The sequence below is a fragment of the Chryseobacterium sp. KACC 21268 genome (assembly GCA_028736075.1).
Lineage (GTDB): Bacteria > Bacteroidota > Bacteroidia > Flavobacteriales > Weeksellaceae > Epilithonimonas.
Genome location: CP117875.1, coordinates 2,595,220 through 2,710,562 on the forward strand (window position 1 = coordinate 2,595,220; position 115,343 = coordinate 2,710,562).

Consider the following 115,343-nt stretch of genomic DNA (forward strand, 5'->3'; position numbering starts at 1 on the left):
TTCTGCTGGTAAGAAGCGCTACGCAGGTAAGACAAAATCTGATAGACGAATGTCCAAACCTCAAGATAGTTGGACGTGGTGGCATCGGGATGGATAATATTGATGTAGAATATGCCATTGATAAAGGCCTTTACATCATCAACACGCCAAAAGCTTCCTGCAAATCTGTTGCAGAACTCGTTTTTGCGCACTTCTTTTCATTGGCGAGATTTCTTCACGAGAGCAATCGGTTGATGCCTTTGGAAGGTGAAACTCATTTTAATGCGCTGAAAAAATCCTTCAATAATGCTTCAGAACTTTCCGGGAAAACATTGGGTGTTGTCGGGATGGGAAACATCGGAATTGAGGTCATTAAGATTGGTATTTCTTTGGGAATGAAAATCTTAGCTTACAACAGAACTCCGAAAACAAGCAATATCGAAATCAGTTTCTTCGATGGACAAACTGTGAATTTCGAAATTAAATCAGTAACTTTAGATGAAGTTCTGGAACATTCGGATTTCATAAGTCTCAATACGGGATTGACTGACGAATATCTAATTGACACCAATGAGTTTGCAAAGATGAAAGACGGCGTGTTCATCGTCAATACTGCAAGAGGCGGCGTCATCAACGAAGTCTCTATGATCGATGCGATTGAAGATGGAAAATTAGCCGGAGCTGCACTTGATGTTTTCGAAAAAGAACCATCGCCGGAAGTTGAAATCCTTATGAATGCGGGAATGTCACTGTCTCCACACGTTGGCGGGAATACGATAGATGCGCAAAATAGAATTGGGGAAGAGTTAGCAATTCAAATTATTAAACTGAAAGACCAAATATAAATATGCCAGTATTTAAACCATTTAAAGGAATCAGACCGAACCACGATTTTGTGGATATTTTTCCGACCTATTCCTTGGATAATTTTACTCAGGAAGAGATCAACAAAAAATCTCAGCAGGAGAACTCATATATTCAAATGATCAAACCTGCTGTCGTAAGCAAATCTAAAGATATTGACAGAAACTTCAGAAAGATCAGATCTAATTACGAGGAACTTCTCGAGGAGAAAAAGCTGACTCAGGACGATTCTTCTTATTATTTATACGAGCAGACTTTGCCTGATAAAAGCAGTTTTCGAGGACTTCTTGGTCTTGTAAGTGTAGATGATTTCTGGGATGGAAAAATAAAAAAACACGAATCTACAATCACTGAGCGTCGAATGAAGATGGCGCACTATCTGGAAAAAGTTAATATCCAGGCAGAACCAGTTTTACTTACTTATCACGCGAATTCCAAAGTTGAATTGCTGATGACGCATGAGCAGAAGAATGTGCCAATCATCAATTATAAAGACGAAAAAGGTGTAAAACATAAAATATGGAGAATTGATAACCGATTGAAACTTCAGCAGTTCAAAGAGGTTTTGGATCCTATTGATTCTTTTTACATAGCAGATGGACACCATAGAATTGGTTCCGTTGCAGAATATGCTAAAAAACAAAGAGATAAATACAAAAGGTCTCACGGCACGGAGCATTACAACTTTGTTTACAGCTTTATTGTTTCCAACCAATCCATCAAAATTAATGATTACAATCGCCTTCTGAATGATCTAAACGGCTTGTCACACGAAGAGATTCTTGATAAACTGAAGGAAGATTTCCAGATTCACGATAAAGGAGAAGCTCCATATTTCCCTTCGCAGAAATTCCATATTAGTATGTATTTGGGCGGTAGATTTTACAGTTTGCATGTGAAGCATAACATCCGTGAGGAACTCAAAAATGAAAATGACCTAGATCATCATTTGGTAGATAAGTACATTTTCGAAAAAATATTTGGAATAGAAAATGCAAAACATACAGACAAGATCACTTATCTGAAAGGTACATCTGATACTCAAGGAATTACCGAGATTAAAGAAAAAGTGGACTCCGGAGAGTATAAAGTTGGATTTGGCATCTACCCTATCAGTTTCAATGACCTGTTGAAAATCTCTGATAAAGAAATCAAAATGCCACCAAAATGTACATTAATTGAGCCAAAACTGATCACAGCTTTGATGATGTACGATATGAAATAGATAAAAACTACGATTTTATTGTAAAGATGTCTTTGAAAATTGGCATCTTTTTTTATTTTATTAAATAATAGATGTATATATTTGATTTATTTTCAGATAGTTATATTTGGCAATTTAGAATTATGCTGTATGTGTAAAATCAGCTGAAAAAAAGATTTTAATTTTATATCTTTACATAATTAACATACGTATATTTTACTTTGGAATAACAAAGAATATCATTAAAACAGTATAAACCGAATGTATCCAAAGGAATATATTAATTGCGACCAAGAACCGATTCATATCTGTGGAGAAGTTCAAAAATACGGATATCTTTTAGGTGCAAAAGATTCCAAAATCACTTTCTATAGTGAAAACATTTTGCATCTTTTTTCCTTGGAGGCCAAGTCTGTACTAGGTCAGGATGTAAAAGTTTTATTTGATCAGCTTGAACTTGATGTCAATTGGGATAATTTTTCAGACAATCAGGAACTAGCGATTCAGCATATCAATTTTAAGGAAGAAGATTTTACACTTTCTATCCATACAAATCAAGGTTTTACTTTTTACGAAATCGAGAAGGTAATTCCAAACCATAAGATCAATCAGGAATACAAAGCCATTCAGAATATTCTCAAAATGTCAAACGATGAGAATATTTGGAAACTTTTACTGCACGAAGTTCAAAACGTTATCGATTTTGACCGCGCAATGATCTACCAATTTCTTTACGATGGCAGTGGCGAAGTGATAGAGGAATCTGTAAAGCCAGGCTTAGAGAGTTATCTTCACCTTCATTATCCGGAATCTGATATTCCTGCGCAGGCAAGAGCACTTTACCTAAAAAACACAGTCCGAATCACCTCTCATGTTTCTGGTGAAACCTACCCTATCTATGGTGTTCAGAAAGAAAATATTGATTTAACGTATAGCGTTACTAGATCGTCTTCTCCAGTTCATCGTCAATATCTAAAAAATGCTGGCGTAGAATCCAGTTTCAGTGCTTCGATCATTGTTAATGGTGTTCTGTGGGGAATGGTGGCATGCCAGAACGCAGAGCCGAAACACCTTGATCTGCAGTCCAGACTTTTGGTGGAAACACTTACCAGAACTGCAGCCAATGCTTATGGTTCTTACAGATCCTTACAAACTTTGGCAGATTATCAAAAAAGTAATCTTAGTAATATTTCGCTTCGTCAGAATCTTTTGAGCGAAGAAAATTTTGCGAAAGCTCTGAACAATAATATTAAAGATATTATGGATGTCTGTGCTGCAGAAGGAATGATTATTAAAATTAATAATGAAATCCTGACCTATGGCAATGTCCCAAACCAGTCAGATATTGATAAAATCATCAATTGGAGCAAAGATACCAACCAGGATTTAGAAGAAAATATATTTATCTCAAATACGTTCTGTAAAACCAGTGGTCTGGAATTGGATAATTCTGAAATCAGCTGTGGAATCATCATCAGTGTTCTCGGAAATAACACTTCCGATATGCTGATCTGGATGAGAAAGGAACAGGGTCAAAAAATAAAATGGGCCGGAAATCCAGAGAAAGAAACTGTCTCTGAAATAAAAGATGGTGTAGAAATCATCAAATTCTCGCCAAGAAAATCATTCGAGGTATGGAAGGAATATGTAAAAGATACAGCACTTCCTTGGAAAACAAGAGAGATAGAATCTGCAAAATGGATCACATCTGTAATTCTGAAAGCTTCTCACACAAAATCTGCTCAGATTGTAGATCTTAATAATCAATTGAGAGAACTAAATGAGGAATTGGATTCTTTTTCATACACCATTTCTCACGACCTCAATACACCGCTTACAGTCATCAAACTCAATGCTCAATTGATGAAAAGACTACAGCAGCCTGATGAAAAAACTCAGAAATTTTTAGATACAATTATTGGTCAAGTAGACTCTATGAGTGACATGATCAAAAATGTATTGGAACTCAGCAAGATTAAAAAATCTGAGATTGAGCTTAAAAAGATCGAAGTTGATCCATTAATCAATAGATTGGCAGATGAATCCAAGATAAGTTTTGACTCGCCTCATACCGAGATCATTATTGAGAATACGCCTGAAGTTTTGGGCGATCCCACAATGGTGTATCAGGTCTTTGGAAATGTGATTGGCAATGCCATTAAATATTCTTCCAGATCATCAAAACCTACTGTGAGAATCATTGGTGAAGTCTACGAAACTGGTGTAACTTATAAGATATCAGATAACGGAATTGGCATTGATAAAGAAGATGCTGGCAAGATGTTTAAGATATTCAGCAGGATGAGTAATGCAAAAGCTTTCAATGGAAATGGTGTCGGTCTGAATATCGTTCATCATCTAATGGAAAAAATGGGTGGCGAAATCAGCTACGAAAGCGAAAGCGGCATCGGAACTACCTTTATATTAAAATTTCAAAAACCTGACTATGATTTCAGTATTTCTTAAAGAACAAACCAAACAACAACACGACGATACAGAGGCAAAACTACAATCCCAAAAGATCTTTGATAAATCCTACACTTTGGATGATTACAAGACACTTTTGATCCACAATTACAAACTGATCAGCAGATACGAACCTCAGATCCATGATCAACTTCAAAATTATCCAGAATTGAAGTTAGAATTAAGAAGCAAGATCGAAGCCCTTAAAACTGACCTTGATAACTTAAATATCAAAACAGAAAACGAAGTTCCCACACAAAACCTGGAAAACGAAGCTGAGGCTTTTGGCGCCCTTTACGTAATGGAAGGTTCTACACTGGGTGGAAATGTCATCGCAAAACAATTGAAAAGAAATCCAGAATTTGAGAATATAGAGTTCAATTACTTCGGAGTTTATGGCGAGAATACTGGACCATATTGGCAGGAATTCAAATCCATTATTGATGAAAAAATTACCGAAGAACATTATGAAGCTTGCGTAGCTGGTGCGAAGAAAGCTTACCAATTACTTTCATAAGAGACTTGAAAATATAAATAAAAAGGAGTGAAAAATTAATTTCACTCCTTTTTATTTTGTTTGATAAGACCTGGAATTATCCACCGATCTTAACCAATTCTACGTCGAAGATCAACCAAGAGTTTGGTGGGATCACACCGCCAGCTCCTCTTTCTCCATAACCTAAAGCTGGTGGGATCAACAATGTTGCAGTTTCTCCTTCTTTCAATAGAAGAATTCCCTCGTCCCAACCTTTGATTACCTGACCAACACCGATTGGAATATCGATTGGCGCATTTCTTTTGAAAGAGTTATCAAACTCCTCACCGTTGATCAACTTTCCTGCATAATGTACAGCAACTGTTTGACCCGGCGTAGGCGTTGCACCAGTGGTAGTTTTAGTGATTTTATAGTAAAGACCAGAAGGCGTAGATTGCATTCCAGCTTTCATATCATTGACCAATTTTTCTTGGTTCGCAGCGAACTCAGCCAATTTCTTAGCTTTTTCCTCTTCCGCTTTTGCCAGATATGCTCTGTTTTTTTCTTCGATCTTAGCTTTGCCTTCAGAGAAGATCTTCGCTGCATCGTAATGTTTATAAGCATCACCTTTACCGAATACTGCAACTTTTGTCAAAACAACGTCTGTTTTAGGTTTGTCTTGAGGTCCTTTTTCTACGTTTGCGATAGAATCGATAGTTGCTTCTCCACCTACCACTTTTCCGAAGATTGTATGTTTTCCGTCCAACCAAGGCGTTGCGATCTCTGTAATGAAGAACTGAGAACCGTTGGTATTTGGTCCAGAATTCGCCATAGAAAGGATTCCTTTCCCTGTGTGTTGAAGGTCATTTCTCTCGTCAGCAAATTTGTATCCAGGATCTCCCATTCCAGTTCCTTGTGGATCGCCACCTTGAATCATAAAATCTTTGATCACTCTGTGGAAGATGGTACCATCGTAGAAAGGTTCCCCTTTTTTCTTAGCTTTGTTCTCGATCTTACCTTCCGCAAGTCCAACAAAATTGGCAACGGTTACAGGAGATTTCTCGTCCTCGAATTTCACCAAGATCTCTCCCTTGCTTGTTACAAAATTTCCATAAAGCCCGTCTGGCAGACTTTTATAAACTTCTTTGTCTATTTCCAATGTTTTACAATTTAATAATGTTAATAATGTTATAGAAAGTGCTATAATTTTTTTCATTTTTAATATAGTCGTTAGTTATAATACTTTTACTTTGATGATGAGAGGCATATCGTTGCTGATCTTCTTACCATCACCATAAGTTCCATACGCCAAAACAGAAGGCACCAGGATTTCTGCTTCCTCTCCTTTTTTAAGATAACGGATGACATCTTCCACGGCATCCATCTCTTTGAAATGACCGAATTCCACATCCGTATTTTGAATGGATGAATCGTACAACTTGGTTCTGTCAAAATCGTAGATATCATATTGGTACGAAACTTTTTCGCCGTTGTTTTTGCGAGCTTGCTTCTCCAGACCTTCTATGTTTACCCAATAGTTCATTCCCATCGGATAATATTTTACCTCTTGTGACTTGATCCAATCTTGGATCTGGGTCCTCTCGAGATTGTTGAGGTCTTTCGTTCTGTTTTTGGAAACTTCCATCTCGTTTGCAGACAGATATTGCTCACCTTGTGTTGGTGTGGGGTTTTGCTTTGCGCAGGATGCAACGATAGCGAATGAGGCGATGTAGATCAGTTTCTTCATAATAGAATCGTTTTTCTGAAAGATAAAATAATTGATCTGGAAAAACTTTGGCAAAATTAAGAATTTTCAAAGACTTAATTGTTATTAAAACAAAAACCGGAAGATAATTTCCGGTTTTGCTTTTCACTTTACTTTTTATTTAATTCTATACACTGTATACATTTTCTTCCACCAATACTCTCCATCCAAAAGGATCCTCTGCATTGTTGGTCTGGATATTCACAAGGTCATTCTTAAGTTGTGCTGCAAAACTCTCTTCATCAGAAAGTCTAGGCAACTCAAGATGCTCACCTTGGTAACCCAACGCTTCGAAGATACTAGTTACCACAGCAGTTCCAACGCCCCAAACCTCTTTCAAAGTTCCGTTTCTTTGTGCCTCGATAACGTCTGTCACCTTCACATTTCCGACAACTACTTCAATTCCTCTTCTTTCAGCAAGTTTCAGGAAGCTATCTCTAGTAATTCCATCCAAAATTTTATCAGAAGTTTTCGGTGTGTAGATCGTATCGTTGATTCTAACAAAGACATTCATCGTTCCACTTTCCTCAAAGTACTCGTGAGAACAATCGTCTGTCCAAATGATCTGATCATAACCTTCCTCTATCGCCAATTGCGTTGGATAGAAGGAAGCTGCATAGTTTCCAGCTGCCTTCGCTGCACCTACACCGCCACTTGCCGCTCTGGAATAATGGTCTGATATCTTCACAGAAACTGGAGCTGTATAATAACTCTTTGCAGGCGTTGCTACAATGGCAAACATATATTTTTCGGAGATCCTAGCTTTCAAGGCTTCTTCAGTTGCGAACAAAAGCGGTCTGATGTACAAAGACATTCCTTCGCCTTGTGGAATCCATTCTCTATCTATATCTACCAAAGCTTTCAATCCGCCAAGGAACATTTCTTCGGAAATCTCAGGAATAGCCAATCTTTTTGCGGATTTGTTAATGCGTTCAAAGTTCTTTTCCGGGCGGAAAAGGAACACTTGCCCATCATTATCCTTATAAGCCTTCATTCCCTCAAAACACGCTTGTCCGTAATTTACCCCCATCATAGCCGGGGTAAAACCGATTGGACCATAAGGAATCAACTGTAGATCCCCCCATTTTCCGTTCTCGTATTCGCAGATTATCATATGATCGATAAAAGTATTTCCAAATGAGAAATTACTTGGATCAAATGTTGAAATTCTTGGGTTGGTAGATTTTTGAATTATCATTTTTTAATTTTTTGTTGAGGTATTACAAATATATAATAAATATTTAATAATAAAAATTAATGTTAAATTTGTAAAAAAATACTTTGAAAAGAGAATTAATAACGACTAGTGACGGAAGTAAAACTTTATTAATCAATGGATTAGAAGAGACTTACCACTCCAAACACGGCGCTCTGCAAGAAGCTAATCATGTATTTATTAAAAATGGACTAAATTTAATAAATAGTTACGAAATTAATATTTTAGAACTCGGTTTTGGAACAGGTCTTAATGTTTTAGTAACAATTGATGAATATTTGAAAAATGATATAAATCACAAAATCAACTATTTTGGAATTGAAAAATATCCGATTTTTTTTGAAGAAGCTTCAAAACTTGCTTATTCCGAACTATTTCATAACGATATTATCAAAGATTTATCATTGAAAATCCACGAGTTAGATTGGGAAGTTTCTAATGAATTAATTAACGATTTTAGCCTTAAAAAAATTAATAAAGACTTTTTTGATCTTAAAGATGCAGAACTTCCTCCTATCGACTTGGTTTATTTTGATTGTTTTGGCGCAAGGGTGCAGCCTGATCTATGGGAAATGGAATTATTAGAAATCGTAGCATCAAAAATGAAATCAGGAAGTTTGCTTACCACTTATGCATCGAAAGGCAGCTTTAGAAGAAATCTAATCGAATTAGGCTTCGAAGTGGAGAAAAAACAAGGCCCACCAGGAAAAAGAGAAATGATGATTGCCTGGAAAAAATAATTTTCCATAAATTAGACATTCCAAATTACAACTATGATAGATAAGATCAACATTCGTGTTTACGCGCTTTGTATTAAGGATAATAAGATCCTTGCTCTGCACGAGGAATATGCAGGAGATTTCCTCATCAAATTGCCTGGAGGTGGTTTAGAATTCGGCGAAAGCACCATAGAATGTTTGAAGCGAGAATTCCAAGAGGAACTGAATCTTGATATTAATGTTACAGAGCATTTCTACACGCAGGATGATTTTCTGGTTTCCAGATTCAGGGATAATGAGCAATTGATAACGATTTATTATCTCGCTGAAATCCTGAATGAACAAGATCAATTAATATTAGATCCGTGCATCGAAAAAACCGAATGGTTTCCTTTGGATGGCGAAAATCCTTTCCCACTACCAATCGACAAGCGTGTATTCGATTTTGCAAAAGAAAAATTCCTGAATTAGTATTCAGGATTTTTTTATCAGTTTGGATTTTAAATATTCCAGAGCAACTCTTCATATTTCTTTAGAATAATATCTTTAGAAAAACGAGATTTGATGGAAGTTTTAATATCTTCTTTATTATTACTTCTGTGCACTGCATGTTTTATCTTTTCAGCAAAATCATCGTAATTCTCAATGTTTGATATTTCACCGTTGATTTGATCGATGATGATTTCATCAATTCCGCCAGGACAATTATTGGCTAAAGAATAGATGCCGCAAGCTCCAGCTTCCAAAAGCACATTTGGAAAACCCTCATACCGCGAAGAGAGGATAAAAAGATCAGCAAACTTGAGATATTGGTAGGGATTGCTTTTCTTACCGTGAAAAATAACGTGGTCCAATCCCAGCATTTCTTTCATCTGCAAAAGCATTTCCTTATCTCTTCCGTCTCCTAAAATATGAAGCAGAATATTTTGATTCTTAAGTCTGGAAAAAACTTTTAAAAGATTATCAAAACCCTTTCTGGCAGAAAGGTTTCCAATCGCGACAACGTGTTTGTACTGCGGAGAAAATTCAATGGGTTTTTCGGATTGCTTAAGCTTTTCTTCTATAAAATCAACATCCACAGGATTATTGATCTTAACCAATTTATTTTTCCTTATGCCAAAATTTTTAATCAAGTCAATTTCCATATCACTGCTTTGTGCGATGATCCGGTCGTAGTTGTTGTAGAATTTGTAGAAGAATTTGATTTCTTTTCTGGTTACGTGTTGGGAAACGACATTGGTTTCTCTTGCGATAAATCTTGTATTAGGAAAAAGTTTGATGAATAGCGACAAGTAGGCATTAACCTCTCCAAAACCAGAAAACACAATATCAGGTTTTCTTCTTTTTATTTCCAGAAGAATTGGTTTTAACGAATGCCTTATGCGTGGCGTCTGGATATCGATAATCTCAACATCTGGTTTTAAGAAATCCAAATACGCTCCTTCTTTTCTTAATAATAGGATTGCCGGCGAAAACTTATCCCTCGGTAGATGATTCGCAATTGTTGTGATGATGCGTTCTGCACCACCGGTTTCCAAATCGGGCAATATGAAAATAATAGATTTTTTCATTATTCAAAATTATGGAAATTTTAATTATAAATAAACCCACTCTGTTTTGTATGAATTAATGGGACAATGAAATCATTGGTCTATTAAAAATGTCGTTCATCTATTCGTTATTTTAATCCACTGAGAGTGAGAATATCTTTGGAAAATAAAATAAAATATTATGAAAATTAAATTTTTTCTATGTCTGCTTTCTGCAGCTAGTTTGGTCATAAACTGTAAAAGTGACGATGACGAAGTAATGGAGCCTCAGCCCGAAGCATTCACTTTCAGCACAGCTGCGGGGATGAGCAGCGGTACAGCATCAGTAGCAGGAACGTCTGCTCCTGCTGGATTTACTTGGAGTGAGGTTAAAGCGCCTCAGAGCACCTGGGGTCTGAATGGAACGATTACGGATCGTATGTTGTCTGATGATTTCCAGATACCGTCTGGCGAAAAATGGAAAATTGAGAATATCTATTTCTATGGTTATCAGACAGGTTTTGTAGGAACAGCGTTTCCGGTAAGTGAATTATATTTTGAAATCTATTCTTCTGATCCTTCTGTTGCAGGTGCAGTGAAAGTTTATGGAGACATTAACACCAATCGGTACGTCTCAGCAGAAGAAACCAAAATGTACCGGATACTGCAGGGACAACCCGACAATACGACCAGAAAGATTTATAGAATGAAAACTCAAACAGCCGATCTCAATCTCGCACCTGGAACATACTGGATAAAATGGGGATCGAAAACATCCTCTGGTACTCATTTTTATCCTCAGCTACCGCATGATGCGACGAAGATTAACAATGCGCAACAATTTGTTGTGAGTAATTCTACGTGGGTCAATCTGGATGATGGCGGACAAAGGGTAAATTTTCCTTTTGAAATTACAGGAACCAAACTTCCTAATTGATCAGAACATCTTAAATTTTTCAATAATTGATACTAATAAAAAAAATCCGCTTCAGTGACGAAGCGGATTTTCTTTAAGGATATTTGTTTCAAATTATTTTAGTAAATCATATAACTGATATACTTTAAAATAAGTTTTTAATTAATAAAGTTTCAATTATTTTAGTTTGCAATATCACTGATGAATTTGATTCTAAGAATTCTAACTTCTTCGTCGGTCAGATCATCGCCATATTCTGCAAGTAAAGTTTTCATACTGTCGCTCTCCGAATTTTTCATAAAGTCCATAAACTCCTCTACAATATCTTCATCAAAATTCTCATTGACATAATAGTCGATATTCAGCTTTGTACCCTGATAAATGATGCTCTCCATCTCAGAAAGAAGATCTGTCATTGTTATATTTTTCGCCTTTGCAATGTCTTCCAAATCGATTTTCTTATCCGTATTCTGAATGATGAAAACCTTGTGGCTGGATTTGTTTGCGACTTGTTTTATAACAGTATCCTGAGTTCTTTCGATCTCGTTTTCTTCTACATATTTTTTAATGAATTCAGCGAAATCTTTTCCATACTTCTTTGCTTTTCCTTCGCCAACGCCGTAGATTTTCGCCACTTCTTCTACAGAAACCGGATATTGAACCGTCATATCTTCAAGACTAGGATCCATAAAAACAGTGTAAGGCGGAATACCATATTTTTTTGCAACTGTTTTTCTTAGCTCTTTTAATTGTCCAAATAAAAGTTGGTCCAATCCTCCTCCAGCCTGGATCTGGACTTGTTCATTATCTGCTTTTGTTTTGGACTGTGCAAGATTGTATTCTCTATCTTCTGCTATTTGGAAAATGTTTTTTGACTTTCCATCAATGACTTCTTGTCCTTTTTCAGAGATTTTTAGAACACCATAAGTTTCGATATCTTTTTTAAGATAATCCTGAACCGTAGCTTGTCTGATGATAGATTTCCAATAGTTGTCACTTTCAGATTTTCCGAAACCGAAATATTCCGTCTGTTCTAGTTTATAGGACTTTGTGACTGCGGATTCTTTTCCTGTAATCAAAGAAATGAGATCTTTGGTTTTGAACTTTTCGCCCAAAACTTTTATCATTTCAAGAACCTTCTTAAGATCTTTCGTGGCGTCTTTTAAAGTTGGTGGATTTTGAGAATTGTCGCACATCAAAGCGCCCTCTCCTTTTATCGGATCAAATATTTCCCCAAAATAATAAAGCAAATACTGCCTTCTGCTCATAGAAGTTTCAGCATATCCAACGACTTCATTCAAAAGTTGAAGCCCGATTTCTCTTTCGGAAACTGGTTTTTGAGCAAGGAATTTTTCTAGTTTTTCAATGTCCTTCGGATCGTAAAAAGCAAGGCAATAACCTTCACCGCCATCTCTACCGGCACGACCAGTTTCCTGGTAGTAACTTTCTAATGATTTTGGAATATCGTAATGAATTACAAACCTAACATCCGGCTTATCGATTCCCATCCCAAAAGCTATTGTTGCTACGATGACATCGGCCTCTTCCATCAAGAATTTGTCCTGATGCAAAACTCTTGTTTTTTGATCTAAACCTGCATGGTAAGGCAAAGCATTCACGCCGTTCACCTGCAAAAGCTGAGCAAACTCCTCTACTTTTCTCCTGCTCAGGCAATACACGATTCCTGATTTTCCTTTGTGCTGATTGATGAATCTCACGATTTCCTTATCAACGTTTACTTTCGGACGGATTTCGTAGAATAAATTGGCTCTGTTGAAACTTTCTTTATAAACCAATGCGTTGTTCATTCCTAAAGTTTTCTGAATATCATCCTGAACTTTAGGTGTTGCAGTCGCAGTAAGCGCAATGACGGGAACGTCTGCAATTTTATCAATAATTCCTTTCAGATTTCTGTATTCCGGGCGGAAATCGTGTCCCCATTCTGAGATACAATGTGCTTCATCAATTGCAACGAAAGAGATTTTGACATTTTTCAAAAACTCCACATATTCTTCTTTTATTAATGATTCCGGAGCTACGTAAAGTAATTTGGTTTTACCAGCCGTGATGTCATCCATCACTTGTTTTGTCTGTGTTTTATTTAATGAAGAATTAAGAACGTGGGCCACTCCTTCATCAGAAGACAGTCCATTCACAGCATCCACCTGATTTTTCATCAAAGCAATTAACGGAGAAACGACAATTGCAGTTCCTTCGGAGATGAGTGCAGGCAGCTGATAGCAAAGTGATTTTCCTCCACCGGTTGGCATTAGAACAAAGATATCTTTACCATCCAGAAGTTCCGTTATAATCTGTTCTTGCTGCCCTTTAAACTTAGAAAATCCAAAATATTTTTTGAGTTCGGCAGATAAGTTGATGTCTTTTGTGTCCATCCTTTGATATAGTTTGCTAAATTTGCATTGTTAAAGGTTATACAAATTATAGATAGTAATTTTTTGTTTTTTTAGATAAAAAAATGAAGCCTAAAACTTCATTTCGTAATTTCAAATTATTGAAGTGAAGATACAAAATTAATATTATTAAAAAAAATAATAAAACATTTAAAAATTTTGGATCCAAAAGAAATTCTTTCCAATGCGCATCAGGCGCTAGATATCGAAATAAACGAACTTACTAATCTTCGAAACCGGCTGAATGACAGTTTTATAAAAAGTGTCTTAACCATCAATGAAGTCAAAGGAAAATTGATCGTTGTCGGTATTGGAAAGTCCGCACACGTGGCGAATAAAATTGTAGCAACACTCAATTCAACTGGCACACCATCTCAATTTCTTCACGCTGCCGAGGCAATTCACGGTGATCTTGGTGTGATCCAAAAACAGGATGTTGTTCTTTGTATTTCTTATTCAGGAAACTCTCCTGAGATTGTGAATCTTTTACCTTTCCTGAAAGAATATTCTGCAGCGCTAATTGCTATGACAGGAAACACTGAAAGCAAACTGGCAAAAGCTGCTGACATCATATTAAACACGCACGTGGATAAGGAAGCCTGCCCAAATAAGCTGGCTCCTACCAGTTCCACAACGGTTCAGATGGCTTTGGGAGACGCATTAGCTGTATGTCTTATGGATCTGAAAGATTTTAAAGAAATAGATTTTGCTAAGTTTCATCCAGGCGGTAGTTTGGGGAAAAATCTGACAGCCAAAGTGGAACAATTTGTTTCTACTAATAAGCCAGAAGTTACTTCAGATGCTTCAATCAGAGATGTAATTATTTCTGTCAGCGGATCAAAACACGGGATTACAGTTGTTGTTGAAAACAGAAAAATTGTCGGCGTAATTACGGATGGTGACATTAGAAGAATGCTTCTGAATCAAGATGATATTTCGAAAGTAAAAGCGTCTGACATCATTAGCAAAAACCCTAAAACCATCGACAAAAATCAGCTCGCTAAAGAGGCCATGCAGATTTTAAAAGAATTCAATATCGGTCAGCTAGTCGTGACAGACGAAGGCCAATATTATGGGATTATAGACATTCATAAATTACTAGACGAAGGAATTAATTAATTCTTCTTATTCTAAATAATTTCGTAATATCATCGGTTGCTTTTGCAACAATTCCGGCTCCTGTTCCATAGGCTGGAGTTGTAGCTCCTGGTTTTGAAATCGAAATTCTTATCAAATCATTCTGAGCAAATGACAAAACAGTTCTAGGCAGAATGAGAGTCTGAGTCTGATCGGTGGAACCGTTGTCATAAGGCATTGCTGTGCCAACAACTGGAGTCCAGGTCACACCATTATCTTTTGACTGTGTTATAGAAATCGTGACATAGGAGAAATTGGAATTATCTGCTGCCACATTTCTTTTCGGACTAAATGTAAAGTTGGCCAGCACTCTGTAATTTCCAGTAGCTTTGATCCTAAACGACTGGTTATTCGTTAAAAGCTCGATATCGTTGGGATCATCAATCAAAATTTCCGTGGATGACCATGTGATGGGAACTTCAAAGGTTTCACTGCTGTTGAGACTTGTAAGTTGAGTCGCCGTGAATGGCTGATTGGTTACAGATTTCAAAACGTATTGATTAGATCCTTCTAAAACATTGATTTCTGTACTGGATGTGAATTTTTGCCAAAGATTATTCTGGCGGTAATAAAATGAATTAGCAGAAACCGCTGTACTTCCACTTCCAGCTGCTGCCAAATTGAAAACCAAAAGCCCATTTGCAGGATTGGAAATCGTTGCATTGTCGTTGGTTCCAGTCAGATTGACTCTAGGTAAAAGCAAACCTTTATTGGTAGCCGTCATATCTAGAATTGCCGATGAATGCGGCGCAACAGTTCCAATTCCTACCTGTGAGAAGCCTGACGTGAATAATAATATTGCAAATAAACTATATAGTCTCATAATGAATATGCTGAAATTAATTTTAATGAAATCCCTAAATCAATTAAGTTTCTGAAACCTTAACAATCTTGAGTAAGCCAAACCAGTTCCGGCCTCAATATTTAAGATACTTGTAGAAGGATTTGTTCCGTGATTTGAAGTTGATCCTTTTGTGATGACTGCCCGTACCAAGTCATTTTGATTAAGACTAATCACAAAGGGCGCTACAATCACGGATCTGTTTCTGTCTCCAGTTCCGACACCCCAGACGGCACTCGATTTTGCAATCTGAGTCCACGTTGCACCATTATTTACAGATCTCTGAACGATAAAGTCCAAAGCCGCTACACAAGTGGCTTCTGTCTGATAGGTTGTGCAAGTGGTCTGAACCCAAGGATTGTAGCCAACATATCCTGTAATTTCAAATGTTCCAGGAGAAAGAATTCTGAAATTATTATTAGCCAAAGAAACCCTGTTTCCAACGTCCACCGTCATTGCTCCAGAGGCAGCCGTATCAAAATTGACAACAATATTTCCTCCATTGTTGAAGGTTGTTTTGTCTAATGCCTGATTCCCTGTGTTTCCAACAATGAAAAGCTGTGCATAAAGTTTCGTCCTGATGGTCTCAGAAGTTGAGACATCTATCCAACTTGTTCCATTCCAGAAGTAGAATGTATTGGCTTCTATCGCAGTGTCTGTAGCTGAATTCGTTGTATTAAAAACAATTAATCCAATTGCAGGATTTTGTATGGTGACGATGTCTGTTTTATTTTGAAGTGCAACCCTGGGCAGCAATACACCTTTTTTATTATTACCAGCCATAGAACTCACATCCAGATCCAAGAGAGCTGAGGAATTTGGATTTCCTGTTCCAATCCCGATGCCTTGTCCTGATAATTTTTTTGAGAATAATAAAGCTGAAAAAACTACAATAGCAGTTTTGAATATATGGGATCTATTGTAAGTCATAGTCTAGAAGTATCATTGTAAAACTTTTCGAGATAGGAATTTTTGGCGATGTGGTAATTGTAGGCACCGGACTGGTCGTGTTGTTTTCACCGTGCAAAGCAGAATCATCTGTAACTGCAAAAGGATTTTGTGCTACAAGTCTCAATCTATGTCCGGCAGTGAGATAAATAGGTGTTGAGATTAGGATCGCAGTCTTCAGGTAATTGGTTGCTTTTACGCCCCAGGCTGTCCTGTTGCCAATGACATCTACCCAGGTTGTCCCATTGTCTGTTGATCTTTGAAGTTTCAGATTAAGAAAAGTTCCGCGCTGCGTCCCGGCAATCGTTGTTCGGTTTGGATTGTAATTAACATAAGAAGAAACTTCATAAAGTCCGGTCACATTTACCGTGAAGACGTTACCGGATTTCGTTACAATATTTCCGGTACTGATGGCCACATCTGTATCCGCAAATGTGATCGGAATACCACCGTTTGTACCACTTGTATTATTAATCGTAGAATATGTGAAATCTTGTGTAGTTCTGGCGTTTAGGCTGTAGATCCTATTAGATAAATAATTTTGAAGAACAGTAGTAAGTCCAAGATCGACCCATTGATTGCCATTCCAAAAATAATATCGGTTGGCCAAAACATTGGAAGGGAATGTACCTGCATCTGCTGTATTGTAAACTAAAAGACCTACCGCTGGTGTCGGGATTGTAGTTGTGTCCAGACTTCCCGCCAATGCAACTCTTGGACCTAAGAAACCTTTTTTGCTGCCAGTTGCCATATCATTAGTATTAATTTCCAGCAATGCAGAGGGGACAACTTGCGAAGTCTGAATTCCAAACTGAGCCGACAAAAAACTAAAGGAAAGGATAGAACATAATTTTAATAACTGATTCCTCATAAGCACTTACATAAAAATTACCGCTGAGAAATGATTGATGCCTCTTGATAATTTTTTTAATATTTAAAAATTAGTTTGAAGATTCTACAAGGTTGTTGAAAATCAAAAATTAAATAATTCTAGATCATACCATGATTTTTAACGAGATAGAATCTGTCTGTTTTTCAGGAAAAATATCTATTTGAAATTTTCGAAGAACAAATATAATTCCAAAAAATGTTTATCAATAATGCAAAAATAATGAATTATTAAAAATTAATATTAATTTAATAATAGATAAAACACACAAAGAATCAATTTACCATCAAGATTAAATCTTAAAAATAAGTTTTCCAAGAAAAATGATTAATTTCGTGAACTGATTTCTATAATCAAATTATGAGTGAAGAAAAAGAAATGTCCTTTCTAGGGCATATTGGAGAGTTGAGATCCCATTTGGTAAGATCTATTTTAGCTATCGTTATATTGGCAATTGTAGTCGGTTTCAATATCAATTGGGTGATGGATCATATATTTTTTGGTCCCACAAGAAGTGATTTTTTCACTTTCAAAGTTGTGAATCATTTTTCGAGAGAATTGACTGGTGTAGATAGTTTTATTATGCCGGCAAAATTCAGTGTTCAGCAGAAGCAGTTGTTTCAGCAGTTCAATGTTATGATGGCTGTTTCCATTTTCTCCGGAGTGGTATTGGCTTTTCCATACATCGTTTGGGAAATTTGGAGATTCATCAGTCCGGCATTGATGCCTTCGGAAAGGAAAAATTCAATTTTCTATATCAATTCTGTATGGATTTTGTTTATGCTTGGCGTTTTGACAGGGTACTTTCTGATTTTGCCATTCGCTATTAATTTTGGATTACTATTCAAAGTTTCGGATAACATCGTGCAACTTTTTGATCTTTCAGATTATACTACTCTATTTCTGCAGGTTACGATGGGAATGGGAGTTGTCTTCCTTTTCCCGATAGCAGTTTATATCTTGACGTCAATCGGGATATTGACACCACAGTTTTTGCGGACTTACAGACGTCACGCCATAGTTTTGATTATGGTTGTCGCAGCGATCATTACACCGGCCGATGTTTTGAGTATGATGGCAGCAGCATTGCCTTTGGTCTTGCTTTATGAAATCAGTGTCATTATGTCAAATGTCATTTATAAAAAAATGCAGAGAAAGAATCTGAATAAAGATCTTACACAGCCTTAATTTCTAAAAGCAAAAAAAAAATCAGCAATGTCACAATTGCTGATTTTTTGTTTTTAAGAATTGAAATTTAACTACCGTTTCACAATTTCTTTTCTTATTCTGCTGAGCGAAGTATCTGTAATCCCAAGATATGAAGCGATATTTTTTAAAGGTGCAAATTTCAGCACTTCAGATTTTTCCTGAATTAAGTCTAAGTATCTTTCTGTCGCAGATTTGGTGATCACTTCCACAGATTTTTGTTTTAGATAAAATAATTGATAAGACATCCAGGCTCTTCCCCATTCTGCCAGCGCCGGAATTGTTAAAAATAATTCCTGAAAATCATCATAATCAATCTTCCAAACTATGCAATCTGTTTCTGCCTGAATGTTCTCCATCGACGGAATTCTTTGAAAAATGGACGAAGCTTCTATCACAATGTCAGATTCCGTAAAGAAATTGATGGTGATGTCATTATTATCAACATCATAAACATTGATGGTGATGTCATTATTATCAACATCATAAACAAAAGAACGTGAAACGCCAGATTCCAAAATGAAATATTCATTGGCCACTTCATTTTCTTTGAGGAAAAAATCGCCTTTTTTGAAAAACATTTTCTCGTGGCTTTCAAAAATCAGTTTCAGATCTTCTTCTGAAAATGCGGGATGTTGGTATGTATTTTTTAGTATGTCCATAAATGAAAACCGAAAATCTAAAGTAATGAATTTCTGTTGATGATTAAAAATTTAATCTTCCTGGGTTTTACGAACCAAAATTTGCGTTTGCCTATCAAACATAAACAAATATTGATAAAATCCGATCCAATCTCTTTGATAATCAAACACTTCTTCATTTAAATGATTGTAGGAATGGATTTTATTTGGTTTACCCCATTCATTTTGAAGGTCCTGTTTTGTTATTCCTACTGCGACACTTTCAAACTTATTATCATAATAGGCTTTATTAATTCTATAGGCAATTAGCAGTAAAACTAAAAAGACAAATCCAATAAGTACAACTTTAAAAAAAATCATTGATATTCTTTTCATATTTTACAGTGTGCGGGAATTAATAAAAGTCATAAGATAAAAAAACGGAAAATCTAAAATAATTGATTTCCCGTTATGATTGGTATTAATTTGTAGAATTTATTTCAAAGCACTTACAGCTTCTGCATAATTTGGTTCTTGTCCAATTTCTGGAACTTGCTCTGTGTAAAGAACTTTCCCAGTTTCGTCCAAAGCCACTACTGCTCTACTCAACAAACCTCTCAATGGAGAGTCGCTAAGTGTAACGCCATAATCTTCACCGAAATTGCCTCTGAAATCTGATAAAACCTCTACATTATCAAGACCTTCAGCAGCACAAAATCTGTTCAATGCAAATGGAAGATCTCTGGAAACATTGATGACAACTGTATTTTCCAATGAGCTAGCTTCCTTGTTGAATTCTCTTGCAGACGCTGCGCAAACACCAGTATCGATGCTTGGGAAGATATTTAGCAAGACTTTTTTACCAGTGTAATCTGCCAAGTGCTTTTCTGAAAGGTCTGCACCTATCAACGTAAATTCCTGAGCGATAGTTCCAACTTCTGGCAAATCCCCAACGGTATTGATTGGACTTCCTTTGAATGTAATTTGTGACATTGTTTTTTTATTTTTATTGAAACTCAAAATTACTCAAATATTTTTATTTAGCATCAGCAAATTTTATATTTTAGCGACCTTAAAAATAAACTCAAATATGAATAAAAATTACTTAATCATTGTTCTTTTTCTACCCTTTTTCGGAATGGCTCAGTCGGTGATTGGAAATATAAATTCAGGTGCTGTTTCTGAGAATTCTTTTAATCATTCTATAGGAGAAATCTATGTTATTCCTAACAATCTGGATGATGCTAATTCTGGAACAATGGGAATCTTATATCAAACTACGTTGAAGGTTTTAGGAGTAACTGAAGCCGAAAAAGAATCCGTAAAGATTTATCCCAATCCAACTGCAGATTATGTATTTCTTAAATTAAGTTCTAAAGTAAAATTGGCAACAGCAGAGATTTATGATTTATCAGGAAAATTAATTTCTCAAACAAAAATTAACGAAGACAGATTAGATCTACGATTTCTAAATCACGGAACATATCTATTGAAATTCAAAAACTCAAATATTCCTTCTATAAAAATCATAAAAAAATAAAAACCAAATGAAAAAACTCTACATCTCTTTAAGTTTATTTTTAGCGTCCTTCGCCTATTCTCAAGTTCCTCAAGCTTTCAGTTATCAAACGATTGCTTTTAATTCTGCAGGTGCTCCAATTGCTAATGGAAATGTCAACTTAAGAATCAGCATTCTTGATAATTCTGCAACAGGAACTGTATTATATACTGAAACGCATACAAAAACAACCAATTTCAAAGGTTTGGTAAATCTAAATATCGGACAAGGAACTGCAACTACAGGAAACTTCGGAGCAATCAATTGGGGAACAAATACAAAATTTGTAAAAGTGGAATTGGATCCGAATGGAGGTAACAATTATACGAATGTTGGCGTTAATGAATTGATGAGTGTGCCTTATTCTCAAGTTAGCAAAACTGTTGTTACGGGACCAGGACAAGGAATTACTTTGGTATCTCCTAATGGAACAAATTACACTTTAAATGTAAATGATTCAGGAAGTTTAAGTCTCCCTACTTCCCAAAGTTCTAGTGTGTCGTTTCCGTCAAATCTATATATGTACGGTAGCTATAATAATTTTAGTCCGACTTCTTCTGAATTGTTAAGAAACAAGGCCGGTAATAAAATTGGATATAAATATTTATCCGCAAATTCTAAAATCAAATTTATTGCGGCTCAGTCTTCTTCGGCTCAAGTTTATGGTTCTAATAGTCAAGGAGCTCTTGTCATAAACGGAAGTGATTATAACATTACTTCTAATGGTTTTTATATTTTCTATTTACAAGAAAGTGGTAATGCTGTTTACTTAACAGCAACAAATCTAAATCCAACGATTAACCTAAGCTCTTCAATTACAGTTTCACCAACAACTTATAATCCAACAACATCAACATTCTCAATAAATTTGAGTGGTCTAACTTCATCTAACTTTTTTGGATTTAATATTTACTTAAGTACTTATGAGTCTTTAGGTGATAATTTAAACGATGGAAATTTCGACATTGATGGTGCGAGAATTATGATCCCAAATATAAATTCAACGCCTAAAAATTTTAGGGTTGATTTCAAAATAAATTTTGATGGAACCGGATCTTATGTAATTACGCAGATATAAATTCAAGAGGCATTTGCCTCTTTTTTTATCTCTATTAATAAGAAAAACACTCAAAAATCATATTTCTGTTATCAAAAAATCATTATAAAATATGTATTTTTGTGATTCAATACGAAATAAAATCAACTAAATAATGTCAGAAAAATCAAAAATTATTTACACGCTTACGGACGAAGCACCGATGCTTGCAACACATTCTTTTTTGCCTATCGTAAAGGCTTTCACATCTGTTGCAGACGTTGACATTGTTGCTAAGGACATTTCTCTTGCTGGTAGAATTCTTGCCAATTTCCCAGAGTATCTATCAGACGATCAAAAGATCGGAGATGCGTTGGCAGAATTAGGACAATTGGCTACAACGCCGGAAGCAAACATTATTAAATTACCAAACATCTCTGCCTCTGCTCCTCAATTGGAAGAAGCGATCGCAGAATTAAAAGCTAAAGGTTTTGCTTTGCCAAACTACCCTGCTGAACCGAAAAACGACGAGGAAAAAGCAATCAAAGCCAAATATGCAAAGGTTCTTGGTTCTGCCGTGAATCCTGTTCTAAGAGAAGGAAATTCTGACAGACGTGCACCAAAAGCAGTTAAGAATTATGCTAAAGCAAACCCACACAAAATGGGTGCTTGGGCTTCTGACAGCAAAACCGATGTTGCCAATATGGAACAAGGTGATTTCTACGGAACTGAAACTTCTACAACTTTGGAGAATGACTCCAAATTCAAAATCGTTTTCTTCGGAAATGATGGTTCTGAAAAAGTGTTGAAAGATTTCGCAAACCTTAAAGCTGGTGAAGTGATTGATTCTTCTGTTTTGAATATCAATTCGTTGAAAGCGTTTGTTCAGGAAGCAATTGAAGAAGCTAAACAAAGAGGCGTGATCCTTTCTGCGCACCTGAAAGCAACAATGATGAAGGTTTCTGACCCGATCATCTTCGGCGCAATCGTTGAGACTTTCTTCAAAAATGTTTTTGATAAATACAAAGAGACGTTCAAGGAATTGGACATCAACCCAAACAACGGATTGCAAAATCTTTACGATAAAATTGCCGGAATTCCACAAGAAGCTGAGATCAAAGCTGACATCGACAAAACTTTGGCTGATGGTCCAAAAGTAGCGATGGTAAATTCTGACAAAGGCATTACCAACTTCCACGTTCCTTCGGACATCATCGTTGATGCTTCTATGGCAGCATTGATCAGAAATGGCGGAAAAATGTGGGACAAAGCTGGCGCCGAAGAAGATACAGTGGCTATTATTCCAGATCGTTCTTACGCAGGATTCTACCAAGCTGCAATCGATGATATGAAGAAAAACGGAGCGCTTGACCCAAAAACGATGGGTTCTGTTCCAAACGTTGGATTGATGGCTCAAAAAGCTGAAGAATACGGATCTCACGACAAAACCTTCCAGGCAGATGCAGACGGAACGATCAAAGTTCTTGACGAAAATGGAAACACTTTGCTTGAGCAAAAAGTAGAGAAATTTGACATCTTCAGAATGTGTCAAACCAAAGATGCACCAATCCAGGATTGGGTGAAATTGGCTGTCAACAGAGCAAGATTGTCTGATACACCAGCAATCTTCTGGCTAGACAAAGCAAGAGCTCACGACAGAGAAATGATCAAAAAAGTAGAGAAATATCTAGCTGATCACGACACGACTGGACTTGACATCAAGATCCTGGATGTGAAAGATGCGATGACCGAAACTTTGGAAAGAGCAAGAGAAGGAAAAGACACCATCTCCGTTTCTGGAAACGTTTTGAGGGATTATTTGACCGACCTATTCCCTATTTTGGAATTAGGAACTTCTGCAAAAATGCTATCAATTGTTCCATTGATGAACGGTGGCGGATTGTTCGAAACCGGAGCTGGAGGTTCTGCACCTAAGCACATCGAGCAATTTATCGAGGAAGGTTACTTGCGTTGGGATTCTCTTGGAGAGTTCTTGGCGTTGCAGGCTTCGTTGGAACATTTGGCTCAGACTCAAAACAATACAAAAGCCCAGATCTTGGCTGATGCTTTGGACGAGGCTAATGCTAAATTCTTGGCAGAAGACAAATCTCCAGGAAGAAAATTGGGAACGATCGACAACAGAGGTTCGCATTTCTACTTGGCAACTTATTGGGCAGAAGCTTTGACCAACCAAACCAAAGATGCTGAGATCGCTGCCAAATTTGCACCCGTTGCTAAAGCATTGACAGAAAACGAAAGCAAGATCAACGAAGAATTGATCGGTTCTCAAGGTCAGCCAAAAGAGATCGATGGTTATTACAAACCAGATTTCCAAAAGACAGATGTGGCAATGAGACCATCGGAAACACTTAATACAATTGTGAACGGGATTTAATTTCCGATTTCATATTGACTCAAAAGCTCCTTATTTTAAGGGGCTTTTTTTAATTTTCAATGATCACTTTTCTGTGCTCTCTTCCCCACTCTATCATTTCTGCAATGATCTTTCCGAATGTCCTGCAATAACTCGTCGGTTCATATTCTATCAAAACTGGTGTGTCCGGATAGACATTTCGTTTTACCAGTTTATTCATTTCCATATCCTTCAACTCTTTTGAAAGCATTCTTGTCGTAATTCCTGGAATGCTTCTTTCAATTTCCCGGAAACGCTTGTTTCCATTACAAATAGAATTGATGATCGGAATTCTCCACTTACCACCTATGAAATATAGGGTATCTTGTAATGCTCTTAGTTCTTCGTTTTGGTCTCTTTCCATAGCTGCAAAGTTAAATGATATAATGAATGATACTGATATACTCCGTGATACTGGTTACAAAAGTATATCAATTTGAAATAACTTTGTCAAAAATTTTAAAACAATGAGTAAATTCAATAACAAACTAGCCATCGTAACTGGCGGAAACAGCGGAATAGGTTATGCAACAGCAAAAGAACTAATTGCTGAAGGCGCAAAAGTAATTATTACTGGACGACGAAAAGAAGCCATCGAGAAAGCGGCAAAAGAATTGGGAGCAACTTCTTTCGTAGCTGACCAAGGAAACTTAGAAAATATTGAAGCCTTACGGAATGAAATTGAAAGTCAGTACGGAAAAATAGATATCTTATTTATCAATGCAGGCATTACAGGGACATTAGGTTCAATTGAAAATATGGATCCGGAAAATTTTGATAATGTGATGAACATTAATTTTCGTGGTGCCTATTTTACATTAAGCAATCTAATTCCTTTACTTAATGATGGTGCATCTGTAGTATTTTTATCTTCAAATGTCGCAACGACCTACAAACCGAACAGCTCCGTTTATCAGGCCAGTAAAGCAGCGCTCAATTCTATTGCGAAAACAGCAGCTGCGGAATTGGCTCCAAGAAAGATCCGCGTCAATATGGTGAGTCCAGGACCTACCAAAACGGAAATAATGACCAAGGCCGGACTGGACAAAGAAACCTTGAAAGGAATCAATGAATGGCTGATCAACGAAATTCCTCTGAAAAAAATGGGAAGTGCTGAAGATGTTGCAAAAGCTGTTGTCTACTTATCAGACAATAACAAAGCAAGTTTTATGACCGGAACAGAAATTCTGATAGATGGCGGAATGATTTTGTAGAAAACCGTGTTAAATATTACATAAAACCCTCGACAAATGTTGAGGGTTTTGTGTTTTAATTCTATTTTTGGGCAGCTTAATCCGTCTTCCGCTCCCAATCTTTTTTCCCTAGCCAGTGCCAGTGCAAAAAAAGGATTTCCGCTCAAGCCGGGCTGCAATCAATCCATTGTTAATTAAAAATCAATTATAATAAGCTTTTTGATATGAAAAAAATCTTCATTTTTTTTCTTTATGTTGTGGGAATGTCTCAGCTCAATGCACAGGACAAAATAGATAAAGCCATCCAAAATCTGGAACAAAATTATCCGCAGGAAAAAGTGTATTTGCTTCTAGACAAAGACAAGTATGTTGTTGGAGATAATATCTATTTCAAATCATTTGTCTTCAATGGCTACAACCGTTCGGCCATCTCAAACACGCTTCTTGTGGAATTGTACGATCACAACAAAAATATGGTCGATAAGAAAACCGTCTTCCTAAAAGATGGCGAAGGTGACGGCACTTTTGTACTCAATGATTTCCTTAATGAAGATATCTATTTGATAAGAGCCTACACCACTTGGATGGCAAATTTCTCAGAGGAATTCAATTTTATGAAACAAGTTCCGATCTACAATCCGAATTCTGAACAGAAATTGATCCTTGATAAAAACACAAAATGGACAGCGAAAGCCTTTCCGGAAAGTGGAACCTTCATCGAGAACATCCCGACCAAATTTGCGGTGAGATTATATTCACAAGGAACTCCACCGGCCGCTTGGAGTGGCTACGTCATCGATTCTGAAAAACCGAATGAGAAATTGGCAACATTCAAAAATATGGATGAAAATGTAGCCGTTTTCAACATCACTCCAAAAGCTGGGAAAACATACAAAGCCATCGTTGAAGATAACAAAGGTGCAAAACAAACGGTTGCTCTACCAACAGTTTCTAATTCCGGGATTAATCTTCAGCTGACGAGCGACCCAAAAGGCATCAACTATAAGATCAATGGCGCTGGTCTTTCTCAAGGTTTGCAAGGATACAGCATCATTGGGACGATAAACAACCAATTGGTGTACAGAGCCAACATCAAAACAACAACGAGTGAGGCTACTAGCCAAATACCCAACAAGGTAAGCAATGACGAAACAGCCGTTCTGAACATCACCATTTTTGATGAAAAGCAAAATGTGGCAGCACAACGACTCTTCTTTCTCAATCCAAAAAAACTTGATCTAGATGAGCCAACTTTGGCCTTATCGATGAACAATGAGCCTAGAGCTTTCAACAGTTTTGATATTGAGCCGGATGGAGACCACACGCATTACACAGTTTTGGTACGGGAAAATAATCCGTCTGAACTTAAAAATGAAAACACTTTACTTAGCGCCAAATGGCTGACAGGCGATTTTACTTCCGCCATATTCGATCCAGCACAATATTTTGAAAAGTCTGCAAATCCAGAAGCTCTTGACGCGATATTGATCTCAGAAAAATGGAAACGTTTCGATTGGGAATCTGTGCTGGCAAGCAAAACGCCAGAGTTCAATTATAAGCCTCAGAAAAATCTTTCTTTCAAAGGAAAAGTGACCAACAATGGAAGATTCATTCCCAATAAGAATATCAATCTCCTGATGAAAACTGAAAATTCTGACAAGAACTTTGTTCCCGCGGTAACAGATGACAATGGTTTCATCTATCTGGATAATATCTATTTTGATGAGCCTTTGACGGTTTCATATTACCTTAACAAAGACAAAAAACAAACTTCAGATTCTGATAATCTTAATTTGAGTTTCCAAGCTTTGGTGACAAGCATTCCCTTGAAAAACCCGCTACCATTTACCAATTATCGTTTGGTCAATGACAAAAATGCGGCTCCAGAACCAAGCGTTGCAAAAGCACTTCAAAACAGAAGAAACAACAAAGGACTTGATGACTTTAAAAAGGAAACGTTAATTGAAGAAGTACAGGTGACAGCAAAAAAAGTAGATAAAAAAGCCGAATTGGACAAGGAACTATCCAGTGGCAGATTTACAAGTAATAATGCAACAATCTTCGATTTTGTGAATGAGAATAAAGATGTAATGGGCTCTCAAAATATTTTGCAATGGCTACAAGGTCGTGCTGCGGGACTTACATTCACGATGGACGGCTCTGGAAACTACATTCCAAGCATTAGAGGCTCACAGGCCAGTTTGTTCCTAGACGAAATGCCTGTGGATGCAAGCATGATCAATTCTTTACCAATCAGCAACATTGCGATGGTGAAGGTTATGAAGAATGATGGTTTGGTAGGCAACGCAGTCGCGATCTACACACGTCGCGGAAATATGATTGCTGAGGAAGATAAAGATAAGGAGAAAGTCAACAAACTTGTTTTGAAAGGTTATGATAGATCGACCGAATTTGAGCTGCCAGATATCACAGGGGACGCTTACAAAAGAATAACGAAGGACACACGAGAAACACTCTACTGGAATCCAAAACTTTCCGAAGATGGCGGACTGGCGCCAAGAGCAAAATTCTTCAATAACGATGAAGCTAAAAACCGCCAGATCATCATCATCAGTTTTGATAAAGATGATAAAATGCTTTATTATGATGAGATCATAAAGTAATGTTAAATAAATAAAAAAAGACTTTCCAGCAAGAAAGTCTTTTTTTATGGTCTGATGTTTGGATAAAAAAATTCAAATATTAATATCAAAAATTTAAAATTATGCCTTACATCACAAAAGACATCGACAAAAATTACAGTGTTTATTATGAAGATCACGGAACAGGACAGCCAGTGATTTTGATTCACGGTTGGCCACTCAGCGGAAAATCTTGGGAGTTGCAGGTTCCAGCACTTTTGGAAGCTGGATACAGAGTTATTACTTATGACAGAAAAGGATTTGGAAACTCTCAGCCTTCTTTGAATGGATACGATTACAATTCATTGACGGAAGACCTTTTGGAATTGATCACACAATTAGACCTTAAAAATGTAGTTCTTGTTGGCTTCTCAATGGGAGGCGGTGAAGTTGTCCGTTTCTTGACCAATTACGGTTCTGACAATGTTGATAAGGTTGCTTTGATAGCATCCATCATTCCATTGGTGAAACAAAAAGATGACAATCCTGATGGCGTTCCGGAAAAAGACCTTAATGAAATCCTTGATAATCTAAAAAAAGACAGAGTTACTTTCCTTGAAGGTTTCCACAAGAATTTTTATAATTACGGACTGTTGTCACAGACAGTTAGCCAAGCGCAATTAAACTACGATTGGAGCATCTCTTCTCACGCCTCTCCTATCGCGACTATCAAATCTGCAGAAAGTTGGGCGAATACAGATTTCCGGTTGGAACTTCAAAATGTGACTGTTCCTACTTTGATCGTTCACGGTGACGAAGACCAAATTGTACCAATTAAAACTGCCGGCGAACAAGCTGCAAAAGGCATTGTAAATAATCAGTACCACGTCATTTCTGGCGCACCTCATGGATTGAATGTGACTCACGCAGATGAATTAAATAAGATCTTGGTCAACTTCCTCAATAGTTAGACTAAGCTACGATATAAATTTCAAAACAGCATTTTTTTTATAATGCTGTTTTTTTGTTTGGAAATTATTCATAATTTAAAGAATTCAAAAAGATTAAATCTTAAAAAACTAAATAGATAACTCATGAAAGGAATTTTTACTGTAATTATTGTGATCTTTAACTTTCTAACAATGGATGCTCAGAGCAAATTGGACAATGCGATCACGAATCTTGAGGAAAATTATTCGCAGGAAAAAGTTTATATACTTTTTGATAAAGATCAATATGTCGCCGGAGATCAGATGCTTTTTCAATCATTTATTTTTGATGGATATAGCTTATCTACTATCTCAAAGACTTTGTACGTAGAATTATATGATCAAAGTAAAAATCTAATCGATAAAAAAACGATTTTAATTAAAAATGGAAAAGCTTCTGGACTATTCGAACTCAATAAAACACTGACTGAAGATGTCTATTTTGTGAGAGCTTACACCAATTGGATGGCAAACTTCGACACCGAATGGAACTTCATCAAACCGATTCCTATCTATAATTCTACATCGAAGAAAAAATTGGTTCCATCAGTAACTTCAAAATGGTCTGTTGATGCATTTCCTGAAGGCGGAACATTCATTGACAAGACTTCTACCAAGATCGCTGTGAGATTAAATAACGACGGAAAGTCACAAAAAAAATGGAGCGGATTTTTGATAGACTCAGAGCTTCCGGATAACAAAATTGTAAGTTTTCAATCGCTTGATGAAAATATTGCCATATTTCAAATGACTCCTCAATTTGGAAAATCATACAAAGTTGTGGTGGAAGATGGTGAAGGAAATTCACGGATCAGTACTTTGCCAACAGTGACAGATAAAGGAATCAATCTTAAAATATCTTCTGAAAAGTCAGGCTTAAAATATACGATCAACGCCACCAATCTGGAAAAAAATGCACAAAATTACAGCGTCGTAGGAACCATCAACAATCAATTGGCCTACAAAGCAAAGATCAAATCGACCAATTCGAAAATTGTAAGTGTCATCCCTATCAAAGAAATTAAACAAAATGGAATATTACAGGTTTCGATTTTTGACGAAAGAGAGAATCTTGTGGCTCAAAGACTTTGCTTTCTAAATCACTCTGATCTAACGGGAAATACGATTGCCATACAAAATTCAAATTTTAATAATCAGCCTAGAACCTTAAATAGTTTTGACATTAAAGAAAATCCTAATTCTGAGAATTACACTGTTTTAGTAAAAGACGTGACCGACATTGGTTCATCGCAAGAAGATATCCTCAGCAATCTCTTTTTGACGCAAGATCTCAAAAATCCAATAAAAAATCCCGTTCAGTATTTTACCAAAACTGCAAATTCAGAGGCCTTGGATGCTCTTCTCATCTCCGAAAAGTGGAAACGTTTTGATTGGGCAAAAGTGATAGCTGGTCAAAAACCTTTGATTAAATATAATTTAACGGATAATGAGTTCATTTCCTACACTGCTAGACTTGCGCTGAACAGCCGACCTTTGCCTAATACGCCTGTGAATCTGGTTTTCAAAAATGATAATGGTGAACCACTCATATCTCAAATGACGACAGATCAAAACGGAGATGTGTTCATCAATAACTTAAACTTTGAAGATTCATATTTCGTAAACTATTTTCTTAACTCAAATGATAAGCAACAGGTAAACCTGACTTTGAAATTGAAACCATTGATTGAGACGAACATTGCAAAACTTAATTTTCCCCAGACCCGGTATGAATTAAAAGAAGTCAATGAAAATTATGCAGTACCGTCGTCAATTAAAAAAGCATTGACAAATGCAGAGCACTACGCTAAAATCACAAACGACGAAACGCAAATTGAAGAAGTAAAGATCGTAAAGAAAAAAAGTGATGCCATCAAAAAACTGAATGACGAGCTGACTTCCGGAATGTTCTCCAGTATGAATGCTACTATTTTTGATTTTGTGAATGATAATCAAGATGCCTTTGCTTCCCTCAGTATTTTGGAATGGTTGCAAGGACGTGTTGCCGGTCTCAACATTGTGATGGCTGGGCCAGGAAGATATATGCCGGTCATCCGAGGCGTTGAAGCAGGAATATTTGTAGATGAGATGAATGTAGGCCTTGATGCAATACAGACGCTTAATATCAATAGCATTGCAATGATAAAAGTTGTGAAGGGAAGTCGGATAATTGGTAATTCTATTCTAATTTATACGCGCACTGCCAATCTGAAAGGGCCAATCTCAAAAGCCTCAAACATTAATAATAAAGTAGAAATAAAGGCTTATGACAAACCAGCTACTTTTCGGACAATCGATTATTCTCAGCAGAAATACAAAGATTTGACAAGCGACTGGAGGCCAGTTCTGTATTGGAATCCAAATTTTTCTAATACAAAGATCACTTTCTTCAACAATGACAATGCGAAAAATAGAGAAATCACCATCATCAGTTTTGATAAAAATGATCAAATCAATTATTATAATGAGATTTTGAAGTAATGATAAACAAATACTTTTTGAAAATACAAACTCCTTCTGTTAGGATGACTTGATTAGATTTAAAATAATGTTTTGAATTTCTTGAGGTTTATTCACCGTCATAAAATGTCCGCCACCTTCAACCACGAAATCTGCTCTCACATTCTTAAAAGGAATGATTCGATCTTTATTCCCGTGAATATGAATTAGATTTTCGGGACTGATTTCATTTTTCCAATTCACAATCTCATTGATTGCCCAAGAGAAAAAGTCAGGGTCAGTATCTTTTAGAATATTTTTCAAAAGTAGTTTTTCAGATTCAGTTTCTATTCCGAAAAGCCAATTGGTGAAGAAATTTTGCTTTTTGAATAGAGATTTTGGAATTAATTTATTGAGTCCGAATCTCCCTGAAATTCGGTTGAATTTTGGAAGTTCAAATTTATTTTTCGCTGATGCTATTAGAATTATTTTTTTTGTTTTAATGATTTTAGAAATCTCCACAGCTACCATTCCACCGAAAGATAAACCAATTAGAACAGGATTTTCAGTCGTTATTTTTAATGAAATTCTTTTAGCATAATCTTCTAAAGGTTCGTTCGTCAAAGGCGTTATCCAATCAATAAACTCGACATCCAAATCTCCGAAGTCAATCTTATCAAAAACCCTTCTGTCAACGCCAAGACCGCTTAAAATATAAATCTTACTCATCTTTTAAATTATAATTTTAAATAAAAAAGACCGAATTTCTTCAGTCTTTAATATTTTATTTGCTCTAAAAGCCAACTGCAAATAGCAACCAGTCACAAGCCATTTACAACATTTTCAAATTGTTCACTTCTTGTTCCGTTAGGATTCTCCAGTGTCCTCTTTTGATATTTTTCTTGGTAAGTCCAGCGAACATCACTCGGTCAAGTCCTTCCACTTCATAACCCAATTTCTGGAAAATTCTGCGTACTACTCGATTCCATCCGATGTGGATCTCGATGCCAACTTCATTTTTCGGTTTCCCTTCGATGAATGAGATGCTGTCAACCTCTGCAACACCTTCTTCTAAACGGATTCCTTCGCCGATCAACTTCATATCATCATTCGTCAATTTTCTATCCAAAACAACGTGATAAATCTTTCTCATAGCAAAAGATGGATGTGTCAGTTTTTTCGTGATGTGACCGTCGTTTGTCAAAAGTATGACACCAGTCGTTTGTCTGTCCAATCTTCCAACTGGGAAAATTCTATACGGCGAAGCATTTGCTGTTAGATCCATCACTGTTTTTCTCGCTTTTTCGTCTTTGGTAGTTGAGATGTAACCTTTTGGTTTGTTCAATAGAACATAAACTGGTTTTTCTGGTGTGATATTTTGGCTGTCGAAAACCACTCTATCCGTTTTCTGAACCTGATAACCCATTTCTGTCACCACTTTTCCGTTCACTTCCACAAGACCTTGTGCAATCAATTCGTCCGCTTCTCTTCTACTGCAAATCCCGGAATTCGCAATATACTTGTTAAGCCTGATGGTATCTTTATGAACCTCTTTACTGATTTTCTCTAACCTTCTTCTTTGGATGAAAGATTTGGTTTTATCCTCAGCTGTTTCTGGTCGGATGTATGGTTTTTTGTTTGAAGGCTTTTTATTGAAAGGCTTTTTATCGCCATTTTCGTATTTGTCTCTACTGTCAAAATTACGGTCGCCACCTCTAGTTGTCTTAGGTTTACGCGCACCTCCTGCAGATGGTCTGCTTTTGGACGTTCTTTCGCCAGAGCTACGGGAGTTTCCAGAAGGTCTGCTACTACCTGCACTTCTAGGTTTTTTGTCTCTTTCTGGTCTTTTTCCGTCTTCGCTCATTTCTAAAAATTTTTGCAAAGATAGTGAATTAGTTAAGAGTTACGAATTCTGAGTTTAAGAATTCCGAAAATTGAGAATAATGTAATTTTAAATTAATCATTTCAAAAAAAACGATTATTGATTTATCCAATAATCTTTCAGTCTTCTTTTAACATCTTCAAAATCTCTTTGTTTCATCCAACTGCTTTCAATTAAATAAATTTCTACGCCATTATCAATTTCAATAACATTGTCATAAGTATCAATTTCTCCAATCTCTACTATTTCTTCAAAATGTAATTTAACCCGCATTTTCCAGCGTCCAGGAATTTCAATAAAATCTTTTCCAATTATGAGATTACCAGATGCAAATTTTCTAAAAAATATTGTCAGAAATCCAACTCCAAGCATTAATGACATTAAAGAAAATATGCCTATTAATATTGAAAACCAAATCTCATTTTTTCCAAGTGCAAGACCAAAAATAAATGACATCGTAATTCCGCAAAGTCCTACGAGAAAGTATTTAAGTGGCGGTCGGTATTTGTATTCTGTAATCAAGATTGAATTGTATCAAGTTGAGGATTAACATTAAATAAAATATTTAATATCTGAGAAATTTGAAATTTTTAAAAAAAATCAGGAAGTGTAGATTTTTACTAATTCGTTTATTAATTCGTAGAAATCTCAATGCACTGAAATAAGAAGTCTAGATTCCTACGGAATGCCAAAACTTTAAATTTTAAAATTGTAATCAAAAGCAAAATAAATATTTTTTAAATATTCACTTTACTACTCAAACATCTCTGCCACACGAACTTGTTTAATTTCAGCAGAATCATAAAGTTCTAAAACCGATTTTTTAAGCTCCAATTTAGGATAAAGATTGACACCAATGATTTTGATTTTCCCTTCTTCAACCCAACTTTGCTCTTTCGTCGCTTGGTCGAAAATCATTTTTTGGATTTCTCCTGATTTCAATAGTTCTAGATAACCGCCTTTCTCCTCAATTTCAAGAAATAGTTTCCAGGATTTTTCAGCAAATTGTTGGGTGATATCTTCCACGAAATAACTTCCAGATGTTGCGTCTTCAAAAACATTGATGATGCTTTCGTAAGCCAAAACGATCTGTTGTTTAAAGGAAATCTCTTTGGAAAGCTCCGTGGGATTTTCGATTTTGTAATTGTTGCAGAAAACTGCGTCAGCGCCTCCAATCATTGCGGAAGCCAATTCCAAAGTGGAACGGATGAGATTGTTATCTTGGTCGCATTTAGATTTATTTCTTAATGAAGTTTCAACGAAAGTATATGGAATCAAATCTTTCCCAAACTCTTTCGAAAGCTGATTGAAAAGATATTTGAAAGCCCGAATTTTGGCAATTTCAAAGAAATAGTGACTTCCAACAGCAAACTTGAAAATCAATTTATCTAAAATTTCAGAGCCAAATTTCTCCACCAATTCTTTTGATTTCGCCAAAGCAAAACTTAATTGTTGAATGATAGAAGCGCCAGAATTTTGATGTAAACTAACATCAATACAAATATTTCTTTCAAATGATTTTGATAACAATTCGCCAGCAAGATGTTCGTTGATCTCCGCTTTGTAATCATCAGAAAAAACATCAATCAAAGAAAAATAACGGTTGGATTCTTCTGTCAAGATATGTTCTGAAAGCTCGACATTATTAATGAAAATCGATTTCTCATCAAAATTTTCAACATTTTCATTGAGGAGAAAAGCAAAAACCTGATCCTCCAAACCTTCCTGATATTCTGCTACTAGATGCGTGCTCTCCTCTACTTTTGGAAGGATTTTGTATTCAGAATTGTTTTGGTAATAAGGTTTTACATCAACGTCCTCGAGATTCTCTTTTTGGAGAATTGCGTAGATGTCATCTGTTTTGAGTTGCTTTTTTACAAGTTGCTCCCAATTTTCCAATGTGCTCATTCTGAAAATTTATTTGTTACTTCTTAGCGATTTTTGAACTGTCCACTACCAAGATGAAAATCTCCTCATTTGGTTTTTTCATAAAGTAATTTTCGCGGGCATACTTCTCTTTTTCTTCTTTGTTGTTCATCAGTTTACGGTAGAATTTGTCATTCTTTTCGTATTCTGTTCTGTAGAAATCGAGTTGTTTTTCGTAGCGTTTTATTTCGCCATTCAGTTCATTGATCACCAAAAAAGAGGTGCTGTCAAAAAATATCATCCAAACCAAAAACCCGATAAGCGTCAACAGATATTTGTTGAACACATAAGTTTGAAAAAACTTCATTGTGGGCGATTTTTTCTTGATTTCTTTTATCAGTTCTTTCATAGTCAAAGTTTCTTTTTATTTACAAATCTGCAGTCCGGCTTGAGTGAAAATCCTTTTTTGCGGCTGGAAAAGCCTTGGAAAAAGATTGGGAACCCATCGACTTCGCTAAGGATAAACTATAGGCGGAAAAGCTGTCCTAAAAATTACAATATATTAATGAACTTTTTTAAGCGAGTTATTGATCACTGTCGTCAGAAAATCGATGGCCACAGAGTTTTGTCTCATATTCGGAACAATCAAGTCGGCTTCGTTTTTGGAAGGCTCGATGAACTCCTGATGCATCGGTTTCAAGGTCGTTTGGTAACGGTGCAGAACTTCCTGCAGATCTCTACCTCTTTCCTGCGTGTCTCTACGGATTCTTCGGATCAATCGTTCGTCAGAATCTGCGTGTACAAACACTTTTAGGTTAAATTCCTTTAGTAATTCCTTATTCGTCAAAACCAAAATCCCTTCTACAATCAGAACGTTTTTGGGCTCTACTGTGATGTGATCACCTGTTCTGGAATGTGTTACGAAAGAGTAGATCGGCTGTTCTATACTTTGATGATTTTTCAGTGCTTTGACGTGTTGCAACATCAATTCAAAATCGATGGATTTTGGATGGTCGTAGTTGAGCACTTCCCTTTCGGACAAAGTCAAATTTGGATTATCGTGATAATAATTATCTTGAGAAAGTACATTAACACCTTCAATATTAAGTTGTTGCAATATTTTGTTTACAACAGTAGTTTTTCCGGAACCTGTTCCACCGGCAATTCCAATCACGAGCATTTTTACAATTTTTACAAAAATAATATAATTTTTATTTACACTCGTTTTTAATCTGCAAAATTTGAAATTTAGAAATAAAAAAAGCTAGTCGAAACTAGCTTTTAGATTATCTTCTTCCACCCGACCTCTGGGAATTGTTCTCTTGCTGAACTTGAGGCTGTGCTCGGTTGCTGCTCTGTGATTCAGACCTTGTATTGTTCTGAGGCTGCATTCTAACATTGTTCTGAGTTCTATTTCTCATTCCATTGTTGGTATTTGGCTGAACTCTGGTGTTATTTTGAGGTTGATTTCTTGTCCCACTATTGACGTTCGGCTGCACTCTTATATTATTTTGATTTCTGCCAATGTTTCCTTGACCTCTACCAGTTGTTTCTGTCCTATTTCTAGTTCCGGTAGAAATTCTGTTCTGCAAAGAACTTCTTTTAGGCGAAATAATGATATTTCCCTGATTTCTGTTTCTTGAACTATAGATGGCTCCATTTCTATAATAATTATTGTTGTAGTCCAAATAGACGGCGTTTGGCGCATACCAATATCCATCTGGTGACTGATAATATCCATCTCTGTAACCATCGGAATAGCCTTGAGAATAGGGGTCGTTATTATTATAGGCATAAGCGTCCGATGTCGTCGTACAAGAAGTCATTGTAAATGCGATGATGGACGGAACTAATATTTTAAATAGATTTTTCATTATTTCTTGGTTTTAAAAATTACGTTAGTCGTAACACTTAGTTAGATTACAAACTATCTGCCAAGTTAAATTTTGGTAGAATAATCAATAAAATTCCTGTTATTAATGAAAACTATTCTTCAGGCGAAATCCCAAGAATGTAATAGAAAACCGCCAAATCCCTGGCGAGAAATTCACGGGTATGATTTCTGTAGAAACTTTCGTTTTTGGTCACGTCCTGAGCATCAAAACCTAACGCATTCATTCCATTGTTTCGGGCAAAAAACAAGGCTCGAAGATTGTGGAATCCTTGCGAAACGATGATGACATTTTTTTGCTTGTAAACATTTTTACAATTCAAAATACTCTTGTGCGTGTTGAAACCTTTCGGGTCTTTGATGATGATATTTTCCGGAACACCTTCGTTATAGACCAAGAAATTCTTCATCGCTTCGGTCTCGTCGTAGTTTTTGCTTTTCTCTCCGCTGACGATGATTTTTTTGATTTTTCCGTGGTGATAAAGCGTTCCTACTGCGTCCATTCTCGCTGTGAAATAAGGATTTGCAACACCCGAACGCATCTTCGGCGATGTTCCCAAAACCAAGGCGCAATCTCTCGGCGGAACTTTGCTGATTTTGGTATAAGTTCTCCCACTCGTCAAGGCAACCACCCAGAAGTTCGCCAAAATCATCAGCAAAATCCCAACTTCCAAAAGCCTTAAAGCTATTTTGAGAATGTTTGTAACCGCCTTAATCATCGTTAAATCATATCAAAATCCAAATAAATTTCCCTGCTCATTGCAATAGCTGTACAAGGTAAGATTTTTCCCTGATGTTTTTCGTTATCTGTCAAATATTCGTCTTCCGTCATATCAACTTCTCCTTTTTTCAGGTAGCAAAGACAACTTCCGCAGATTCCGGATTTGCAGGAATAAGGCAGTTTATAACCCAAATCCAACAACTGCTGAAGGATTTTTCGCTCGTTATTTTTTAGGATTATGCCATCTTTTTCGATGTGATTGAATTTGATTTTAACTTCAACATTTTCAATCAAAGGAAATTCTTTTTCCGTTGGATAGATGTCTTCATTGTAAGCCTCGAACAACTCAAAATGAATATTCTTTTTCGGAATTCCGTGGTTGTAACAAGCGTTTGCAACCGATTTTATCATCGCGCCAGGACCGCAAATCAACACTTTGTCTGTGCTGTCCCAGATTGTAGATTCTTCGTCATCCTCGTCCAGATGAAGGATTTGGTTGATGATAAGCGAGACTTTTTTCTCATCAATTCTCCCTTGAAACAATTTATCTTTCACAGGTTCTTGCGAAATGAAATAGAAACATTCCAATCTTCCGCCAGATTCTATTTGAAGCTTTTCCAACTCATCTTTTAGGATAATATCTTCGTAACTTTTGTTTCCGTAGAAAAGAAAAATACGCGTTGTTTTTTCTTCAATCAAAATATTTTTGATATGACTGAGAATTGGAGTTATTCCAATTCCCGAAGCAAAAGCGATGATGGTTCGTTTCTCATTCGGTTTTGAATTAAGGAAAAATCTCCCCAATGGTTCGCTCACAGAGATTTCGTCGCCAACATTGTAATTATCAAAAAGAAATTTGGTGGAACTATTTTCACCATTGATTTTGATTGCCAATGCCAATCTCTCTTCGGAAGGTGCAGAAGTAAAGGAATAATCGTTCTGGATTTCCTTTTCATTAAAGTGATATTTCAGCGTCAAATATTGCCCAGCACGAAATTGAAATCGCGATTTCAACGCCTCGGGAATCTCTAATTCCAACGCAAAAGCTTGTTTGGTCAGTTGTTGTTTTTTAGCTATTTTTAGCCTGTGAAATTGAGGTTGGTTGGCTACTGTTAATTGATTCTCCATTGTCAAGAATCAAATTTAATAAAAATTGACAGAAGAAAAGTTGAACAATAAAAAAAACTATGAAAACTAAATTATTATTTCTTTTATTTATTTTACCCAACCTAGTGTTTTCTCAATCTAGGGAAAACATTCTGGATTCAGACCTTTATAAAATGAAATTTCTTTATTATAATAATCTTCCAAAGTTTGTCAATTATTTGTCATACAATATGAAGATTAGTGAAGAAGGTTTGCTAAAAAGAATCAAAAATAATCAGGAACAATCCAAATTAAAATCTGATAGCATAACTTATATTTATTTTAAAAACATAAGTAAGCCCACTAAGTTTAATGGTAAGTACCAATCATCATTCACAAAAGCTGTTCTTACAAAAACACCCAGTGGAAAAGTGATAAAGGAATATTCTATGGTAGGCATTTTTGATGAATATGACAAACATTGGAAATTTATAGACTCTTCTATTCTGACTGATGATGAAATCAAAGTGCATTTTTCAACTTTGAGTGAAAAAATGATTTCATCTGTAAAGCCAATGGTTCAATATCAATTTGATGAAAATCAGTTATTAAAAAAGTGTAACGATTACCGTAATATCGAACTCGAGTCAATTTCACCTTTTACTTTTGATAGACAAAGAATATTGGTCTATGAAACCGAGAAGAAAGATATTACAGATGATAACTATTACTTAATGAATCTTATTCGATATAAAGAAAATCCGTGCCTAACAACATCTGTATTGAAGGGCTTTAAGAAAGAAATATCAAAGTCTAAAATCGGCGATGAACTTGATATGGAAATTATTGCTTTTGACAACAATACATATTATTTTACCACTAAATTCAAAAATGACAAACGCGTATTTTTTGATAAATTAATTGTTGTAGGAAACCTTAAACCTTAGAATTATGAAAAAACTATTTATATATTCAGTCATTTCACTCAGCTTTTTAGCTTGTAAAAAGAATGATGAGAAAGTCGCAGAAGCTCAAGCGAAAGAAGATTCCATCACCGTAGAACCTTCGAAATCCGAAGCCGATGTTGCCGAATTGGTGGAGTTTTCTCCAGAAAAAATGTCGGCTTACATTCAAAATAAAAATCCTGACACGTTGTATGTGACCAATTTTTTCGCGACTTGGTGTGGGCCGTGTATGCACGAGATTCCTTTTTTCCACAAAAAGATGGAGGAGTTGCAAGGTCAACCTGTGAAATTCACATTTGTAAGTCTTGACAACAAAACCGATTGGGCAACCGAAGTCAGTGATTTTGCGGACGAATTTAACATTAGAAAAAACGTAACCTTATTGGACGGAAGTCTTTTGAAACCAGAGTTTTTCAAACAAAATTTCAAAACTTGGGACGGTGGCGCCATTCCTTTTACATTGATAAAGAAGGGCGACAAAGTGGATGAAACACTTGGTTCTATGACGGAAGAGGCTTTGAATCAGAAGCTTTCGCAGTTTCTATCTGCAAAATAATTAAGCAAAAATCAATGATAAGAATTAAACTAAAAGACAAATCTTGAAAAATAAATTCGGAGTTCTTTGCTTTTTTATCATTGTCGGAATCATCATTTCGTTCATCATCAATTTGAATATTGGTTATGCAAAACTTTCATTTTCAGATTTTTATAATGAATCCGCGGAACAATTTGAAATCGCAGGATTCAGAATCAACCGCGCTTTAGCAATGATTTTGGCTGGAATTGCGATTCCGACGAGTGGTTTTCTTTTGCAGGAATATTTCAAAAATCCTTTGGCTGGTCCGGATGTTTTGGGAATCACGTCGGTTTCCAGTTTATTTGTGGCGTTTTATATTTTCTTTTCGCAAGATGTTTTGATTCCGGATTTCCTGCAGAATAGCTTTATCAGTTTGTCATCAATTCTTGGAAGTGTTGTTTTGATGATGGTTTTGCTTTTGTTTTCGAATCGGTTTCGGGACAAAAGTTTTATCATTATTTTCGGATTTCTGATTTCGGCTTTGGCTGGAGCTGTTGTTTCGTTTCTTCAGTTTTATGTGGAAAGTCAAAGCCTGAAAAACTATATTCTATGGACTTTCGGAGCGAATAATCAAGCTAATTTTTCTCAGATTTCAATCTTAACCATTTTAATAATTATCGGTTTATTTTTCACATTCAAATCTATAAAACCTTTGATTGGAAATTCTCTTGGAGTTGCTTATGCGCAAAGTTTTGGAGTGAGTCAATCAAAACTGAAAATCAGCATCATTGTCGCTTCATCCATTCTATCAGCTTCTGTGACGGCTTTTTTAGGTCCAATTTTATTTATTGGTGTTGTGGTTCCGCATTTTTGCAGAATGCTTTGGAATCCCGCTCAGTTTTGGCACCAATTGATTTTGAATGTAGTCTTGGGAGTTTTTGTGATGCAGGTTTTTTCAATCATTTCAGAACTCAGTCAGTTTCCTATTAATATTATTACGACGTTTTTTGGGATTCCTGTGATTTTGTTGATGTTGATTAAAAAGCAATAACTAATGGGAAATATTCGAGTATATAAAACATTAATTATTATAAATATTTTCTTATTTATCTTGAGCTTCTCTTTTATGGAATATTCCAACATCTACCGATTGAATAAAGAAAAACATTGGATTTATTCTTCAGCTCATAATTGGTATTTACTTTTTGCGTTCCCAGTTTCAATGTTTGGTTCATTAGCGCTAAGTATTTTCACAGCAATTAAGATAAAAAAACTAAAATATATTTGGTTATTTTTATGTTTGACACCGATTGTCATATTTCTTTTAATACCAAATATTTTGATAATCTTAAATCTAAGAAATCCATAAGCTTAAGATGAGTTTCCTTAAAATTAATAATGCATCAACAGGTTATTCAGTACCATTAATTTCTGACATCAACACTTCTTTAGAATTAGGCGAAGTTTGCCTTTTGATGGGAAACAACGGGATTGGGAAAACGACTTTAATCAAAACCATTCTCGGTCAGAACAAACTTTTAAGTGGTGAAATTTCCATCAACGGAACATCAATTCAGAAATTGAATTCAAACGAAATAGCCTCTCAAATTGCCATCGTTTTTTCGAAAGCGGAAATTCCTGATAATTATACAGTTACCGATTTGATTTCATTGGGGAAATACATTCATTATCCTTATTATTTTAAATTGAATGAAAAGGATATAACTGAAATAAATGCCATCATTGATAAATTAAACTTAACAAAATTTCGAGATAAAAAACTCACCGAACTTTCTGATGGAAATCTTCAGAAAGTCTTTATTGGAAGAGCTTTAGCACAGAATTCGCCTTTCATTATTTTGGATGAACCAACAACGCATCTGGATGAAGAAAACAAATTGATGATTCTCTCCTTGATTCGAAATCTTGCGAAAAATGAAAATAAACTGATTCTCTTCTCTTCTCACGATTGGCGATTAGCAAAGGAATTTTCTGACAAAATTTGGTGGCTGAAAGACAAAAAACTCATCAACGGAATTTCCGAAGAAATCATTCTCAACAATCCAGAATTGATTACACCGAAGATTTTGGATTTCAATAAAAACTTTCATCCGCCAGAAATCGATGCACCGAAATTGGAAAAGGAAATGATGTTTTCTTTCCTTCAAAAAAACTTTGCCTCGGATTTGAGTAAATTTAAATTGACGTTTAAAAATAACATCTGGGAACTGAAATCGGATAATTTTTATGATAATTGTCATACATTGACAGAAATTAAACAATCTCTGCAAAACATTATCAACACTGATGATTTCAATTAAATAAACTTTAATAGATTTTATTTATTGCGACTCGCATAGTAATTAAAATACTGACTATAAACAACTTAACAATTAAAACCTGAAAATACTATGCATGCATAGTATTTTTTTTATATTTGTAAAGAGTGCTTCAATAAGTTAATTATGGAAAACAAAAATTCAGAAAAAGTAGAAAGTGTAGATTTGATGTTAAAGTCAGCTTGGTTGGCTGTTTCGAAGATGTATTCGGACCAGGCGTCCTTGCACAACTCAACTGCTGTACAAGCACTTACACTTTTGAAAATCGACCCAAAAGAAGGAACAAGAAGTACGAATCTTGGTCCAAAAATGGCAATCGAACCTACGTCGTTGACGAGAATCATCAAACTTCTGGAAGACAATGGTTACATCTACAAAGAAAAAACCACAACGGACAAGCGCGAAGTGATTATCAAACTCACGGAAAAGGGCATCAATTCTAGAAATCTCTCCAAAGAAGTGGTCATCAACTTCAACAAAAAAATCGTGGAAAGAATTGAACCAGAGAAATTTGAAATTTTCAAAGAAGTGATGAATGATATTTTGAAAATCGCCAACGAACTTAATCATAGAAAGTAATTATTAAGAAAGATAAATTCTCGCTGATTAAGCAAATCGAGCAGATTAATCTGCAAAATCCTTAAAATCTGCGAGAAGAAACTCTTCTGTAAAATATTAAATCACAAAATAATTCTAATAATGAACAGAAAAATAAAACACGTTACAGTCCTCGGCTCCGGCGTGATGGGTTCCGGAATAGCCTGTCACTTGGCTGGAAACGGAATTCAGGTATTGATGTTGGATATGCCTGCGAAAGACTCGGATAATGCCGACAAGAAAACGAGAAACAGCGTGGCGCAAGGTCATCTTGACAGCGCTTTGAAAAGCAATCCTTCACCAATCTACGACAAATCCTTCGCTTCCAGAATTACGGTTGGAAACTTCGAAGATGATTTGGAGAAAATCAAAAATTCGGATTGGGTGATTGAGGTGATAGTCGAGAGATTGGACATCAAACAATCGATGTTCGAGAAAGTGGACAAACTTCGCAAACCAGGAACTTTGATTACTTCTAATACTTCAGGAATTCCGATTCATCTGATGTCTGAAGGAAGGTCGGAAGATTTCCAGAAACATTTTTGCGGAACACACTTTTTCAATCCGCCAAGATATTTGAAATTATTTGAAGTAATTCCAGGTCCGAAAACGGATAAAGCTGTTGTGGATTTCTTTATGTCTTACGGCGAAAAATTCCTTGGAAAAACTACGGTTCTTTGTAAAGATACGCCAGGATTTATCGGAAACAGAATCGGTGTTTATTCAATGGCGAAAATTATGGAACTGACCGAGGAAATCGGTTTGACCATTGAAGAAGCGGATTCTTTGACTGGCGATTTGCTGAATCGTCCAAAAACAGGAACTTTCAAATTGGGAGATTTGGTAGGATTGGATACGGCTTTCAACGTGACGAAAGGTCTTCAAGCCAATTTGAAAGACGACGAAATGGTTCAGGCTTTGAAAGATTCCAAGACTTTGAATCATTTAATTGAAAATAAATTCCTTGGCGATAAAGCTAAAAAAGGATTCTATTATAAAGAAAAAGATGCTGGCGGAAATGTCAATCGTTTCGTTTTAAATTATGAAACGCTTGGTTACGAACCGACTAAACAGCCAAAACTTCCAATCGTGAAAACGGCTAAAGAAGCAGGAAGTTTGAAAAACCGTTTGCCAATTTTGTTGCAAGACCAAACCAAAGCTGGCGAATTGATTAGAAAACATTACGCTTCACTTTTCGCTTACGTTTCTCAGCGCGTTCCGGAAATCACCGATGTGTTCTACTCCATCGATGATGCGATGAAAACCGGTTATGCTTGGAAATATGGTCCTTTCGAAAACTGGGATTTCTTGGGAATTCAAAAAGGAATCGATTTGGTTGAAAGTGAAGGTTACAAAGTCGCTGATTGGGTTAAGGAAATGCTGGCTTCCGGAAACGAGTCTTTCTACAAATTGGAAAATGGAAAGCAGTTATTCTACAATCAAAATACAAAAACTTACGAGGCGATTCCAGGTTTGGATGCTTTCATTATTCTTGATAATATCAGAAAAGAAAAAACCATCTGGTCCAATTCCGAGTCTGCGTTAATCGACCTTGGCGACGGAATCCTGAACTTCGAATTCCGTTCAAAAATGAATTCTCTTGGCGGAGGCGTTTTGGAAGGCCTTAATAAATCCATCGACATTGCTGAGAAAGATTACAGAGGTTTGGTTATAGGAAATCAATCCGATAATTTCTCAGTCGGCGCAAACCTCGCGATGGTAATGATGATGGCCGTTGAACAAGATTGGTACGAACTGAATATGGCCATTAACTTGTTCCAACAAACATCGATGAAATTGAGATATTCATCAATTCCAGTTATCGCTGCACCTTTCGGAATGACGCTTGGTGGCGGTTGCGAATTCTCGATGCATTCAGATAAAATTGTTGCAGCGGCAGAAACTTATATTGGACTTGTGGAAGTTGGCGTTGGTTTGATTCCAGGCGGTGGCGGAACAAAGGAGTTTGCCTTAAGAGCTTTAAAAGGCGCACTTCCAGACGATGTTAAAACCAATCATCTTCGAAATTACTTTATGAACATTGCAACCGCAAAAGTGGCAACTTCTGCTCACGAAGCCAAGCAAATGGGAATTTTGACCGACAAAGATATCATCGTTGTCAACAAAGACCGTCAAATTGCAGAAGCAAAACGTCAGGCGATTGTTTTGGACGAACTAGGATATACACCACCGGTTCCAGAAAAAATAAAAGTGCTCGGAAAAGAATCAATGGGAATGTTCTACGTTGGAACAGACCAAATGGTTGCCGGCGGTTACGCCTCAGAGCACGACAGACTGATTGCCAACAAAATCGGCTACGTAATGACCGGTGGAAATCTCTCCGAACCAACAGAAGTTTCCGAACAATATCTTTTGGATTTGGAAAGAGAGGCATTCTTATCATTGTGCGGAGAAAGAAAAACTTTAGAAAGGATTCAAACTATGTTAACAACTGGTAAGCCATTAAGAAATTAATATGAGTAATATTTGGCTTGATTTAAAGAATGAAAATAATCTTTACAGAAATTTAATTTTACTTAAAAGTTATGTCTTAAGTAATGGTCATATCAACCAAAGTAATGAATGTGAGAGAAAAGTCATTAAAGATTCTATAAAGGAATTATTAGCTGACCAATTTGATGAGGATTTTTTTAATAATAATATTCAATTTCTTTTAAGTCAAAAAATTATTGGTTCTATAAATTATACATCATTAACTACCTATGGTATTCAGTACGTTGAAAATTTAATCGACGAGCTAAGCAATTTAGATAATGACGAGATTGAAATTATTAAGAAAAGTAACACTGAAAAGATTGTTAAGTTCCTAGATATTTCTTCAAAATTTGCAACTACTGGAAACACAATTATTAACTTAATTAATTTACTAAACAAATAAAATGGAAGCATATATAGTAACAGGATACAGAACAGCAGTTGGTAAAGCGCCGAAAGGTTCTTTGCGTTTTACCCGCCCGGATGATATGGCGGCAACTGTGATACAACATCTGATGAAAGATGTTCCAAATCTTGACCCGGCTCGCATCGACGATTTGATTGTCGGTTGTGCAATGCCGGAAGCAGAACAAGGCCTTAACGTCGCGAGACTGATTTCATTAATGGGACTAGACACTGACAAAGTTCCAGGTCTGACAGTCAACAGATATTGCGCCTCAGGCTCAGAATCGATTGCGATTGCGGCGGCGAAAATCAAAGCAGGAATGGCAGAGTGCATCATCGCTGGTGGCGCAGAAAGTATGTCGTACATCCCGATGGGTGGTTACAAACCGATTCCAGACACGGATTTGGCCAAGAAACATCCCGATTATTATTGGGGAATGGGATTGACAGCCGAAGCGGTTGCCAACGAATTCAAAGTGAGTCGTGAGGAGCAGGACCAATTCGCTTACAACTCGCATCAGAAAGCTATGAAAGCCATCAAAGAAGGAAAATTTGAAAACCAGATTGTTCCAATTGATGTTGCATATAATTTCCTTGACGAAAAGGAAAAAATCCAAACCAAAGAATACGCCTTCAAACAAGATGAAGGTCCAAGAGCTGATACATCGGTGGAAGCTTTGGCGAAACTTCGTCCAGTTTTCGCAGCGAATGGTTCTGTGACGGCTGGTAATTCTTCTCAAACTTCTGACGGCGCCGCTTTTACAATGGTAATGTCAGAAAGAATGGTCAAAGAATTAAATCTAACGCCAGTTGCGAGACTTCTCTCCTATTCGACTGTCGGCGTTCCGCCAAGAATTATGGGAATCGGACCGATGTTCGCTATTCCAAAAGCGTTGGAGCAAGCTGGACTTAAACAATCTGACATCGATTTGTTTGAGTTGAATGAAGCGTTTGCTTCTCAGTCTGTTGCAATCTTAAGAGAACTGAACATCAATCCTGAAATCGTAAACGTAAATGGAGGCGCAATCGCACTTGGACATCCACTGGGTTGTACAGGAACTAAATTGACCGTTCAACTTCTTGACGAAATGAAACGCAGAAACAGCAAATATGGTGTTGTGACAATGTGCGTAGGAACTGGTCAGGGTGCAGCGAGTGTTTTCGAGTTGCTTTAAAATCTGAAAATCATAATCTCTTTCAAATGTTAGCTAATTCTTCATTAATATCCGAAATCAAAAACATTATTTCTCAATCTAGAGATAATGCGATTCGTTCGGTGGATTATCAGCGAACATTGATGTATTGGCATATCGGGCAAAGAATTTTTAAAGAAGAGCAGAATGGAAAAGAACGTGCAGAATACGGAACTTATCTTATAAAGTATCTTTCTGAGCAACTTCAACCAGAATTTGGAAGTGGGTTTTCTCGTCGGCAATTGGAAAAATACAGACAATTCTATAGAGTCTTCCCAATTGCGTCCGCACTGCGGACGCAATTGAACTGGACTCAATATAAGCTACTTACGTCTATCGATGATGAGCATAAAAGAGAATATTACATCGCCGAATCCGTCAAAAACAATTGGTCTGCACGGCAATTAGAAAGACAAATCAACAGTAGTTTGTATGAGCGGTTGTTGTTGAGCAATGATAAAGAAAGTGTTTTGGCAATCGCGAAAGGCGAAATGATTCCCAACGAGCCTTCCCAAATCATCAAGGACCCAATGGTTTTAGAATTTCTGGGATTGAAAAAAGAATCCGCTTATTACGAAAAAGAATTTGAACAGGCGATTATCACCAACTTACAGGATTTTTTGTTAGAACTTGGAAACGGATTTTCATTTGTCGCGAGACAGAAAAGAATCCATCTGGAAGGCGATGATTTTTTCATTGATTTGGTCTTTTACAACCGACTGATGCAATGTTTTGTCATCTTCGAAATCAAGACCCACAAGTTGACGCACGAGGATTTGGGACAGTTGCAAATGTATGTCAATTACTACGACAGAAAGGAAAAACTGGCTCACGAGAACAAAACCATTGGAATTCTGCTTTGTGCAGAAAAGAATAATGCACTGGTGAAATTTACTTTGCCTGAAAAAAATGAAAGCATTTTGTCCAGCAAATATCAATTGTATCTCCCAACTGAAAGTCAAATTTTAGAAGCTCTCAAAATAGACCTTGATGAATTTAACAATCAAAAAAATTAAAAAAACAACAATAAAATGAGTACTGAAACCAAAACATTAAACGGTGGCGAATTCCTGGTAAAGGACATCACTGCTCAGGAAATCTTCAGCATCGAGGAACTTTCCGAAGAACAAAAAATGCTTCGCGATTCTGCGAAAGAATTCATAGATAAAGAAGTGGTTCCGAACAAAGAGCGCTTCGAGAAAAAAGATTACGCCTACACGGAAGAAGTGATGCGTAAAATCGGAGAAATGGGATTCCTGGGAATCGCTGTTCCTGAAGCTTATGGCGGATTGGGAATGGGATTCGTGACCACAATGCTGGCTTGCGACTATATCTCCGGAACAACTGGCTCATTGGCAACAGCTTATGGTGCGCACACAGGAATTGGAACTTTACCAATCCTACTTTACGGAAGCGAATATCTGAAAAACAAATACCTTCCAGACTTGGCGGCGGGAACTAAATTCGGTGCTTATTGCTTGACCGAGCCAGATGCAGGTTCCGACGCAAACAGCGGAAAAACTAGAGCCAAACTTTCCGAAGACGGAAAACATTACATCATCAACGGACAAAAAATGTGGATTTCGAATGCTGGTTTTGCAGACACTTTCACTTTATTCGCCAAGATTGACGATGACAAAAATATCACCGGATTCGTCATCAACCGTTCAGAATTGGAAAATCCTGAGAGTCTGACTTTCGGAGAGGAAGAACACAAATTGGGAATCCGTGCGTCTTCTACACGCCAGGTTTTCTTCAATGATATGAAAATTCCGGTGGAGAATCTTTTGGGCGAAAGAAACAACGGTTTCAAAATCGCTCTTAATGCCCTTAACGTTGGCCGAATCAAATTGGCGGCGGCGTGTCTGGATGCACAAAGAAGAATCCTGAACCATTCATTGACTTATTCTACGGAGAGAAAGCAGTTTGGCGTTTCTATCAACACTTTCGGCGCAATTCGCAAGAAGTTGGCAGAGATGGCGACTGGCGCTTTTGTGAGTGAGGCTGGTTCTTACCGCGGTGCAAAAGATGTCGAAAACAAAATCGAGGAATTGGTGGCCGGCGGAATGAACCACGAGGAAGCGGAACTGAAAGGTGTGGAGGAATTCGCTGTAGAATGTTCTATCTTGAAAGTTTTTGTTTCAGATTTGGCACAGCATTCAGCGGATGAAGGCATTCAAATCTTTGGTGGAATGGGCTTCTCAGAAGATACACCAATGGAATCTGCCTGGAGAGATTCAAGGATTTCCAGAATCTATGAAGGAACCAACGAAATCAACAGACTTCTTGCCGTTGGAATGCTCATCAAACGTACAATGCAGGGGAAAATAGACCTTTTGACGCCTGCAAAAAATGTAGGAAAAGAATTGATGGGAATTCCGTCTTTCGACATTCCGGATTATTCAGAATATATGTCTGAGGAAAAAGAAGTCATCAAAAACCTGAAGAAAGTATTCCTGATGGTTTCCGGTTCTGCCCTTCAAAAATATATGATGGACATCGAGAAACAACAGCATCTTCTCCTGAACGCTTCCGAAATCCTGAACCAAATCTATATGGCAGAATCTGCCATCCTGAGAGCGGAGAAACATTTTGACACCGATTCTGTAGAAGCATCAATGGCAAGACTGAATCTTTACAAAGCCGTTGATATCATCGCCACCAACGCCAAAGAAGGCATCGTCTCTTTCTCCGAAGGCGACGAGCAAAGAATGATGCTGGCCGGACTAAGACGTTTCACAAAATACGTGAATACGCCGAATCCAATTGCTTTGACGGAAAAGATTGCTTCTCATTTTATTGCGAAAGGTTCTTACTAATTAATCTATTTCAGTATAACTAAAACCGCCTCAGAGATTTCTGAGGCGGTTTCGGTTATATAATATTTATATGCGTTAGGTCTCTAATATTTTAATTATGTAATTTTAAGATATTACATAATTAAAATATTTGTTTCACATCTTGTAAATTATACACATAAATTTTTACTATTAAACTGAATTTCGGATATTCGTATATTGATAATATTGATAAAGGTAATTTGATTAGATATGGAAAAAACTAAAGACTATAAAAGAAACGCTTGGTATCTCGCATTGATAAATTTGCCCTATACATTGAAAATTATTTTAGTAGTTTCAATAATTATAGTTCTTATAAATCAAATTCAGCAATTCTTTGAATATATACAATTTTCTCTATTTGACATTAGCATAAAGTATTATGCAATAATAAAAGTATTTTCTGAATTTATTTCTAAGCTTGCTTATGCTGTGATAACCTCTTCAATATTTTATTATATAACTCAACAATTCCCTAAAGAAAAAAAAAGAATCAGAGTTGCAGAGTTACTACATAATGCAATTCCATTTATTAAGATGCCTTTCACAGATTTTGAATTTGACCTCTTAAAAATAGAAAGTTTAAATTTAACAGAAAAGCAGTATAACGAAAAGTGTAAAAATGTTCTTCTTGATTCACCTGTAAGAGATAATTTGAAAAATTGCATTAATTGGGACAAATTTACAATTCAGACTATGGAAAAAATTACAATAAAAATTGATGAAATAAACCAACTCAATGACTTGTTAGACTCTGACACATTTATCATTTTACAAAAAATAAAATCCAATTGCTTAACAATTTTAAATATTTTGGCACTAAGAGGAAGAGCAAATAATGATAGTAATAGTAAAAATATGGAATATATCTCGTCTTTACTTTATACATTACGAAATGATTTTATTTCACTAGAAAATTTTGGGAATAAATTTATAAAAACTTATATCAATTTTGAATCTAAGAAATAGATATTATTTTCACGCTGGTACAAACATCTTTCTCGTACCTCTACGGCAAACAAGAAATTATCAAATCTTTATACTCACTTCCAATCGTCCTCCAAACCCAAGTTCAACAATCTTTTGAAGCGTCGAGATTCTCGTTTCTTTTAGATTATTTTCAATTTTGGATATGTAGGATTTAGTCGTTCCTACTTTTTCTGCTAGTTGTTCTTGAGTCATACCCAATTCCAAACGTGTGTCGTGGATAAGCGCTCCTATTTTAAAATTTTCGTAACCATTCTCAAGTTCGTCACGTTCTTTTGTTCCACGTTTGCCGAAGTTTCTCTCTTTGAACTCATCAAGAGTTGTTAGATTTTTATTTGCTGTCTTCATATTCCTTTTTGATTTTTAATGCCATTTCTATTTCCTTCTTAGGTGTCTTCTGCGTTTTCTTTCGAAAACTGTTTGCTACAACAATCAGTTTTCCTTGGTTAAAAAAGCAGAAAATTCTAAAAATATCACTCGCAACCTGCACACGGATTTCGTATAATCCGTCTGTATTTTCTAGATGTTTAAGATAAGTTTCCGGAACTCTTTGCAAATCTTCAATCAATTCAAAAGTCCAAACAATTTTGGTCTTCACTTTTAAACTTTGTTTATCGAAGAAATCTTGAAAGTAGTTTTTGAAAAATGTTACTTTTCTATATTTCATATTTGTGTCTACAAAACAAAAATACTAAAGTTTCACTAAAGTGAAACAAAAAGAATAGAAAGTTTTTAGATTAATAAAAACAAAGTACTGAAAATCAAAACAAACTCAACTGAATCCCACCATTCCCTTCCCCCGGCTTCGCATCCCCAAAAACCGTTTTTCCACCAAACCGCCACGAGTTTTGTCGCTCCTCTTCTATCACTTCCTCCAGGTTAAAATCCGGCGTGAAGTTCGCTTCCGTCCTCAAAGCAATTTCGTGAAGTTTCTTGATGGCTTGGCTCTTATCGGTGTTTCCCAACTTAGATTTCTCGATGCCTGTTCTTAGGATAGAAATGGTTTCGTCGTAGGTTTTGGTAGGCACAGGAAACGGATGACCGTCTTTCCCGCCGTGCGCAAAAGAAAACCGCGCTGGGTCTGTAAATCTCGACGGCGCCCCGTGAATCACCTCACTCACAAGCGCGAGAGACTGCATCGTTCTGGGACCAACGCCTTTCAGCATCAGCAATTCCTCAAAATTCTCAGGTTGATTTTCCCTCGCCAGCCACAGAATATTCCCCAGCTTTTTCATATCCACATCACTGGCCAAAACCTCGTGATGCGCCGGCAAAATCAAACGTTGGAAATCCTGCATCCATTTCTCGGAATCGGTTTTTGTGATGTCCACAATCCCATTTCTGCTTTGTTCTGCTTGGGCAGAAGTCAGATTGAGAATATTCCCACGATTCACGCCAGAAATCCCAGTATGAGGCTCATTCACAAAAGAACTGACATTCTCGGAAAGCCAATGGTAACGCCTCGCAGTGCCGTCGGAATCGTGCATTCCTTGCTGAACAACCGCCCAATTCCCTTGGTCCGACAAAATGAAATTATGTAGATAGAGCTGATAACCATCTTGGATAGCCGTGTTGTCAACCTTCGCAGAAAGTTTACTGCATCGCACGAGCTCCGTGCCGTCAAGTCCGGTGGAATCTGCAATTTTGAGAAGTTCGTTCGGTGTTTCTTTGGAGAATCTTCCTTTTCCGCCAGCGATGTAGATTCCCAGCGATTTGGAATTCGGATTGATGGAACGTTTCAAAGCGCCCATCACAGAGGTCGTAATGCCGGACGAATGCCAGTCCATTCCCATCACCGCCCCAAAACTCTGAAACCAAAACGGGTCTGCCAATCGTCTCAGAACTTCATCCTTGCCATAATCGGCGAGAATCACTTCCACGATGGCGAGCCCAAGCTTTGACATCCGCTCATAAAGCCAAGGCGGAACCTGACCGTAATGTAAAGGCAAATCTGCAGTCCCAGAACGTTTCATTGTGTGAAATTACGACATAAATTTCTTGTTGGGAAAAATCTTTGAACCACAAAAGTCACAAAAGAAAAATATAAAAAAACTCTTTGTAAGAACAAAAAAGCTAACTTATGAGATTATCCTTTTTTGAACTTATGATAAACTCAAAATAAATCTATTGCTTTTGTGACTTTTGCGGTTATCAAAAAAAATCCGAAACGATGACGCTCCGGACTGATTTACTGTACAAATTTTATTGCTTAATTTTCTTTCTTAGAAAGGAAATAATCTTTTAATTTACCAAGATTTATTTTGTCGCTACCCACGAAGATTTCGTCTTCGGTAAGGAACACCGGACGTTTCAAAAACGTGTAGTGGTCCAGTAGCAATTCTTTGTAATCTTTCTCCTGTAGGGTCTTTGGGTCAAGCTCCTGCAGTTTTATCTGATTCGATTTCTTATTGAAAAGGGCTTCATAAGAACCAGCCAATTTGTACATATCTTCAATTTCTTCCTCAGTAATAGGGTTGATTTTGATTTCGCGAAGCTCCCAATCTCTAGTGTCATATTGTCCTAATATTTTTCTACAGGTATCGCAAGTTTTAAGATAAAATACTTTTTTCATTTTGCAAAAATACGTTTTATTTTCCACATCTTGGCTATGTCGTTTAGATATCTTATATTACGCCCCGACGCAAGGTCTCATCCTCTGCCATTTACATCCAGAACTTTAACGTTCGTTAAGGATTTAAGTTTCATATTTTGGGCAACTTATCCGCCTTCCGTTCCCGCTATTTTTTGCCTTCGCTTTTCCAGCCACAAAAAATGAGCTCCACTCAAACCTAACGAAGTGGTTCATCGATTCAAATAAAAAAAATAGAAAAGATGAGATAAGTCGGGTTGCGGATTCGTCTTCCAAACAAGTTTTGTCATCAATATCGAAGTTTCCATTTCTAATCAAAATTATTTTCCTCCAACCCTAAAGGGAGTAATTTTTCTTTAAGTTCTAATTTATTTTCGCTCCCTTTAGGGCTGGGGCAGACAAAAATAAATTAGAATGTGTAGTAATCTGAATTTCCAAAATCCCTTCAAAAAACCTTACATTTGAATTTAATTATCAAAAAAATGGACAACAAACCAATTACTTTCCAGTTTATCTCAGAACCTACAGACGTCAATTTTGGAGGCAATGTCCACGGCGGAAGCGTGATGAAATGGATAGACCAGGTCGGTTATGCGTGTGCAAGCAATTGGTCATCAAGCTATTGTGTTACCGTGTACGTTGGTGGAATCCGGTTTTATCAACCTATCAAAATTGGGGAAATTGTCAAATTGGAATCTCACGTGATTTACACCGGAACTTCTAGTATGCACATCGCCATTGATGTTTATTCCAGAAATATCAAAGAAAAAACCTTCGAGAAGAAAACGCACTGCATCATCGTTTTCGTAGCTGTTGACGAAAAAGGAAAATCCGTGCAGGTTCCAAAATGGACGCCAACCACCGAGCAGGAAATCCAAATGCAGGAATACGCCATCAAACTAATGAATCTCCGCCGTGACATCGAGGACGAGATGAAACCATTTTTATAAATTAAATTATTTATAATTAAAAAATAACAATCCATAATCATTATAAATTGAATCAGATTTAACAATCTGAATGATTCAATACGGATATCAATATTTAATTTTGCTGGAAATTAAAAATATATTCAATTGAATAAAAAAATTATCAGTTTATTGGCCTTGTCATTAGTGGCCAATATCAATGCGCAGGTTTTCAATGCAGGATTCGAAAACAACAACGGAGCACCTTTGTCCCAATTCACAACCATCAATGCGGATGGGAATTCAGTGCCTTTCTACGCACAGATTCAGGAGTTCAACACAGAAGCTTGGATTCAGTATTATGATGGTTACGACAACAAGATTGCCTTCAGCACGTCTTTGTATGACCCATCTGCCCAATCCAACGATTTCCTGATTACGCCGGCAATCACAATTCCACAAGAAGGAACGCCAACGCTTTACTGGAAAGGAAAGTCTTACGATTTTGAGTTCACCGATTCTTACGCTGTGAAAGTTTCTGAGACGAATAACAATCAAGAATCGTTTACGACAACGCTGACTCAAATCGATAGCGAACAACCATTCGACTACGCTGGTCATTCTTTGGATTTGTCGGCCTACAAAGGGAAAACCATCTATTTGGCTTTCGTCAATAATACCAATGACGGAACTTATTTGGCTTTGGACGATTTGTACATCAGCCAATCTGCCAGTTGCGTAATGCCTTCATTAAATGGATTTTCGACTTCTAATTTAAAACCAAATTCCGTGACTATCAATTGGTCTGCAACTTCCGGAATTTCCAGTTATGATACTGGATTGACGACTTTTGACACTTCCGTTTCGTCCAAAGGAACAACATCTTCCACAAGCAAGATTTTTGATAATTTACAATCTGGAAAAAGATATCAGTTCTTTCTGAAAAATGCAGATTGTGGTTCTGGCTGGGCTGGTCCAAAATCGGTTTTTACACCTTCTGAACTTCCCTACTCTTACGACTTCGAAAAAACGGTAGAAAACTACGGTGAATATGACTCTGACGGTTGGGCTTCCAACTCTTGGATAAACGGTGAAAATGAAACTGTTGCACAAAATGGAAGTGGTTATGTTTATAACAACACCAGCACAAGCACGACTGCAGTTAAGAATGACTGGATTTTCTCCTACCCAATTTATTTGAAAAAAGATGAAACGGTCACTGTAAAATATTATTCCGGAATCGGAAGCGATGAAGCCAATCCTGCTACTCTAAAACTTGCTGTAGCGACCAGCCAAGACAGAAATTCTATCATCGAAACATTGAGTACAGACGTAATTTCTACAACTGCTTACAAAGAATTTACGAAAACTTACACGGCGACTGCAGACAACGTTTATTATTTCGGATTTGGAAACACAACAGCGCCGGTGACTATCACAACGTCTTTGAGAGTTGACAATGTTTCATTCACGAAAAATGCATTGGCTGTGAACGATGTCAATAAAACCGCAATAAAAATCTATCCAAATCCAGTGGTTGACCAGTTGACTATCAAAACAGATGAAACAATCAAATCGGTTCAAGTCTATTCTCTTGATGGAAAATTACTGAAAACCATTGAAGGAAATCACGATAAAGTTGATTTTAGAAATTATCAAAAAGGAACTTATTTGTTGAAAATAGAAACCAACAAATCGGTTACTTCTCAAAAAGTGATAAAATAGTTATAAAAATTAGTTTAGAATTTTTTCAATAAAATAGTTGTGGAATTAAAAATCATTTCTAAATTTGTCCCAATGAAAACAATGAACAATATCTGGTGGTGGCTTTCTAACTCTTTGTCGGGTCTGAAAGGCTTATCGGTGTTCTAAATTCTGAACTAACTATAACTCAATCATAATAAGACTTCGACATTTTTTGTTGAAGTCTTTTTTTATTTAAATTCTAAAATTAATCTGATGAAATTCAGTAAAACCATAAAAGTAAAAACCACCGTAAAATCCCAATTGGCAGACCTTTTCACGCCCATCGGAATCTACCTGCGACTTCGCGATAACTTCCGCGATACCATCCTCTTAGAAAATGCCGGAAACCAAAACTCGGAAAATTCGTTTTCGTTTATTTGTGTGAACGCCATTGCAGGAATCGAAATACGTGATTATCACGAAGCTGAATTCAAATTTCCATTGGAAAATCCGGAAAAAATCCAGTTGGAAAATGAAAAATTGTCAGATTTGCTTCAGGAATTTTCAGATGCTTTCCAATGTGAAAAACCAAACCACGAAATTGGAAAAAGTGCGCAGGGATTTTTTGGATACACGAGTTATGATGCGATTCCATTCTTCGAAAACATCAAATTTAAAGAGCTTTCTGAGGAAAACAAAATTCCGTTGATGCGTTACAGATTGTATCAGTACGTCATCGCAATCAACCATCACAACGACGAAATGTTCTTGATTGAGAATAAAATTGATGGCTTAAAATCAGAACTTTCAACCATCGAGAATTTCATCAACCAAAAAAATGCGCCCGTTTTTCCATTCGAAATCACGGCAGAGGAAACTTCTAATTTAAAAGATGAAGAATTTCTGGAATCGGTAGAATTTGCAAAAAAACACTGTTTCCGTGGCGACGTTTTTCAGTTGGTTCTCAGCAGACGATTTGAGCAAAAGTTTCAAGGCGACGAGTTCAATGTTTATCGTGCTTTGAGGAATATCAATCCTTCGCCTTATCTATTCTTCTTCGATTATGGTGATTATAAATTAATCGGTTCAAGTCCGGAAAGTCAATTGATTATCAAAAACGGAAAAGCCATCATTCATCCGATTGCAGGCACTTTCAAAAGAACTGGAAACATCGAGAACGATTTGGAATCCGCAGAAGAACTCAAAAAAGACCCGAAAGAAAACGCCGAACATACGATGTTGGTTGACTTGGCGCGAAACGACCTGAGCATTCACGGGAAAAATACAACGGTTTCTAAACTGAAGGAAATCCATTTCTTTTCCCACGTTATCCATATGGTTTCTGAAGTGGTTGCCGATGTCAAAGAAAATCAAAATCCTTACGAAATGATTGCTACTACTTTCCCACAAGGCACTTTGAGTGGCGCACCAAAATACCGCGCAATGCAACTCATCGATGAACACGAGAAAACTTCCCGAAGTTATTACGCTGGTTGTATTGGTTTTGTAGGTTTTGATGGAAGCTGTAATCAGGCGATTATGATTCGTACTTTCCTGAGTAAAAACAATACATTATTTTATCAAGCCGGCGCCGGAATCACAGCCAAATCCGTTGCCGAAAGTGAATTGCAGGAAGTGAATAACAAATTAGGCGCTTTGAAAAAAGCCGTTTTAAAAGCAGAGAAAATTAGTTGATTGTTGTTGGTTGATTGTTGATAGAACTAAAAAAACACAAATATGGAATACATAAATCTGGACGTTTGGATTCAGGCAAGAAAGCTTACAAACCTTGTTTATAATCTAACAAAAAAATATCCAAAAGAGGAAATGTTTGGATTAACAAATCAAATTAGAAGATGTGCCGTTTCTGTGCCTTCAAATATTGCAGAAGGCTGTGGAAGAAGCACTTCAAAAGATACAATACACTTTCTATTCATTGCCAGAGGTTCACTTTATGAACTTGAAACGCAATTTTATTTATCAGCAGACCAAAATTATTTAAGCGACGAAGAGCTAACAGTAATTCTCAATCAAATAATGAGTTGCAAAAAATTATTAAACGGATTTATAAACTATTACAGAACTAAGTAAAATGACAGATATTTTAAAACCATCAACCATCAACCATCAACTATCAACCAAAATTCTGGTCTTCGACAATTACGATAGTTTTACTTACAATCTCGTTCAAATCATAGAACAAATCGTTGGTGAAGAAGTCGACGTTTTCCGCAATGACAAAATTGCCTTGGAAGACATCGACAAATACGACAAAATCATCCTTTCTCCAGGCCCGGGAATTCCGGAAGAAGCAGGAATTTTGTTAGAATTAATAAAAAAATATGCGCCAACGAAATCCATTTTCGGGGTTTGCCTCGGACAGCAGGCGATTGCGGAAGCTTTTGGTGGAAGTTTGATTAACCTTTCTGAAATCTATCACGGCGTTGCAACAGAATCTATTCAAATCAATGCGCACCAGATTTTCAATGGTTTACCAGAAACTTTGGAAGTCGGCAGATACCATTCTTGGGCAGTAAATCCTGATGATTTCCCTGCTGAACTGGAAATCACAAGCGTCGACAAAAACGGAATGATTATGAGTTTGAAACACAAAACCTACGATGTTCACGCTGTACAATATCATCCGGAAAGCATCTTGACGCCTGATGGAAGAAAGATTTTAGAGAATTTTTTGAATAACTAATTGCGAGTAAAATGAATCATTTCTTAAAAGAAGACCTTACAAATCTGGAAGGTCTTTTATCAAAAATAAAGGAACAAGGAATCGCATATTTAGATAATATTTCTGAAAGAGCGACTTATTCCGAACATCAATTACCACAGGAAATCCTTTCTACAAAAGAAGGAAAAGGCTCGCGAGAAAGTTTGAAAATTTTCAATGAGCGCTTAGAACCTTTGGTAGTTGCCTCTTCGGGACCAAGATATTGGGGTTTCGTAACTGGCGGCACAACCCCAGCGTCAATTATGGGCGATTGGCTCACGAGTATTTATGACCAGAATACGCAAGCTTTAACAGGCGTTGGCGATATTTCCGGACAGATAGAAATTGAAACCATCAAAATGCTTTTAGATTTCTTCGAGTTGCCTCAGGATTACATCGGCGGATTTGTAAGTGGCGCAACGATGTCCAATTTTACCTGTCTTGCGGTTGCGAGACAATGGATTGGGAAAAATTTGGGACAGGATTTTGCTAAAGATGGAATCACGGAAAAAATCAATGTTCTATCTGCAATGCCACATTCTTCTTCCATCAAATCGCTTTCTATGCTCGGAATCGGAAGCAATAATATCATCAAAATCAAAGTTGCAGAAGGAAATAGAGAATGCCTTGACACCGTTGATTTTGAAGAAAAAATCAAAGAATTAAATGGTGAACCTTTCATTTTAATTTCCAGTGCTGGAACTGTAAACACAGTTGATTTCGATGATTTCCAAGCAATTTCAAAACTGAAAAATAAATATAATTTTTGGTGGCACATTGATGCTGCTTTTGGAGCTTTTGCAAAATTTTCGGATGAGCATAAACATTTATTAAAAGATTGGGAAAACGCTGACAGTATTACGATTGACAATCACAAATGGATGAATGTACCTTATGAAAATGCGGCCTTCTTCATCAAGGAAAAACATAAATTGGAACAGATAGAAACGTTCCAAAATTCCAGCGCACCTTATCTTGGAGACCCGATGGAGAAATTCAGTTATCTCAATTTTCTTCCCGAAAATTCCAGAAGACTGAAAGCGCTTCCGGTTTGGTTTTCTCTGATTGCTTACGGAAAAGACGGTTTTAAAGAAATGATTGAAAAAAGCATTTCCCTTTCACAATATTTCGGAAACCTGATTGAAAGTGACAACAATTTCGAAATACTTGCTCCGGTAAGATTGAACACCGTTTGCTTCACATTAAAAAATCAATCGTCCGAACAGGTTTCGGAATTTTTAGAAAGATTAAATCAAACTAAAAAAGTATTCTTAACACCAACAATCTATAACGGAAAGCAAGCCATAAGAGCTGCTTTCGTCAATTGGAGAACAGAAAGTTCGGATGTTGAACTTGTTTTCAATTTGATGCAGGAATTATTAAGAAAATAAACAATGAAACAAATATTACAATATCTCTTCAACCACCAAACTTTGACAAGAGCCGAAGCCAAGGCGATTTTGACGGAGATTTCACAAAATAAATTCAATGAGAGCGAGGTCATTTCTTTCATCACCGTTTTCTTGATGCGAAGCATTACGCTCGAAGAACTCACTGGTTTCCGTGAGGCCTTACTTCAATTGGCAAAACCTATCGATTTGGGAACGAACGATGTGGTTGACATCGTTGGAACTGGTGGTGATGGAAAAAACACATTCAACATTTCAACTCTGGCAAGTTTTATCGTCGCCGGAACTGGACAAAAAGTCGCGAAACAAGGGAATTATGGCGCGTCATCCATCTCTGGTTCATCCAATGTTTTGGAAGAGTTGGCTTACAAATTCAAAGATAATTCTGAAGATTTGAAAGCCGACTTGGAAAAAGGAAACATCTGTTTCATCCACGCACCACTTTTTCATCCGGCTTTGAAATCCGTCGCGCCGTTGAGGAAACAATTGGGATTGAAGACCTTTTTCAATATCCTTGGACCGTTGGTAAATCCTGCGAAACCAAAATATTCGATGATTGGCGTTGCAAATCTGGAGATTGCGAGGGTATATCAATACCTTTTGCAACAGCAAAAAAGCGAGTTTATGCTGGTTCACGCTTTGGATGGTTATGATGAAATTTCATTGACGGGCGACACAAAAATCTTCAATAAGTCGGGCGAAAAAATCTATTCAGCGGAAGATTTGAAATTCAAAAACATCGAACCGGAAACTATTTTCGGAGGTCATTCAAAAGAAGAATCTGCCAAGATTTTCATTAATATTCTTGAAGGAAAAGGAACGGAGGAACAGAATTCTGTGGTCTTAGCAAATGCATCAATCGCCCTGCTGAATACTGAAAAATATGGTGATTATAATAATTGTCTTGCACTTGCAAAAGACAGTTTGGAAAGTGGAAAAGCTTTACAAAGTCTCAAGAATATTATTAAGTAGAATTTTTATGGCGACAATTTCCGCCCTCCGTTCCCGCTATTTTTTGCCTTTGCTTTTCCAGCAACAAAAAATGAGCTCCACTCAGGTCGGGTCGCAGATTCAATATAAATATAAAGTTTAGTCAAAAGAAATGACCATTTTAGATAAAATCATAGAAAGAAAAAAACAGGAAATTGCAGATTCAAAATCCAAGATTTCTGTGGAACAACTGAAAGATTCAGAATTCTTTGGAAGGAAAACTTTTTCATTGAAAGAAACTTTGAAATCCAAATCCGGAATTATCACCGAATTCAAAAGACAATCACCGAGCAAAGGAATTATCAATGATAAAGTTTCGCCATTGGAAGTCGTTTCTCAATACGAAAAATTTGGAGCAAGCGCCGTTTCTATTTTGACAGACAAAGACTTTTTCGGCGGAAGTTTTCAAGATATTTTGAGCCTCAGAAATCACATCAACATTCCAATTTTGAGAAAAGATTTTATGGTCGATGAATATCAGTTCTACGAAGCAAAATCGATTGGAGCCGACGTCATTTTATTGATTGCATCTTGTCTTTCGCCAACTCAGGTTTCCGAATTTACGGAAGTGGCTCATTATTTAAATCTTGAAGTTTTGTTGGAAATCCACTCCGAAGAAGAGCTCGTTCATATTAATAAAAATGTAGATTTAGTCGGCATTAACAATAGAAATTTAAAAGATTTCAAAGTTGACTTGCAACATTCTGTCAATTTGAAAAACCAACTTCCGCAAGATATTTTGTCCATTGCAGAAAGTGGGATTTATAACGAAGAAGATTTCAGATTCCTGAAAGAAAAAGGTTTCGACGGATTTTTGATGGGCGAATATTTTATGAAAGATGAAAATCCGGGAAAGAAATTTGGAGAATTCGTTTCTAATGTATCAATTTAAGTTTAACAGCTATCAATGATGGAAATCCAAATGCCAGAAGCCAACAACCAATTGCAACTCAAAGTTTGCGGATTGACCAAACTCGACCAAATTCAGGAATTGATTGATTTAAAAATTGATTTCTTAGGCTTTATCTTTTATAATAAATCGCCAAGATTTGTTTTGAATAATTTGACTTTGGAACAGATTTTAAACATTGAACATTCAAGAAAAGTTGGTGTTTTTGTGAATGAAGATTTGGATAATATTATTGAAATTTCAGAAAAGGCAAACTTAAACTTCATCCAGCTTCACGGCGACGAAAACGATGATTTTATTTCAGAATTAAGAAATAAACTAAATCCAGAAATTAAAATAGTAAAAGTCATCAGAATCGGAAATCAATCGCCCGAAGAATTGCAAAAAACCATCAACCAACAACCATCAACCATCAACTATCTCCTATTTGATACAGACTCGAAAGCATTCGGCGGAACAGGACAAACCTTCGATTGGAATATTTTAAATTACATCGAAATTCCTATTCCCTATATTTTGAGTGGCGGAATTTCATTAGAAAATATCCATCAACTGACAACCATCAACCATCAACCAATCGCACTCGATATCAATTCAAAATTCGAGATTGAACCTGGAAATAAAGATTTGGATAAAATAAAAGATTTCTTACCATTAATTAAATGAAAAATCATCAATATAAAAGCAAAATAGTCTGGACTGGAAACACAGGTGAGTCCACAAAGAATTACCGTTCCTATCAAAGAAATTACACCATTTCCGTAGATGGGAAAGCTGATATTTCAGGTTCATCCGACCCAGCATTTTTAGGAAATCCGGAACTTCATAATCCTGAAGACCTTTTGCTGGCTTCGGTTTCTTCTTGCCATTTGCTTTGGTATCTTCATCTTTGTTCTGTAAATAAAATCCTTGTTTTGGAATATAAAGATTTTGCAGAAGGTACGATGATTGAGACTGAAAACGGAAGTGGGAAATTCACCGAAATAGTTTTAAAACCAAAGATTGTTGTCGCTGAAAAAGAGATGATACAAAAAGCGGTGGAACTCCATCAGAAAGCCAATGAATATTGCTTTATCGCCAATTCATTAAACTTCGAAGTGAAACACCAACCAGAGATAACATATAAAGAAAATTAAAATGAACTACCAAAACCCAGATAAAAACGGCTATTACGGCGATTTCGGAGGCGCTTTCGTTCCCGAAATGCTTTATCCGAACGTTGCAGAATTACAGGAAAAATACATCCAGATCATCGAATCCGAAGAATTCCAAACCGAGTTTCAGGATTTGCTGAAGAATTATGTTGGACGTGCTACACCACTCTATTTTGCTAAGAATCTCAGCGAAAAATATGAAACTCAAATCTATTTAAAAAGAGAAGACTTGAATCACACCGGCGCGCACAAGATCAACAATGCTTTGGGACAAGCTTTGCTCGCCAAAAAATTGGGGAAAAACCGAATCATTGCAGAAACCGGCGCTGGTCAACACGGCGTTGCGACGGCGACAGCTTGCGCTTTGTTAGGCTTGGAATGCATCGTTTATATGGGCGAAGTCGATATTGCAAGACAATCGCCGAACGTTGCCCGAATGAAAATGCTCGGCGCCACCGTGATTCCTGCTACTTCAGGTTCTAAAACTCTGAAAGATGCGGTAAATGAAGCCTTAAGAGATTGGATCAATAATCCGGCGACCACGCATTATATCATCGGAAGTGTGGTTGGTCCGCATCCGTTTCCTGATTTGGTCGCGAGATTCCAAAGTGTAATTTCGAAGGAGATCAAAGAACAATTGAATGAAAAAATTGGCAGAGAAAATCCAGATTATGTGATTGCCTGCGTTGGTGGCGGAAGCAATGCGGCAGGCACTTTCTACCATTATGTGAATGAAGAAAGTGTGAAAATCATTGCGGCTGAAGCTGGTGGTCTTGGCGTTGATTCCGGGAAATCTGCTGCTACCACTTTCTTAGGAACTTTAGGAATTTTACACGGAAGTCAGAGTTTGGTGATGCAAACGGAAGACGGCCAAGTCATTGAGCCTCATTCGATTTCCGCAGGTTTGGATTATCCTGGAATTGGACCGATGCACGCTAATCTGTTCAGAGAGAATCGCGCTGAGTTTTTCAGCATCAACGATGATGAAGCTTTGAAATCTGCTTTTGAATTAACTAAAATCGAAGGCATCATTCCAGCGCTGGAAAGTGCGCACGCCTTGGCGGTTTTGGACAAGAAGAAATTTGAGAAGGATGATGTGGTTGTGATCTGTCTTAGCGGTCGCGGTGATAAGGATATGGAAACGTACTTGAAACATCTTTAAATCTGTAAAATGTAAAACGTATTAATGTATTTATGATTCTCAATCGTTAATACATTTTACGTAAATACTTTAATACAACAAAATATGAAAAAACTAAACATATACTTCACAGCCGGAGTGCCTGCGCTGGAAGACACAGGAAAAATAGCAAAACTGATCCAAGATTCCGGAGCAGATATGATGGAAATCGGGATTCCGTATTCTGATCCTGTTGCGGATGGACCCGTGATCCAAGATGCGCATTCGTTGGCTTTGAAAAACGGAATGAGCATCAAAAAACTATTCGAACAATTGGCTGAAGTCAAAGATTCTGTGACGATTCCCAAGATCTTGATGGGTTATCTTAATCCAGTTCTGCAATTCGGATTTGAGAATTTTTGTCAAAGATGTGCGGAAGTTGGCGTTTCGGGATTGATCATTCCAGATCTTCCACCAATTGCTTTTGAAAATCAATATGGTGCAATTCTTAAGAAATACAATCTGAATTTCACTTTTCTTGTAACACCCGAAACTTCGGAAGAGCGCATCCAATATCTGGATTCTTTGAGTTCCGGGTTTTTATACGCCGTGAGTTCATCTTCCACCACAGGCAATGCAAATGCTGTTTTGAAGAATGAAAATTATCTGAACAGACTGGCTTCTTTGAACTTGACAAATCCAGTTTTCATCGGATTCGGGATCAAGGATAAATCGGATTTTGAGAATGTGACAGAGAAAGCGCAAGGTGGCATCATCGGAACGGCTTTTGTGAAGATCCTTTTGGAAAATAGAGATTGGGAAACGAAAGGAAAAGCGTTTATCGAAGCAGTGAAAAATTAATCGCTACCATTATATGAAGACCTTTGCAGTCCTACTATTATCTTGTGTCTCAACATTGATCTCTGCTCAAATTTGTAGTTGTTCAGAAATGCCAGATCTTAAAGATCTAATATCGTGCAAGACAACAGCGTTTCAAAACGGAGCAAAAATATATTGGGAATTTGATTGTAACTCGTCTTGGATCACATTTGAGAATGGTGGTTTGAAAAAGAAGATATTTGAACTCGACAAAACTGAAATGGAATTCAGCGGACGATTGGGTTACAAGAGTTGGACAGAATTGGAGAATTCTTTTTTAATTGAAAACAGTGTTGTTTCAGGTTGTTGCCAACCAGCAGAATATATTCTTTATAATAAAAATAATGGAGACAAAATATCAAATCTTGGAACATTGGTCTATCTTGAGAAAATTGGAAAACAGCCATTTGTGTTAACATTGAAAAGGAATGAGGATCTGCTTTTTACCAACTTAAGCGATAATAAATCATATGTCGTAAAAATCCCAAAAGATAAGATCGACAAAACAATGAAAAACTCAGATGAACTGTATGCTGAAAATCTGTTCGGTAACGTTCAAATGAAAAATGGATTGCTATCACTAGAATTAAGATATAAAGTTTCAAAAAAAGGCGCGTGGAAAAAGGAAGTTATTACACTACACGTGAACAAAACTGAAAACAATAATCTACAGCCGACACCGCAATAGGGATAGTAATGGATATCCTTTTTGTTTTTTGCACGGGAAAAAGCCTTGGAAAAACAAAAAGATAGTAATGGATAGCCCGGCCCGAGCAGTGGCCTTAGCGTTGGTGAGGGATTGCCCAAATGATTTGCATAAAAAAAGAGTTTCAATTGACTGAAACTCTTTTTTATTTTTAATCCTCGTTGTTTTCGAAGATGGTGGAGAAAGCTGATGTGACCAGCGAGAGCAAAATACTGAACAAAAGTGCCCACCAGAAGCCTGCGACTTCCATACTGTCCATTAGATAGTCGGCCAACAAGATGATCAACGCATTGATCACAAAGGAAAAAAGTCCCAAGGTCAAAATCGTGATCGGCAATGATAGGATCGATAGAATCGGTCTTACGATCAGATTGAGAAGTCCCAAAACGATGGCGAAGATTACTGTAGACATAAAGCCGTCGAAATGAACGCCTGTAAGGACTTTGCTAAGGATAAACGCTGATATCGCGGTGATCAGCAAACGGATAATGAAGTTCATAGTTCTGAATTTTATAGATTGAAACTTTCTATTCAAAAACCAGACCTAATTGGCTTTCACTGTCCAGATCGCGCCGTTTTTGGTCGTCAGTTTCTCCAGTTTTCCTTGGGAAGTGAGTTCGTCCAAAATCCGTTCGCTTTCTTTTCGGTTGTTTCCGGATAGCTCGTTGAACTCTTTTGCAGTGAGAGAATTGTACTTTTTGAACAATGATTCCCAGTCTTTTGCATATTCTTTTTTGGTAGCTTTCGAATTGGCGGTTAGGATTGCTATTTCATAAAATGGATATGGTTTGGTGCCGTAAACTGTTTGGGATTCGCCGCTGGCATCCACGAAAAATAATGTAGGAAAACCTCTTACGCCTAGCTTTCTGGCCAACTTCAGATCGTCTTCGAAAAGCGTTTTGGCTTTGCCTTCATAATCTGATTTGAGTTGATTGACATCCAAACCAACTTTCTCTGCTGCCAAAGCGATGTTGTCCCATTTGGCAATATTTTTCTTTTTCAGGAAGACCAATTCCCTAAGTTCTCTCATAAAGATGATCGCCTTTTCAACGCTCTGCAACTGCGCAGCCTTGAAAGCGATCGACGGCGGATAAGAAGAATCTAATGGGTCCTCCAGCCACACATCACCATCAATTGGCATATCATAATGACCGCTGACCTCGTCCCAGTGGTGCGCAACGTCCGATGGTTTGCTGATGCCACCACTGTTGTAGCTCCAGTCTGGGAGCAATCCGCCCATATGATATTCCAATTCGATTTCCTGGCCATATTCCAGTTTCATCTTTCTCAACTGTGGCTCTATGCCCCAACAGGACGAGCAGATCGGGTCGGTAAAATAGATGACCTTGATGGATCGTTCTTTGTTATCGATTTTAATGTTGTCGTTATTCCCAACTTCAGGAACGCCGCAGACGCCAGTTTCTGCGTCGCAAAGCAGTGGATTGTTGTGTGTTGTAGATTCGTTCATTGTTTTTTTAGTTTTCTTGGTCTGTCCGTCGAGGGAGAATGACAACAGACTTAGGCTTATCAGGATTAGTTTTTTAGCATTCATTGGTCAGAGTTCATCGCGTTGTTGAGCTGCTTTTCTTGTAAAATTGTAGTGGTTTATAGGATTCATTTCTTTCCTTTTCCAATTTATCAGAGATCAAAACCCCAAACAAATGGTCGATCTCGTGCTGGAAAATCACAGCCGTGAAACCTTCCACCATTTCGTCGTGTTTCTTATTCTCCAGGTCATAATATTCCAATCGGATGCTGTAGCTTCTGTAGAAATCACCGCGGAAAGTCTCTATCGACAGGTCGCCTTCCGGACCTTTGTTCAACAGTTCCGACCACCAGGTGATCTTCGGATTGATAAAATATTCCACCGGCGCATTAGGCTTATCAAAGCGTTGCACCAGTACCACTCTCCTATTGATCCCGACCTGAGGTGCTGCGATCCCAACGCCACCGCCAGTTGCAGCGAGAGCCAACCTCATTCTCTCGATCAGGATCGGCAGGTTTTTAGCTTTGGGCGAGATCTCTTCGGACTGGTTCAGCAGCACTTTGTGTTGGTCCTCCTGGTCGGTTTGGTAGATTGGCAAAGCGGTGTTTGAATCTCCAGCAAGGATCAACTCTTTTTCTTCTTTTGAAAATTTCTGGGAAAAAACCAAGGTTCCCACGAACAGTAATATTAAGACCGTAAAATTCCGCATCGTTTATTTTTATTTCAAAGATAAATATTTTGGGCCCCTTATCCGCCTTCCGCTCCCAATCTTTTTTGCAGAAGATCTGTCATTAATAGAACCCAAGACCACGCAAAAAAGGATTTCCGCTCAAGTCGGGGTGCGCTTCGCCAAGTTGAAGCTTTTAGATTCTATTCATTTTTACATTAAATTTCCAGATATTTTTAAAGTTAAAAAAACATCTTCACCAAATCCGATGGACAAAATGCTTGAATAGGATATCTAAAAGGACCTTATGTTTGATAAAAGGTCAAGTTGCATTAAACAAAAGCTGTTGATGTTTTTCGATTTAAAACAAAATGAGACAAAAAAAAAACGTTCCCCCGAAATGATCCGGGAGAACGTCAACTAGAGAGAAACTAACAACTATAACTCAACTACAGTATAATGAATTTGTGTTTTAATTGATCACTTCATTTTTCCTTCTGTTAAAAATCCAGAAGATGATTGGGAAGATGAGCAAGGTCAGTATCGTTGCGGTAATCAGTCCACCAATGATGACAATCGCCAAAGGTTTCTGAGATTCAGAACCGATCCCTGTGGAAAGTGCTGCTGGCAGAAGTCCGATAGAGGCCATCAAGGCAGTCATCACCACAGGTCTCGTTCGCACTTTCACGCCTTCCATAATGGATGAATCCAAGGATAATCCGTTCTTGACATTTTGATGGAACTCAGAAATCAGGATCACCCCATTTTGGATACAGATCCCGATCAGTGCAATCATCCCAACACCTGCAGAGATCCCGAAATTCATATTGGTCAAATGTAGTGCGATGATCGCGCCGATCAAGGCAAAGGGAACATTCGCCAAAACCAAAAGTGAATCTTTCATATTCCCAAATAAGATAAACAAAAGGAAGAAGATCCCAATGATACTGATCGGAACCACCTGCGTCAATCGGTTGGTGGCTCTTTGCTGATTCTCAAACTGTCCGGTCCATCCAATCGAATAACCATCTGGCAATTTGATCTTATCTACTTTCTTCTGCGCATCGGCAATCGTTCCACCGAGATCTCGGTCACGGATAGAGAACTTGACCCCAATGTAACGCTTGATATCATCTCTGTAAATGAAAGCTGCCCCATTTTCTTTCTCGATCGTACTGATTTCCTTCAATGGAATCTTCGCACCGTCCTGAGTTGGAACCATTAGGGATGCGATATCTTCTTCATTCTTTCTGTATTCCTGAGCGTAACGCAATCTGATAGGGAATTTCCGTTCGCCATCAAACATTTCAGAACCTGTCTTTCCACCAAAGGCCATTTCCAGAACGGCTTGTGCATCGGCTGGTAACACGCCGTACGCCGCCATTTTGCTTCTGTCCAAAACCACGCTGATCTCTGGCTGACCAATATTCTTGATGATTCCAGGTTCTTTCACACCTTCCACATCTTTGATGGAAGCCAGAACTTCGTCCGCCAGTCTGTCCAAAGTATGCAGATTGTCACCATAGATCTTGATGCCATTTTCCGCTTTGAAACCCGCCACTGCTTCAGCAACGTTATCAGAAATAGGTTGTGAATAATTGAAGGTGATGCCTTGGTAATTTTTCAATTTTTTATCGATCTGCTCGATCAATTCATCGTACGTGATCTTCCGTTTCCATTCATCTTTTGGTTTGAGGCTGACGGCGAACTGTACGAAACCAAATCCGTTCGGGTCGGTTCCGTCATTACTTCTACCCGTCTGCGCCAGAACATCGGTCACTTCCGGGAAACTCATAATGTCTTTTTTGAGTGCGTTGGCTGTGACCAAAGATTTGTCCAGGGACGAACTCATAGGCATTTCTGCTGTGATCCAAAGCGAACCTTCATTCAACTGTGGTAAGAATTCGGTTCCAAGGAATGTTGCTGAAAATAAAGTGATCGCCAACACCGCAGTCGAAACGAAAAGGCTGACTTTCTTATATCTGAACGTGAACTTCAAACCTTTCATCACATATTTGTCCCAGAATTCCACGAATGGATTGTGTCTTTCCTTAACATTTTTCTTTAAGAGCAAATGCGACATCACAGGAACCAAAGTCAGCGTGAATATCAATGCACCCAGCAATGCAAAACCTAAGGTGAATGCCAATGGAGAGAACATTTTACCTTCCACTTTTTGGAAAGAGAAAATCGGTAAAAGAGAGGTGATGATAATTAATTTTGAAAAAAAGATCGCTTTTCCTAATCCGGTTCCGGTTTGTTTGATCCAACCAGCTTTTGCCATTTTGTTGAAGCGTTCCATTCCATATTTCTTCGCTTTGTGGTCCAGCATTACGAATAATCCTTCGACCATCACGACGGCACCGTCAATAATGATCCCGAAATCCACTGCTCCTAAGGATAATAAGTTGGCGCTCATTCCAGCCATCTTCAAACAGAAAAAAGCAAACAGTAATGACAATGGAATGATGATGGATACAATCAGGGTCGTTCTCCAATCTGCCATGAAGATCAATACAATGACCGTTACGAGAATGATTCCTTCCAAAAGGTTGTGCATCACCGTATTGGTGGTAAAATCCATCAAGTTTTGGCGGTCGTAGAAAGTCCTCATTTTGACATCCTTCGGAAGGATCTTGGTATTCAGTTCCTCGATCTTGGCTTTCACCAGTTTCAGAACTTCCTGTGCATTCTCGCCTTTTCTCATCACGACGATTCCTTCCACCGTGTCATTCTCATTATTGAGAGAAGCCTGTCCAACTCTCGGCATCGAGCCTTCGTGAACGTCTGCCACATACTTGACAAGGATCGGATTTCCGCTGTCGTTATGAACGGTGATATTTTCGATGTCAGCAATGGATTTAACCAAACCAATTCCACGAACGACATAAGCCTGACCGCTTTTCTCGATGACATCGCCGCCGACATTCAGGTTGCTATTGGTGACGGCATCCAGAACTTCGGTTGGTGTCAGGTTGTATTTGTCTAATTTTCTGGGATCGATACTTAATTCAAAAACTTTGTCCTGACCGCCGAAAACATTGACGTCCGCAACGCCAGGAACACTTCGCAAAGCTCTGTCGACCACCCAGGTTTGGAGTGTCAAAAGGTCTCTGGAATCCCGGTCTTTGCTTTCTAAGGTGTAACGGTAGATCTCTCCCGTCGGTCCATAAGGTGGCTGCACTTCCGGGTCTATTTCGTCTGGCAAACTGACGGTTCGCAATTGGTTGTTGACCATATTCCTTGCGAAAATATCGTCCACTCCATCTTCAAACAAGATCTTGACGATGGAAAGTCCGAACATTGTGGTACTTCGGACGCTTGTCTTTTTCTGGACCGGACTCATTGCCAGTTCAATCGGTGTGGTGACGAATCGTTCTACTTCTTCTGCACTTCGCCCGTTCCATTGGGTGATGATGACGATCTGTGTGTTCGTCACATCCGGGAAAGCTTCAATCGGCATATTCTTGAAACTGATGAAACCGGCAACCGCCAGAATCGCCACCCAAATGAATGTGAAGGCTTTATTTTTAAGGGAAAATCCTATGATACTTTTTATGAATTTGTTCATATTTTATATTTTGAATCACAATTTTTATTTATGATTATTCATATTAATACTGATCCGTAGGTAAAACTTACGGCTATTGATAGTAAACCTTGATGGTTTCTCGGAAAGCTTTAAATATTAATTATTCAAAGAGCGGTAAATCAACAATTGATTGTTGGTCACCACGGTTTCACCTTCTGCAAGGCCACTTGCGACGTAAGTGTTCTCTGTATTTTGTTTCAGGATTTTGATCTCCTTGACCTTGATATCGGTTTGGGATTTGTAAACCACTACAAAATATCGGTTGTCATCGAAGATGACGGCACTAGATGGAATCGCCAAAGCGGTTTCGTTTTCTGCAGAAGAAACCCGGATAGTTGCCTTACTTTCCGGGATCAACAAGCCTTGAGAATTATCTAGAACTACCCTAGCCTGCATAGAATTGGTATCTGGGTCGATGATCTTGAAGACCTTGTCGATCTTGCCAAAAAAGACTTTATCGGGATAGGACAATGTGGAAACCTGGGCTTTCATTCCAAGGTTGATCTTATCAATGTCCGCTTCGTTGACATTCATAATGGCCCAGACATTTTTGGTATTTGCAACATCGAAGATATTCTCGCTTCGGTCGCTTCTGAGTTCCATATCTTTATTGATGTCTTTATGAACGATGTAGCCATTGATTGGCGAGATCACGCTGTAGATATTTCCTCTTTTCACATTGTAAACCGTGCTTACCGCGTTGGATCGGTGCAAAGCATCTTTGGCTTTTTGAACTTCGCCCTGTGCTTCCAAGATATCTTTTTCCGTGTTGAGTTTGCCGGCGTACATTTCTTTGGCAACGCGAAGATTGTTCTCAGCCACGAGCAAATCTGTTTTCGCATCGCTGACATCTTTCTGAACTTCTGCCAACTCGGTACTTCTGATGGTTGCCAAGACCTGACCTTTGTGGACATAATCTCCTAATTCAACATTCACACTTAAGACATTGCCGCCAACCAGAGGGAAAATATCGATGTAGGTATTTTTGTCCGCAGAGATCTTTCCGTAGAAGCTGTATTCGTCCTCAATGAATTTCTTTTCCACCTTGGCAAATGTTGTGGATTTCAGCATTGTTTGGCTCAATTCAAAACCTTTTGTCTCTTCCTTCACAATTTCTTCCTTTTTGGAACAGGAGATCAAACTGATGGCGAGGATAATGGGAATAATAATTTTTTGCATTAATAGAAGATTTTGGTTTGTACTAATTGATTGAGCTGCTCTGCAGAGATCATAATCTGCTTTTTCATTTCGTAGATCTGCAGCACCGTTTGTCTGTAGCTTTCCAGAAAGTCTGTGAAATCCATCAGGCTGATGTTTCCGCTTCGAAAGTTCTTGAGGATTCCGTTATAAACCGTATTGAGGTTTTCTACATCCACAGGTTTAAGTTCGAAATATTGGTCGTATTGATTTTTCCAGGTTTGATAGGCCGATTCTACCTGCGTTTCGAGATTCAGTTTTTGATATTCTGAGTTTTTCTCGTTTTGTTGGATTGCATATTTTGCTTTTTCAACATTTCCTTTGTTCACTTTCCAAAGTGGAATGGGGATTCCAACCTTCAAATTGATCTCATTTCTGAATGTTCCAGAGTTTTGATCGTATTCTGCGCCAAGATTCAGATCTGGTGTGTTCAATGATTTTTGCCATTGGGCGAAGAGTTTGCTGTTCTCTATCAATCGAAGATTATAAAGATAATCGGCATTGTTGACCAAAGCTTTTTCTTTGAGGATCTCCAAATCGCCGAAAGGCTGAGAGATTAAAATGTCATTCTCGTCAAGCTTGGAAATGTTGGGAAGAATGTTGTCTGAATTGCCTGTCAGGATCTTCATATTTTGCTGGAATGCCAAAATATTATTGTTGATCTCGATCTTATCATTGTTTAACTGAATGACGATGCTTTGAAGTCTTACATAATCCTTGAGTGAGATATTTCCTTTATCCGTCTGGATCTTGTAAGCTGCCAAAAGCTCATTCATATATTTCAACTGTCCATCGATGCTGATCTGTTTCTTTTGTTCGTAGATCAGATTGTAATAAGTCTCCCGAAGTTGAGATCGCAGGTCAACCAACAACTGGTTGAATTGCAATTGCGAAAGTTCCTTGTTGGATTTGGCAAATTGGATCTCGTTTTTCTTTTTACCACCGAGATAGATGAGCTGTGTGATCTCTGCACCTTTTGCCCGGCCAACATCGAAAGCGCGCTTGTCCTCGGGATTGTAAGCATTCACGTAACCGCTGATCTGTGGCAATTCCCAGATCTTGGCCTGCATAATATCGGCGTCTGCCATACTGATATTGTACTGCGCGGCGAGAACTTGAAGGTTGTTTTTTTGAAATGCTAATTCGCAATCCTGAAGAGACATCTGCTGCTGTCCGGATAGACAGACAAATGCCGAAACGGATAACACTAGCGTTGTTATTTTATTCATTTTATCTCGTTTTGGTTTTACAAAAGTGACCTTCCTCGATTAAAACGGACTTAAATGAGACTTAAAAAAAACTTAATTGTGGTTTTGAATGCAAAGCATGCAAGGATTTTTTGAACTTATTGAAAATATTTTAAAGCAATATTGTTCTCGCAGATCAAGCAGATTTTGCAGATTTAAAAACGCAGTATTGTCATTCCGTATGTTTAAACTTTGCGAAGCGCAGCCCGACTTGAGTGGAGCTCTTTTTTGCATTGGGAAAAGCCAAGGCAAAAAGATTGGGAGCGGAAGGCGTATAAAGCTGCCCCAAATAAAATATTACTTATTAAAAATCACGGTGAAAAGATTCTCATTATCCGAGAGCGAAGTGTAGGAAATCTCCGCTTTGTGATATTCCAAAATGCGTTTCACGATGCGCAAACCAAGGCCAGAACCTGATTTGTTTTGAGAATTGCTGCCTCGCATGAAGGCTTCAAATAGTTTTTCTCTTTCGGACATTGGAATGATGGTTCCTCTCGAAAAAATATTGACAATGATCCGGAATTCGGTTTCTTTGATGGAAATGTCAACTTCCTGATCATCTGAATAGAGCGCCGCGTTTTTGAACAGATTGATAAATGTGATCTCCAGTAGAGACTTAACACCTTTGACGGTCAGAAATGCATCTTCACTACTCTCTTCGTCGATCTGGAAATCCATTTTGAATTCCGGGAAATTACGATGAACAGACTCGAAAGCGTCGAAAACCACTTCGTCAATCCGTACTTCTTCATAAACGCTGGCAATGCCTTCTTTGTCAAACTTCGAAAGTAAAAGCAACGAAATCGTAAGGTCCGACAATTGATGAACATCCTGCAACATTTGATTTAAGGTCGCTTTGGTTTTTGGCGAATGATTTTCAAGTTGAATCAAATTTTCCAGCTGAAAGGCCATTCTTGTCAATGGCGTTCGCATCTCGTGAGCCGCACTGGAATTGAAGTCTTTCTGCGACTGGAAAACATCATTGAGTCGGTTGGTCATTAGGTTAAAGGAAGTTGCCAAAACGCCAATTTCATCTTTTGGATTTTTGACTAAAACAGGCGTTGTAAGTTTATGAACACTTATTTCTGAAATATCGGATTTCAAAATTTCCAAAGGTTCTAAAAACTTCGAAACAATATAATAACTGAAAAACCAAATCAAAATGATGCTGACAACATAAGAAAAAATCAACATATACTTTAAAAAGTCAAGTTTCGATTCTCCTGTAACATCCTGAGCGCTTGTAAGAATATAATAATTTTCACCGTTGATATTCCTTAATGTCGCATAAATTTCTGGTGCCGAATGTTCTATATAAACCGTTTTCTCTTTGTCCAATCGTTCCAGAAGTGACTCGTCCCAAGAAATCTTTTTGTCTTTCAATGTACTGTAAACCAATTCTTTTTCTGCATTGAAAATCATAATATTCTCATTTAGCAAAACGTTATCAGAATTTTCGTCAAAGAAAATAGGCGCTTCTCTTTCAAAATCTTTTGATTTCTCAATAAAATTGACTGTGAAAACAAGACGTTTCTGAAAACGCTCCTTGAATTCATCTCTTCTGAAATCATTGAAGGAAATGTAAACAACAAACATCATAATCCCGAATATAAGGGAAAATGCAATGCTAAGACTGAGTGCTATCCTACGTTTCAGAGACATGATCTATAAATGATGAATGATAAGTGATGAATGATTAATTTCGAATTTTCAACTTTGAATTTATAATGGGCTTAGGTAATATCCGAAACCTGGTCTGGTGTGAATGAGTTTGGTTTTGAAGTTCTTATCGATTTTTTTGCGGAGAAAATTGATGTAAACTTCAATCGCGTTGTTGGTGGATTGGAATTGGTTTTTCCAGACTTCATCGGAGATATATTGTTTGGAAAGTGTTCTTCCGTTAGCTCTCGCCAGTAAAACCAATAATTGAAATTCCTTCACTGTCAGGCTGATCTCTTCGCCGGAGCGGAAAACCTTGCTGTCTTCTGGGAAGATTTCCAGGTCTTCTATCACAATCTTTTCTACTTCTTCTGTCTTTGGCGTCAGCCTTCGCATTTGGGAATTGATCCTCAATAGTAATTCTTCCAACAAAAATGGTTTCACTAGATAATCGTCTGCAGCGTGCAGAAAAGCCTCCTTCTTCTCCTCGATTCCGTCATAGGCAGAAATGATGATGATTGGCGTTTCGGAATTGGTTTCGCGGATGGTTTTGCAGATTTCCAATCCGTTAATCTTCGGAACGTTGATGTCCAATAAAAAAATATCGTAGGTTTTGTCGGTGAACATATTCAGGAACACTTCGCCGTCTTCAGCTTTGTCGGTTTTTATGGATCTCGATTCCAGAAAAAGTGCAATTTCTGAAGAGAGAACAGAATCGTCTTCTAAAAGTAATGCCTGCATTTGTTGAGAATTTTTTTACAAATATGGGAAAAAGTAAATTGGGAGAATTCAAATTGATGATATTTTATGGTCGAACTTTTGTTAAATTAGCTTTGTTAAAATAATAGAAATGATCGAAAGCCTTTCCAATAAATTTCTGAAACTTGGAATTCCTGTTGACCAAAAAAAAATGACATTAGATTTTACTTCAATTTCAAAACTTGAAGATCTATTTGAAATTTTTGAGAAGCACAAATTTAAATTTGATGTGTTTGATGCGCAATATCCACAGATCTCTGACGAAGGCGCCTACTTTTCATATTCATTTGATAAGGTTTGGAAGATGACCTTGGGGAATCACGGTTGGTCTGGCGGCATTTACATTATTGATAAAGAGGTAATTATAAATCAATTCACGAATCTAACAATACTTGAAAATAAGAAAGAATTAAGAATACGAAATGAAAGTTTCTTTAAACAATTTACTGAAAAATCAGATTCTTAAAATTTAGAAATGAATGGGAGGTTAAAAGAAATTCATAAATTAGTTTAGTGCGTGTTTGTCATTTAATTCGGAATCACGAGATCAAATTCTTTAAAAAAAATTGATAAAATCAAATTATGAACCTTGAAATAATCACTGACAAAATCAAATTAAAAATCGTCGAAAAGGCTGATGCGGAGAGTCTTTTCAAACTGAGAACTGATCCAGAGGTCAGTCAATTCGTAAATAGGGATCTCAACAAAACTTTGGCTGATATTGAGGAATTCATTGAGCATAAAATCAATCATCAACACGAGATTTTATTCTTTACCATCAAAACAATTCCAGAAAATGAATTGGCTGGGACGATCTGCCTTTGGAATATCGATCACGAGAAAAAGTATGCGGAAGTTGGCTACGAATTATTTCCCCATTTTCAAGGTCGAGGTATTATGAGCGATGCGTTGAAAGCGATTCTTAAACTTGCCTTCAACGAACTTGGATTTGAATATCTACAAGCTTTCACGAACAAACAAAATCTGAGTTCCAGAAAAATATTGGAGAAATTCGGTTTTGAACATCTTGTAAATAAAAAAGACGAAAATAATGTTAACAATGTAATCTACGGTTTGAATTCAATAAACCATTTGAAATAAAATCTTTATCATTAATTTTCGTTCTTTTCTAAATCAATATTCATTAATGAAAAAGAGTCTCATCTTCCTGACAATATTTCTTTTATTTTCATCTTGTAAGAACGATGAGGACGATTCTAATAACGAAACGGAATACAAACAAAGAATGCGTGAGTTTGTGATTGGAATTAGCCAGTATTCAAAATCAATAAATCAAAATTTTCTCGTTATTCCACAAAACGGAATTGAACTCGTGACAGATAACGGCGATGAATCCGGGAATCCTCACACGGCTTATCTCAACGCCATTGATGCCAATGGACAGGAAGATCTTTTCTTTGGTTATGACGAAGATGATAAGGCTACTTCCAGCGCAGATAACCAATATCTGAAAGTACTTTTAAATGTTTCTAAAAATGCCGGAAAAACAATTCTCGTAACTGATTATTGTGCTACGCTAACAAAAGTGACAAGTTCTTATTCTCAAAATCAAAATTCCGGCTATGTTTCATTTGCAGCCAACAAAAGAGAACTGGATGCTATTCCGAGTTTTCCGAATCCAATTCATCAGGAAAATGCCAATAACATTACTAAAATGTCTCAGGTTAAAAACTTCCTTTATCTGATCAATCCTTCGAATTTTAATACTAAAACTGATTTTATCAACTCTGTAAAGGAAACCAATTATGACTTAATCATTATGGATATGTTTTTTAAAGATCATAACAGTTTCACATCATCGGAAATTGAACAATTGAAAACCAAATCAAACGGTGGAAAAAGACTCGTAATTTCTTATATGTCAATTGGTGAAGCGGAAGATTACAGATATTACTGGCAAAGTAACTGGAGTACAAATCGACCTTCGTGGCTGGATGCAGAAAATCCGGATTGGGCAGGAAATTACAAAGTGAAATACTGGAATCAGGATTGGCAAAATATCATTTTTGGAAACGAAAATTCTTATTTAAAGAAAATCATTGATGCCAGATTTGATGGCGTTTATCTGGATATCATTGACGCTTTTGAGTATTATGAAAATCAATAAAATGAAAAGTTCATATTTTGTAATTTCAATGTTCTTGTTGTTGTCTTGCAGCGATAAAAAGGGAACTGAAAATCAATTACATTCTGCGAAAAATAATGAAAGGATTGATTCTAAAAATTTTCATTCTGACAACAATAAAACCTTGAAAAACTGGACAGATTATTACAAAGCACTTGATCCAGATTTTAATTTCGATAATTTTGAATTTGTTTCGGAAAGTTCGTTTGATAAGACTGCCGGAAATATCTATGGAAGCTATGATAAGGAATTTGATAAGCTTTATTCTGATTTTTTAATTTACAGTCCCGACCTGAAAAAATATATCGACATCGACAGCAATCACTGGATTTTGGATGAAAATGGCAACCCAGTTTTCGAAGTCGATCAGGAAATTAATCTGGTTGATATTCCGAATAAAAAAATTGAAAGAATCAAATTTTACGGCTCATCAAATTGGGTCGAAGATGCCTATTGGAAAGACGATCATACGATTGTTCTGCTGGAGAATTCTGATGACCAAAAACCTGCAATTACTCAAATGGATGTTAATTCACGGAAAAGTATGAGTTACAAATACAAAAATCCTTTGAAGAATATTTCGGAATATTCTAAGCAAAGGATTCTTGTAAAATTGAAGAAGTAAATTTCTAATAAGTCTTCGTCATATCATTCGGAATGACCAAATTAAATTCTGTTGGAGTAAAATCTTTTTCAGGCAAAGCCAACTCAGACTTTTCTGATTCGAAAACAGAAATCACTGCAATTTTCAAATTCGGGTTTTTCTTTTTCAAATACCAATAGATCCCGCCGTATTGCTTGCTGTGATAGTCGCCGTTGTAATGGATGAAAGTCTTTCCAGCCTGTAGATTTTCGAAAATCGATTCTGCCATTGTCGCATCTTTTATGGCTTGCGCTGAGATGAAATTCATCAATTTTAATTCGTCCACGTGGTCACCCATCAAGGATTTCATTTCTTTATAGCCTGGCGTTTCCAAAGTGACTTCAATCGGTAATTTGGCAATCCAGTTCTTTTCATTTTCCGGCAATTGGTTCAAGCTTTCAATTCCCGATTTTGATGTTTGAGACGCGTATTTTCTGGGAACATTTGTCGCGATGAATTTCAGTTGATGGTCTTTCGCGAAATCTACCAAAGGTCTGTAATCCGTTTCATAATTTTTCCAAAGTCGAACAGAATCTTTCAGAACTTTCGGATCAATTTTCCCACCTAGATAAGAATCAAGTGCTTTCTGATTGTCTCTTTCAAACATTTCCGCACCCAGAATTAATTGACCTTTTTTTTGATCAAAAAGTGCTTCGGTAATCTTTTTCTCCAACCAATGATTGATGGAACTGTCGTGATGTTCGCCAATGAAAACCACATCATAATTTACCAATTCTTTCACCACTTTTTCTGGCGAAACGGCCTTTGACTTTTTATCAAAGAATTGATAAGAACGGAAATCCTGAGCCTGAAAAATAGGCATACTTAACATCAATAAAAATAATATTAACTTCTTCATTTTAAAACAAATAAGAAAGCCGTTCTAAAGTCAATTAAAACTAAAAAACGGCTTCATTAACAATAATTATAATTGGATCTTACAAAGCTGCGACAAGATCTTTCCAACCTTGAAGTTCTGGATTTCCAGGTTTTCTTTTTCCGAAAAGTTGAACGATAAAATCGCCTTCTTTGTTAAATACTTCAATCGAAGTGACTTCGCCGTCTTCGGTTGGTTTTTTGGTGATCCAAGTTTCTGCAATCTTCGTTGTATCCAGATGAAGGTTGAAATCCGGGTCCATCACGTTGAACCATTGCTGGTGCCAAAGTGTCTTCTTAACTTCACCTGTATGGATCTGGATAATACCTCTGTTCCCAACGAAAACCATAATCGGCAATTGTTGTTCAGAAGCATCTTCCAAAACGTTCACCACTTTAGAATTCTCGATTTTTGTAGCGTAACCTTCCGGCGCCAATCTCAAAGCTTGGGTTCTAGTCACACCGAATTTTCTAAGCATCATAAAGAAATCGTGTGTGTCTTTCAAATCTTTCCAAGCTTGTTGGAAACCAGCGACATCTATTTCAGAATCTGCTTTCTCTGCAGGTTTACCAGGAACAGATTCGGTAACAACATTTGGGGATTGTTCGTACGCTGCATATTTCTCTGTCAACGCATCAAATTCTGCTTCGTTGCTTTTGTTTGTCAGATAGATCTTGTGAAGCGCCAATCCGTCTTTTCCGAAGAATTGCAAACTCTTTCTATCGCCTTCGATCACTGAGAAACCGAATTTCCAAGAGTTGATGAAAATCCTAAGATCAATATCTTCGCCTACGAAAACCTGTCCGTGAGGATTGCTAAAATCTGGATTCAAATAAACACCTTTTCTTTCGTGCACGCATTCGTCGTTTCTGGTCAAAGCCATTACTTTTTCCAGCTTTACAACCTCTTGTAGAAGGTCTGCAAACTCAGGTTTCAAAACTGTAACGCCGTTTCCAACGTTTGTAGCCAATAATTCAGCTTCGCTCACGCCCAATTGTTCCGCCGCGTTTCTGATTCTCAAATGTGGGTTTTCTGCTTTTAGCGCTTCCCATTTTTCTTTTAATTCATTAATTAATGTACTCATATTAATTTATTTTGATTTATTTTTTGATTGTTAAAACGTTGTATTCTCTTTTGACCAGTTCGCCAGATTTGCTCGTTATCAGTTCTTCTTTTTCCGATTTGATCATCCTTTTGAATTTGGTTTGAGAGATCAGCATCTCGATGTCTTCGTAATTATAAAGTTTGAAATCTGCTGTGAAAGGTAAATTTTTCATAAAATCTTTCTTCGCAAACGTGAGGACGAAACTTCCGTGTTCCTTTAAAACCCTGTAGATCTCATTAAGAAAATCGACTGGACTTCCCCAGAAATAAATGGTGTTGACCGTCATTATTTTATCAAAACTTTCGTCTTCAAAAGGGATTTTTTTTCCGTCGTACAATTGAAATTTAGCTTGAGAAAGATATTTTTGATTAATACTTTTTGCTTCTGACTTCATAGTTTCAGAAATTTCCAGACCTGTGTAACTGATGTTTTCAGCAAAATCCAAAAGGTAAGACAAATGTCCAGCGTTGCCGTGACCGAGTTCCAAAACCTTTTCGCTATCCGTTAACAGCAAAGCTTTGACTGTTTCTTTGGTCATCGAGATATTGGTCTCATTCATCATTTTGGCGACGTCTTTGCCAACTTCACCTTCGGGATTTGATAACTGTTGTGCTAATATTTTGAGTTCGTTTTCTGTCATTAGTTTAGTTTTTATTTAACCAAATAAGATCATCGTATTGTCATTGACCGGATGTTTGCAAATTGTACAAGGGAAATTGTAAGCCTTGGAAATGGTTTCTGCCGTGAACACTTTTTCTGGTGAACCGTACGACAACACCGAGCCTTTTTCCATTAATAAAATATGGTCTGCGAACTGTGCTGCGAGGTTCAAGTCGTGTAGAACAACGATCGCTGTGTTGTTGGTTTTGGTATAATTCTTTATCAGTTCCAATGTTTTGTATTGATGCTTAATATCCAGATTATTAAGTGGTTCGTCCAGGAAAAGTAACGTATTTTCTATCTCATTGTCCAATTGTGCCAGAACTCTCGCCAGATGAACACGCTGCTTCTCGCCACCCGAAAGTGAGTTGTATTCCCGCTTTTGGAAATGTACAATGTCGGTCTCTGCCATCGCTTTCTGTACCGATTCGAAATCCTCTTGATGCGGCTGTGAACTGAAATATGGATAACGTCCCATCATCACAACATCGGCTACCAAAAGTGGAATGTCCTGCGCGTTGTGTTGGGAGAATTTGGCTTTGTGTTTGGAAAGCTCTTCCAGATTCCAGTCGGACAGGATCTTGTCTTTGAACTGGATATTCTTTTTGTTATCGGTTTTGATTTCGTTCGCTAACAAATTCAGAAGGCTGGATTTCCCTGCGCCATTTGGACCAACGATCGCCAGGAATTCCCCGAAACCAACATTGATATCAACATCCTTCAAAATGCTGATTTTCTGACTTTGATAATTGATCTTTTGCCCTTTTATCATCTTAATGTGCTTTTGAATTTAATTAAAATGGCAATAAAAATCGGTCCTCCGATCAATGAGGTTAGGATTCCTATTGGAAGTTCTGAAGGTGCAACAATCGTTCTGCTGATCGTGTCTGCAAATAACAATAAGATGCTTCCACAAACGGCTGACAACGGTAAAATGAAATGATAATCTGAACGGAAAAGCAATCTTAAAATGTAAGGAACAATCAATCCGACGAATCCAATCGTTCCAGAAAATGCGACGCAAGTTCCTACCATCAAAGCGGTTAAAACGACGATCTGTTTCTTCAAAGTTTCAACATTGATTCCCAAGTGTTGTGCATCTTTCTCGCCTAACATCATCGCATTCAAGGCTTTTCCTTTTGGTAAAATGACCAGATACGATAATATTAGGACCATCGTTAAGATGATATTTTTGGTCCAGGTTGCTCCTGCCAAACTTCCTAGATTCCAAAAGGTCAAATCTCTAAGTTGCTCATCTTTTGAAATGTAAATCAGAAATCCGGTGATTGAAAATCCAATTGAAGTGATCGCTACGCCACTCAACAACATCATTACCACATTCGTTTTTCCACCAGAAGTTGAGATCCTGTACACAATGATCATTGCCAATAATGCACCGACGAACGCGGAAACACCTACCAAAGAATTTCTTACGATCTCCGGCAGATAAGACTCAAAAGTATGTCCTAAAACAATCGCAATGGCGGCCAACAATGTAGCGCCAGAAGTAAGACCGATTGCCTCGCCCGTTGCCAATGGATTTTTGAACATTCCCTGTAAAGTGGTTCCGGAAACGGCCAACATACTCCCTACAAGAACGGCCATCACAATTCTGGAAGTTCGAACGTCCCAAATGATGTATTTCTCGCTCAAGGAAATTGATGAATCGCCTGTGACAAATTTCCAAAACACCTCGTAGGAAGTCGATTTACCGAAATCAAAAACCCCGATATTCAAAGACAAAACCATCATCAGCATTAATAAAATAATACCGATGATGGCGTAAAATGTAAGACTTTTTGATTTCAAATCGTATGTTCGTTTTTCATAGGAATGAATTCCTATCTTTTTCTTATTTCCATAGGAATAAATTCCTATGCTAAAAAAATCGTTCGTCCCGATGGGACTTTTATTTTGTGGATTCTATCAGTAGTTTGTTTAGGCTAGCAGCTGCTTCACCGACTCTTGGGCCAAATGAAGATAGTAAACCACCATCCATTGCGATCACGCGCTTATTTTTACCCGCATTGGTTTGAGGAACGCCAGGCATTTTGAGAGCGCCATCAATTCCGCCAGAACCTTGCAATCCACTGCTGAAGAACAGTAGGACGTCAGGATTTGACTGTACGACCGCTTCGGGTGTCAATGGTTTGAAATCTTCGAAATCATTGGCTGCATTTTCTCCGCCAGCTATCTCAATAATTTTTGCCATTGGTGTGTTTTTGCCCCCGACCATCATCATATTTCCTCTGGCGTAGATGAAAAGTACTTTAGGTTTTTTAGCGATTGGCTGAATCTGCTTGATGTCTGCATCGATCTTATCCAATAACTGCTGCTGATTTGTGTTTCCTAAAGCTTTTGCAACTTGGTCAATCAACTTCTTTGTACCATCGATTGTGAATTCCTGATTGAACAATTCTGATTTGATGCCGGAAGCTTTGATTTTCGTCAGTAGGTCTGGATTGATATCTTTGTCAGAAGCAACGATCAAACTTGGATTCAGTGCCAAAAGTGGCTCAATCGTCATTGAACGAACGTGACCTAGCTCTTCGGCTGTATTTTTCAAACTCTCAGGATAGGTGCTTGTCACATCGATCCCGACAATTTCCTTCTCGTGGCCCAGTGCTACAACAATCTCGGTAATTCCGCCGCTGATGCTCACGATTCTTTGGTTGGACACTGGAGTTTCTGTTGCGGTCTCTTTTTTTGCCTCTACTTTGGAATCTTCTTTTTTACAAGAAACGCCTGCAAGAAGTATTGCTGAGAGGAGTGCTATTTTGATGTTTTTCATTGTTTATTTTATTGTAGATTGATTTGTCTTAAAGTGGTTTGTATTCGAATTGTGGATAGCCACGGATACCTTCTGTATTGGTCATCCTTGTAAATCTTACTTTGAAGAAATATCCCTCTGCATCCCTTATTACATAAAAACGATCACCATAAGTTTCTAAACCATTTGTACCAACCGGATTTCTCCAATTACCTCCAATAGCACGATGATCGTTGGCAATGAACTTAGTAGGATCTATGTCTTCGGCTTTAAAATTATTATAAGCTTCAACTCCCGTTGCTGGAGCGGTAACTGTCACTTCATACGCTGCAACTCCACTCAGTAGATTACTTAAAACAAAATCTGCATAGATGTAAGTTCCTGCTCCAGCGATTGTATTTGTAAAAACTGTGAAGCATAAATCCCAATTATGTTTTTCTGGCTGGATAAGAAGTTCTCTGTTATTTTTCAGGCTAAAGAAATTGAAGTTATAATCCGAGTTTTTATCGATATTGACTTCTTTATGTGTCGTATCGTTCAAATTGGCGTACTTGATTTTGTAGCCTGTTCCATTTCTTGTGATTTGAATTTTCATCCAACCTCTGCTGTCTCCTCCGGTAACTACAGAGCCTACAGACACAGAACCTTGATAGATATCTCGTCCCATATTGAGAAGATAAACCGCATTCTCCGCATCATTTGCTGCGATTTCTGAAATTGCAGTATGTTCTGTAAGATATTGCCCCGTGACAGTATCTACGTATGTTTCATTGGTGGGATCAAAGTTGGCAACCTGTACCTTTTCCTTCAAGGCTGTAAGGTCAGATTCTTTGACAGCATCAATATTATTTGCATTTGGAATTGCTCCAGCTGCCATCATTATGGAAGTGTTGATTATTACTTTAAATTGAGAACCAGAATAAAATCCGAGATCCCAATCTGTTCTTACATTCATTGTTTCTTTTCCTGAACTCAAATCAAACCAAATCTGATTGGGCTGCGTAGGGCCACCAACCACGGGATTGACTACAGATCCATCCAAAGGTGCGACAGCCACTGGATCTTCGTTATCATTGATACACGATTGGAATAGAAATCCAGAAATTATTGAAATATAAATAAATAGCTTTTTCATAATTTTAGAGATTGTAGTTTAAACGGGCAAAGTAGCTTCTACCATAAAATAAGTTCTGGGTTGCAGCGCCTCCATTGTGAACATTTCCGGATTCTGTTGTATTGCGAATCGTACTGACATCGAAAATATTTTTGATTCCTAATGTAACTTCGAAGCGATTTTTAAAGAATGGCTGGCTCACTGTGAAATTCATCATACTGAAGTCCTCAACATCTCCTAAAACATAATTTCCTGGCTCTGCTATGGTCTGGCCGGCTTCGAAAACGAGTGCTTTTCTATTCCCTGTGTATTTATAATATAACGAGAAAATCGTTTTTGCTTTTGGTAAAGTGTAGTTGGCTGCCAAATTAGCTTCGACAAAATAATTGTAGCCACTCGGAGAGCTCAAATTGCCCGTATTCAGAATCTGAGAAACGCCCATTACGGAAACACCAGTGTTTATAGAAAATGAGTTTTTCCGTGCACTAAAAGTTCCAGAGAAAATATTTGATTTAAAATCATCTACATTTAAAAAAGTATATCTCAGCGGACTGTTGCTTATGATTACACTTTCTATCCTATCCTGCACCTGCAGAAACATCCAGCTCAATGAAGTGTCAAATTTCCAACTGCCATTAGATTTGAATGTATGATCTGTGAAGACACCTACCGAAATCCCTGTTTCTGGTTTCAGATTCTCATTCCCTCTGATATCGTGGTTACTGTCCACCATATAGGTATAAAGTTCCTCATACGAGGGAAATCTGTTTGCAGAACCAAAGATTGCTCTCAGGGTCGAGTCATTCCCTACACTGTATCTACCTGTTAAGGAATAGTTGAACTGACTGTCGAATTTATCACTCAATGCCAGTCTGGCTCCAGGTCTTAAGGAAATGTCATCTGTTAATTTCCATTCCGCAGAAAGGAAGTTAGCGTAGTTGAAAATCTTCTTATGAATATTAGGATCTTGATAGTTGTATATAAACTGATCTGCGTTTGCAATTCCACTCGTTCTGTCTAGCTCATAACCAATTTGGAAATTGAATTTTTCACTATCCAGAAAATTACTGAACATCCCTCGTGAATATAAAACTTCGGATTTGAAATAAGTTAATTTATCATCTTTTGACACCAACTGACGGTTTGGAACATCATAGTTGTAATTCTGAGATTGTCTCTCCTGGATTTGGTAAGAGAAATCTCCCATATAGTTGATTCTATTTCCAATCTGCGTTTGAACATTTAGTTGATGAATCCATCTTTTTGTGAAATAATCTGTATCCTTAGCGAAGTATGTGATGTTCCCGCCACCCAGATATTCTTCGTTTACAAGATAATTTCTGTGATTTATCTCTTCATTGAGATAGTTCACTTTGTAGTACAGTGATGTTTTATTTTTCGAATATCTTACTGCAGCGTTTGCTACAATCATATCTTTTGGCTGCCACTCATAACCTCGGAGTCCGTCATTATTCTGACTGAAGTATTTGTAACCATTTTGTGAGCCCTGGAATCCCTGGAAATCATTGTGATTAATATCAGCTGTGATCTGCCAGTTATCATTAATCCTATAACCTAGATTAAGACTTTGAACGTGTCGTCCATTTCCTTTTTTATATAGATCATATTCCTTTCCTACAGTTTCTTCCTGTAGAGATACGTTGGCTGTAAATTTTTTGTTGTAACCTTTTTTAGTAATGATGTTTATGACGCCTGCTACAGCATTGTTACCATATTCCACACCCATCGATCCTTTTACAATCTCAATACGTTCTATATTATTAACATTGATTTTGGTAAGATCCACCATATTCCCCATTCCTTCATCACTTACAACAGGAATGTTATCTATCAGGATCTTTGTGTAAGCTCCTGGTAATCCCATAATATTTGCATTAGAATCCCCAGAACTTGCACTAGGAACTATGAGAATATTAAGATTTTGATTCAGAACTTCGGCAGCATTGGTGACTGCCATATTTTTGATTTGCAGAGCATCTATCACATCTACTTTATAGATAGACTTGTTGATAGACTGAGGTTTATATTGTCCTGTAATGACAACTTCTTCAATATTTTTTTGACTAATTGAATCTTTTTGGCCGTAAGCAAAATTCAAAATTGCCACAGACAGAAGGCTCATTGTTCTCTTCTTCATTGAAAAATTTTTTGCGAAGATAAGATTTTATTTAGAATCATTAAAAACAATTTCGTAGTTTTGTGGAATAATTCTAAATAACAATTTACGTTTAATAAAATCAATTATGAAAGCAAAACTATTTTTGGCCGCTTCTTTATTTGCAGTTGTTGCAAATGCACAATTAACTACGATCGACGAAAACTTCAATAATTTCACATCTGGAAATGCTACTTTTCCTCAAAACGGATGGTCTGTAAAATTACCAACAGGGCCATTTCCCCCACAGCCAATGATGATTGTTACAGCAACAGCTGACAAGTCTCTACAGGCTTATCCTGGAAGTACAACAGCACAACCAATGTATCTTATCACACCACAAATCGTAGCTCCTGCCGGAGATAAATCCCTATCTTTTGACACTGGAATGGTTACTGGTGGATTAGGAACTACTGGGTCTGTACAAGTTGGAGTAGCGACCAATCCTGCTGATATGGCAACTTTCGTAGCTGTAGGCAGCCCTATAGAATTGACAAGCACAACTGTTCAAAATGTAAAAGTTACGATTCCTGCTTCTTCTGCAACTTATTTGGTTATCAGAACTACATCTGCGGCTATGCACTCTCCAATTCATATTGACAATGTAAAATATGATGCGACATTATCGGTATCAGAAAATGCATTCAGTTCCAACGTGAAATTTGCGGTATCTGCTGACAATAACTCTTTGAAATTTACATCTGCTACCACTCTTTCCACTGCAAAAGTTTATTCAGCAGCTGGACAAATTGCAGCAGAGGGCAAAATCACGAACAATACATTGGATATTAGCAGACTGAAAACTGGTGTTTACTTCATAGCAATAGAAAGCACTAATGGACAAACTGTTAAATCTAAATTTATCAAAAAATAAGCCTCGAGAATTATTTTAAAGATTTTTCATACAGCCTTTTAAGTTTAATCTTGAAAGGCTTTTTTATGGTCTCGAAAGTAATATGATTTTTATCAAGTTTATTTTTTAATCTTATTTAGAATAATTAAAAACAAATAGTTAGTTTTGTAGAATAATTCTAAATAACTAATATAATAATTCAAAATCAATGAAAACAAAACTACTTCTGGCAAGTTTACTTGCTTTCACTGTAAATCAAACAGTATTATCACAAACGGATGAAAATGGATACACACAGGTAGAACTTACTACTGGTCCACAATATGCAAACAGAGTCTTTTTTGACCTCTCTGCGAATAACATTGTTTCTCAACCAGCCACAGGATGGGATATTGCTTTTTACAGAAATAGCGCAATGGATTTTGGTGTGAAAGTGAATGACGCAACTAGTGTACTAACTTACCAGGTTTCCGCAGATCCAGCAGCTTTCGATACTGTGACACCGGCCGACAAAGCAAACTGGGGAGCGCCACTGTACAATCCTGACCAAACAGAAAGAATCCAGGATGGTTCTTTTGATGAAGCTAACCTACTTCCTGCAGGCGGCTTGAATTACGGGTGGGGTTCTTACGACATCGTTACTCACAAAGTAGTGGGTAAAGTTGTTTTTGTATTAGATTACGGAAATACTTACTACAAATTCTTCATCAACGAATACTTTGGAGGTTACACTTTCAAATATGCTAAATGGAATGGTACTTCTTGGGATGCTACTCAGACAAGAACCATTGCAAACGGAACAGATGATGCATTTTTCAACTATTTCTCATTTGACACTGGTGAAAAAGTACCAAACCTGGAACCAGCAAAAGCTAATTGGGATCTGATGTTCACGAGATATTATACATTCTATGCCAATATTATGATGTACAAATTATCCGGTGTCATCCAAAGCCCAAATGTTACTGTTGCAAAAGTTCAACCGGAAACTCAGGCTGTCTCTACTTTTACAGCGCCTGCTACAACAGCTTATTCTAAAAACATTACCACCATCGGTCACTCTTGGAAACCAACTACCGGAGTCAATACAGATGTTGTTTATTATATTAAAGAAGGAACTAGATATTACAGATTGTATTTCACATCTAATGGTGGTGCATCTACAGGTAATATGTATTTCAAATATAAAGATATTACAGATCTTTTGAGTGTAGCAGATTTTGGTAAAAAAGGAACTTTCGGTATCTATCCGAATCCAACAAAAGAAGATAAAAAAGTGAACATTTTGTTTGATGTCAAAGAAGCAGCTTCTAAAAACGGAAGTGTAGAGATCTTTGATTTCTCTGGCAAAAAAGTTTATGAGACAGCTATCGCAAACCAATCAGGATTCTCGACTCAGGAAGTGGATCTAAACAGACTTTCATCTGGAACTTACCTCGTAAAAATCACTTACGGCGGAAAAACAGAAACAAAAAAGCTTATTGTAAAGTAAGTCATATTCTCAGATTTTATTCTTTATGAGACCACCTTCGGGTGGTTTTTTTGTGCCTTGTGATTTGATTAAATAATGAGTAAATTTGTATAAATAATTCCCTTAAAAGTGAATGCTCTCATCAACAAAAAAGTAAATTTCCAGGATCTCGGTGTCAAAGATTATCAGCCAACTTGGGATTATCAGGAAGAATTACTCAAACAAAATCTAGATATCAAAATCCACAATCGGGAAAATCCGGAAGATCTGAAGGCAACTTCCAATCATTTACTTTTTGTAGAACATCCGCACGTTTACACTTTGGGCAAGAGCGGTCACGAGTCCAATCTTCTCGCCAACGAAAACAAACTTAAAGAGATTGAAGCGACTTACGTCAAAGTCAATCGTGGTGGCGATATTACGTATCACGGTTTCGGACAGATTGTCGGCTACCCTATTTTGGATTTGGAGAATTTTTACACGGACATCCACCGCTATATGCGAGATCTTGAAGAAGTCATCATCCGAACCATTGCAGAATATGGCTTGATAGGCGAACGTTCGCCAGGCGAAACAGGTGTTTGGTTTGATGTCGGAAAACCTTATGCAAGAAAAATCTGTGCTTTGGGTGTGAAAGCGTCACGTTGGGTCACAATTCACGGTTTTGCATTGAATGTCAACACCGATATGAAATATTTTGATTACATCATTCCCTGTGGCATTTCCGATAAGCAAGTCACTTCTATGCAAAGAGAACTTGAAAAAGAAGTTGATTATGAAGAAGTGAAGGAGAAGATCAAAAAACATTTTGTGGATGTCTTTGGATGTGAACTATTATAAGTGATAATTAATGATTGATAACGATTTTAAATCAACTATCATTTATCAATGATAATTTATAATTTTACATTGTCATTCCAATATCAATTCCTTTTATTTTTCTGTAAAGATCGGTCGCATAGTTATCTGTCATTCCGGACACATAATCAATAACACCCAGGACTTTCTGATAATCTGTTCCGTCTTTATAAAAGAATTGTTTTGGAAGTAGTTTCAGTGCTTTTTTATCGTACGATTTCATGGCATCTTCAGACTTCAGAATTGATGGAATAAAATGATCTAAAAGTTCATACATCACATTGTAACCCGCATTTTCTATCTCTACAACTGCTTTATGGTTATAAATCTTATCAATGGAAAAACTGGTAATATCCTGTAAAGTTTTGTTTTCGGATTTATAAATATCCAAAAGTCCCTGATCTAGATTGCCATCCAATATTTTATTGAAATTAGTCTTATAGAGTTCTACCGATTTATTAATCAAGGCATTAATGACTTTAGCTCTGAGGTAAGAGATTTGTTCGTTTTCATTGCTTATGGAGTCCAGTTTGCCTTTTACCTTTTTCAAATCATTAGTTTCAGATTTTACCAGCTCAAAGAAAAGATTTTTGCAGTCAGCAGTGGAAACAATGCCCAGTCTATGCGCATCCTCCATATCGATGATGTTGTAACAGATGTCATCTGCGGCTTCAACCAGCCAAACAAATGGATGCCTTTTGAAGATATGGGGATTTTCACTTTCAGAAATCATATTCGTTCCCTCAGCAATCTTCAGAAAAATATCTTTTTCGTTTTGAAAAAAACCGAACTTCTTGCGGTGGATCACACCTTTAGTTTTGGCAATTGCTTCACAGGGATATTTTGCAATACTTGCCAGTGTGGCAAAAGTAAGCTGGATCCCGCCTGCATCTTTCCCCTGCTGTTGCTGGGCAAGCACTCTGATTGCATTGGCATTACCTTCGAAGTTTACCAGATCTGCCCATTCTTTTTCATTGAATTTTGGTTTCAGCGCTGTTTCATTTCTATCAAAATAACTGGCAATGGCATCTTCTCCGGAATGTCCGAATGCGGGATTTCCAACATCGTGACACAGGCAAGCCGCTGCAATGACGTTACTCAGATTGTGAAGGTAAAAACTTTTGGAATCCTCTGTCAAGTCACTTTTAAAACTATCATGGATGAACTCACCAATTACGCTTCCCAAACTTCTCCCTACAGACGAAACCTCCAAAGAATGCGTGAGCCTGTTATGGACAAAAACACTGCCTGGCAAAGGAAAAACCTGGGTTTTGTTCTGAAGTCTTCGGAAGGCTGATGAAAAAATAATCCGGTCAAAATCTCTCTGAAAATCTGTTCTCGAAGCCTTTGTATTTGGATTATTTCCTGTTCGCTGATTGGTGTAAATCTGGTTTAAATTCATCATTTTTCAAAATTACTTCAAATTTTATTTTTAACGGAATAATATTTGAGTTTTTATGGGAAAAACTTATTATGCCAGAAGGTCCAACAATTGTTTTGATGAAAGAAGATCTCCAGAAAATGGTGGGAAAAAAAGTGGTGTCTGCTTTTGGGAAATCCAAGATTGATAAAGATAAACTGATTGGTAAGACGCTGACAGAAATCAGACTCTACGGCAAACAAACCTATTTGATCTTTGATAAAATTGGCGTCCGAATTCATCTCCTGATGTTTGGCTCCTATGAGGTGGACGAGCAAACCAAACCGGACAAATCCCTCCAACTCGGCTTAACATTTAGAAAGGGAAAAATGCTCTTCTACACCTGTTCCGTTAAAATGGTGGATGATGATTTTCTAAAAACCATAGACTGGAAAGCTGATGTGATGAGTGATGACTGGGATCCCAAATACACCAAAAAGAAACTGAAAGCGCAACCTGAAATGATGGTTTGCGATGCGCTGATGGATCAGGATATCTTCTCTGGTGTTGGTAATATTATCAAGAACGAAGTGTTGTTTCGAATTGGTATTCATCCCGAAAGCCAGGTTTGCAATCTTCCTGTGAAGAAATTAAATGAACTGCTGACCGAAGCAAGAAACTACAGTTTTGATTTTCTGAAATGGAAAAGAACCAATGAACTGAAAAAGCATTGGCAGATCTACCACAAAAAGAAATGCCCAAAATGCGGCGAAGATGTGATCAGAAAAGATACAGGAAAAGGCAAACGTTCCAGCTTTTTTTGCCAGAAAGATCAAAAATTATATTAATGACAAAAACTTCCTCATAACTAAAATGTTGGAAAGTTTTAGTCATACCAATATTTGATTTCATTTTAAATTTACTTATCATTGGCAAAAAATTTATCATATGAAGAATAAATACCTTTTACTATTATCCTTATTATCATCATTTGCTTTTGCACAGAATAATATTTCTTTTGAAAGTTCAGAAGCTTATATCCTTGGAACCATCCAGGGACAAAACGGTTGGGAAGTGACTCTTAACAATGATGAACAGCCAATCGCCAATCAAACAATCTCAAATGAAAGGGCCTCTGAAGGGACACAATCTCTTAAAATAAGTGTAGATACTGCAGAAGATTTTGGCTGGTTTCCTATTTTCGGAGCAGCAAAATTATTTGAAAATCCTTACAACTACCAGACTACGACGGTAGAATTTGATGTTTATATCACAGAATTGGAAGGTTCTACTTTTGAGTTTGGGACTTTTGGAATTGTGGAGACAGACGAGTTTATGCCAATTTCCATCTACTCTTTCAATTATACGGGAAATCTTGAAGTTGTTAAAAATGAAGATTATGATTACGAAAATGCAAACTTCACTTGGGAAGCAAACAGATGGTACAAGCTGAAAACAGTCACTTCAGAAACCAAAATCGACTTCTACATTGATGGCGTTCTGATCCATTCAATGGAGAATTTTGCCAAGACGAATATCGCAGGTGTTAATTTTGTACACGATAATTTCTCAGGTAGCGCTTACATAGACAATCTGAAAATTAATGATATCTCAATGGCCGTAAGTGACTTCACAAAAGAAAACATCAAACTTTATCCAAATCCGGTAAAAGATGTTCTGAAAATGAATCTTCCAAATGGAGAAAAAGTTTCATCTGTTGAAGTTTACAACACCGTTGGACAAAAGGTCGCTGAATACAGAAATGTTGAAGAAGTGAATCTGAGCCCACTGAAGTCTGGTAACTATATCATCAATTTGAAAAGTATGTCAGGCAAAACTTACAGTTCTAAAATTATCAAACAGTAAATCAAGTTATCAAATCCCGTTCAAATGAGCGGGATTTTTTTGTGTACGTCATCGTAGAATTAAATATCTTTAATAAAAATTAAAAAAGCAATGTCAACAGCCATCAATCCAGAAACGCTCAAGTTCCTTTCAACGCTCGAAATCAATAATAATAGAGAATGGTTCAACGAAAACAAACCGCTCTATCTGGAAGCCAAAGCGAACTTTGAAAATGTGGTAAACGAAATCATCGTCGATGTGGCTGATTTTGACGAAAGCGTGGAACGATTGGAAGCTAAGAATTGTATTTTCAGGATTTATAAAGACACGCGATTTTCCAAGGACAAAACGCCCTACAAAACCAACATTGGTGCATCGCTCGTAGAAAAAGGTCCGAAAACGCTGAACCACGCTGGATATTACATTCATCTCGAAAAAGGAAAATCTTTTCTCGCAGGTGGCGTTTATATGACTGAACCGAAAAATCTGAAAGCCATTCGTGAAGCCATCAGTTCTGACGGTGAGACATTCCTGAAAATCCTCAATAAAAAATCCTTCAAAGATATTTTGGAATTGCAAGGCACAAAATTGGTGAAAGTTCCACAAGGTTTTGATAAGGAAAATCCAATGGGTGATTATCTCAAATTCAAGCAGTTTACCGTGTTCCATCCTTTGTCAGACAAGGAAGTTCTGGATAAAAATTTTGTCAAAAATACGGTGAAGGTTTTGAAGGAAATCTATCCATTCAATCGGTTTTTGAATGAGGCGATTGGAAAATGAAAGGCTAATTGCAATTAGCTTTTGGCGATTTGCTTTCAAATCAAATTATTGAGAATTAGAAATATATTTTACATTTTAATTAATAAAAACTTAGATTGAAAGCAACTTACAGGATTTTTGCCAACATACTGTTTTTGAACATTGTAGCGATTATAATGTTGCTTTTTACGTTGCAAATGTTAGTCGTGGGAATTCTTGGCATCAATGAAGTTGGGTTTTACCATTTTGTGGGTTCAAATTTCATTTATATCATCTTCTTTTTCATTTATTTATGTTTGGATATTTAGATTTTGACAGCGACACTTTTGCCAATTATTAAAATTGATAATGATGGAATTTCAGCCTATTCAATTTTTTGGAAAAGGCATATCAAATGGGAAGAAATCAAAACAGTTAAACTTTTGAAAGCTTCTAACAGACGTGTTGGCGTAAGTTCTTTTTCGAGAGCTTCGGTCACTTTTGAAATCACCAAAAAACCAGAAACGAAGAATAATGCGATGACCAATAATGGCGTGAGAGTGAAAACTTTTATTATCATTTCGAAAAAAAATTACCAAATTCCAGAATCACTTTCCTTAGGCGGAAAATTGCTAACGCACGGAAAACTGACGACAAAACAGGACATTGCATTTGAATTTGAAGTGAAAGCTTGGGAAATGATTCAGAGGATAATTAATTCATAAAACGAAAAAACCACAAATGAAAAACATCCTATTTTTAATATTAACAATCTCAACATTGTCCTGCAAAGAAAACAAACTTGCAAAAGTTGAAAATTCAAAGAAGACAGATTCGATTCATCAAACGGTTTCAAGTTCTGAAAAGCCAGAGTTGAAAAAAGACAGCACGAAAAAAGTGGACGTCGGCTTTTATGACAGATTTGAAAAATTGCCCAAGTTGACTTTTGAAACTATCCCTGAACAAGAATTTTTGTCCGTTGCTGAAAGGAAATACATTGACACTTCGAAACCACAACAGAATGATGATTATTTCTTTGTTCAGACCGCTGTGAAGAAACATCAGTTTAAAAAATATCGCGATTACGGAGGAGAAAAAAGTTGGAGCGGATTTGAATATTTGGGTTATTATCCTGATTTGAAATTATTTGCAATCACAGATAATTCAACGGCGGAAAGTTTGGGATTTGGAGAATTGTTCTTACTGGACAGCACGAATGATTATGAATACAACATCGTTTCCTTCGGCGATGGCAGTGTGGAATTGCCCATTCCATCGGTCAACAACACGTATTTTGTTTATTATTACAACAGTGTTTACGAGCATAAAAATTGCGACATCGGTATTTTGAAAATTAATGACAAATCCAATCCAAAAAATTTCCTCACCGAATATGCGAGCTACAATTCCAAAGATTTTGCCATCGAAAAAATAGTTTGGAAAAGCGACAATAGCTTTGTGGTAAAAGGTTACGAAGAAGTTTATGAAAACGAAAAATGGGTAAAAAAATATCAATTCTACAAAACTGAATTCAAGTAAATCCAACCTATGAAAAGCCGAAGCCTAATTCTGTTTGTCGTTTGTGTTTTTATCAATTTGCTGGTTGGTAATTTGGCTTTGATGATGTTTCCAGATTTGGATTTTCTATATCGAATCATCATTTCACTAATTATTGCTGTCATCTATGGAACTGCATTTTTCCATTTGGACAAAGATGAAAATCAAAATTATGGCAAATGGAAATTGGCTGGTATTTCAATTTTGTTAAGTCTATTTGGAATGTTGGTGGCGTGTATTTTCACTTCGATTGGAACACGTTTGCCAATGGATAATGTGATTACGGCTGGACTGAAAGGCATCGTTCCGTTGTTCATCTTTTCGATTGTGTTCGCTTCGCCGTTTTGGATTCCGCTGGCAATTGTGAATTTTGTTTGTCTTATTTATATGAAGAAACTTCCAGTGAACTGGAAAAATACGACAACCTCGATTTAGGTCACATCGAATGGACGAATGGGAAAGTCAGCGTTTCCTTGAGTGGCATTGAGCAGTTTGTTTGTAAGTACCAGTTTTATATTGGATTGAAGGATGAGAAAATTTAATTTTTAACGAAATTTTGGATTGCAATTTGTTACAGCATTTATGACAGATTGTAATCAAATTCACAAACAAATCACTAAAAACTCAAAGAAATGAACATTGAAAAACTAAAAAAACTTGAAACTGATTCTACGATTATCAACAAATATATCGGCGTTTCCTCATTTGGGCACAACAGAATTATTTATCTTCCCTTGGTCATCGGAATCGGACTTTTAATGTTTGTCGCAATGGCTTTTTTCAGCGACTTGACGGAAACCGTTGGAATGACAATGCTTATCGTCCTAGTTGCAGTTGCGATTCTGTGCTTTGGACTTGTCAAAATCATTGCAGATTCTACGAAGAAAAAATTATTGGCGACCACCAATATTGCTCCAATTTCTGTGGCAAAAATCATTGTAGGAAATGCGACTGAACGCGTCTTCTATTGCATCTACACCACCGATGAAAACCGCCACGACGAAAGCTTCATCGACAGAATTGCAGAGAAAATCGACATCGCTATGGAGAATCCTCAAACACCGATGAACAAAGAAATTGCAATTTTGTTCCGTCCAGATTTTATAAAACCTAACGAATTTGCCAAAAAACTTCCTTTGGCTTTCACCGAAAACATTGTGGTTTGGCGCAAACAAGTTTCATTCGTAGCAAGTCCAAAAACCGTCAACGAGAAAATTAGAGAGGAAGGTGATAAATTTCCAATGGTCACTATAATTCCCGAAAATGCTCGATTTTTATCTGATTATTACACGGATTAATTTTTTATTTTAATTATTCAGAATAAACTATGACGCAGAAAAACATTAGCATCACCATCAAAAACTTTGGCAAAAAGAACGACTTGGTGCTTTTGTTTTTCACTGGTGTTTTTCTGGTTTTGGGATTGCTGAGTTTATTTTTGAATTGGCGAAATGTGATGGCCATTATTCTGATTTTTGTTCTAATATTTCTCGATAAAAAATTAAGGACAAAGTTTTCAATTTTAATCATAATTTACGTCGTTTCGATTATTTTAATTTCACAAATACCTGAAATTGAATTTATAGAAATCCTCGCCACTTCCATACTTTTCTCGCCACTGTTTTTCTATGAGTCCAGTTTAGAAAGCATTAAAGATTTTCAGAAAGAAGATTCCTTCGAAGTTTTTTATTTGGATTCTTCTCTATTAAAATGCCTTCATACAGAAGATAACGACTACAAATCTTACGCTTTGAATCCCAAACAATTCCTGAAAACTTTCAGTGTCAAAGACATCAATTCTTTCATATTTAAAGAAAAACATTTGTCGATTGTCACTAGCAAATTCATCATCAGACCAAGAGAATTGAATATTCAAAATATTGAAAAAATTAAATCCTTCGTAGAGGAAAACTTTCCTGAAAAATTAAATCTCGAAAGTGAACATCAAAAAGCTTTGAAGAACGAAAGTAAAATGTACATTTCAAAACTGTTGTTGGTTTTACCTCTTATTTTGGCTTTTATCGTTATCTATTTTGGTGATAATGGCAGAAATCATCTGGTAACCTACACTTCGATTGCGGTGACCATTTTTTGTTATATCTTTTTGATTATCAAAATCAAACGCAAAAAGTAATTTGATTTTTCAATTATGAAAATAAAGTGGTGAATTTTGGAAGCGAAGTTGACAATCATCAGACAAGAGAAATTCTTAAAATATTGCAAAGTCATCATTAAACAGCTCTATTGAATTTTAGTTAACAATAATGACTTTTTCTTCATTATTTTTATTTATTTTTGACGGTAATCGTCATATCAATGCAAAAAATCGGTTTTTTCCTGTTACTATTTTTAGGATTTTCACAGAATTATTTTTCTATCAATAAGCCAGCTCAAGACAAAGACGAAATCCAAAAATTAATCGACCAATCCAAACGTTTCTTGGAACAGCGAAATAAACCGAATGCGCTTATCTCTGTAAACAAAGCGATTAACCTTAGTAAAACAAAAAAAAACACCGACCAACAAATCCTCGCCTTGAATCAAAAAGGAAAAGTCCATATGGCTTTCAGGGAATTTGGTGAGGCTGTGAAGGTTTTTGAATCGGCAATCAAACTTCCATCATCCAACAAAAACTGTGAGATTTTCAACAATCTTGGGGTTTGCAAATTCAATCTTGGAAAAGGCTACGAATCTATCCAAGCCTGTCTGCAAGCCAAAAAATGCTACGAAGAAAGCAAGGAAGTTGCGAAGGTCAATTCCACACTTTATATGTTGGGCTGGAGTCACGCGTACGTTGGAGAATACGACAAAGCGTCTCAATATTTTTTGAAACAGCTGGAGATTCTGAAAAAAGACACAGCTCAAGTTCTGAACAAAGGAAAAGTTTACCGCGGATTGGGAATCAATGCTTCGATGAAAGGAGATTTCAAATCTTCAATCAATTATCTGAATCAGGCCTTGAACATTTCAAATTCCAAAAAAGACATTGTTGGCACTTTTGAAAATCTAAGCGCGCTTTCGTCCAGTTATGCGCAAATGAATGATTTTGACAACGCCTTCAAATACAGCGAAAAAGGATTAATCGAAGCAAATAAAATCAATGATGAAGCGGTAATTCTGGAAGCGAAAATGAACGCAATTACTGCATTGGTTGGTCTTAAGAAATTTGATAAAGCCTCAACATTCATTACAGAAATTGCAAAAGATACAGCAAAATATTACTTTGTCCCGACGTTCAAAGTTCAATATTATCAAAACAATTCTTTGATTCAAGAAGGACTTGGCAATTACAAAGACGCTTTGTATTCTCAGAAACGTTTGAAACAGTACAACGATTCCATCATTTCTGTCAACAATACGATTGGAATTTCACAATTGAAAGACCAATACAACTTCGAAAAAGACCAAAACACAATTCTTGCCCAAAAAACAGAACTCGGCAAACAGGCAATCAAACTTAAAAACAATACAATTCTTACAATCATCATTTCATCCGTTGGGATAATTTGTCTTGTCATTTTTGCATTTTCAATTTATCTGAAGCGCGAAAAAAGAAAACGATTGGATTTGCTTTCTTTAAAATTCAAAGATGGTTTTAATGAATATTTGAAAAACAAGTACGATTTGACGCAACAGCAACTTGAACTTTGGTTGAAAATTGTGGAAGGCGTAGAGGAAGTGCAGATTGCTGTCAGCTTTTTCAAATCTGCCGAAACTATCAACCGATGGAGACGACAACTGTACGCCAAATTAAACTCGGTGGAGGAAACCGAAAAGCATTACACCAAGCCAAAAGCCATCATTCTGTACAACAAAGAAGTCGACCTGTTCAAAGAACTTTCAAATCGATGAATTTATTAAATCAATGACAATCATAGAGTTATAAATTTTGACCCCTACCAGTCGGTGACCCTTGAGGCTCAATCTTTATGCCTCGTTTCAATTTACTTCATTGCTCTATTCGTTTGTAATATTTGTTTTCTAATATTGCATCAGTATCAGATTTGTTTTATCAAAATAAACTTTTACCGATTGCAGTTGACACGATTTAAAACCAAAATATTAACAAGAAAAAAGAAAGAAATGAAGAGAATTTTTACTTTATCATTCATTGCGTTGATAGGCGCGCAAAGTCTAACTGCACAAACCACAGATGTGGCAACTGGAATCAACTATCCTTGGGGAATCGCCTTCAAAGGAAATGATTTGTACATCACAGAAGCATTGACCGGAAGCATTTCCAAAATCAATGTCAATGATGCATCGCCTACGCCAACTCTTGTTATGAGTGGATTGAGCACAGCCATTGAACTTGCATTCAAAGGTGATGAGCTTTACATTAATGAATTTGATGCCAAGAAAATTTCCAAAATAAATATTACAGATGCGACACCAACGCCAGTAGATGTTTTGACAGGAATCACAGGCGAAGCGTACTCTTTACAAATCAAAGGCAATGACCTTTATTACGCACAATATTTCGAAAACAAAATTTCAAAAATAGACCTAAGCAATCCTACACCCACGCCTACCAATGTTGTCACAGGAGTTGGCACGCCAAGCGGACTATTTTTCGACGGCGATGTGCTCTACATCTCTGAATCTGTTGGCAAAAAAATTTCAAAAATCAATATTACCGACCCAGTGCCAACTGCCTCCACTGTTGTGACAGGATTGGAGGATGAGCCTTACACAAGCATTCTTTATGGCAGTGATTTGTACGTTTTGCTTGCTTCGGTAGGAAAAATTGTGAAGGTAGACCTTTCGGCAACCAACCCAACCGCAACAGACGTTGTCACTGGAATTGCGTTGTCCCGAGGAATGGCAATCAAGGATAATTACTTGTACATCTCAGATTTCATCGGAAACAAAATCTCCAAATTGCAATTGCCGACTTTAGCTGTGAACGATTTTTCTAAAGTTAATTTCCAGGCTTATCCAAATCCTGTTTCCGACTTTCTTCAAATATCAGGTTTGACAAAGGCGGAAAACTATACCATTTTCAACATTTCTGGAATGCAGTTGAGCAAAGGCGTTATTAATAACAATCAGAAAATCAATACAGAAAATTTGAAATCTGGTCTATACTTAATCAAATTAGAAAACGGACAAACAATTAAGTTTATTAAAAAGTAGACTACAAAACACGTCTCTATATATCTGAATAGCGGGAATGGACTTAGTAAAAAAAGTTTTTTCCTGCTATTTTTGTTTTAATCCAAAAGGACATTGGCGGTAATTTTGCTGAATCATTTTTAAAAACAAAAACCAATGACAAAAACAGTAACCACACTTTTCATTTCTTGTCTAATGATTCTCAGCTGTCAAAAGGAAAAGACTCAAAAAGTTACGACTTATAATTCGGTTGAACCTGCGAAAGACACGCTTCAAATTTCAAATCCAAAACCAACGCCAGAAGTAAACGACAAAATTGTCATTTCAAAAAAGCACAAGCCAAATTCTATTTCTTTGGATTTGGACGGAGACGGATTGAAGGATGTTGTGAATATCGTTCAGAACCTTGAAAATCAGAAATATGGATTGGAAATTCTGTTCGGCAACAAAAAACTGGATTATCTTGGGATGGGAAAAGATATTGCAGGACAGGGCATTGATGACATCGACTGGGTTGGCATCTTCGAAGTTGCTCCAAAGAACGAAATCTATTACAACAACGTCAGCGATGATGGCGAAATCCTCACGGAAGACCAAGTGAAAGAATCAGACAAAATCAAACTTCCGAACGACGGGATTTTCATCCATCAGGCAGAATCCTGTGGCGGTGGCGTCATATATCTGAAAAACAGAAAATACGAATGGATTCAGCAGGAATAAAAACGATTGAATTATGAAATTTAAATATAAATTTTTCGCATTACTGACTTTGCCTTTTTGTTTTTCAAATTGTAATGATAAAAACGAAAAGCCACAAACCACACAATCATCTTCGGAGAATAAAACTCTAGTTTCAATAAAAACTGAAACAAAACAAAAAACCATTTCGACAGAGAAAGCCGTAAAAATCGCGGAAACACAATTCAAAAAATATCTCCCAACGATTCTGGAAGCGCACAATGGCTACATCGATAGTCAGGATACTTTCACTGGAGATTTTACTGGAGATGGCGTTGCCGATGTTGCCATCTATTTTTCACTCGGTTCCAATGACGGCGGAAACGTTATCGTGGGACAGGGAATCGCATTATATCAAAACACGGGAACTTCTGTGAAGGTGATTGCTGGCTATGAGCCTGATTATTTATTTAATTTTAAAAAGATAAGCCAAGGCAAAATCTACGTCGAAAAAATGGAATATGCGGAAACCGACGGCAGATGCTGTCCGTCCATCAAAACAGAACACGTTTTGAAAATTTCGGGAGGAAAAGCATATTAAAAAAAAATCTCTACTAAAATGAATCAGTAGAGATTTAAATATATTAAGCTTTCAAATAAGCTTCAATTTGTTCTTGCGGAATCAAGTCTAAGATGGAATTTACATCGATGATTTTATGTTCATTGATGATGCTTTCCACCGCTTTTTTCGCATCGGGCTGATTGACCAATTGTTCCAAAAGTCCGTAAGTATTGACCATTTTTTTGTGTGTATTTTCCTCATCACCACCAAACCAGGAACCGTTGAAATGATGACTCACATAATTCTTCGGTAAGTCCTGAGAGAAATAGATGGATGGATAAAGCGTCACATCGTGTTTCAATTTTTGAATCGTGTCGCTGTAGCGGTCTGCGCCATATTCTTTCTCGAGCATTTCGGAAAAAATATCTGTGTTGATGCGCTCTACAAAACCATTTTGCTTGTCGTAATAATCTACAAAATCCTTAGAAAGCTGATGATTCGGCTCTGCCATCCAAAATGCAGAATAAGGAACACCTTTCACCTCGAAACCGCAAACGGCCTTCTCATCCAGAAACTCATCCAGCGGAAGTTTCAGTTCCATATCCGTGTCCATATAGATTCCACCGTGGTCCAGCATTACTTTGGAGCGAACATAATCCGAAACAAATGCCCATTTTTTCTGAGCAAAAGCTTCTTTCACGTAGTTGTTGTCTTCCAGAGGTGCATTGCTTTCGTTCCATTCCACAATTTCAAAATCCGGATGCACTTTTTTCCAAGTGGCGATGCAATGTTCTACCAATTCGGTTTTTGCCTGTCCGCCAAACCAACAATAATGTATTTTTTTTGGAATCATAAATTTTTATTTTTTGAATGTTAATAAAGAAAGCAGAAATCTCTGCAACTCGTTTATTCCTTGCAAACATCAAACCTTTGTATAATTTTGAAGGAAATTTTATTAATAAAAATATTTAATGAAGTGTTGATATGATTGAGATTTCATTAAAAATATAAAATCCCAAATCACTTAGAGCTTGTCTTAATTTACATTATAAATTTTTATTAACCACATAGGCACATAGTTTCTATAATGATATAAGAAAAAATAGTCGGGCATCTAATTCTATGTAATCTTTATCAGAGTAAAGCAGGATATTTCCTTATGTGCCTATGTGGTTCAATATTATATTTAATGATAATAAACTCTTGGGTATGATATTCGTTGCAATATTTTTTTTAATTTGATTAATGACATCTATGGAAAATCAGCCTGAGAACAATTACCAGCCAAAGAAATACGTAGAACTTTCCACGCCCGATTGGGTGAAAAATACAACGCTTTATGAACTGAATGTCCGGCAGTTTTCCGAAGAAGGTAATTTTCAGGCCGTCGAAAAACAACTTCCAAGACTCAAGAAAATGGGAATCGATATCATCTGGTTGATGCCCATCAATCCGATTGGAGAATTGCACCGGAAAGGCAGTTTGGGCAGTTATTATTCGGTGAAAGATTATTTGGGAATCAATGCGGAGTTTGGGACGGAAGATGATTTTCGAAGTTTGGTCAAAGCGATTCACAATCAAGGAATGTACGTGATTTTGGATTGGGTTGCGAATCACACGAGTTGGGACAATCATTTGGTTGATGAACATCCCGAATGGTATATGAAATCCAGAAAAGGAACTTTCCAATCCACGCGCTGGCGGGATTATGATGATATTATCGAACTTAATTACAAGGAACCGGAACTCCGAAAATATATGACCGACGCGATGAAATATTGGGTCGAAGAATATAACATCGATGGCTTCCGTTGTGACATTGCAAGTTTTGTCCCGATTGATTTTTGGGAAAATGCAAGAGCAGAACTTGACAAAATAAAACCGATTTTTATGCTCGCAGAAGCCGAAGACAAAGAACTTCACCGCAAGGCTTTTGATTCCACGTACAACTGGACGCTTTGGAATATTCTTCATCAGATTGTTCAGAATGACCTGAGCGTGAAAACCCTTACTGAAGCTTACATTGCAGAACACGTTTCCATTTTCCCAAAAGCCGGAATACGAATGAATTTCATCGACAATCACGACAAGAATTCCTGGGAAGGCAATCAGTACGATAATTTTGGTGAAGCGTTGGAAGCGACCACTGTTTTTACTTTTTTGATGGACGGCATTCCGTTGGTTTACAGCGGACAAGAAGCTGGACTCGACCGCTCTCTAGAATTTTTTGAAAAAGACCCGATTCACTGGACACCTCACAAATTCGAAAAGCTCTACACCACTCTATTTTCATTAAAACATCAAAACCAAGCGCTCTGGAACGGCGATTGGGGCGGAGAAATGGTGAGAATTATGAATGACCGAATGGACCAGGTGATTTCCTTTGTTCGAGAAAAAAATGGCGACAAAGTTTTAGCATTTGTCAATCTCAGCAAGGAATTGATTATGGTACAATTTGATACGTCATTTGACAAGGGAATTTATAAAAATCTTTTTACCGGCGAAGAAAAAACGGTTTCCGAAACCGTCATCATCACTATGGAGCCTTGGGAATATTTGGTTTTGCATCAAACACAATCAAAACTGGACTGAGAAATTGGCGGAAGTTTTGATGATTAATTTTCAAATATTTAAAACTATGAAAAATGTATTGATTTTGAGTTTGTTAATTCTCAATGGATTGGCATTCGGACAACAAAAGAAAACTAAAAAAGCACCGCCTATTGTAAAGCAAAATCTCCCAGAACCGCCCAAAGCAAAAGATTACGAGACTATAATCTCAGAGGATTCTAAGAAATGTTTTGTTTACAAGGTCGAGGAAAAAAAGGATTCTCTGGTGTACGTTACCGAAAATCTTCTGGAATATGGTTGGGCGGGAAGCAATGCAAGATTGATAATTACAACATATAATTATGATGCTTCAAAAAAAAATCCAAAGTATAAAAGTGGCGATATCTACGCACCATCACAAAGATTACGCTACATCGATGGCCATTATAAAATCGAAAAAAACACGCTGAATTTTACGCCAGACAAGGCCGAGAACTATCAGAATCGAACATTCAAATTGGTGTACAAACCGAAGACACAAAATGTAGAATCCTTGAAAGACGAAAACAATCACCCATTTAAAAAAGGAGATTGTTCGCAACCGACAATCAGTTTGTAATAAATGAATTTTAAAAGATAACCAGACAGGCTTGAGTTTTTACTTAAGCCTTTTTTTTGCTTAATTTTGCGAGCATTTATTTATGGTGATTTAAAATATTTTAATTGACTTACAATTTCAAATCGATATGAACCAAAAAGACATTCCCGAAATCATCATCGGACTTCAAAATGCAGATTTGGAGCTTCGGGAAAAATTGATTTCAGAAGGGAAATTGGGCGAAGGTTATAATAAAGAAATGGAAAATCTTCACAATCAAAATGCGGAAGTTTTGAATGAGATTATAGAAATCATCGGATTTCCAACGGTTGAGAAAGTGGGAAATCAATCAGCATATTCAGCTTGGCTAGTGATTCAACATTCGATTGGGAAGCCCGAGTTTATGAAAAGATGTGCGGAACTTTTGGCAATTGAGGTTAAAAAAAAGAAAGCTGACGCCAGAAATCTCGCCTATCTCATAGACCGAATTGCGACTTTTGAAAATAAACCGCAACTTTACGGAACCCAATTTGACTGGGACGACAATGGAGAATTGAGCCCAAATGATATTGACGACATCAAGAAAGTCAATCAAAGAAGAAAATCGATTGGTTTGAACACGCTGGAGGAACAAACGGAAATCATCAGAACGCAGGCAAAAAACGAAAATCATTTGCCACCAAAAGATTTGACTAAAAGAAAAACGGAGATGGAAAATTGGAAAAAATTAGTGGGCTGGATTAGATAGAATTTAAGGAATTATGAAAAGAGTAACAGTATTTTGCGGTTCCAGCTTCGGAACCGATGAGATTTATAAAACACAAGCCATTTTATTAGGAAACAAACTGGCAGAAGAAAATATCGGATTGGTCTATGGCGGTGCAAACGTCGGATTGATGGGCGCTGTCGCAGATGGCGTTTTGGAAAAAGGTGGCGAGGTTTTTGGTGTTTTGCCCAACTTCCTCAGGTCAAAAGAAGTTGCCCACGACCACCTGACCGAATTATTTTTGGTTGAAACAATGCACGAACGAAAAACCAAAATGAACGACCTTTGCGATGGCGTGATTGCTTTGCCAGGCGGTTTTGGAACTTTGGAAGAGTTTTTCGAAATGCTGACCTGGGCGCAATTGGGGCTTCACAAAAAACCAATCGCCATCCTGAATATCAATGGATTTTATGATTCATTGATTACATTCATTCAAACGACCGTTGACAAAGGTTTTCTCAAACAAGTGAACCAAGATATGCTCATCGTAAGCGATAATATCGAAGAATTGTTGGACAAGATGAAAAATTACGAAGCACCAACTGTCGGAAAGTGGATTACAAAAGAAGAGGTTTAGAAAGCAAATCCAATGGAAAAACTGCGCACGCATATTGAAGAAATCGTCTCATTGACGGATGATGAATTTGATTTGATAAAACCATTCTTCACGCCAAAACGAACGTTGAAAAATCAGTTTCTCATTAATGAAGGTGATGATGCTCAGTATGAATTTTTGGTTCTGTCAGGCATCTTCAAAGTTTTCTATCTGGACGAGCAAGGCAAGGAATTTATTCTGCAATTTGCGAAAGAAAATTGGTGGATGTCCGATTATCAGGCATTTTTCCAAAATAAAAAAGCAACAATGTACATCGAATGTATCGAAGCTGGCGAAGTTTTGGTCTCTACTTTGGAAGGCAGGGAAAAACTGTCGTCGGAGCTCCACAAGATGGAACATTTCTACAGAATGAAATTGACCAATGGCTACATCGCGCTCCAGCAACGCGTCAAACTTTTGCTTTCCAGCACGCCACAACAGCGGTACGAAGAATTCTCAAAGTTCTATCCCGACTTGCTTCAAAGCATTCCAAAAAAGCTGATTGCGGAATATCTCGGTGTCAGTCGGGAGACGCTCAGCAGACTTTATTCCAAATAAAAAATACAGAAAGTGTGATTACGGTCACACTTTTTTTGTGACTTGTGTCCTTCTCTTCAAGGCGGTGTTGAAGCTACTTTTGTCTTATCAATTTTAAATAAAATCATTAACAATTAAAATTATAGGATATGAAAAAGAAAATCTTAATCATCGTTTCAAACGCCAACGAAATTGGACCAAACAACAGAAGAACTGGAACATTCTTACCAGAAGTAGCGCATCCATACGCAGATTTCGAAAAGGCCGGATTCCAAATCGATTTTGCTTCATTGACTGGCGAAACACCTTACCTTGACGGATTGGACCTTGCCGGCGACCCAGACAATTTGAAATTCTTAACGGGTGACGGTTGGGCAGAAATGCAAAAAGCGACTAAACTAAGCGATGTGGACACGACCGTTTATGATGCCGTTTTCACGCCAGGCGGATTGGCTCCGATGGTCGATATGCCGGAACATCAAACTTTGAAAAGTGTACTTGCCGAAACTTATGAGCGCGGTGCAGTTGTAGGCGCAGTTTGTCACGGTCCTGTTTCCTTGTTGAATGTAAAACTGAGCAACGGAAAATATTTGGTTGATGGAAAAAACATCACTTCATTCACTACAGAAGAAGAATCGATGTACGCAATTGCCGATGTTCCTTTTGACCTTCAAACCGAACTATCAAAACAAGGCGCCATCTTCCACGCAGAAACCGCTTGGTCAGCGCACAGCATTGCAGACGGAAATCTTGTGACAGGTCAAAACCCTGAATCCGCGAGAGGTGTTGGAGAGAAAATTGTGGCTTTATTAAATCAAAAAAATTAATTATGGAAAATCAAACACAAGCTATTTTCATCTTCGCCAAATGGCAAGTAAAGAATGGAAATCTACAAACCGTTTTGAATTTGCTTCCATCATTAATTGAAAAAAGTACAATGGAAGAAGGAAATATATTTTACAAAATCTATCAAGATAATTCGGACAGCAATATTTTGATACTGAATGAGAGTTATAAAGATATGGCGAGCATCGAAGTTCATAAAAACTCCGAGCATTATCAGGAAATTGCAGTAAAGCAAATCATTCCGTTGTTGGAAAATAGAGAAGTTATCTTGGCTTCGGAACTTGGTCTGTAACTCAAATCTAAAAAGAAATAATAGAAAGCTGAAGTTTAGAACATCGGCTTTTTTAATTACTTTTAAACCTTCAATATTTAAAGTTCTTTAGTTATGACCATCGACCAAATACTCGACGACATCTACCCGATTCCAGATTCATCAAAATCATTGGTCAAAAAATATATCAGCTTAATTAAATATCCAAAAGGACAAATCATCATCAATGTAGATAAGATAGAATCGAATGTCTATTTTATCAAACAGGGAATTGCAAGAGCATTTTCTAATGACAGCGAAAATGAGATCACTTTTTGGTTTGGTAAAGAAGGAAGCACTGTTCTGTCTATGATGAGCTACATTTCCAACGAAAAGGGATACGAGGACGTCGAGCTTTTGGAAGATTCGGAATTATATCAAATTAAGTCTAGCGATCTGCAGGATCTTTTCATTAAGGACATTCATCTGGCCAATTGGGGACGAAAATTTGCAGAAAAAGAGTTGGCGAAAACCGAGCAACTTTTCATTTCTCGACAGACAAAGACGGCTACAGAACGCTATATCGAACTTTTGGAGAAAACGCCACATCTCATTCAGCGTGTTCAATTGCGCTATATTGCGTCTTATCTTGGGATCACACAAGTCAGTCTGAGCAGAATCAGGGCCGAGATCAAATAGTATATTTTTTATCGTAGGTAAAATGAAAATGCATCTTTTTGTCTGAACTTTGTCAAAAATTAAAGAAAATGAATTGGATCATATTGATTATCGCGGGACTGTTTGAAGTGGCATTTGCTTATTGTCTTGGAAAGGCAAAAGAAACTTCTGGGAATGAAATGTACTTGTGGTACGCAGGATTTCTCCTGGCTTTGGTAACGAGTATGAGTCTTCTGATCAAGGCGACGCAAACTTTGCCCATCGGAACAGCTTACGCCGTCTGGACAGGAATTGGTGCTGTCGGAACTGTACTGGTAGGCATTTTGGTCTTCAAAGAACCAGCAACATTCTTGAGGATATTCTTTCTTATCACATTGATAGGTTCGATAGTTGGACTAAAAGCAGTTGCGCATTAATTAACATAATATTAATATGTATATAAGATGATGTATAAATTTCAGTTTTTTTTGTTAACTTAGCTTTCAATAAATCTATTTAGGACAATTTTCGATAATTTTCCTAAAATCAAACACACACAAAAATGATTAAAGAAAACAAAAAACTGAAAGCGTTGACGCTTGAGGAGCTTAAAATGAAACAGAAAAGATTTACAAACTTTGTGAGCTTTCTAAGCATTTTGACTATGCTGACTTTAGCAATTCTTATCTATCTATCAATCAAAAGCAACAATTATACTTTCCTTATGCTCTGCGGTGGATCATCCTTTGCGCTTTTGCTTTGTGGACTGATTCTAAGGCAGGTAGAAGCGGAAATAACGGCAAGGAATTCCCACAGTTAAAGTCACAAAATCATTACTTGGTTTTTCCAGTACTGCTGAAATTTACAGGAATCCATTTGTAGCAATTATTTGATTTTCTTAATCTTCCAAAGCCTGGAAAAGGAATATGATCTGCTGCAATTAGATAATTTTCTGATGACGCTTCAGCATATATTTTTTTTCGCTGCTTAGCTGCTTTTGTTTTATCGAAATCAAATTCATTAGCCAGCGTTGGTGCGTGGAATTGGACTGCTGCAATATGAACCAAGTCGCCTAGAAAAACCATTTTCTCACTGTTACTTTCCAAAACAAAGGCGCAGTGTCCAAAGGTATGTCCGTAATAAGCAACAGATTTGAGACCCGGGAAAAGTTCAAATTCTCCTTCAAATGTTTTAACACTTCCTTTTTTCAAATACGGCTTTAAAGTTAAAAAAGCTGGCCGATTTGAAGGATATCCCCGCGGTTCATCTTTATCCTGATTTTCGTGCTTTAACCAAAAATCAATTTCTTTTTGATCTACATGTATTGTTGCATTTGGGAACTGTATTTTTCCATTAACCGTCAGACCTCCGGAATGATCCAGGTGAATGTGCGTTAATAATATATCTGTAATTTGTTCCGGATGATAGCCAGCATTTCCTAAGCTCTCCACTATATTTCCCGATGCAGAATCATTAAATAACGCACCTGCTCCTGTATCAACCAGAATAAGACGATTATTTGTCTTAATTAAATAAGCATTAATAGAAGTTTCAACAGGATTATTAATAAAAGATTCTTTCAATAAATCATCTACCTGATGCTCATGCTCAGACTTTAATAATTGATTGGCATCCACAGGAACTGTTCCGTCCAAAAGTGCAGTTACAGCAAACTCTCCAACTTTGACTGTGTAGTAGCCTGCAGTATAATTTTTCTGTTGTGATGCCAAATTACAGTTCCACAATATGATCATTAAATACAAAACTCTGACATTCATTTTTTCTTTGTTTATAAATTAGTTTTGCAAAGAGACTGTAATTAGTTTATTTTTACAACCATTGTTGCCTATTACTGGTAACGCAAAAGTAACCACAAAAATGAAAAAAGATTTTTTCACCTGCAGCAATTGTCCGATGACTAGAACTATGGCAACGATTGGCTCCAAATGGAAACCAATCATCATCTACGCATTGGGCGCTCGCACACTTCGTTTCGGACAGATCCACGTGCGTATTGATATTATTTCAAAGAAAGTTTTGACAGATCAGCTGAAAGAACTTGAGCAGGACGGCATTCTCATTCGTACAGTTTTTAAAGAAATTCCGCCAAGAGTAGAATATCATCTGACAGAAAAAGGTTTGGAACTTCTTCCAATTCTAAATATGATGACTTTGTGGAACAGCAAATACTCGGAAACAGAAAGTAAAACTGAAATAGAATCATAGCCTTTAACCTTACTACCAAAATAATTAAATTTAAAAAAATGAAATATCTGTTTTTAGGACTGGCAATCTGCCTGGAAGTTTTTGGAACAAGTTGTTTGAGCAGATCAGAAAACTTCACAAAACTGTGGCCCAGTCTCCTCACCATTATTGCATTCACGGGTTGTTTTTATTTCTTTTCGCACGCTATCCGGGAGATTCCGCTAGGTATTGCTTATGCGATCTGGGCTGGTTTGGGAATTGTTTTGACGGCCTTGGTTTCTGTTTTCTTTTTCAAACAAAAATTAGATTTACCGGCGTTCCTTGGAATAGGAATTATCATCTTTGGTGTTCTTGTGATCAATTTATTTTCAAAGTCATCCACACATTAGAAGAACTAAGTTTTTCTGTTTCAAGAATTTTGATATTTCATCTATATTTACAAATACAAAGCATTTCAACTGATGAATCAGAAACCTACGGAAATATTAGAAACTTTCTACCCCGAAACGCCAGAGCAATGGCGAGACTGGCTCCGGGAAAATCACACGCGTGAGAAAGGAATTTGGCTTCTGCAGTACAACAAGAAATCTGGTAAACCATCGATTAGCTGGAGTGACGCCGTGGATGAGGCTCTTTGCTATGGGTGGATAGACAGCCTCAAGAAAAAACTGAGTGAAGAATCCTCCATCCAATATTTCGGGAAACGAAAACCCAAAAGCACCTGGTCCAAAATTAATAAACAAAAAATCGAAAAACTTACCTCCGAAAACCGAATGTGCCAAGCTGGACTAGACATCATCATTATTGCAAAAGATAATGGCTCTTGGGAAATACTGGACAGTGTCGAAGAACTTCTGGTCCCAGAAGATCTTATGCTGGAACTTTCCATCCGAGCAGGTGCCGCCGACTTTTTCCATAGCCTGAGCAATTCTGCAAAGAAGATGATGCTGCAATGGCTCGTCCTGGCAAAAAGACCGGAAACCAGGCAAAAGAGAATTATGGAGATTGCAGAAGCAGCAGAAAAGAAGATGAAACCAAAACAGTTTTGATACAGCAATTGCGAAATAGTTCCGGATTATTTATATTTAACAAAAATTCAGAAATCTAAAAATCTTTAACTATGAAAAAACTAAAACCATTCGTATTTATTTTATTCGCACTGGCACTTGTGAGTTGCGGTACCAGCAGCAATTATACTCAGAATACACTTAACAAAGAGTTCTACAACGGCAAAACAATTTACTTTATGTACGGTTATGAAAGTAAGAATTTCGTTAGCTACAAAGGAATGCACGCCTCTGTTTTGGGTCCGGATCTCCCACCCGATGTAAAACAGGTTTTCAAACAATCTATTGACGAGCTTGCAGTAGAAACTAAACTAAATCTAAAAGTTGTAGACAATCTAGACAATATCAATGATCCATCTGGAGTCCTGGTGTATGCCAAAATTAACGAAATCATCTGGTCATTTGGATTATCAGTGGCCACTATGAAAACCGATGTTGCGTACACCGTCAAACCAAATGATAAAGTGTACTCTACCACCGGCATTCGCAAAAGTGGTGGCGGCGACCCAAGCAACAATGTCAGAAAATCTCTGAAAGATGCCAACTACAAATTTCTGAAAGAACTGGAGAAATAAGTTTTATAATATGCCTTACAATTATTTGCGACACAGCTTTAATCTATTGTTCATAGCAACCCAAATCTTATTGTTAAATTAACGATATGAATAAAACTAAATCGCTATTGCTTCGATTCCAAAGAAGGCAACAATTAATCAACGAAATTGGACAGAAAGAAATTTAATCTGATCCACCACATATCTAAAAAAAGAAACCTCTCAATTACTTGAGAGGTTTCTTTATATTATCAACTATTATTCATTCAAAAAAAAGACTGCCACGAATGACAGCCTCCGAATATAGAATTGTAAAATTTATTTTGCTTTAAAATACACTCTTCTATTAGCTTTGTTTTTCCATTCAGGACATTTTGAAGCAGGATCACATTCTGGATATTTCAGATCCGTTTTTCCATTTCCGATGGCATCCAATTTTGAAGAGCTTGCGCCATTCGTAATTAAATATTGTTTTACATTGTCCGCTCTTCTTTGAGAAAGTGCTTGGTTATAAGCCTCTGTTCCTCTCGTATCAGTTGCTCCTACAACAGTGTAAGAACCACTGGTAGAATTGATGTAACTGATGGCGCTGTTAAGAATCGGCGTGTTGTTTGGCAAGATTCTGTCTGAGTTAAGATCGAATTCGATTGCACTCATTGCAGTTTCGTCAGATGATACCATACCATTGTCTGAATTCGTTACAGGACAACCATTGTTTTCTACCGGACCTGGAACTGTTACACATTTATCATTAAGATCGATTACACCATCCATATCAACGTCCAATGCTACACCTGCACCATCCACTCTAGCACCTGCCGGAGTATCAAGCTGTCTGTCCCAGTCGTCGCAAACTCCATCATTGTCAGCATCTCCTGTTTTACACAATTTGATGTTATCGATTTTTGTTTCAAGTTCGTCAATTTTTGTGTAAGCCTCATCCAATGGGTCATGCCACATTAGGTTTGGTCTGTTTTTGCCCAAGTTGATGGTAAGACCCAACGTCGGGTTGAAGAAATTATCAGAAGTATGAGAACTGATTCTGTTTACAGCACTGTATTGATCACTTCCACCACCGTCAAATGCTTCGTCTCCGGTTACAACGTACATTACTCTACCTTCGATATCAACTCTATTACTGATTTTATATTTCAAACCAACACCAGCCTGTCCGAATAGTGAGTTGAATTTAAATGGTTTGTTTTCTGTCATTAATCTTTGTCCAGTCTCATCTTTTTGGTAAGCTCTGTAAGCTAATACACCTACACCAGCATATCCGTGGATTGCCCATCTGTAGTCTGCATTGCTGTCAACTCTCCTTAGAAGGTT

At 37.1% G+C, this 115,343-nt stretch carries 118 protein-coding genes (2 of these 118 only partly in view); 73 read left to right on the forward strand and 45 right to left on the reverse strand.

The window, feature by feature from the left end; genetic code table 11:
* The 4 genes from PQ459_12080 to PQ459_12095 form a co-directional block, all read left to right on the forward strand.
* Nucleotides 1-824 carry the 3' portion of a D-2-hydroxyacid dehydrogenase gene (locus PQ459_12080; protein WDF45637.1) on the forward strand. The gene continues 133 nt to the left of window position 1, outside the view, so 824 of the gene's 957 nt are visible here — the last part of the coding sequence; the start codon falls outside the window, past its left edge; the stop codon is at nucleotides 822-824.
* Nucleotides 825-826: 2 nt separating this feature from the next.
* Nucleotides 827-2,068, forward strand: coding sequence for a DUF1015 domain-containing protein (locus PQ459_12085; protein WDF45638.1), 1,242 nt, complete (start codon nucleotides 827-829; stop codon nucleotides 2,066-2,068).
* A gap of 240 nt (nucleotides 2,069-2,308) precedes the next feature.
* Nucleotides 2,309-4,513, forward strand: a complete 2,205-nt coding sequence (locus tag PQ459_12090) for an ATP-binding protein (protein WDF45639.1) — start codon at nucleotides 2,309-2,311, stop codon at nucleotides 4,511-4,513.
* Nucleotides 4,494-5,030: a biliverdin-producing heme oxygenase gene (locus PQ459_12095; GenBank protein ID WDF45640.1), complete on the forward strand. Its 537-nt coding sequence runs from the start codon at nucleotides 4,494-4,496 to the stop codon at nucleotides 5,028-5,030. The genes PQ459_12090 and PQ459_12095 overlap by 20 nt, the downstream gene beginning before the upstream one ends.
* A 76-nt stretch (nucleotides 5,031-5,106) precedes the next feature.
* Here PQ459_12095 and PQ459_12100 read toward each other — a convergent pair whose 3' ends face one another.
* The 3 genes from PQ459_12100 to PQ459_12110 all read right to left on the reverse strand — a co-directional run bounded on the left by PQ459_12100 (nucleotide 5,107) and on the right by PQ459_12110 (nucleotide 7,951).
* Nucleotides 5,107-6,204, reverse strand: a complete 1,098-nt coding sequence (locus PQ459_12100) for a peptidylprolyl isomerase (protein ID WDF45641.1) — start codon at nucleotides 6,202-6,204, stop codon at nucleotides 5,107-5,109.
* A gap of 18 nt (nucleotides 6,205-6,222) precedes the next feature.
* Complete coding sequence (locus PQ459_12105) at nucleotides 6,223-6,735, reverse strand: FKBP-type peptidyl-prolyl cis-trans isomerase (GenBank protein WDF45642.1); 513 nt, start codon at nucleotides 6,733-6,735, stop codon at nucleotides 6,223-6,225.
* Nucleotides 6,736-6,880: 145 nt separating this feature from the next.
* Nucleotides 6,881-7,951, reverse strand: a complete 1,071-nt coding sequence (locus PQ459_12110) for a branched-chain amino acid aminotransferase (GenBank protein WDF45643.1) — start codon at nucleotides 7,949-7,951, stop codon at nucleotides 6,881-6,883.
* Nucleotides 7,952-8,034: 83 nt separating this feature from the next.
* Between PQ459_12110 and mnmD the strand changes: the two genes are divergently transcribed.
* Both mnmD and PQ459_12120 read left to right on the forward strand, forming a co-directional pair.
* Nucleotides 8,035-8,709 (forward strand): tRNA (5-methylaminomethyl-2-thiouridine)(34)-methyltransferase MnmD, encoded by a 675-nt coding sequence (gene mnmD / locus PQ459_12115; GenBank protein WDF45644.1) that lies wholly within the window; start codon nucleotides 8,035-8,037, stop codon nucleotides 8,707-8,709.
* Between the two features lie 33 nt (nucleotides 8,710-8,742).
* Nucleotides 8,743-9,159 (forward strand): NUDIX domain-containing protein, encoded by a 417-nt coding sequence (locus PQ459_12120; protein ID WDF45645.1) that lies wholly within the window; start codon nucleotides 8,743-8,745, stop codon nucleotides 9,157-9,159.
* 29 nt (nucleotides 9,160-9,188) lie between these two features.
* Here the strand turns inward: PQ459_12120 and PQ459_12125 are convergent, their stop codons facing one another.
* Nucleotides 9,189-10,262: a glycosyltransferase gene (locus tag PQ459_12125; GenBank protein WDF48719.1), complete on the reverse strand. Its 1,074-nt coding sequence runs from the start codon at nucleotides 10,260-10,262 to the stop codon at nucleotides 9,189-9,191.
* Between the two features lie 157 nt (nucleotides 10,263-10,419).
* Between PQ459_12125 and PQ459_12130 the strand changes: the two genes are divergently transcribed.
* On the forward strand, nucleotides 10,420-11,154 hold the full coding sequence (locus PQ459_12130; GenBank protein ID WDF45646.1) for a hypothetical protein: 735 nt from the start codon (nucleotides 10,420-10,422) through the stop codon (nucleotides 11,152-11,154).
* 161 nt (nucleotides 11,155-11,315) lie between these two features.
* On the opposite strand, the gene recQ is transcribed toward PQ459_12130, so the two are convergent.
* Nucleotides 11,316-13,526, reverse strand: coding sequence for a DNA helicase RecQ (gene recQ / locus PQ459_12135; GenBank protein ID WDF45647.1), 2,211 nt, complete (start codon nucleotides 13,524-13,526; stop codon nucleotides 11,316-11,318).
* A gap of 177 nt (nucleotides 13,527-13,703) precedes the next feature.
* On the opposite strand from recQ, the gene PQ459_12140 reads away from it, so the two are divergent.
* Entirely contained in the window at nucleotides 13,704-14,663 is a 960-nt protein-coding gene (locus PQ459_12140) for a KpsF/GutQ family sugar-phosphate isomerase (protein WDF45648.1), read from the forward strand.
* On the opposite strand, the gene PQ459_12145 is transcribed toward PQ459_12140, so the two are convergent.
* From PQ459_12145 to PQ459_12155, 3 genes are read right to left on the reverse strand one after another with little or no spacing between them, the layout of a single operon-like run.
* A complete protein-coding gene (locus PQ459_12145) occupies nucleotides 14,656-15,504 on the reverse strand; it encodes a hypothetical protein (GenBank protein WDF45649.1) in 849 nt (282 codons plus the stop codon). The genes PQ459_12140 and PQ459_12145 overlap by 8 nt on opposite strands.
* Before the next feature lie 39 nt (nucleotides 15,505-15,543).
* Nucleotides 15,544-16,452: a hypothetical protein gene (locus PQ459_12150; GenBank protein ID WDF45650.1), complete on the reverse strand. Its 909-nt coding sequence runs from the start codon at nucleotides 16,450-16,452 to the stop codon at nucleotides 15,544-15,546.
* Nucleotides 16,439-17,341, reverse strand: coding sequence for a hypothetical protein (locus PQ459_12155; protein WDF45651.1), 903 nt, complete (start codon nucleotides 17,339-17,341; stop codon nucleotides 16,439-16,441). Before PQ459_12155 ends, PQ459_12150 begins: the two co-directional genes overlap by 14 nt.
* Nucleotides 17,342-17,719: 378 nt before the next feature.
* Here PQ459_12155 and tatC point away from each other — a divergent pair, with 378 nt between their 5' ends.
* Nucleotides 17,720-18,547, forward strand: coding sequence for a twin-arginine translocase subunit TatC (tatC, locus tag PQ459_12160; protein ID WDF45652.1), 828 nt, complete (start codon nucleotides 17,720-17,722; stop codon nucleotides 18,545-18,547).
* 71 nt (nucleotides 18,548-18,618) lie between these two features.
* On the opposite strand, the gene PQ459_12165 is transcribed toward tatC, so the two are convergent.
* From PQ459_12165 to tpx, 3 genes are all read right to left on the reverse strand, one after another.
* Nucleotides 18,619-19,227, reverse strand: coding sequence for a Crp/Fnr family transcriptional regulator (locus tag PQ459_12165; protein WDF45653.1), 609 nt, complete (start codon nucleotides 19,225-19,227; stop codon nucleotides 18,619-18,621).
* Nucleotides 19,228-19,278: 51 nt separating this feature from the next.
* Nucleotides 19,279-19,581: a hypothetical protein gene (locus PQ459_12170; protein WDF45654.1), complete on the reverse strand. Its 303-nt coding sequence runs from the start codon at nucleotides 19,579-19,581 to the stop codon at nucleotides 19,279-19,281.
* Nucleotides 19,582-19,680: 99 nt separating this feature from the next.
* Nucleotides 19,681-20,178: a thiol peroxidase gene (gene tpx / locus PQ459_12175; protein WDF45655.1), complete on the reverse strand. Its 498-nt coding sequence runs from the start codon at nucleotides 20,176-20,178 to the stop codon at nucleotides 19,681-19,683.
* Between the two features lie 97 nt (nucleotides 20,179-20,275).
* Between tpx and PQ459_12180 the strand changes: the two genes are divergently transcribed.
* The 3 genes from PQ459_12180 (at nucleotide 20,276) to PQ459_12190 (ending at nucleotide 24,174) form a co-directional block, all read left to right on the forward strand.
* Nucleotides 20,276-20,725 carry a T9SS type A sorting domain-containing protein gene (locus PQ459_12180; GenBank protein WDF45656.1) on the forward strand — a complete coding sequence of 150 codons (450 nt, stop codon included), beginning with the start codon at nucleotides 20,276-20,278 and terminating at the stop codon, nucleotides 20,723-20,725.
* Nucleotides 20,726-20,732: 7 nt separating this feature from the next.
* The gene (locus PQ459_12185; protein ID WDF45657.1) at nucleotides 20,733-21,821 is read left to right on the forward strand and encodes a hypothetical protein; all 1,089 of its coding nucleotides are present in this window, start codon (nucleotides 20,733-20,735) and stop codon (nucleotides 21,819-21,821) included.
* Between the two features lie 133 nt (nucleotides 21,822-21,954).
* A complete protein-coding gene (locus tag PQ459_12190) occupies nucleotides 21,955-24,174 on the forward strand; it encodes an NADP-dependent isocitrate dehydrogenase (GenBank protein WDF45658.1) in 2,220 nt (739 codons plus the stop codon).
* Nucleotides 24,175-24,223: 49 nt separating this feature from the next.
* On the opposite strand, the gene PQ459_12195 is transcribed toward PQ459_12190, so the two are convergent.
* Complete coding sequence (locus PQ459_12195) at nucleotides 24,224-24,556, reverse strand: helix-turn-helix domain-containing protein (protein ID WDF45659.1); 333 nt, start codon at nucleotides 24,554-24,556, stop codon at nucleotides 24,224-24,226.
* Nucleotides 24,557-24,659: 103 nt separating this feature from the next.
* Here PQ459_12195 and PQ459_12200 point away from each other — a divergent pair, with 103 nt between their 5' ends.
* The 4 genes from PQ459_12200 (at nucleotide 24,660) to PQ459_12215 (ending at nucleotide 31,437) form a co-directional block, all read left to right on the forward strand.
* Nucleotides 24,660-25,406 (forward strand): SDR family oxidoreductase, encoded by a 747-nt coding sequence (locus PQ459_12200; protein WDF45660.1) that lies wholly within the window; start codon nucleotides 24,660-24,662, stop codon nucleotides 25,404-25,406.
* 203 nt (nucleotides 25,407-25,609) lie between these two features.
* Complete coding sequence (locus PQ459_12205) at nucleotides 25,610-28,009, forward strand: hypothetical protein (protein WDF45661.1); 2,400 nt, start codon at nucleotides 25,610-25,612, stop codon at nucleotides 28,007-28,009.
* Nucleotides 28,010-28,110: 101 nt separating this feature from the next.
* On the forward strand, nucleotides 28,111-28,938 hold the full coding sequence (locus PQ459_12210) for an alpha/beta hydrolase (GenBank protein ID WDF45662.1): 828 nt from the start codon (nucleotides 28,111-28,113) through the stop codon (nucleotides 28,936-28,938).
* Between the two features lie 123 nt (nucleotides 28,939-29,061).
* A complete protein-coding gene (locus PQ459_12215) occupies nucleotides 29,062-31,437 on the forward strand; it encodes a hypothetical protein (GenBank protein ID WDF45663.1) in 2,376 nt (791 codons plus the stop codon).
* Nucleotides 31,438-31,476: 39 nt separating this feature from the next.
* Here the strand turns inward: PQ459_12215 and PQ459_12220 are convergent, their stop codons facing one another.
* From PQ459_12220 to PQ459_12260, 9 genes are all read right to left on the reverse strand, one after another.
* Nucleotides 31,477-32,124 carry an alpha/beta hydrolase gene (locus PQ459_12220; GenBank protein ID WDF45664.1) on the reverse strand — a complete coding sequence of 216 codons (648 nt, stop codon included), beginning with the start codon at nucleotides 32,122-32,124 and terminating at the stop codon, nucleotides 31,477-31,479.
* A gap of 103 nt (nucleotides 32,125-32,227) precedes the next feature.
* Nucleotides 32,228-33,259 (reverse strand): pseudouridine synthase, encoded by a 1,032-nt coding sequence (locus tag PQ459_12225; protein ID WDF45665.1) that lies wholly within the window; start codon nucleotides 33,257-33,259, stop codon nucleotides 32,228-32,230.
* A gap of 114 nt (nucleotides 33,260-33,373) precedes the next feature.
* Nucleotides 33,374-33,799, reverse strand: coding sequence for a hypothetical protein (locus tag PQ459_12230; GenBank protein ID WDF45666.1), 426 nt, complete (start codon nucleotides 33,797-33,799; stop codon nucleotides 33,374-33,376).
* A 231-nt stretch (nucleotides 33,800-34,030) separates the two neighbouring features.
* Nucleotides 34,031-35,185 (reverse strand): methylmalonyl-CoA mutase family protein, encoded by a 1,155-nt coding sequence (locus PQ459_12235; GenBank protein ID WDF45667.1) that lies wholly within the window; start codon nucleotides 35,183-35,185, stop codon nucleotides 34,031-34,033.
* A 16-nt stretch (nucleotides 35,186-35,201) separates the two neighbouring features.
* Nucleotides 35,202-35,552 carry a septum formation initiator family protein gene (locus PQ459_12240; GenBank protein ID WDF45668.1) on the reverse strand — a complete coding sequence of 117 codons (351 nt, stop codon included), beginning with the start codon at nucleotides 35,550-35,552 and terminating at the stop codon, nucleotides 35,202-35,204.
* A gap of 153 nt (nucleotides 35,553-35,705) precedes the next feature.
* Nucleotides 35,706-36,323 (reverse strand): uridine kinase, encoded by a 618-nt coding sequence (gene udk, locus PQ459_12245; protein WDF45669.1) that lies wholly within the window; start codon nucleotides 36,321-36,323, stop codon nucleotides 35,706-35,708.
* Nucleotides 36,324-36,429: 106 nt separating this feature from the next.
* A complete protein-coding gene (locus tag PQ459_12250) occupies nucleotides 36,430-37,017 on the reverse strand; it encodes a hypothetical protein (protein ID WDF45670.1) in 588 nt (195 codons plus the stop codon).
* A 112-nt stretch (nucleotides 37,018-37,129) separates the two neighbouring features.
* Nucleotides 37,130-37,687, reverse strand: coding sequence for an ElyC/SanA/YdcF family protein (locus PQ459_12255; protein WDF48720.1), 558 nt, complete (start codon nucleotides 37,685-37,687; stop codon nucleotides 37,130-37,132).
* Nucleotides 37,688-37,755: 68 nt separating this feature from the next.
* The gene (locus PQ459_12260; protein ID WDF45671.1) at nucleotides 37,756-38,883 is read right to left on the reverse strand and encodes a ferredoxin--NADP reductase; all 1,128 of its coding nucleotides are present in this window, start codon (nucleotides 38,881-38,883) and stop codon (nucleotides 37,756-37,758) included.
* A 59-nt stretch (nucleotides 38,884-38,942) separates the two neighbouring features.
* On the opposite strand from PQ459_12260, the gene PQ459_12265 reads away from it, so the two are divergent.
* From PQ459_12265 to PQ459_12315, 11 genes are all read left to right on the forward strand, one after another.
* On the forward strand, nucleotides 38,943-39,788 hold the full coding sequence (locus PQ459_12265; protein WDF45672.1) for a hypothetical protein: 846 nt from the start codon (nucleotides 38,943-38,945) through the stop codon (nucleotides 39,786-39,788).
* A gap of 4 nt (nucleotides 39,789-39,792) precedes the next feature.
* A complete protein-coding gene (locus PQ459_12270; GenBank protein ID WDF45673.1) occupies nucleotides 39,793-40,362 on the forward strand; it encodes a TlpA disulfide reductase family protein in 570 nt (189 codons plus the stop codon).
* Between the two features lie 40 nt (nucleotides 40,363-40,402).
* Nucleotides 40,403-41,374, forward strand: coding sequence for an iron ABC transporter permease (locus PQ459_12275; GenBank protein WDF48721.1), 972 nt, complete (start codon nucleotides 40,403-40,405; stop codon nucleotides 41,372-41,374).
* Nucleotides 41,375-41,699: 325 nt separating this feature from the next.
* Nucleotides 41,700-42,644, forward strand: coding sequence for an ABC transporter ATP-binding protein (locus tag PQ459_12280; protein WDF45674.1), 945 nt, complete (start codon nucleotides 41,700-41,702; stop codon nucleotides 42,642-42,644).
* Nucleotides 42,645-42,788: 144 nt separating this feature from the next.
* Complete coding sequence (locus PQ459_12285) at nucleotides 42,789-43,241, forward strand: MarR family transcriptional regulator (GenBank protein ID WDF45675.1); 453 nt, start codon at nucleotides 42,789-42,791, stop codon at nucleotides 43,239-43,241.
* Between the two features lie 120 nt (nucleotides 43,242-43,361).
* Nucleotides 43,362-45,734, forward strand: coding sequence for a 3-hydroxyacyl-CoA dehydrogenase/enoyl-CoA hydratase family protein (locus PQ459_12290; protein ID WDF45676.1), 2,373 nt, complete (start codon nucleotides 43,362-43,364; stop codon nucleotides 45,732-45,734).
* 1 nt (nucleotide 45,735) lies between these two features.
* The gene (locus PQ459_12295; GenBank protein WDF45677.1) at nucleotides 45,736-46,158 is read left to right on the forward strand and encodes a hypothetical protein; all 423 of its coding nucleotides are present in this window, start codon (nucleotides 45,736-45,738) and stop codon (nucleotides 46,156-46,158) included.
* Nucleotide 46,159: 1 nt separating this feature from the next.
* Complete coding sequence (locus tag PQ459_12300) at nucleotides 46,160-47,335, forward strand: acetyl-CoA C-acyltransferase (protein WDF45678.1); 1,176 nt, start codon at nucleotides 46,160-46,162, stop codon at nucleotides 47,333-47,335.
* Nucleotides 47,336-47,361: 26 nt separating this feature from the next.
* Complete coding sequence (locus PQ459_12305; protein ID WDF45679.1) at nucleotides 47,362-48,369, forward strand: PDDEXK nuclease domain-containing protein; 1,008 nt, start codon at nucleotides 47,362-47,364, stop codon at nucleotides 48,367-48,369.
* A gap of 15 nt (nucleotides 48,370-48,384) precedes the next feature.
* Nucleotides 48,385-50,172 (forward strand): acyl-CoA dehydrogenase family protein, encoded by a 1,788-nt coding sequence (locus tag PQ459_12310; GenBank protein WDF45680.1) that lies wholly within the window; start codon nucleotides 48,385-48,387, stop codon nucleotides 50,170-50,172.
* Between the two features lie 231 nt (nucleotides 50,173-50,403).
* A complete protein-coding gene (locus PQ459_12315; GenBank protein ID WDF45681.1) occupies nucleotides 50,404-51,162 on the forward strand; it encodes a hypothetical protein in 759 nt (252 codons plus the stop codon).
* A 60-nt stretch (nucleotides 51,163-51,222) separates the two neighbouring features.
* Here PQ459_12315 and PQ459_12320 read toward each other — a convergent pair whose 3' ends face one another.
* The 4 genes from PQ459_12320 to PQ459_12335 all read right to left on the reverse strand — a co-directional run bounded on the left by PQ459_12320 (nucleotide 51,223) and on the right by PQ459_12335 (nucleotide 53,752).
* Entirely contained in the window at nucleotides 51,223-51,528 is a 306-nt protein-coding gene (locus PQ459_12320) for a helix-turn-helix transcriptional regulator (protein WDF45682.1), read from the reverse strand.
* Nucleotides 51,512-51,847: a type II toxin-antitoxin system RelE/ParE family toxin gene (locus PQ459_12325; protein ID WDF45683.1), complete on the reverse strand. Its 336-nt coding sequence runs from the start codon at nucleotides 51,845-51,847 to the stop codon at nucleotides 51,512-51,514. The genes PQ459_12320 and PQ459_12325 overlap by 17 nt, the downstream gene beginning before the upstream one ends.
* Nucleotides 51,848-51,941: 94 nt before the next feature.
* The gene (locus PQ459_12330; protein ID WDF45684.1) at nucleotides 51,942-53,153 is read right to left on the reverse strand and encodes a DUF763 domain-containing protein; all 1,212 of its coding nucleotides are present in this window, start codon (nucleotides 53,151-53,153) and stop codon (nucleotides 51,942-51,944) included.
* 236 nt (nucleotides 53,154-53,389) lie between these two features.
* Nucleotides 53,390-53,752, reverse strand: coding sequence for an arsenate reductase family protein (locus PQ459_12335; protein ID WDF45685.1), 363 nt, complete (start codon nucleotides 53,750-53,752; stop codon nucleotides 53,390-53,392).
* 500 nt (nucleotides 53,753-54,252) lie between these two features.
* Between PQ459_12335 and PQ459_12340 the strand changes: the two genes are divergently transcribed.
* The 13 genes from PQ459_12340 (at nucleotide 54,253) to PQ459_12400 (ending at nucleotide 66,236) form a co-directional block, all read left to right on the forward strand.
* A complete protein-coding gene (locus PQ459_12340) occupies nucleotides 54,253-54,720 on the forward strand; it encodes an acyl-CoA thioesterase (protein WDF45686.1) in 468 nt (155 codons plus the stop codon).
* Between the two features lie 126 nt (nucleotides 54,721-54,846).
* The gene (locus PQ459_12345) at nucleotides 54,847-56,403 is read left to right on the forward strand and encodes a choice-of-anchor J domain-containing protein (GenBank protein WDF45687.1); all 1,557 of its coding nucleotides are present in this window, start codon (nucleotides 54,847-54,849) and stop codon (nucleotides 56,401-56,403) included.
* A 234-nt stretch (nucleotides 56,404-56,637) separates the two neighbouring features.
* Nucleotides 56,638-58,059 (forward strand): anthranilate synthase component I family protein, encoded by a 1,422-nt coding sequence (locus PQ459_12350; GenBank protein ID WDF45688.1) that lies wholly within the window; start codon nucleotides 56,638-56,640, stop codon nucleotides 58,057-58,059.
* Between the two features lie 42 nt (nucleotides 58,060-58,101).
* Nucleotides 58,102-58,455 (forward strand): four helix bundle protein, encoded by a 354-nt coding sequence (locus PQ459_12355; GenBank protein ID WDF45689.1) that lies wholly within the window; start codon nucleotides 58,102-58,104, stop codon nucleotides 58,453-58,455.
* Nucleotide 58,456: 1 nt separating this feature from the next.
* Nucleotides 58,457-59,068, forward strand: a complete 612-nt coding sequence (locus tag PQ459_12360; protein WDF45690.1) for an aminodeoxychorismate/anthranilate synthase component II — start codon at nucleotides 58,457-58,459, stop codon at nucleotides 59,066-59,068.
* Nucleotides 59,069-59,079: 11 nt separating this feature from the next.
* Nucleotides 59,080-60,477 carry a pyridoxal-dependent decarboxylase gene (locus PQ459_12365; GenBank protein WDF45691.1) on the forward strand — a complete coding sequence of 466 codons (1,398 nt, stop codon included), beginning with the start codon at nucleotides 59,080-59,082 and terminating at the stop codon, nucleotides 60,475-60,477.
* 3 nt (nucleotides 60,478-60,480) lie between these two features.
* A complete protein-coding gene (trpD, locus tag PQ459_12370; protein ID WDF45692.1) occupies nucleotides 60,481-61,467 on the forward strand; it encodes an anthranilate phosphoribosyltransferase in 987 nt (328 codons plus the stop codon).
* A gap of 130 nt (nucleotides 61,468-61,597) precedes the next feature.
* Nucleotides 61,598-62,377: an indole-3-glycerol phosphate synthase TrpC gene (gene trpC / locus PQ459_12375; GenBank protein WDF45693.1), complete on the forward strand. Its 780-nt coding sequence runs from the start codon at nucleotides 61,598-61,600 to the stop codon at nucleotides 62,375-62,377.
* A 15-nt stretch (nucleotides 62,378-62,392) separates the two neighbouring features.
* Nucleotides 62,393-63,061, forward strand: a complete 669-nt coding sequence (locus PQ459_12380; GenBank protein WDF45694.1) for a phosphoribosylanthranilate isomerase — start codon at nucleotides 62,393-62,395, stop codon at nucleotides 63,059-63,061.
* A complete protein-coding gene (locus PQ459_12385; protein WDF45695.1) occupies nucleotides 63,058-63,531 on the forward strand; it encodes an OsmC family protein in 474 nt (157 codons plus the stop codon). Before PQ459_12380 ends, PQ459_12385 begins: the two co-directional genes overlap by 4 nt.
* A 1-nt stretch (nucleotide 63,532) precedes the next feature.
* The gene (gene trpB, locus PQ459_12390; protein ID WDF45696.1) at nucleotides 63,533-64,711 is read left to right on the forward strand and encodes a tryptophan synthase subunit beta; all 1,179 of its coding nucleotides are present in this window, start codon (nucleotides 63,533-63,535) and stop codon (nucleotides 64,709-64,711) included.
* Nucleotides 64,712-64,783: 72 nt separating this feature from the next.
* The gene (gene trpA / locus PQ459_12395; GenBank protein ID WDF48722.1) at nucleotides 64,784-65,530 is read left to right on the forward strand and encodes a tryptophan synthase subunit alpha; all 747 of its coding nucleotides are present in this window, start codon (nucleotides 64,784-64,786) and stop codon (nucleotides 65,528-65,530) included.
* 88 nt (nucleotides 65,531-65,618) lie between these two features.
* On the forward strand, nucleotides 65,619-66,236 hold the full coding sequence (locus tag PQ459_12400; protein WDF45697.1) for a hypothetical protein: 618 nt from the start codon (nucleotides 65,619-65,621) through the stop codon (nucleotides 66,234-66,236).
* A gap of 169 nt (nucleotides 66,237-66,405) precedes the next feature.
* Here the strand turns inward: PQ459_12400 and PQ459_12405 are convergent, their stop codons facing one another.
* The 8 genes from PQ459_12405 to PQ459_12440 all read right to left on the reverse strand — a co-directional run bounded on the left by PQ459_12405 (nucleotide 66,406) and on the right by PQ459_12440 (nucleotide 76,843).
* The gene (locus PQ459_12405) at nucleotides 66,406-66,753 is read right to left on the reverse strand and encodes a phage holin family protein (protein ID WDF45698.1); all 348 of its coding nucleotides are present in this window, start codon (nucleotides 66,751-66,753) and stop codon (nucleotides 66,406-66,408) included.
* A gap of 45 nt (nucleotides 66,754-66,798) precedes the next feature.
* Nucleotides 66,799-67,722, reverse strand: a complete 924-nt coding sequence (locus tag PQ459_12410) for a DsbA family protein (protein ID WDF48723.1) — start codon at nucleotides 67,720-67,722, stop codon at nucleotides 66,799-66,801.
* 94 nt (nucleotides 67,723-67,816) lie between these two features.
* Entirely contained in the window at nucleotides 67,817-68,449 is a 633-nt protein-coding gene (locus PQ459_12415; GenBank protein ID WDF45699.1) for a peptide deformylase, read from the reverse strand.
* A gap of 430 nt (nucleotides 68,450-68,879) precedes the next feature.
* The gene (locus PQ459_12420) at nucleotides 68,880-71,978 is read right to left on the reverse strand and encodes a CusA/CzcA family heavy metal efflux RND transporter (protein ID WDF45700.1); all 3,099 of its coding nucleotides are present in this window, start codon (nucleotides 71,976-71,978) and stop codon (nucleotides 68,880-68,882) included.
* Nucleotides 71,979-72,095: 117 nt separating this feature from the next.
* The gene (locus PQ459_12425; protein ID WDF45701.1) at nucleotides 72,096-73,178 is read right to left on the reverse strand and encodes an efflux RND transporter periplasmic adaptor subunit; all 1,083 of its coding nucleotides are present in this window, start codon (nucleotides 73,176-73,178) and stop codon (nucleotides 72,096-72,098) included.
* On the reverse strand, nucleotides 73,178-74,425 hold the full coding sequence (locus PQ459_12430) for a TolC family protein (protein WDF45702.1): 1,248 nt from the start codon (nucleotides 74,423-74,425) through the stop codon (nucleotides 73,178-73,180). Before PQ459_12430 ends, PQ459_12425 begins: the two co-directional genes overlap by 1 nt.
* A 315-nt stretch (nucleotides 74,426-74,740) precedes the next feature.
* Nucleotides 74,741-76,042, reverse strand: coding sequence for an ATP-binding protein (locus tag PQ459_12435; GenBank protein ID WDF45703.1), 1,302 nt, complete (start codon nucleotides 76,040-76,042; stop codon nucleotides 74,741-74,743).
* A gap of 123 nt (nucleotides 76,043-76,165) precedes the next feature.
* On the reverse strand, nucleotides 76,166-76,843 hold the full coding sequence (locus tag PQ459_12440) for a response regulator transcription factor (protein ID WDF45704.1): 678 nt from the start codon (nucleotides 76,841-76,843) through the stop codon (nucleotides 76,166-76,168).
* Between the two features lie 109 nt (nucleotides 76,844-76,952).
* On the opposite strand from PQ459_12440, the gene PQ459_12445 reads away from it, so the two are divergent.
* From PQ459_12445 to PQ459_12460, 4 genes are all read left to right on the forward strand, one after another.
* Nucleotides 76,953-77,327, forward strand: a complete 375-nt coding sequence (locus tag PQ459_12445) for a hypothetical protein (protein ID WDF45705.1) — start codon at nucleotides 76,953-76,955, stop codon at nucleotides 77,325-77,327.
* Between the two features lie 116 nt (nucleotides 77,328-77,443).
* Nucleotides 77,444-77,962: a GNAT family N-acetyltransferase gene (locus tag PQ459_12450; GenBank protein ID WDF45706.1), complete on the forward strand. Its 519-nt coding sequence runs from the start codon at nucleotides 77,444-77,446 to the stop codon at nucleotides 77,960-77,962.
* Nucleotides 77,963-78,008: 46 nt separating this feature from the next.
* Complete coding sequence (locus PQ459_12455) at nucleotides 78,009-78,989, forward strand: endo alpha-1,4 polygalactosaminidase (GenBank protein WDF45707.1); 981 nt, start codon at nucleotides 78,009-78,011, stop codon at nucleotides 78,987-78,989.
* A 1-nt stretch (nucleotide 78,990) separates the two neighbouring features.
* Complete coding sequence (locus tag PQ459_12460; GenBank protein ID WDF45708.1) at nucleotides 78,991-79,632, forward strand: hypothetical protein; 642 nt, start codon at nucleotides 78,991-78,993, stop codon at nucleotides 79,630-79,632.
* Nucleotides 79,633-79,636: 4 nt separating this feature from the next.
* On the opposite strand, the gene PQ459_12465 is transcribed toward PQ459_12460, so the two are convergent.
* The 8 genes from PQ459_12465 to PQ459_12500 form a co-directional block, all read right to left on the reverse strand.
* The gene (locus PQ459_12465; GenBank protein ID WDF45709.1) at nucleotides 79,637-80,509 is read right to left on the reverse strand and encodes a ChaN family lipoprotein; all 873 of its coding nucleotides are present in this window, start codon (nucleotides 80,507-80,509) and stop codon (nucleotides 79,637-79,639) included.
* A 79-nt stretch (nucleotides 80,510-80,588) separates the two neighbouring features.
* Nucleotides 80,589-81,611, reverse strand: coding sequence for a hemin-degrading factor (locus tag PQ459_12470; protein WDF45710.1), 1,023 nt, complete (start codon nucleotides 81,609-81,611; stop codon nucleotides 80,589-80,591).
* A gap of 16 nt (nucleotides 81,612-81,627) precedes the next feature.
* A complete protein-coding gene (locus PQ459_12475) occupies nucleotides 81,628-82,272 on the reverse strand; it encodes a class I SAM-dependent methyltransferase (GenBank protein ID WDF45711.1) in 645 nt (214 codons plus the stop codon).
* Nucleotides 82,273-82,287: 15 nt separating this feature from the next.
* Nucleotides 82,288-83,064, reverse strand: a complete 777-nt coding sequence (locus tag PQ459_12480; protein ID WDF45712.1) for a heme ABC transporter ATP-binding protein — start codon at nucleotides 83,062-83,064, stop codon at nucleotides 82,288-82,290.
* Nucleotides 83,061-84,101, reverse strand: a complete 1,041-nt coding sequence (locus PQ459_12485; GenBank protein ID WDF45713.1) for an iron ABC transporter permease — start codon at nucleotides 84,099-84,101, stop codon at nucleotides 83,061-83,063. The genes PQ459_12480 and PQ459_12485 overlap by 4 nt, the downstream gene beginning before the upstream one ends.
* 100 nt (nucleotides 84,102-84,201) lie before the next feature.
* Nucleotides 84,202-85,083 (reverse strand): ABC transporter substrate-binding protein, encoded by an 882-nt coding sequence (locus tag PQ459_12490; protein ID WDF45714.1) that lies wholly within the window; start codon nucleotides 85,081-85,083, stop codon nucleotides 84,202-84,204.
* Nucleotides 85,084-85,111: 28 nt separating this feature from the next.
* Nucleotides 85,112-86,197, reverse strand: a complete 1,086-nt coding sequence (locus PQ459_12495; GenBank protein ID WDF45715.1) for an HmuY family protein — start codon at nucleotides 86,195-86,197, stop codon at nucleotides 85,112-85,114.
* 4 nt (nucleotides 86,198-86,201) lie between these two features.
* Complete coding sequence (locus PQ459_12500) at nucleotides 86,202-88,334, reverse strand: TonB-dependent receptor (GenBank protein ID WDF45716.1); 2,133 nt, start codon at nucleotides 88,332-88,334, stop codon at nucleotides 86,202-86,204.
* Between the two features lie 106 nt (nucleotides 88,335-88,440).
* Between PQ459_12500 and PQ459_12505 the strand changes: the two genes are divergently transcribed.
* The 3 genes from PQ459_12505 to lipB all read left to right on the forward strand — a co-directional run bounded on the left by PQ459_12505 (nucleotide 88,441) and on the right by lipB (nucleotide 91,516).
* A complete protein-coding gene (locus PQ459_12505; GenBank protein ID WDF45717.1) occupies nucleotides 88,441-89,226 on the forward strand; it encodes a T9SS type A sorting domain-containing protein in 786 nt (261 codons plus the stop codon).
* A gap of 187 nt (nucleotides 89,227-89,413) precedes the next feature.
* The gene (locus tag PQ459_12510; protein WDF45718.1) at nucleotides 89,414-90,697 is read left to right on the forward strand and encodes a T9SS type A sorting domain-containing protein; all 1,284 of its coding nucleotides are present in this window, start codon (nucleotides 89,414-89,416) and stop codon (nucleotides 90,695-90,697) included.
* A gap of 108 nt (nucleotides 90,698-90,805) precedes the next feature.
* On the forward strand, nucleotides 90,806-91,516 hold the full coding sequence (lipB, locus tag PQ459_12515; GenBank protein ID WDF45719.1) for a lipoyl(octanoyl) transferase LipB: 711 nt from the start codon (nucleotides 90,806-90,808) through the stop codon (nucleotides 91,514-91,516).
* Between the two features lie 64 nt (nucleotides 91,517-91,580).
* On the opposite strand, the gene PQ459_12520 is transcribed toward lipB, so the two are convergent.
* The gene (locus tag PQ459_12520) at nucleotides 91,581-92,936 is read right to left on the reverse strand and encodes a deoxyguanosinetriphosphate triphosphohydrolase (GenBank protein ID WDF48724.1); all 1,356 of its coding nucleotides are present in this window, start codon (nucleotides 92,934-92,936) and stop codon (nucleotides 91,581-91,583) included.
* Nucleotides 92,937-93,034: 98 nt separating this feature from the next.
* On the opposite strand from PQ459_12520, the gene PQ459_12525 reads away from it, so the two are divergent.
* From PQ459_12525 to PQ459_12580, 12 genes are all read left to right on the forward strand, one after another.
* Nucleotides 93,035-93,742, forward strand: a complete 708-nt coding sequence (locus tag PQ459_12525) for an endonuclease (protein ID WDF45720.1) — start codon at nucleotides 93,035-93,037, stop codon at nucleotides 93,740-93,742.
* A 100-nt stretch (nucleotides 93,743-93,842) separates the two neighbouring features.
* On the forward strand, nucleotides 93,843-94,760 hold the full coding sequence (locus PQ459_12530) for a T9SS type A sorting domain-containing protein (protein WDF45721.1): 918 nt from the start codon (nucleotides 93,843-93,845) through the stop codon (nucleotides 94,758-94,760).
* 90 nt (nucleotides 94,761-94,850) lie between these two features.
* Nucleotides 94,851-95,519, forward strand: coding sequence for a DUF2461 domain-containing protein (locus PQ459_12535; GenBank protein ID WDF45722.1), 669 nt, complete (start codon nucleotides 94,851-94,853; stop codon nucleotides 95,517-95,519).
* A 290-nt stretch (nucleotides 95,520-95,809) separates the two neighbouring features.
* The gene (locus tag PQ459_12540) at nucleotides 95,810-96,202 is read left to right on the forward strand and encodes a hypothetical protein (GenBank protein WDF45723.1); all 393 of its coding nucleotides are present in this window, start codon (nucleotides 95,810-95,812) and stop codon (nucleotides 96,200-96,202) included.
* Nucleotides 96,203-96,218: 16 nt separating this feature from the next.
* Entirely contained in the window at nucleotides 96,219-97,016 is a 798-nt protein-coding gene (locus PQ459_12545) for a hypothetical protein (GenBank protein ID WDF45724.1), read from the forward strand.
* Between the two features lie 9 nt (nucleotides 97,017-97,025).
* Nucleotides 97,026-97,469 carry a hypothetical protein gene (locus PQ459_12550; protein ID WDF45725.1) on the forward strand — a complete coding sequence of 148 codons (444 nt, stop codon included), beginning with the start codon at nucleotides 97,026-97,028 and terminating at the stop codon, nucleotides 97,467-97,469.
* 197 nt (nucleotides 97,470-97,666) lie between these two features.
* Nucleotides 97,667-98,332 carry a hypothetical protein gene (locus tag PQ459_12555; protein WDF45726.1) on the forward strand — a complete coding sequence of 222 codons (666 nt, stop codon included), beginning with the start codon at nucleotides 97,667-97,669 and terminating at the stop codon, nucleotides 98,330-98,332.
* 29 nt (nucleotides 98,333-98,361) lie between these two features.
* Nucleotides 98,362-99,168 carry a hypothetical protein gene (locus tag PQ459_12560; GenBank protein ID WDF45727.1) on the forward strand — a complete coding sequence of 269 codons (807 nt, stop codon included), beginning with the start codon at nucleotides 98,362-98,364 and terminating at the stop codon, nucleotides 99,166-99,168.
* A 182-nt stretch (nucleotides 99,169-99,350) separates the two neighbouring features.
* Complete coding sequence (locus PQ459_12565; protein ID WDF45728.1) at nucleotides 99,351-100,886, forward strand: tetratricopeptide repeat protein; 1,536 nt, start codon at nucleotides 99,351-99,353, stop codon at nucleotides 100,884-100,886.
* 231 nt (nucleotides 100,887-101,117) lie between these two features.
* Nucleotides 101,118-102,170, forward strand: a complete 1,053-nt coding sequence (locus PQ459_12570) for a T9SS type A sorting domain-containing protein (protein WDF45729.1) — start codon at nucleotides 101,118-101,120, stop codon at nucleotides 102,168-102,170.
* A 135-nt stretch (nucleotides 102,171-102,305) separates the two neighbouring features.
* Entirely contained in the window at nucleotides 102,306-102,869 is a 564-nt protein-coding gene (locus tag PQ459_12575; protein ID WDF45730.1) for a hypothetical protein, read from the forward strand.
* Between the two features lie 13 nt (nucleotides 102,870-102,882).
* On the forward strand, nucleotides 102,883-103,428 hold the full coding sequence (locus PQ459_12580; protein WDF45731.1) for an FG-GAP repeat protein: 546 nt from the start codon (nucleotides 102,883-102,885) through the stop codon (nucleotides 103,426-103,428).
* Nucleotides 103,429-103,471: 43 nt separating this feature from the next.
* Here the strand turns inward: PQ459_12580 and PQ459_12585 are convergent, their stop codons facing one another.
* Nucleotides 103,472-104,242 carry a glycosyltransferase gene (locus PQ459_12585; GenBank protein WDF45732.1) on the reverse strand — a complete coding sequence of 257 codons (771 nt, stop codon included), beginning with the start codon at nucleotides 104,240-104,242 and terminating at the stop codon, nucleotides 103,472-103,474.
* Nucleotides 104,243-104,643: 401 nt separating this feature from the next.
* Here PQ459_12585 and PQ459_12590 point away from each other — a divergent pair, with 401 nt between their 5' ends.
* From PQ459_12590 to PQ459_12635, 10 genes are all read left to right on the forward strand, one after another.
* Nucleotides 104,644-105,981 (forward strand): alpha-amylase family glycosyl hydrolase, encoded by a 1,338-nt coding sequence (locus tag PQ459_12590; GenBank protein WDF45733.1) that lies wholly within the window; start codon nucleotides 104,644-104,646, stop codon nucleotides 105,979-105,981.
* Nucleotides 105,982-106,027: 46 nt separating this feature from the next.
* Nucleotides 106,028-106,558, forward strand: a complete 531-nt coding sequence (locus PQ459_12595; protein ID WDF45734.1) for a hypothetical protein — start codon at nucleotides 106,028-106,030, stop codon at nucleotides 106,556-106,558.
* A gap of 127 nt (nucleotides 106,559-106,685) precedes the next feature.
* A complete protein-coding gene (locus PQ459_12600; protein ID WDF45735.1) occupies nucleotides 106,686-107,285 on the forward strand; it encodes a hypothetical protein in 600 nt (199 codons plus the stop codon).
* Nucleotides 107,286-107,298: 13 nt separating this feature from the next.
* Nucleotides 107,299-107,880, forward strand: coding sequence for a TIGR00730 family Rossman fold protein (locus tag PQ459_12605; GenBank protein ID WDF45736.1), 582 nt, complete (start codon nucleotides 107,299-107,301; stop codon nucleotides 107,878-107,880).
* 12 nt (nucleotides 107,881-107,892) lie between these two features.
* Nucleotides 107,893-108,456: a Crp/Fnr family transcriptional regulator gene (locus tag PQ459_12610; GenBank protein WDF45737.1), complete on the forward strand. Its 564-nt coding sequence runs from the start codon at nucleotides 107,893-107,895 to the stop codon at nucleotides 108,454-108,456.
* A 128-nt stretch (nucleotides 108,457-108,584) separates the two neighbouring features.
* The gene (locus tag PQ459_12615; protein ID WDF45738.1) at nucleotides 108,585-109,262 is read left to right on the forward strand and encodes a type 1 glutamine amidotransferase domain-containing protein; all 678 of its coding nucleotides are present in this window, start codon (nucleotides 108,585-108,587) and stop codon (nucleotides 109,260-109,262) included.
* 2 nt (nucleotides 109,263-109,264) lie between these two features.
* Nucleotides 109,265-109,573, forward strand: a complete 309-nt coding sequence (locus tag PQ459_12620; GenBank protein ID WDF45739.1) for a putative quinol monooxygenase — start codon at nucleotides 109,265-109,267, stop codon at nucleotides 109,571-109,573.
* A 93-nt stretch (nucleotides 109,574-109,666) separates the two neighbouring features.
* Nucleotides 109,667-110,230, forward strand: a complete 564-nt coding sequence (locus PQ459_12625) for a Crp/Fnr family transcriptional regulator (protein ID WDF45740.1) — start codon at nucleotides 109,667-109,669, stop codon at nucleotides 110,228-110,230.
* Nucleotides 110,231-110,298: 68 nt separating this feature from the next.
* Nucleotides 110,299-110,625 (forward strand): multidrug efflux SMR transporter, encoded by a 327-nt coding sequence (locus PQ459_12630; protein WDF45741.1) that lies wholly within the window; start codon nucleotides 110,299-110,301, stop codon nucleotides 110,623-110,625.
* A gap of 125 nt (nucleotides 110,626-110,750) precedes the next feature.
* A complete protein-coding gene (locus PQ459_12635) occupies nucleotides 110,751-111,008 on the forward strand; it encodes a hypothetical protein (protein ID WDF45742.1) in 258 nt (85 codons plus the stop codon).
* A 13-nt stretch (nucleotides 111,009-111,021) separates the two neighbouring features.
* Here PQ459_12635 and PQ459_12640 read toward each other — a convergent pair whose 3' ends face one another.
* Entirely contained in the window at nucleotides 111,022-111,843 is an 822-nt protein-coding gene (locus tag PQ459_12640; protein WDF45743.1) for an MBL fold metallo-hydrolase, read from the reverse strand.
* 223 nt (nucleotides 111,844-112,066) lie between these two features.
* Here PQ459_12640 and PQ459_12645 point away from each other — a divergent pair, with 223 nt between their 5' ends.
* The 4 genes from PQ459_12645 to PQ459_12660 all read left to right on the forward strand — a co-directional run bounded on the left by PQ459_12645 (nucleotide 112,067) and on the right by PQ459_12660 (nucleotide 114,035).
* Nucleotides 112,067-112,414, forward strand: a complete 348-nt coding sequence (locus PQ459_12645) for a helix-turn-helix domain-containing protein (protein ID WDF45744.1) — start codon at nucleotides 112,067-112,069, stop codon at nucleotides 112,412-112,414.
* Between the two features lie 38 nt (nucleotides 112,415-112,452).
* Nucleotides 112,453-112,782 carry an SMR family transporter gene (locus tag PQ459_12650; protein ID WDF45745.1) on the forward strand — a complete coding sequence of 110 codons (330 nt, stop codon included), beginning with the start codon at nucleotides 112,453-112,455 and terminating at the stop codon, nucleotides 112,780-112,782.
* Nucleotides 112,783-112,854: 72 nt separating this feature from the next.
* The gene (locus PQ459_12655; protein WDF45746.1) at nucleotides 112,855-113,442 is read left to right on the forward strand and encodes a YdeI/OmpD-associated family protein; all 588 of its coding nucleotides are present in this window, start codon (nucleotides 112,855-112,857) and stop codon (nucleotides 113,440-113,442) included.
* A 71-nt stretch (nucleotides 113,443-113,513) separates the two neighbouring features.
* A complete protein-coding gene (locus PQ459_12660) occupies nucleotides 113,514-114,035 on the forward strand; it encodes a hypothetical protein (GenBank protein ID WDF45747.1) in 522 nt (173 codons plus the stop codon).
* Between the two features lie 297 nt (nucleotides 114,036-114,332).
* Here PQ459_12660 and PQ459_12665 read toward each other — a convergent pair whose 3' ends face one another.
* Nucleotides 114,333-115,343, reverse strand: the 3' portion of a protein-coding gene (locus PQ459_12665) for an OmpA family protein (GenBank protein ID WDF45748.1). 420 nt of this gene lie beyond the right edge of the window; 1,011 of the gene's 1,431 nt are visible here — the last part of the coding sequence; its start codon lies beyond the right edge, outside the window — the gene reads right to left on this strand; it ends in the stop codon at nucleotides 114,333-114,335.

Bases quoted from the DNA above. Each gene is read 5' to 3' on its own strand.
- PQ459_12285 (WDF45675.1), top strand. From the start codon at position 42,789: ATGGAAAACAAAAATTCAGAAAAAGTAGAAAGTGTAGATTTGATGTTA.
- PQ459_12620 (WDF45739.1), top strand. From the start codon at position 109,265: ATGGAAAATCAAACACAAGCTATTTTCATCTTCGCCAAATGGCAAGTA.
- PQ459_12590 (WDF45733.1), top strand. From the start codon at position 104,644: ATGGAAAATCAGCCTGAGAACAATTACCAGCCAAAGAAATACGTAGAA.
- PQ459_12315 (WDF45681.1), top strand. From the start codon at position 50,404: ATGGAAAAAACTAAAGACTATAAAAGAAACGCTTGGTATCTCGCATTG.
- PQ459_12465 (WDF45709.1), bottom strand. From the start codon at position 80,509: ATGAAGAAGTTAATATTATTTTTATTGATGTTAAGTATGCCTATTTTT.
- PQ459_12120 (WDF45645.1), top strand. From the start codon at position 8,743: ATGATAGATAAGATCAACATTCGTGTTTACGCGCTTTGTATTAAGGAT.
- PQ459_12550 (WDF45725.1), top strand. From the start codon at position 97,026: ATGAAAAGCCGAAGCCTAATTCTGTTTGTCGTTTGTGTTTTTATCAAT.
- recQ (WDF45647.1), bottom strand. From the start codon at position 13,526: ATGGACACAAAAGACATCAACTTATCTGCCGAACTCAAAAAATATTTT.
- PQ459_12095 (WDF45640.1), top strand. From the start codon at position 4,494: ATGATTTCAGTATTTCTTAAAGAACAAACCAAACAACAACACGACGAT.
- PQ459_12500 (WDF45716.1), bottom strand. From the start codon at position 88,334: ATGAAGAAGAGAACAATGAGCCTTCTGTCTGTGGCAATTTTGAATTTT.
- PQ459_12440 (WDF45704.1), bottom strand. From the start codon at position 76,843: ATGCAGGCATTACTTTTAGAAGACGATTCTGTTCTCTCTTCAGAAATT.
- PQ459_12180 (WDF45656.1), top strand. From the start codon at position 20,276: ATGAATAAAAATTACTTAATCATTGTTCTTTTTCTACCCTTTTTCGGA.
- PQ459_12575 (WDF45730.1), top strand. From the start codon at position 102,306: ATGACAAAAACAGTAACCACACTTTTCATTTCTTGTCTAATGATTCTC.
- PQ459_12150 (WDF45650.1), bottom strand. From the start codon at position 16,452: ATGACTTACAATAGATCCCATATATTCAAAACTGCTATTGTAGTTTTT.
- PQ459_12235 (WDF45667.1), bottom strand. From the start codon at position 35,185: ATGAGCACATTGGAAAATTGGGAGCAACTTGTAAAAAAGCAACTCAAA.
- PQ459_12105 (WDF45642.1), bottom strand. From the start codon at position 6,735: ATGAAGAAACTGATCTACATCGCCTCATTCGCTATCGTTGCATCCTGC.
- PQ459_12610 (WDF45737.1), top strand. From the start codon at position 107,893: ATGGAAAAACTGCGCACGCATATTGAAGAAATCGTCTCATTGACGGAT.
- PQ459_12510 (WDF45718.1), top strand. From the start codon at position 89,414: ATGAAAACAAAACTACTTCTGGCAAGTTTACTTGCTTTCACTGTAAAT.
- PQ459_12225 (WDF45665.1), bottom strand. From the start codon at position 33,259: ATGAGCGAAGACGGAAAAAGACCAGAAAGAGACAAAAAACCTAGAAGT.
- PQ459_12495 (WDF45715.1), bottom strand. From the start codon at position 86,197: ATGAAAAAGCTATTTATTTATATTTCAATAATTTCTGGATTTCTATTC.
- PQ459_12435 (WDF45703.1), bottom strand. From the start codon at position 76,042: ATGATGTTTGTTGTTTACATTTCCTTCAATGATTTCAGAAGAGATGAA.
- PQ459_12310 (WDF45680.1), top strand. From the start codon at position 48,385: ATGAGTACTGAAACCAAAACATTAAACGGTGGCGAATTCCTGGTAAAG.
- trpC (WDF45693.1), top strand. From the start codon at position 61,598: ATGACCATTTTAGATAAAATCATAGAAAGAAAAAAACAGGAAATTGCA.
- PQ459_12320 (WDF45682.1), bottom strand. From the start codon at position 51,528: ATGAAGACAGCAAATAAAAATCTAACAACTCTTGATGAGTTCAAAGAG.
- PQ459_12110 (WDF45643.1), bottom strand. From the start codon at position 7,951: ATGATAATTCAAAAATCTACCAACCCAAGAATTTCAACATTTGATCCA.
- PQ459_12655 (WDF45746.1), top strand. From the start codon at position 112,855: ATGAATCAGAAACCTACGGAAATATTAGAAACTTTCTACCCCGAAACG.
- PQ459_12325 (WDF45683.1), bottom strand. From the start codon at position 51,847: ATGAAATATAGAAAAGTAACATTTTTCAAAAACTACTTTCAAGATTTC.
- tatC (WDF45652.1), top strand. From the start codon at position 17,720: ATGAGTGAAGAAAAAGAAATGTCCTTTCTAGGGCATATTGGAGAGTTG.
- PQ459_12155 (WDF45651.1), bottom strand. From the start codon at position 17,341: ATGAGGAATCAGTTATTAAAATTATGTTCTATCCTTTCCTTTAGTTTT.
- PQ459_12480 (WDF45712.1), bottom strand. From the start codon at position 83,064: ATGATAAAAGGGCAAAAGATCAATTATCAAAGTCAGAAAATCAGCATT.
- trpB (WDF45696.1), top strand. From the start codon at position 63,533: ATGAACTACCAAAACCCAGATAAAAACGGCTATTACGGCGATTTCGGA.
- PQ459_12530 (WDF45721.1), top strand. From the start codon at position 93,843: ATGAAGAATAAATACCTTTTACTATTATCCTTATTATCATCATTTGCT.
- PQ459_12205 (WDF45661.1), top strand. From the start codon at position 25,610: ATGAAAAAAATCTTCATTTTTTTTCTTTATGTTGTGGGAATGTCTCAG.
- PQ459_12525 (WDF45720.1), top strand. From the start codon at position 93,035: ATGAAAGAAGATCTCCAGAAAATGGTGGGAAAAAAAGTGGTGTCTGCT.
- PQ459_12290 (WDF45676.1), top strand. From the start codon at position 43,362: ATGAACAGAAAAATAAAACACGTTACAGTCCTCGGCTCCGGCGTGATG.
- PQ459_12380 (WDF45694.1), top strand. From the start codon at position 62,393: ATGATGGAAATCCAAATGCCAGAAGCCAACAACCAATTGCAACTCAAA.
- PQ459_12215 (WDF45663.1), top strand. From the start codon at position 29,062: ATGAAAGGAATTTTTACTGTAATTATTGTGATCTTTAACTTTCTAACA.
- PQ459_12185 (WDF45657.1), top strand. From the start codon at position 20,733: ATGAAAAAACTCTACATCTCTTTAAGTTTATTTTTAGCGTCCTTCGCC.
- PQ459_12255 (WDF48720.1), bottom strand. From the start codon at position 37,687: ATGATTTTGGCGAACTTCTGGGTGGTTGCCTTGACGAGTGGGAGAACT.
- PQ459_12170 (WDF45654.1), bottom strand. From the start codon at position 19,581: ATGAAAAGAATATCAATGATTTTTTTTAAAGTTGTACTTATTGGATTT.
- PQ459_12605 (WDF45736.1), top strand. From the start codon at position 107,299: ATGAAAAGAGTAACAGTATTTTGCGGTTCCAGCTTCGGAACCGATGAG.
- trpD (WDF45692.1), top strand. From the start codon at position 60,481: ATGAAACAAATATTACAATATCTCTTCAACCACCAAACTTTGACAAGA.
- PQ459_12260 (WDF45671.1), bottom strand. From the start codon at position 38,883: ATGGAGAATCAATTAACAGTAGCCAACCAACCTCAATTTCACAGGCTA.
- PQ459_12240 (WDF45668.1), bottom strand. From the start codon at position 35,552: ATGAAAGAACTGATAAAAGAAATCAAGAAAAAATCGCCCACAATGAAG.
- PQ459_12490 (WDF45714.1), bottom strand. From the start codon at position 85,083: ATGAAAAACATCAAAATAGCACTCCTCTCAGCAATACTTCTTGCAGGC.
- PQ459_12630 (WDF45741.1), top strand. From the start codon at position 110,299: ATGAATTGGATCATATTGATTATCGCGGGACTGTTTGAAGTGGCATTT.
- PQ459_12455 (WDF45707.1), top strand. From the start codon at position 78,009: ATGAAAAAGAGTCTCATCTTCCTGACAATATTTCTTTTATTTTCATCT.
- PQ459_12545 (WDF45724.1), top strand. From the start codon at position 96,219: ATGAAAAACATCCTATTTTTAATATTAACAATCTCAACATTGTCCTGC.
- PQ459_12410 (WDF48723.1), bottom strand. From the start codon at position 67,722: ATGAACGAATCTACAACACACAACAATCCACTGCTTTGCGACGCAGAA.
- PQ459_12430 (WDF45702.1), bottom strand. From the start codon at position 74,425: ATGAATAAAATAACAACGCTAGTGTTATCCGTTTCGGCATTTGTCTGT.
- PQ459_12280 (WDF45674.1), top strand. From the start codon at position 41,700: ATGAGTTTCCTTAAAATTAATAATGCATCAACAGGTTATTCAGTACCA.
- PQ459_12405 (WDF45698.1), bottom strand. From the start codon at position 66,753: ATGAACTTCATTATCCGTTTGCTGATCACCGCGATATCAGCGTTTATC.
- PQ459_12415 (WDF45699.1), bottom strand. From the start codon at position 68,449: ATGCGGAATTTTACGGTCTTAATATTACTGTTCGTGGGAACCTTGGTT.
- PQ459_12450 (WDF45706.1), top strand. From the start codon at position 77,444: ATGAACCTTGAAATAATCACTGACAAAATCAAATTAAAAATCGTCGAA.
- PQ459_12295 (WDF45677.1), top strand. From the start codon at position 45,736: ATGAGTAATATTTGGCTTGATTTAAAGAATGAAAATAATCTTTACAGA.
- PQ459_12650 (WDF45745.1), top strand. From the start codon at position 112,453: ATGAAATATCTGTTTTTAGGACTGGCAATCTGCCTGGAAGTTTTTGGA.
- PQ459_12100 (WDF45641.1), bottom strand. From the start codon at position 6,204: ATGAAAAAAATTATAGCACTTTCTATAACATTATTAACATTATTAAAT.
- PQ459_12595 (WDF45734.1), top strand. From the start codon at position 106,028: ATGAAAAATGTATTGATTTTGAGTTTGTTAATTCTCAATGGATTGGCA.
- PQ459_12470 (WDF45710.1), bottom strand. From the start codon at position 81,611: ATGAGTACATTAATTAATGAATTAAAAGAAAAATGGGAAGCGCTAAAA.
- PQ459_12400 (WDF45697.1), top strand. From the start codon at position 65,619: ATGCCAGATCTTAAAGATCTAATATCGTGCAAGACAACAGCGTTTCAA.
- PQ459_12535 (WDF45722.1), top strand. From the start codon at position 94,851: ATGTCAACAGCCATCAATCCAGAAACGCTCAAGTTCCTTTCAACGCTC.
- PQ459_12340 (WDF45686.1), top strand. From the start codon at position 54,253: ATGGACAACAAACCAATTACTTTCCAGTTTATCTCAGAACCTACAGAC.
- PQ459_12635 (WDF45742.1), top strand. From the start codon at position 110,751: ATGATTAAAGAAAACAAAAAACTGAAAGCGTTGACGCTTGAGGAGCTT.
- PQ459_12460 (WDF45708.1), top strand. From the start codon at position 78,991: ATGAAAAGTTCATATTTTGTAATTTCAATGTTCTTGTTGTTGTCTTGC.
- PQ459_12615 (WDF45738.1), top strand. From the start codon at position 108,585: ATGAAAAAGAAAATCTTAATCATCGTTTCAAACGCCAACGAAATTGGA.
- PQ459_12270 (WDF45673.1), top strand. From the start codon at position 39,793: ATGAAAAAACTATTTATATATTCAGTCATTTCACTCAGCTTTTTAGCT.
- PQ459_12520 (WDF48724.1), bottom strand. From the start codon at position 92,936: ATGAATTTAAACCAGATTTACACCAATCAGCGAACAGGAAATAATCCA.
- PQ459_12300 (WDF45678.1), top strand. From the start codon at position 46,160: ATGGAAGCATATATAGTAACAGGATACAGAACAGCAGTTGGTAAAGCG.
- PQ459_12350 (WDF45688.1), top strand. From the start codon at position 56,638: ATGAAATTCAGTAAAACCATAAAAGTAAAAACCACCGTAAAATCCCAA.
- PQ459_12085 (WDF45638.1), top strand. From the start codon at position 827: ATGCCAGTATTTAAACCATTTAAAGGAATCAGACCGAACCACGATTTT.
- PQ459_12420 (WDF45700.1), bottom strand. From the start codon at position 71,978: ATGAACAAATTCATAAAAAGTATCATAGGATTTTCCCTTAAAAATAAA.
- PQ459_12425 (WDF45701.1), bottom strand. From the start codon at position 73,178: ATGCAAAAAATTATTATTCCCATTATCCTCGCCATCAGTTTGATCTCC.
- PQ459_12330 (WDF45684.1), bottom strand. From the start codon at position 53,153: ATGAAACGTTCTGGGACTGCAGATTTGCCTTTACATTACGGTCAGGTT.
- PQ459_12355 (WDF45689.1), top strand. From the start codon at position 58,102: ATGGAATACATAAATCTGGACGTTTGGATTCAGGCAAGAAAGCTTACA.
- PQ459_12130 (WDF45646.1), top strand. From the start codon at position 10,420: ATGAAAATTAAATTTTTTCTATGTCTGCTTTCTGCAGCTAGTTTGGTC.
- PQ459_12505 (WDF45717.1), top strand. From the start codon at position 88,441: ATGAAAGCAAAACTATTTTTGGCCGCTTCTTTATTTGCAGTTGTTGCA.
- PQ459_12445 (WDF45705.1), top strand. From the start codon at position 76,953: ATGATCGAAAGCCTTTCCAATAAATTTCTGAAACTTGGAATTCCTGTT.
- PQ459_12250 (WDF45670.1), bottom strand. From the start codon at position 37,017: ATGAAAAATCTATTTAAAATATTAGTTCCGTCCATCATCGCATTTACA.
- PQ459_12305 (WDF45679.1), top strand. From the start codon at position 47,362: ATGTTAGCTAATTCTTCATTAATATCCGAAATCAAAAACATTATTTCT.
- PQ459_12360 (WDF45690.1), top strand. From the start codon at position 58,457: ATGACAGATATTTTAAAACCATCAACCATCAACCATCAACTATCAACC.
- PQ459_12585 (WDF45732.1), bottom strand. From the start codon at position 104,242: ATGATTCCAAAAAAAATACATTATTGTTGGTTTGGCGGACAGGCAAAA.
- PQ459_12565 (WDF45728.1), top strand. From the start codon at position 99,351: ATGCAAAAAATCGGTTTTTTCCTGTTACTATTTTTAGGATTTTCACAG.
- PQ459_12165 (WDF45653.1), bottom strand. From the start codon at position 19,227: ATGGACATACTAAAAAATACATACCAACATCCCGCATTTTCAGAAGAA.
- PQ459_12570 (WDF45729.1), top strand. From the start codon at position 101,118: ATGAAGAGAATTTTTACTTTATCATTCATTGCGTTGATAGGCGCGCAA.
- PQ459_12365 (WDF45691.1), top strand. From the start codon at position 59,080: ATGAATCATTTCTTAAAAGAAGACCTTACAAATCTGGAAGGTCTTTTA.
- PQ459_12660 (WDF45747.1), top strand. From the start codon at position 113,514: ATGAAAAAACTAAAACCATTCGTATTTATTTTATTCGCACTGGCACTT.
- tpx (WDF45655.1), bottom strand. From the start codon at position 20,178: ATGTCACAAATTACATTCAAAGGAAGTCCAATCAATACCGTTGGGGAT.
- PQ459_12220 (WDF45664.1), bottom strand. From the start codon at position 32,124: ATGAGTAAGATTTATATTTTAAGCGGTCTTGGCGTTGACAGAAGGGTT.
- PQ459_12580 (WDF45731.1), top strand. From the start codon at position 102,883: ATGAAATTTAAATATAAATTTTTCGCATTACTGACTTTGCCTTTTTGT.
- PQ459_12600 (WDF45735.1), top strand. From the start codon at position 106,686: ATGAACCAAAAAGACATTCCCGAAATCATCATCGGACTTCAAAATGCA.
- PQ459_12195 (WDF45659.1), bottom strand. From the start codon at position 24,556: ATGGAAAGAGACCAAAACGAAGAACTAAGAGCATTACAAGATACCCTA.
- udk (WDF45669.1), bottom strand. From the start codon at position 36,323: ATGCTCGTGATTGGAATTGCCGGTGGAACAGGTTCCGGAAAAACTACT.
- PQ459_12190 (WDF45658.1), top strand. From the start codon at position 21,955: ATGTCAGAAAAATCAAAAATTATTTACACGCTTACGGACGAAGCACCG.
- PQ459_12090 (WDF45639.1), top strand. From the start codon at position 2,309: ATGTATCCAAAGGAATATATTAATTGCGACCAAGAACCGATTCATATC.
- PQ459_12335 (WDF45685.1), bottom strand. From the start codon at position 53,752: ATGAAAAAAGTATTTTATCTTAAAACTTGCGATACCTGTAGAAAAATA.
- PQ459_12555 (WDF45726.1), top strand. From the start codon at position 97,667: ATGAACATTGAAAAACTAAAAAAACTTGAAACTGATTCTACGATTATC.
- PQ459_12475 (WDF45711.1), bottom strand. From the start codon at position 82,272: ATGACAGAAAACGAACTCAAAATATTAGCACAACAGTTATCAAATCCC.
- PQ459_12385 (WDF45695.1), top strand. From the start codon at position 63,058: ATGAAAAATCATCAATATAAAAGCAAAATAGTCTGGACTGGAAACACA.
- PQ459_12145 (WDF45649.1), bottom strand. From the start codon at position 15,504: ATGAGACTATATAGTTTATTTGCAATATTATTATTCACGTCAGGCTTC.
- PQ459_12645 (WDF45744.1), top strand. From the start codon at position 112,067: ATGAAAAAAGATTTTTTCACCTGCAGCAATTGTCCGATGACTAGAACT.
- PQ459_12210 (WDF45662.1), top strand. From the start codon at position 28,111: ATGCCTTACATCACAAAAGACATCGACAAAAATTACAGTGTTTATTAT.
- PQ459_12200 (WDF45660.1), top strand. From the start codon at position 24,660: ATGAGTAAATTCAATAACAAACTAGCCATCGTAACTGGCGGAAACAGC.
- PQ459_12625 (WDF45740.1), top strand. From the start codon at position 109,667: ATGACCATCGACCAAATACTCGACGACATCTACCCGATTCCAGATTCA.
- PQ459_12265 (WDF45672.1), top strand. From the start codon at position 38,943: ATGAAAACTAAATTATTATTTCTTTTATTTATTTTACCCAACCTAGTG.
- PQ459_12560 (WDF45727.1), top strand. From the start codon at position 98,362: ATGACGCAGAAAAACATTAGCATCACCATCAAAAACTTTGGCAAAAAG.